This window comes from Pseudomonas sp. CCNWLW23, assembly GCF_037095675.1.
Classification (GTDB): domain Bacteria; phylum Pseudomonadota; class Gammaproteobacteria; order Pseudomonadales; family Pseudomonadaceae; genus Aquipseudomonas; species Aquipseudomonas atacamensis.
Map to the genome: position 1 here is coordinate 1 of NZ_JBAWKM010000015.1, position 115343 is coordinate 115343.

Here is a 115343-nt window from a genome sequence, read left to right on the forward strand (position 1 = left end):
TCGAACGCCGCGTTGCCGAAGGTGGTTCGGATCGTCTGCTCGAACGCCGTGTTGCCGAAGGTGGTTCGGATCGTCTGCTCGAACGTCGCGTTGCCGAAGGCGGTTCGGATCGTCTGATCGAACGCCGTGTTGCCGAAGGTGGTTCGGATCGTCTGATCGAACGCCGCGTTGCTGAAGGTGGTTCGGATCGTCTGCTCGAACGCCGCGTCGCTGAAGGTGGCTCTGATCGTCTGATCGAGCGCCGCGTCGCTGAAGGTGGCTCTGATCGTCTGATCGAGCGCCGCGTTGCATGAATCTACTGCATGACCGCAACACCCATGAAAAAGCCCGGCCTGATCAGCCGGGCTTTTTTGCATTCAGCCGTCGCTTATTGCGCGGTTTTCAGCTTGACCACGTCACCGGAGATGGTGGTGGTGTAGCCGGTCAGAACCCAGGCCCAGAACCAGTTTTCCTGAACCTGCGTGTTGATCATTGCATCGCCGCCCTTGGCTTGGATGGCCGCGTTTTGCGCGCGCACAAATCGGCTGTTCTGGCGGATCGGGATAATGCCAAACAGCAGCAGGCCGGTGGCCGATGCTTCGCTGTGGCCAACCACGGTGTATTGGTTGCTGTCGTAATGGGCGGTTTTCATCGGGGCGCCGGTGCAACCTGCCAGAACCACACCGAACAGTGCGGCGGCGACTACTTTGCTGAGGTATTTCACAGTAAAACTCCATGGGGAAACGCCCGGGATCCGTCTCTCGGGCGGCGCGCATTCTAACCAAAATGATGGCTCATTGGCATCAATCTTCTTTGTATTTACTTGAACCCGTTCGCTGGCCCGCCGTCGGCGATGTCGCATACCATGGCGCCACTTCAATAAAGACAGACACCCGCCTCCATGTTCAAAGCCAGTCTGCATAGCCATCTCACCCTGTGGTTCGGCGGTTTGTCCCTGCTGACGTTATTGAGCGTCGGCTTTTATGTCGGTCACATCGCCACCGAACAAATGAAACAGGCCAGCGGCAACGCGTTGCTGAACACGGCGCGCGCGGCGGCGACGCTATTGGGCGAACAACTGCGCGAACGGCAGCTAGAGGTTTACCTGCTCAGTCGCGCGCCGCATCTGGAGCGCGGAGATCTGGACAACCCAGCCATCCTCAAGTCGATGCAGTTGCGCACCCAGGCGCGCGCCGAATATGCGTGGATGGGCGTCACCGACGCCGAGGGCAACGTGCGCCAGGCGGTCAATGATCTGCTGGTTGGCCAATCCGTACAGAAACGCCCGTGGTTCCAGATCGGCCTGCGCCGGCAATACACCGGCGATCCCCACGAAGCAGTGTTGCTGGCCAAGTTGTTGCCGGGTCTGCCCAATGGCGAGCCGCTGCGCTTCATCGATTTCGCCGCGCCAATCCACAATGCCGAAGGGCAGGTGATTGGCGTGCTGGGCGCACATGCGCACTGGAGTTGGGTGACGCGCATCGTCGAGTCGGCGGCGTTTTCCCACAAGAACTCGGCGCCGGATATTCAGGCGCTGATCGTCGACCACGATGGCAAGGTGCTCTACCCCGAAGCGCTGATGGGCCAACAGCTGGCGACCAACGATCCGGTATTGTCGGGCTGGACGGCGGCCAACGGTTACCTGACCAGCATGGTCACCGTGCCGACGCCATCGGGCACGGCGCTATCATGGTCGATCGCCATTCGCCAGCCATTGGAGACTGCGCTGCAACCGGCGCGGATGCTGCAATATGAACTGTTGATACTCGGCGTTTTCGCCGCCATCGTTTTCGGTCTGGTGGCTTATTATCTGGCGCTGTACCTGAGCCGGCCGATCGAACAACTGGCACGCTCGGCCAAACAAGTGCAGAACAACCAGTCCGGCGCACAGTTCCAGCTCCAGCATCCGGTGCTGGAAATCGCCCAGCTCGGCCAGTCCATCGACGCAATGACGCAGTCACTGCTCGGCAAGGAACGCGAACTGCAAGAAGCCAACGCCTCGCTTGAAGCCACCGTGGCGCAACGCACCGCCGCACTCACCGAGGCCAACGCCGAGCTGCTGAGCCTGGCCACACACGACGGCCTGACCGGCGTTTACAACCGTCGCCGGTTTGACGAAAAAATCACTGAATACTCGCTGCTGTCCCGACGCACCGGACGCCCGTTTGCCCTGCTGCTGATCGATGCCGACCACTTCAAACGCATCAATGACAGCCACGGCCACGCGGTCGGTGACGAGGTCCTGCAACAACTGGCGACCTTGATCCAGAACAGCGTACGCAGCACCGATTTCGTCGCCCGCTACGGCGGCGAAGAGTTCGCCGTACTGCTGCCGGAAGTCGCGCAACCCGACACCCCGGAAGTCGTAGCGGAAAAGATCCGCGCAGCGGTGGCCGAAGCGCAGTTTCCCGGCGTCGGCATCGTTACCGTGAGTATTGGCCTCGGCCTGGCAGATCCGGCAGACAACAACCACACGGCCCTGATCAAACGTGCCGATCAGCAGCTGTATCAGGCGAAAGCTGCGGGGCGCAATCAGGTTGCGTTTCATACCCACTGACACCGGCGTATATCAACCAGAGACAGGCCGGCTCACCGACCCCATCGCTGGCAAGCCAGCTCCCACAGGGATGGGGTAAAAGCGGAAATTTGGGCCGGCTGGAGAACCGCTTTCGCCAGCAGGCTCGCTCCCACAGAAAAGCAAAAAAAGGTGACTCGCCGTAAGGGCGAAACCCTAAGCAGCCGTTACCGCAGCAATGGATATGTACCCCGTCAAAACTACAAAAACGCCTTGGAACAGCGTGTTCCCGTAATTATTCAGCGCTGAATTTCTGCAGATAAGCCAACAGATTCTCCAGCTTCTGCTCATCACTCAGCCCCCAGAAAATCATCCGCGTCCCCGGCACCACCCCTTTCGGATCCTCGAGATAAGCCTTCAACGTCGCCCGATCCCAGGTAATCCCCGAGTTCTTCATCGCATCGGAATAAACATAATTTGCCGAAGTCCCCGCAGCCCGGCCAATGATGCCGTTCAACTGCGGACCAAACCCCGAACGAGCCGACTCGCCAACCTGATGGCAACCGCCGCACAGACGCGGAAAGATTTTCGCCCCGGCCTCAGGATCGCCCTCAGCCTGTGCGCTGGTGCTGAAGATCAAGGCGAGAAACAGTGTCGTGGTGAATTTCATTGAACAGTCCAAACCTCGCTTTGCATGGCGTGGGCGCAGTTTACAGATAAGCGCCGATGATCGTTCTGACGGTGATCAACGCCTGACGCAACACCTGCATGTCCACCGAGCCAAGAGCCAGACGAATCGCATGGGGCGTATGGGCCGACAGCGAAAACGGCTCGGCGCTGGTGACGGAAATCTGCTGCTGCATCAACTCGACCACGATCTGATCGGCACGCACATCTTCGGGCAGCGGCAACCACAGAAAATACGAGGCCGGATGAGCAATGTAGCGCAGCCCTTTGAGTACCTCGGCGGCCAAGGCCTGTCGCGCCGTAGCATCACGACGTTTCTGCGCCTCAAGCACGGTGACGGTGCCATCGTCGAGCCAGCCGCACGCGATGGCGGTCATCACCCCGGGCGTGTTCCACGTCGTCGCGCGAATGACTCGCTCCAGTGCGGGCACTTGAGGCAGCGGCGCGGCAATGAAGCCGACCCGCAAACCGGTGGCGATGTTTTTCGACAGGCCCGATACGTAAAACGTCCGTTCCGGTGCCAGTTCAATCAACGGACATGGCGGGTTTTCGACCAGAAACGCGTAGGCAGCGTCTTCAATGATTGTCAGATCGTGCCGCCGGGCAATCGCCACCAATTGCTCGCGCTGTTCCAGTGGCATGACCCAGCCCAGCGGATTGTGCAGCGTCGGCATGCTGTATACGGCGCGCACTGCACGCTGGCGGCAGAGTCTGTCCAGTGCCGGCAAATCCGGGCCGTGCTCCGTCATCGGGATCGCCAGCACTTCCAGATGCAGCGCGTCGGCCAGCACCTTGAATCCCGAATAGGTCAGCGCATCGGCGACAATCACATCGCCGGGTTTGAGCAGAGCCATCAGCGTCACCGCCAAACCTTGCTGAGCGCCATTGACGATCAGCACCTGGTCGGCTTCAACGGTCACGCCGCGTGTCGACAAATGTCGCGCGACCGAGGCGCGTTCGTGGGCACGCCCGGCGTGGGGTTGATAACGCAACAACGCTTCCAGATCACCGGACAACGCCAGTTGGCGCAACGCCGTGCGCAACAGTTCAGCCTGACCTGGCAACGAGGGATAGTTGAAATTCAGGTCGATCATGCCGACCGCCACGTCTTTCTGATCGATGCCCTGCCCCGGCGCCAGCGACGTTTCCCGAACAAACGTGCCGCGCCCGGCTTCGCCACTGACCAGGCCCATCGCTTCAAGCTCCGCATAAACCCGTGAAGCGGTAACCAGCGCCAGACCTTCCTGGCTCGCCAGCTGCCGATGCGTTGGCAGTCGCGTGCCCGGCGCCAATCGTCCGCCACGAATGTCTGCCGCATAGCGATCAACCAGGGTCTTGTAACGGGAACGCGGCATGTCGGCTGTATCCATGACAATTTTTTGATTGTGCTGATTCTCCGCCCTAGGATCACGGCGACACAAGCCACTTTTTGAGCGCGACCGACATGCACACAACATCGACTGCGGCCCACCCGGCACTGGAAAAAACCAGTGGCTGGATCAACGGTTTTATCGGCGTGCTGATTTTCAGCGGTTCGCTGCCGGCCACACGTTTGGCGGTGCTGGAATTCGAACCGGTGTTTCTGACCGTGGTGCGAGCAGCGATCGCCGGCGCACTGGCCGTCGGACTTCTGCTGTTGTTCAAACAGCGGCGACCGGCGCATCATCAGTGGCTGTCGCTGTTGATTGTGGCGCTGGGCGTGGTGTTGGGTTTCCCGCTGCTGACCGCGTTGGCATTGCAGCACGTAACGTCAGCGCATTCGATCGTGTTTGTAGGATTGCTGCCGCTGGCCACGGCGATGTTTGGTGTCTTGCGTGGCGGTGAGCGGCCACGTCCAGTGTTCTGGATCTTTTCGGTGCTGGGCAGCGCATTGGTGGTGGGCTTTGCCCTGTCCCAAGGCTTGAGCGCCTCGCCCACCGGCGATCTGCTGATGCTCGCGGCGATCCTGGCCTGCGGCCTCGGTTACGCCGAAGGCGCGAAACTGTCACGCAGCCTCGGCGGCTGGCAGGTGATCTGCTGGGCGCTGGTGTTGTCGTTACCGCTGATGACAGTGCTGAGCCTGTGGCTGGCGCCCGCCTCGTTCGCCGACATCAGCTTGCCTGCGTGGATGTGCCTGGGCTACGTGTCGCTGTTCAGCATGCTGATCGGCTTCGTGTTCTGGTATCGCGGTCTGGCACAAGGTGGAATCGCAGCGGTCGGGCAGTTGCAGTTGCTGCAGCCGTTTTTTGGTCTGGCACTGGCGGCGACGTTGCTGCATGAGCAGGTCAGTGTCGGCATGCTCGGCGTCACGCTGGGGGTGATTCTTTGCGTGGCCGGAGCGAAGAAATTCGCCAGGTAATGTTCAGTGTTCGGCTTTCCATTGCCGAGGACTGAGCCCGGTCTTGCGCCGAAACGCCCGGGCCAGCGCCGACGGACTTTCGTATCCAACCTCCTCGGCAATCAATGCAATCGGGCGGCCTTCGCGCAGGCGTTTCTGCGCAAGACTGACGCGCCAGCTCAGCAGGTAATCGGCCGGCGTCTGCCCGACCACGCGGCGAAACTGCTCGGCAAAACCGGCGCGGGACTGGTTCGCCGCCGCCGCGAGATCAGCGACACTCCAAGGCTTGTGCGGCTGCTCGTGGATCAGGTTCAAGGCGCGAGACACGCGCGGATCCGCCAGCCCGGCCATCATGCCCGGTTGCTGATCGCGACTGCCGATGAGATGGCGCAGCAGCAGAATCACCAGCAATTCAAACAGACGATCCATCACCGCCACGCGCCCGCAATGCCCTTCAAAAGCTTCGTTGAACAGCCAGTCAAGGGTGCTGCGCAATTCCGGGATATCGGTGAGTTTCAACACCAGATAGTCCGGTAACGCGGCGGCCAAGGCATTGCCCGAGCCACCGTCGAAGGTCAGCGAGGCGCACACCACTTGGCTGGCCATGGCCTCGTCGGCAAACATCCGGTGAGTGAAAGGCCGGGGAAAGAAAATCAGCGACGGTTCTTCCAGGCGAATTTCCCGCTCGTTGCCCGGTTTGAGCAGCAACGCCCCGGCTTGCAGAACATGCACATGGCCGACCGGTTCGCCTTCGTGAACGCTCACGCCGCAAAACGCGCCGCTATGGAAGGTGCCGGCGTTCACACCGAAATGACTAAGTAATGTGGAAAGGCGATCCATGGCTGACTCCCGAAGGCATATCTGGACGATCTGCCGCATATCCTCGACGATTTGCCGCCAAGGCGCCATTGGCAGCCCCTAAGATCTCTCCATCGCCGCTGCACTTCGCTGCGGAATTTCGGAGAATCACCATGAGCCGCATCCCTGCAATCAGCCTCGACACCGCCACCGATGCCACCCGTCCTGCACTGGAAGGCGTGAAGAAAAAAATCGGCTTCCTGCCCAACGTCTTCACCACCCTCGCCCAAGCGCCGGTTGCATTCGACACTTACCTGCAAGCCTCGGCCATCCTCGGCAAGACCTCATTGAGCGGCAGAGAGAAAGAAGCCGTTTACCTCGCCACTTCGCAGGTCAACGGTTGCGACTATTGCCTGTCCGCACACACCGTGTTTGCCGGCAAAGCCGGGCTGTCGGCGCAGGACATCATCGCAGCACGTCAAGGCGAACTGAATGCCTACGCCGCCCTCGCCCGCCAACTGACCGAAACCCGTGGCCACTTGAGCGATGAACAATTGGCCGCTGCCCGCGCTGCCGGTATCGATGACCGCAAGATCATCGAAGTCATTGCCCTGGTGGCCGTGCAGACATTGACCAACTACCTGAACAACACGGCGCTGACCGACATTGATTTCCCGACCGTCGAGGCCTGAGCAGTCGCTCACGATCCGAAGATAAAACCGGTGGCGAAAAGGCGCTCTTTTCGCCACCGCTGTTTTTTGCTGCCATGATGTACGTCAGAATAATTCGCAGCGCAAACAGTGTCTGGTGCGCTGAAACCAAACAGCCTGTGCGCAGGTCTTTGTTCTCAGACAAATGCCCCGGAAAGACACGAACCCCATGACAGACTGGTTGCAAGACAACGGCGAGATGGCCGGGCAGATCCGCCGTCACGACTGGGCGAATTCGCCCCTCGGCCCGTTGGAAAACTGGCCCGATGTACTCAAGACCACTGTCTCGCTCAGTCTCGCCTCGCATTTCCCTCAGGCGATCGTCTGGGGCCCGCAACTCATCACACTCTATAACGACGCCTTCGTACCGATTCTCGGCGACAAGCCGCACGCGTTGGGACGCCCTTTCAGCGACATCTGGAAGGAAGCCTGGCACGAGATCAGCCCGATTGCTGAGGCCGCGTACGCCGGCCAGGCTACTTACATCGAAAACTTCGCTCTGCAGATCGAACGCGGCAAAGGCCCGGAGCAGGCGTTCTTCACTTTTTGCTACAGCCCGATTCGCGACTCCCACGGCAATGTCGTCGGCATGATCGACACCGTCACCGAGACCACCCAGACCGTTTATCTCAACCGACGCCTGGCCGTCCTCGATGCCATCGGCGAAGCGGTGACCAATGCCACGGATGCGCAAGCAATCCTGGCGGCAAGCACGCGGCTGATGGTCGAGCAACTGCGTCTGTCCAATTGCGCCTACGCCGACATGGATGCCGACGAGGATGGCTTCACCATTCGCGGCGACTATGCAGCGCCGGGTTCGCCGAGCATCGTCGGCCACTACCATTTGCGCGATTTCGGCGAGAAAGCCGTACGCCTTCTGCGCGCGGGTCAACCGCTGGTGATCCACGACAACCGCAGCGAATTGCCGCCGGAAGAATCAGCGACCTTTCAGGGCATAGGCATCACCGCCACCATTTGCGTGCCGCTGATCAAGCAAGGTCGTCTTACCGCGTTAATGGCCATTCACGACAAAGTGCCGCGTGTGTGGTCGAGCTTCGAACAGGCGCTGCTCAGCGAAGTCACCGAACGTTGCTGGGCGCACATCGAGCGAGTGCGCGCCGACGCCAACGTGCGCGAGGGCCTGCTTGCATTGGCTGAACTCAATGCCACGCTGGAGCAACGGGTCGAAGAGCGCAGCCTGCGTCTGGCCCAGGCCGAGTCGGCGTTGCGCCAGTCGCAGAAGCTCGAAGCCATCGGCCAATTGACCGGCGGCGTCGCCCATGACTTCAACAATTTGCTGACGATCATTCGTTCGTCGGTGGATTTTCTGCGCCAGCCCAACCTGCCGGAAGAACGCCGCCAACGCTACATGCGCGCGGTGTCCGACACCGTTGAGCGCGCCTCCAAGCTGACCAGCCAGTTGCTCGCCTTCGCCCGCCGTCAGCCGCTCAATCCGCAGGTAGTCGACGCCGGCGAACGTTTGGCCAACATCGGCGAAATGCTCGAATCGGTCACCGGCGCGCAGATTCACGTGTGCGTCGAGCGCCCGGATCACCCCTGCTACATCCGTGTCGATCTCAGTCAGTTCGAAACAGCATTGATCAACATCGCCCTGAACGCTCGCGACGCCATGAATGGTCAAGGTGAACTGAAATTGCGCCTGGAGTGCCATAAAGCGCTGCCGCCGATTCGCGGCCACGCTGGGTCCAGCAGCCATTTCGTGTCGATTGCCCTGGCCGACACCGGTGCCGGCATCGACGCACACACCCTCGAACACATCTTCGAGCCGTTCTTTACCACCAAGGCTGTCGGCAAAGGCACGGGGCTGGGGCTGTCGCAGGTGTTCGGCTTCGCCAAGCAATCGGGCGGCAACGTCGATGTTTCCAGCGTCCTTGGTCAAGGCACCGAGTTCACCTTGTATTTGCCGCAAGTGCCGGCGATCGAGGCAGAAATGGACGAGGCAGAGGACGATGGCGAGGTGCAGCCGGCCTGCGAAAAACGCCGGGTGCTGGTGGTAGAAGACAATCTCGATGTCGGCCGTTTCGCCAATCAGATCCTCCAGGATCTGGGCTATGAAACGGCGTGGGCGACCAACGCCGAAGAAGCCCTGCAGTTGGCCGGTAGCGATGCCAGCGCGTTCGATGCGGTGTTTTCCGACGTAGTCATGCCGGGCATCACCGGTGTCGCGTTGGCCAAGGAACTGCGCCAGCGCCGCCCCGATCTGCCGGTGATTCTCACCTCCGGCTACAGCGAAGAACTGGCCCGCAGCGGGTACGAAGGTTTTGAATTTCTCGCCAAGCCCTACTCCGCCGAACAGGTCTCGCGGATTCTCGGCAAGACCTGGCTCAAGGACGCAAAACCAGCGGCGTCAGTCGTGATCGACGCCGGCGCGCTTGAGTAATTTCTTGCAGCGTTCCGACAGATGAAACACCTGTAGATGCTTGCCCGCCTTGGCGTAGCGTTCACCCAGGGTTTTCAATGCGGCGATCGCCGAGTAATCGACAAAGCTCAGGTGTCGGCAGTCGAGAGTGACTTTGGCCGGGTCGTTGGCCGGGTCGAACTGATTGAGAAACGGCGTGGTCGAGGCAAAGAACAGCGTGCCGTGCAGGCGATAGAGCTTGCTGCCGTCGGCCTCCAGATGTTCATCGGCATACAGTTCGCGGGCCTGCTGCCAGGCGAAGTTGAGCGCAGCGATGATGATCCCGCACAGCACGGCCGTGGCCAGATCGGTGAACACGGTGATGGTGGTCACCGCGATGATCACCAGCACATCGTGCAGCGGCACCTTGTTGATCACCCGCAACGACGCCCAGGCGAAGGTCTGCTGCGACACCACGAACATCACCCCCACCAGTGCGGCCAGCGGAATACGCTCGATCAGCGGTGACAGAAACAGAATGAACAACAGAATCAGCACACCGGCAACCACGCCGGACAAGCGTCCGCGCCCGCCGGAGCTGAGATTGATCACGGTCTGCCCGATCATCGCGCAACCGCCCATGCCACCGAACGCCCCGGACACCATGTTCGCCGCGCCGAGCGCTACGCACTCGCGATCCGGATAGCCACGGGTTTCGGTGATCTCGTCGGTCAGGTTCAGCGTCAGCAGGGTTTCCAGCAGGCCGACCATCGCCATCAGGATCGCGTACGGGGCGATGATGCGCAGCGTTTCCAGGCTCCACGGAATGTCCGGCATGGCGAAAGTCGGCAGACCGCCGGCAATGTGCGCCATGTCGCCGAGGGTGCGGGTCGGCAGCCCGAACAGGTAGACCAGCAGGCCGACACCAAGGATCGCCACCAGGGCCGGCGGTACCGCTTTGGTCAGGCGCGGCAGGATGTAAACGATGGCCATGGTCAGTAGCACTAGCCCGGTCATCAGATACAGCGGCGTACCGCTGAGCCAGTGCTCGCCGCTTTTGAAGTGCTCCAGTTGCGCCAGCGCAATGATGATCGCCAGGCCGTTGACGAAACCGAGCATCACCGGATGCGGCACCATGCGCACCAGTTTGCCCAAGCGCAACAGCCCGAACGCCATCATGATCAGACCGCCGAGCAGCACCGTTGCCAGCAGATATTGCACGCCGTGTTGCACCACCAGCGCGACGATCACCACCGCCATCGAACCCGCCGCACCGGAAACCATGCCCGGTCGACCGCCAAACAACGCCGTCAGCGTGCAAATGATGAACGCGCCGTACAGGCCCATCAGCGGATTGAGATGCGCGACCAGCGCGAAAGCAATGCATTCGGGCAACAGGGCGAACGAGGTGGTGAGTCCGGCGAGGACATCGGCGCGCAGACGAATCGGTTTCATGGCTTACCTGACTGAGCGGCCGCTGGGCACGGCTGCTGTTTTCGCGAAAAAAGAGGGAGGCGAATGTTACGGAATTGTTCAGCCTCGGGCCAGTGAAACGCTGACATGGGGTGGCGCGGGCCTTATCCTTGCAGGCTTGTCCATCGAATCGAGTCGCAGCATGTCAGCGTTTTTGTCCGCCCGTGATGTGTGTCAGCGCCTGCGCGAAGCTGCGCTGGGCGTGCTTGGGTTCGAAGTCTGCCAGGTAATGTCCGAGACCGGGCTGATTGCCGTTGATATCGACGGCTGGCATCTGCGGTTGGACTTCGCCGAGGGACACTTGCATCACTGTGAATACGCGCGCAACTGCGCCGGGGATGAAGCGACGCTGGACACTTGGCAGCGTTATGGCACGGACCCGGTGAGTCTGCTCAGCACGTGGGAATTGGCGCAGATCGAGCGGTTATTGCGTGGGGCGGATGGAGTTGTGGCTAAGGGCATCATTTCCAGAACCAGAGACGACTGACTTTCGTGCATGCGGTCATACCAGCCCTGCAGCACATCGGGCAGCCGCTTCTTCCACTTCGCCACGTTGGTGTAGTACCGCAGATGTTCATGGCTCTGGTCATCGTAGCTTTTGAAGATCAGCCAGACCTGCGCGTCGGCCGCGCTCATCAGGATGCCGATGCCGCCGAGACCGCGCATCCACATTTCTACAACCTGAGCATCGGGCACATCTTTTGACTCTTCGCCGACCTGCAAGGAACCGGAGGTCTCTACCAGTTTTTGGTAGTCGGTCTTGAGCAGCGAACGCAGTACCTGATCTTCTGCGGGCGTGCGAGCCAGACCCAGGCTGAGCAGATCGTAATCCAGCTTCAGCGGTTGTTCGGAGGCGACATACCGACCGGCGTAATACACGCCCATGCCACCGCCGCAGTCGGAATCCGCACCGGTTTGTACTACGTTCAGTACGCCATTGATGGGCGTGAAGGCGAGTTTGCAGGCGTCCTCGGCGTACACGGCTGTTCCATCCTTGAGTATGGCAACGCCAGTCAAGTCTCCGGAATTGGCGCCCTCGCCTGCCGAGATATCGATGGCGATATGCGAGGCATTACGACGTTGGGTGACAAGGGTCGCCGAGGTCGAGGTGCCGCGCGAAATTAGTTGCCAGGTGGCATCCCAACTGAAGGGCTGAACCGCGTGTTCGAGCTCAGTGAGGCGCATCAGGTATTCGCGCCGCAGACACGCGCTCAGGGCACCGCAGGCGTTGCGGTTTTTCAGCCACTGACACTGGTCGGTTTTCAGCATTTTGGGATCGGCAACTTTGCCCAGCGTGGTCCGCCATTGCTCGGCGAGCTTGTCGTCAAGGGTTGAGAGGTAGGGATCAGTGCAGATGGCTTTTTCGGTTTTGCTGGTGGCGTCGGTGCAATCGAAACTGCTGGCATGGGCGGTGCAGGCGAGGACGAGAGATGTCAGCGCCACGGCGTGACGCAGGTAGATAGCGAACATCGAGAGATTCCATTCTTCGGGCGGCGGGGATTATGCCAGTGCTGCTGCCGTAAATCGCCGCTGTCGTAGAGCCTGCTCACCCCTGTGGGAGCGAACCTGCTCGCGAAGGCGGTATATCAGTCGGTTTGATGTTGGCTGTCACAGCGCTTTCGCGAGCAGGCTCGCTCCCACAGGGGTTTTATGTGGGTTCAGATGGTGATTTGGGCTGCCGGTTTGACGTCGATTCGTGCCACGGAACTGGTCAGGGCGGCGAAGTCCTTGTTGTGTTCGGCAATGATGTCCTCGGCGCTCATGTTGCCGTTATCGACCGTTGAATGCGCATCTCGCGCGACGACGATGTCGTAGCCCAGTGAATGCGCGCTGCGCACCGTGGCGTTGACGCAGTAATCGGTTTGCAGGCCGCAGATGATCAGGCGTTCGAAGTCCTCGCTGGGCAGCAGCTTGCCGAGATCGGTCTGGTAGAAAGAGTCCCCGGTGGTTTTGTCTACGCGCAGGTCTTTCGTAGAAGTCAGAAGGTTTTTCGCCAGTTGCCAACCCTCAGCACCGCGAACAAATGAGCCGTCCTTTTCTTCGTGCTGAATCAAAACCACCGGAACGCCAGCCGTACGGGCGCGTTGGCTGAGATCATTGATCGTGGCGATCACGCGGTCGATTTCAAAGCACTGATATTCACCAGCACACAGCGCCTGCTGGACGTCGATGATCAGTAATGCGGTGGTCATGTCGAGCCTTCCTTGATCAGTCCTTGAGAATAGGGCGGACCTGCGCCCGCCCCTTTTTACTCCGCTCAGTAACCCAAAGACAAGCCGGTATTGCGCCGTGGATCGTTGGCGCCGTAGAAGCGATTCTTGCCAACCGGTTTGCCGTCCAGTGACGGCGCGCCGACCAGAATCGCGGCGATGTGGTTGGCATCCTGCGGGCCGGCAAACTTGTGGCCCCAGCTTTCCAGGATTTTTTTCGTATCCGGGCTGGCGGCGAAGTCTTCGAGGTTGGTTTCCTCCGGCATCCACTGCTGATGGAAGCGCGGCGCGTCGACCGCTTCCTGCAAGCCCATGCCGTAATCGATGACGTTGAGCATGGTCAGCAAGGTCGCGGTGATGATCCGGCTACCACCCGGCGTGCCGACCACCATCACCACTTTGCCATCCTTGGTGACGATGGTCGGACTCATCGACGACAGCGGCGCCTTGCCCGGTGCGATGGCATTGGCCTCCCCCTGGACCAGCCCGTACATGTTCGGCACGCCGACCTTGGAGGTGAAGTCGTCCATCTCGTCGTTGAGGATTACCCCGGTCTTGCTGGCCATGACGCCCGCGCCGAACCAGTCGTTGAGCGTGTACGTCACCGAAACGGCATTGCCCCACTTGTCGACAATCGAATAGTGCGTGGTGTTGCTGCCTTCGTGGGGCGCTACACCGGGCTTGAGCTCAGCCGACACGCCGGCCTTCTGCGGCTGGATGGCGTTGCGCAGTTTGGTCGCGTAATTCTTGTCCAGCAGATGCTCGATCGGATTCTTCACGAAATCCGGATCGCCGAGGTAGCTGTTGCGATCAACGTACGCGTGGCGCATCGCTTCGATCTGGTAGTGCATGCCCTGAGCGGAATGGAAGCCCAAGTCCTTCATCGGATAGCCTTCGAGGATATTCATGATCTGGCAGATCACCACCCCGCCGGAGCTCGGCGGTGGCGCCGAGACCACGTGATAGCCGCGATAATCGCACTCAACCGGGGCCAGTTCGCGAGTCTTGTATTTGTCCAGGTCGGCCTGGCTGATGATGCCTTTGTTGGCCTGGCTGGAAGTGACAATGGCATCGGCGACCCAACCTTTGTAGAAGCCGTCGGCGCCCTTGTCGGAGATTGTCCGCAGGGTTTTCGCCAGATCCTTTTGCACCAGTTTCTGCCCGACCTGCATCGGCTCGCCGTTGCTGAGGAAGATCGAGCCGGAATCGCGCATGTCCTTCTTGAACACATCCGTCGCGTATTCGAGCAGCTCGACATCGCCCTGCTGCAATTCGAAACCGTCTTCGGCCAGTTTGATCGCCGGGGCAATCATCTCCTTGCGCTGTTTGGTGCCGTATTTGCTCAGCGCCAGCTCCATGCCGGACACCGTACCCGGTACGCCGACCGCCAGGTGCCCGCGCGTGCTCAGTTCCGGAATGACATTACCGTCCTTGTCCAGATACATGTTGGCGGTCGCTGCCAGCGGGGCTTTCTCACGGAAATCGAGGAAGGTCTTGCGCCCGTCCGCCAGTTGTATGGTCATGAACCCGCCACCGCCAAGGTTGCCCGCAGCCGGATAGACCACCGCCAGCGCATAGCCCACGGCCACTGCCGCATCCACGGCATTGCCGCCGTTTTTCAAAACGTCGACGCCGACATGGGTCGCCAGATGTTGCGCGGTGACCACCATGCCGTTTTCCGCCGCAACCGGCGCCACTGATGCCGCGTGAGCCATGAGACAGCTGAGCGCCAAGGAGGTCGCAATTAGCGATCTGGCCAAAGGTTCGTACTTCATGAGTCGATCTCTTTTTGTTTTTGGGGACTGCGCAAAACGCAGGGCAACACTTCAGGAGCAACAAGCAGTATGGCCGGCTTTGCGTATTGCGCCTCCCTGTTCAGCCAGTATGCTGAGCCATCGCAGCCGTTGGCAGCTCCTGCCCGAATCAAGCGAAGAGGTTATTCATCGCTGCGTACTGCAACAGCATGATGGTCTTGGCATCGCAGATCTCGCCGCGTTGAAACGCTGCCAGTGCCTCATCGAAGCCCCACTCGAGCACTTCCAGTTCTTCGGTTTCCTCTTCAAGGCCACCACCGTCGCTGACTTTGGACGCCGCGTCGTATTCAGCGATAAAGAAGTGCAGTTTCTCCGTCACCGAACCGGGACTCATGTACGCCTCGAATACTTTTTTCACGTCGTGCACGCGGTAACCGGTTTCCTCCTCGGCTTCGTCACGAATGCGCTGCTCGGGCGCGGCACCTTCCAGCAACCCGGCGGCCACCTCGATCAACAATCCATCGTGGCCGTTGACGAACACCGGCAAACGAAACTGGCGGGTCAGCACCACCGTGCGCTTTTCGCGGTTGAACAGCAGAATCGCCGCGCCGTTGCCCCGGTCGTATACCTCGCGGGTCTGGCGCTGCCATTCGCCGTTGTTGCGGTGGTAATCGAAAGTGATTTTCTTCAACAGATACCAGTCGTGGGACAACACCTGAGTGTCGACGATGTTGACCCGTTCGGCTGTGTTGGACATCGCGTCTGATCCTGTCTTCATGGGGGGACTGCCATGGTCGATCAATTGCGCCGACAAAAAAAGCCCGGCAGCGCTACCGGGCTCGTTCAGCCTGCGCGGTTACTGAAAGTCGACGTCGAAGGCCTGGTAGAAGGCGTTGCCGGTATTGGCGACGATCCACATCAGCACAATGACGTGATGACCCTGCTTGTTCGCAGGCAGCTTCACTTGATGATCGACCTTGGCCTTCAATTCGCCGGCATGGCTGTAATACGGCACTTGCGGGTAGAAGTCTTCGAAGAACGGCTGGGTTTCCAGCTGCGCACGGCTGATGCGTTGCTGTGGATCCCAGCCGTCTTTGGTGATCAGCCAGCGATAACCACGGGTGGTGTGCGGCGCGGTGTACGCCCAGCTGACCTCGAGAATCTGCCCCGGATCGACATTCAGCAGCGGCCAGTTGAATGAACGGCCGAGCTTCTTGCTCATCTCGTCGTCGGTGTAATTGACGCAATCGCGGGCATCGGTCTTGCCGCCGCTGAGAATGTAGCCATCGGCCGGCGGCGCGACGCTGTCCGAGTCGGTCTCGAAAGGTTGCGGGAAAGGTCCGGCGTCCATGGCCGGAAAGTTCTTGCCACCTTCCATTTCATTGACTTGCCAAGCGCCGAGCAGGCCGAGGTCGATGGCCACTGCGCCGCGACTCGCTGGCGAGATGACACGACCGTGTTTGAGTTGGGTTTGTGGGATTGCCTGATTCATCTTGCTCACTCCGTTGATTTGAGAACTCTCCTTCCCGAGGAGAGGCCTTCAAGCTAACGGAGGTGAATTTTTTGTCCATCGGCGCTTTTGTCACAGTCCCAGTGTGCAAGACGTAAAAAGCCCGGAAACACTGGATGCATAACCAGTGCTCGACGACGCATCGCACTCAACGTGTAGCTGAACACCTACACGCCGAGTCGCCTTTGGTCATTCAGACAGTTGCGCCTGATACTCCTTTTCGTACTGCCCGGCGAGTTGGCTTTTCTGTTTATCGTCGAGCAGCTTGCCGGCCATCTGGAAGAATTTGTGCTCTTCTTCCTCGAGGTGGTGATGAACCTTGTCGGAAAGCTTTTTGGCCGTGGCCAGCCAGGCCGGACTGGACATTTCGGTCTCGTCGAGCTCTTCCATCATCTCGTCCATTTCGTGGTGTTCGGCGATGGCGTGGCGGCTCAGGTCCACGCCTTCATCGATTTCCATCAACGGAATATAGAAATGCCGCTCTTCAGCGGTTTCATGGGCTTGCAGTTCTGCTTTGAGCTGCTTGTAGGCCTCGACCCGCTCAGGGCTGTCGCCGCTGGTCGCGATCAAAGCCTTGGCGTAAGTGCGCTGGCGCTCGTGGCTTTCGCGCAGGGCTTCAAAAATATTCACGGGATTTCCTCATCAATCGCGCTCAGGGAAAGACGCGATAAAAGCCTAGACCGCAACGCTGGTTTGACGGTTCCGCTTGTTCGATCGAAGGGCTTGGAGGCGTTTGCCCGGACGGGTTAGGCTGGGCGTTCAATTACACAAGGAAGTCATGCATGAATTTGCGTATCGAGTTGACGCAGAGCCCTACCGAGGAACAGCGTCAGGCCATTCTGCAGCCGCTGATCGAATACAACGATGCTCAAACCGGCGGTTCGAAATCCGAGCCGTTCGCCTTGATGGTCAAAGACGAAAATGGCGAAATACTGGGCGGTTTGTACGGGCGAATGATTTTTCGCTGGATGTTCATCGAGCTGCTGTCCGTGCCGGAACAGGGTCGCGGAAAGGGTATCGGCTCGAAATTGATGGCTCAGGCGGAAGCCTTGGCCAGGGAAAAGAATTGCTACGGCCTCTGGCTCGACACGTTCGATTTTCAGGCGCCGGAGTTCTACAGGAAGCTGGGGTTCAGCCAGTTTGGGGAAATCGTTGACTACCCACCGGGGCACAAGCGGCACTACTTTCAGAAGCGCCTGATCGATTGAGTCATGCCGTATTCGCGAGCAGGCTCGCTCCCACAGTGCAATGCATTACAACTTGTGGGAGCGAGCCTGCTCGCGAAAGCGTCAACCGCTTCACCCCATAATCACAGGCAGGTCGCCATCGCCGCCATCCGCCGCATCGCGACAAAATCACTCTTCTGCGCGTAATAGTTCAAGGTCGTACCTGACGCTTCGGTGATCACATCGACAAACGACTCTGCCGAACGCGTATAAACCGTAGTGCCGCCGGACTTGCGCGGTTCCAGATAGGCCGCCGCGTCGACGCCAAACACCGCTTCGTCCTGCCAGGCGAATTGCACGCACCGGGCGACGTCTTTCTCCGGCTTGTCCGAGGTCAGGACCTTGTCCGGGCTCTTGCTGCGAGCATCGTTCATCACCGAACCGGCGCACCCGGCCAACAGGGCCGCCGCCAGCACTACCATCAGCATTCGCATTGCATTTGCTCATCGAGAAAAAAGCGGACTGTAGCACTGCGACGCGGCAAATCGTTCTGCTTTACTGTTTTTATGCGCGACATGCGCAAGCAGGTGCGGCACCCTATGGTCATCAGTCACACAAGGAAATTACATGGCGCCTAGCGACCAGCGACATGAACAGGCTTTGAAACTGTTTCTCGATGCGCGACCCGAACTACGTGAAACCCTCGACCATCTCAACCCGCTGCTGGCTCAGGCCAAGGGCGAAACCCAGGCGCAGTATCGCGAAGAACGCTTGCATGAGGCGTTTGAGGAAGAAGCGGAGAGACAGAGGTTGTTCGCCTGGGAGCTGACGTTGCAGTTGACCGCTGCTTCGCCCGAGGAATATCAGGCGCAACGGCTGGAAGTGCATCGGGAAGTGGCGGAAATGGCGGGGATGGGCTGGATCGAGTATTGCGAGCTTTACGGCATCACCCCGTAATCGATGTAGGAGCTGCCGAAGGCTGCGATCTTTTGATTTTGCTCTTCAAGAACAAAAGATCGCAGCCTTCGGCAGCTCCTATAAAGGTATCTGCGCAAAACTCGGGTTTCGCGGCACGCGCAATAAAGCTTTATCATGGCCGCAGTTTCGCTGATCGAGTCCATCATGAAGTTCGCCATCGCGCTGTTTTCCGCCGCCCATGCGCCCTCCTCGCGCCGTGCCTTGCTGTTTGCCCAGGCCGCGCTGGCCGGCGGCCATGAGATTGTTCGCCTGTTCTTCTATCAGGACGGCGTGTTCAACGCCTCCGATGCGGTGGTGACCCCGCAGGATGAACTGGACGTGCCCAAGCAATGGCGCGCCTTTATCAACGAAAAGCAACTCGACGGCGTGGTCTGCATCGCCGCCGCTCTGCGCCGTGGTGTGTTGAACGAAGAAGAAGCCAAGCGTTACCAGCGTGAAGCGATTTCGCTCAGCACGCCGTGGGAATTGTCCGGTCTGGGTCAATTGCACGACGCCGTGCAGGACGCTGATCGGCTCATCTGTTTCGGAGGCGCTTGAACATGGCCAAATCGCTGTTGATCATCAGCCGCCAATCGCCTTGGTCCGGCCCCGGCGCGCGGGAAGCGCTGGATATCGTGCTCGCCGGTGGCGCCTTTGATCTGCCGATCGGTTTGCTGTTTCTCGATGACGGCGTGCTGCAACTGGCCGCTGGGCAGAACGCCAGGGCCTTGCAGCAGAAAGACCTCAGCGCCAATCTGCAGGCGCTGCCGATGTTTGGTGTCGAAGAGCTGTTCTATTGCGCCGAAAGCGCCAATGCTCGCGGTCTTGGCAACCTGTCGCTGGACGAAGCGCAGCCGCTTGCTGCTGAACACATCACCGCCCTTATTGACCGTTACGATCAGGTGATCACCCTCTGATGTCGACTTTGCATGTGTTGTCTCATTCCCCGTTCGGCGACGATCGTCTGAGCAGTTGTCTGCGCCTGCTCGGCAGCGCCGACGCTGTGTTGTTGTCCGGCGATGCGGTGTATGCGATGCAACCGGACACTGCGCCGTTCGCTGCTCTGCAAGAGCGACCAATCAATCTGTTCGTATTGGTTGAGGACGCACAGGCGCGTGCGATCGAGGTTCCAGACTGGGCCGAGGCCATTGACTACCCGGCCTTCGTCGAACTGTCGATCCATCACGCCAAGGTCAACAGCTGGCTATGAATTCAATGACCGTCGGCGCCCGCGCCATCGAACTGGACAAGGACGGCTTTCTCGTTGACCTCAGCGACTGGTCGGCTGAAGTCGCCAGCGCCCTCGCCGCCGCCGAAGACATCGAGTTGACGCCCGAACACTGGGAAGTCCTTGAGCTTCTGCGTAGCTTCTACGCCGAATTCCAGCTATCGCCGGCCACGCGTCCGCTGATCAAGTACACCGCGTTGAAACTCGGCGCCGACAAAGGCAACAGCCTGCACCTGAACCGACTGTTCAAAGGCACCCCTGCCAAACTCGCCGCGAAACTGGCGGGCCTGCCCAAACCGACGAATTGCCTATGAACGACTTTCCAGCATTGACCCTCGAAACGCCTGCCGAGCACCCGTTCGCGCAATTCGTGCGCATTCTCGGCAAGGGCAAGCGCGGCGCCCGCGACCTGACGCGCGAGGAAGCCCGCGAGGCCATGGGCATGGTGCTCGATGACAAGGTCGAAGATACGCAACTGGGTGCCTTCCTGATGTTGCTGCGGCACAAGGAAGAAAGTGCCGAGGAAATGGCCGGTTTCACCGAAGCCCTGCGCGCACGCTTGCACGCGCCCGCATTGAATGTCGACCTGGACTGGCCGACCTACGCCGGCAAAAAACGCCACCTGCCGTGGTATCTGCTGGCGGCCAAGTGCCTGGCGCAAAACGGCGTACGCATCTTCATGCATGGCGGCGGCGCGCACACGGCCGGGCGTCTGTACAGCGAACAAGTGCTGGGCGAACTGAACATTCCCCTGTGCCGCAATTGGCAGCAGGTCGGCGCGGCACTGGACAACGGCGGCCTGGCGTTTATGCCGCTGGTGGACTGGGCGCCACAGTTGCAAAAGATGATCGACCTGCGCAATACCCTGGGCCTGCGGTCGCCGATCCACTCGCTGGCGCGGATTCTCAATCCGCTCGGCGCACGTTGTGGCCTGCAAAGCATTTTCCACCCGGGCTATCAGGCGGTGCATCGCGATGCCAGCGGCTTGCTCGGCGACACGGCAATTGTGGTCAAGGGCGATGGCGGTGAAATCGAGATCAACCCCGACGCCACCAGCCACCTTTATGGCACCAGCGGCGGTCAGAGCTGGGACGAAGAATGGCCGCAGCTGTCAGCGCAGCGCCACGTCAAACCCGCCTCGCTGGACATCGAGCACTTGAAAGCCGTGTGGCGTGGCGATGTGGTCGACAGTTACCCGCAAATGGCCTTGATTGCGACCATGGCCCTCGCCCTGCGCGGTCTCGGTCAGAATCGCGAACAGGCCTTCGCAACCGCAGAACAGTACTGGGCGGCGCGCAACACATCGATCTAACCGATCATTAGCGCCCGATCTTTGCGCTTTTTGTTCGAACTCATCGGAATAGACTCGACTCCAACGAATATTGGTTTTGGGAGTCTTGATCATGGGTTTACTCGTCGACGGCCACTGGCAGGACAAGTGGTACGAAAGCAGCAAGGACGGCGCGTTCCAGCGCGAACAAGCGCAACGCCGCAACTGGGTGACCGCCGACGGTCAGCCAGGCCCCAGCGGTGAAGGCGGTTTCACTGCCGAAGCCGGGCGCTATCACCTCTATGTTTCCCTCGCCTGCCCTTGGGCGCATCGCACGCTGATCCTGCGCAAACTCAAAGGGCTGGAAAGTCTGATCGACGTGTCGGTGGTCAGCTGGCTGATGCTGGAGAACGGCTGGACTTTCGACAAAGCGCTCGGCTCGACCGGCGACAAACTCGATGGCTTCGACTTCATGCATCAGCGCTACACCGCTGACACGCCTGATTACACCGGGCGCGTGACGGTGCCAGTGCTGTGGGACAAGAAACTCAAGCGCATTGTCAGCAATGAATCGGCGGAAATCATCCGCATGTTCAACAGCGCCTTCGACGGGCTCACTGGTAACGATCTGGACTTTTATCCGGCGCCGCTACGCAACGAGATCGATGCGCTGAACGAGCGGATCTACCCGGCGGTGAACAACGGTGTCTATCGTGCCGGATTCGCCACCTCGCAACAGGCATACGAACAGGCGTTCGATGAAGTATTCGCCGAACTGGATCATCTGGAGCAACTGCTGGGTGCCAATCGCTACCTGAGCGGGGAATACCTGACCGAGGCCGACGTGCGCCTGTTTACCACGATGATTCGCTTTGACGCGGTGTATCACGGGCACTTCAAGTGCAACCTTAGGCGGATTGCCGATTACCCGAACCTGTCGAACTGGCTGCGCGAGATGTATCAGTGGTCGGGAATTGCCGAAACCGTGGATTTCCAGCACATCAAGCATCACTACTATGGCAGCCACAAGACCATCAACCCGACCGGCGTGGTGCCGAAGGGGCCGCAGCAGGATTTCAGCGTAGCGCATGATCGCGAGCGGTTGATCGGGAAAGGGGTTTGGCGCCGGGGTTGATTAGCTCGGTGTTTTCGAGACCCCGTTCGCGAGCAGGCTCGCTCCCACACCGGATTTGTGCATGACACAGATCCAATGTGGGAGCGAGCCTGCTCGCGAAGGGAACGACGCGGTGTTTAGACCTGCGCCTGCGCCCCTTCAAACCACGCCAGCTTCTCGCGAAGTTGTACCACTTCGCCGACGATCACCAAGGTCGGTGCATGCACTTCATGCTCCGCCACCATTCGCGGAAGATCCGCCAGCGTGCCGGTGAAAACCCGCTGATTGACTGTAGTGCCCTGCTGAATCAACGCCGCCGGGGTATCCGCCGCGCGACCATGCTTGATCAACTGTTCACAGATGATCGGCAAACCCACCAGGCCCATGTAAAACACCAGCGTCTGCGCCGGGGCGACAAGATCGGCCCATGGCAGATCGGTGGAACCATCCTTCAAGTGGCCAGTGACAAACCGCACGGACTGCGCATGGTCACGGTGGGTCAGCGGAATCCCCGCATAAGCAGCGCAACCGCTGGCCGCGGTAATGCCGGGGACCACCTGGAATGGAATACCGTGGGCCGCGAGTTCTTCGATCTCTTCGCCACCGCGGCCGAAGATAAACGGATCGCCACCCTTCAACCGCACCACGCGCTTGCCGGCCTTGGCCAGATCGACCAGTTGCTGGTTGATCTGATCCTGCGGCACGGCGTGTTCGGAGCGACGCTTGCCGACATACACCCGCTCGGCATCGCGACGGCACAACTCAAGAATTGCCGGCGCCACCAGGCGGTCATAGAGCACCACATCGGCTTGCTGCATCAGACGCAGCGCGCGGAAGGTCAACAGATCCGGATCACCCGGGCCGGCACCGACCAGATAAACCTCGCCAGTGGTGACCATGGGCTCGCCATCGACCTTGGCCTGCAACAGGCGCTCGGCTTCAGCGCCCTGCCCGGCCAGTTGACGATCGGCAATCGGGCCCTGGAAAACGTCTTCCCAGAAGCCGCGACGTTGCTGAACATCCGGAAACAGGTTTTTCACCTGATGGCGAAAACGCGCAGCCAATCCAGCCAACTGACCGTAAGTCGAAGGAATCCAGGTTTCGATTTTCGCGCGGATCAGGCGCGCCAGTACCGGCGCATCGCCGCCGCTGGACACGGCGATAATCAACGGCGAGCGATCGACGATCGCCGGGAAGATCACGCTGCACAAGGCCGGCGCATCGACCACGTTGACCGGCACGCAACGGCGGTGGGCGTCGGTGGAGACTTGCGCGTTGAGCGTTTCGTCGTCGGTAGCGGCAATGATCAGTCCGCAGCCGTCCAGATCCGTTTCGGCGTAACCGCGCAACAGGCATTCACCGCCGCTGGCAGCGACCAGTTCAGCCAGTTGCGTTTCGATTTCAGGTGCGACCACCCGCAGCAGCGCACCGGCATCGGCCAGCAGGCGGGATTTGCGCAAGGCAATTTCCCCCCCACCGACAACCAACACACGACTGCCGCGCAGGTTGTGAAACAGCGGCAGATATTTCATTTAGCCGATGACCTCGAGGCCACCCATGTACGGCTTGAGCACGTCCGGCACGCGGATCGAACCGTCGGCCTGCTGGTAGTTTTCCAGCACCGCCACCAGAGTACGACCGACCGCCAGGCCGGAGCCGTTCAAGGTGTGCACCAGCTCAGGCTTGCCGGTTTCCGGGTTGCGGAAACGCGCCTGCATGCGCCGCGCCTGGAAGTCGCCGCAGTTGGAGCACGAGGAGATTTCGCGGTATTTATCCTGGCTCGGAATCCACACTTCCAGATCGTAGGTCTTGACCGCGCTGAAGCCCATGTCGCCGGTGCACAGCGCCAGGGTGCGGTAAGGCAGACCGAGCAGTTGCAGGACTTTTTCGGCGTTGGCGGTCAGGCCTTCCAGCGCTTCCATCGATTGCGATGGCTCGACGATCTGGACCATTTCGACTTTGTCGAACTGGTGCTGGCGGATCATGCCACGCGTGTCGCGGCCCGACGCACCGGCTTCGCTGCGGAAGCATGGGGTATGGGCGACGAACTTGATCGGCAGCAGTTTCGAATCGACGATTTCGCCGGCAACGATGTTGGTCAGCGACACTTCGGCGGTTGGAATCAGGTACAGATCGGCTTCGCCTTCGCGGGCAATCTTGAACAGATCCTCTTCGAATTTCGGCAACTGGCCGGTGCCTTGTAGCGCCGGAGCCTGAACCAGATAAGGCGTGTAAGCCTCTTCGTAGCCATGTTCGGTGACATGCAGATTGATCATGAACTGCGCCAGTGCGCGATGCAGCCGCGCGATCGGGCCACGCAACAGCGCAAAGCGCGCGCCGGACAGCTTGGCGGCGGTTTCGAAGTCCAGCCAGCCGAACTTTTCGCCGAGGGCAACGTGGTCTTTGACTTCGAAATCGAACTGAGTCGGCGTGCCCCAGCGGCGCACTTCGACGTTGTCGTCTTCGTCCTTGCCGACCGGAACCGACTCGTGCGGCAGGTTGGGGATACCGAGCAGGATCGAATCGAGTTCGGTCTGGATCGCGTCCAGCTCGACCTTGCCAGCGCTCAGCTCGCCCGCCATGCGCTCGACGTCCGCCATCAGCGGCGCGATGTCTTCGCCACGCTGCTTGGCCTGCCCGATGGATTTGGAACGCGCGTTACGCTCAGCCTGCAGTGCTTCAGTGCGGGTCTGGACGGTCTTGCGCTGTTCTTCCAGCGCTTCGATGCGCGCGGTGTCCAGGGCAAAGCCACGGGAAGCCAGGCGGTCCGCTACGTCCTGAAGGTTGCTACGTAACAGTTTGGAATCGAGCATGTCGGTTTCTCGTTATCAAAGTTTGGTCAGGGACAGGCCGGCCCACGTCGCGAGCAGCCCGCCGAATACGCTGAGTGCGGCATAGCCCAGGGCCAGCAACACTTGCCCGCTTTCCAGCAGGCGCACCGTATCCAGTGAAAAGGATGAAAAAGTCGTCAGCCCCCCGAGGAAGCCGACCATCAACCCGGCGCGCACTTCGATCGGCACCTCCGGGCGTATCAGAAACAGGCCGTACAGCACGCCAATCAGCAGGCAGCCCACGATATTAACGGCCAGCGTCGCGGTATAGAAGTGCCGCGGCCAATTGGCGCTGACCCAATTACCGGTGGCGAAGCGCAACAAGGTGCCGGCAACACCGCCGACCGACACTGCAAGGATCAATGGAAGCACTATTTTCTCCGCTGCCGAGGGCTCAGACGATCGAGCTGAGCGAGGTGATTGAGCTTCTCGCCGATCTTCAACTCCAGGCCACGGGGCACTGGCTGATAGAACGGAATCGGCTCGAGTTCTTCCGGAAAATAGTCTTCGCCGGCGGCATAGGCGTCCGGCTCGTCGTGGGCGTAGCGGTATTCGTCGCCATAACCCAATTGCTTCATCAGCTTGGTCGGTGCATTGCGCAAATGCAGCGGGACTTCCAGCGAGCCGTTCTCAGCCGCTGCGCGCAGCGCGGTTTTGAAGCCCATGTACACCGCATTGCTTTTCGGTGCGCAGGCCAGATAAGTAATGGCCTGGGCGACTGCCAATTCGCCCTCGGGGCTGCCGAGACGCTCCTGCACTTCCCACGCCGCCAGGCACAGGCTCAGCGCACGCGGATCGGCATTGCCGATGTCTTCGCTGGCCATGCGCACCACGCGGCGGGCCAGATAAAGCGGATCGCAGCCGCCGTCGATCATCCGCGCAAACCAGTACAACGCGCCGTCAGGGTTGGAGCCGCGCACCGATTTGTGCAAGGCCGAGATCTGGTCGTAAAACGCTTCACCGCCCTTGTCGAAACGTCGACGGGTGTCGCCGAGCAGGCTTTGCAGCAGCTCGATGCCGATTTCGCTGTTGTCTTCGGCCAGATCGGAGGCGTTTTCCAGCAGATTGAGCAGACGCCGGCCATCGCCATCGGCGGCCGACAGCAGCATCTGGAAGCCTTCATCGCTCAGGGTCAGGTTGCGCTTGCCCAGCCCGCGCTCTTCGGTGAGTGCGCGGTGCACCAGTTTGCGCAGCGCCGCCTCGTCGAGGCTTTTCAGCACGTAGACGCGGGCACGCGACAACAGGGCGTTGTTGAGTTCGAACGAAGGGTTTTCAGTGGTGGCGCCGATGAAGATCAGCGTGCCGTCTTCAACGTAGGGCAGAAACGCGTCCTGCTGCGACTTGTTGAAGCGGTGCACTTCATCGACAAACAGGATCGTGCGCTTGCCGTACTGGCCGGCCTGCTGCTTGGCGATTTCAACGGCCTGGCGGATTTCCTTGACCCCGGCGAGCACCGCCGAAACCGTTTCGAAGTGCGCATCGGAGACTTCTGCGAGCAAGCGCGCCAGGGTGGTCTTGCCCACGCCCGGCGGCCCCCAGAAAATCATCGAATGCAGCGCGCCCTGCTCCAGCGCCTCACGCAGAGGCTTGCCGCGAGCGAGCACGTGTTCCTGACCGACGTACTCATCCAGATTGGCCGCACGCAAACGCGCGGCCAAGGGTTGGGCAATCGGTGCACTGCGAAACAGATCCATCACGTAGCGTTGAAACCTCTGATTTTCTGAAATCTGCTGAAGAACCTGTGGTGAGGGGATTTATCCACGTTGGGCTGCGAAGCGGCCCCAAAAGCGACGACTGCTGCGCAGCCGGACGGGGTTAAATCCCCTCGCCACAATAGCCCCTCAATAGCAGGCCCTCACCACAAAGGCCCTGACACAAAAGGCTGGTGTTTATTCCTGGATAACGTCGGCACCCTTGGGAATGTCGAATTTGAATTTCGACGCTGGCACCGCTTCGTTGGCCTTGACCCCGGTAAACAGGATATTGGTGCGCTGGCCGACACTGTCGATCAGTTGCATGTCATTGAGCAGACCGTTACGGAACGACAGGCGCAGGTTGTCGAACAGGGTGTCCTTGGTTTTCGGCTTGAGAGTGAAGTCGATCACGCCGCCCGCCTCTTTCGCGCTGATATCGAAGCTCTGGCTGATCTTCGAGACATCGCCGGACAGCAGCAGCGCCGGCGTCTGGGTCAGACGCTCGTCGAGCTTCTTGATGGTCGCCTGTTCCAGGTCCGGGTCCCACAAGGTGACTTTCTTGCCATCGGAGACCATGGTCTGCTCGGCCGGCGCGTTGGTGTGCCAGTAGAACAGACCCGGACGCTGCAGGGTCATGTTGCCGGTGGTTTCTTGCAACTGGGTGCCGGTGCCGTCGAGGGTCAACTGCGAAAAGTTCGCCGACAGGGTTTTCGATGTTTCGAGCAATTGGGTCAGACGCGCCACGTCCTTTTCATCGGCGTGGGCCGTGAGTGTGGTCAGCGCCAGTACTGGCAACAGCATGCGGATAAGGCGCATGAGAGTCCTCTTGAATAATCGTGGGAGAGCGAGTGACGCGTCATTGCGCCACCCGCGTCGTTGCGTTTCAGTCGCGTACCGGGCCCGGGGCCAGGACTTCACGCGAACCGTTAGTGTTCATTGAGGTAACAACGCCGGCCATCTCCATCGCCTCGATCATCCGCGCGGCGCGGTTGTAGCCGATCTTCAGCTTGCGCTGCACAGCGGAAATCGACGCGCGACGGCTTTCGAGGACGAACTGCACCGCTTCGTCATACAGCGCGTCGGCTTCCGGATCATCACCGTCACCACCACCGCTACTGCCTTCAAAGCCGCTGCCTGCCTCTTCGACACCGTTGAGGATATCGTCGTTGTATTCCGGCGCGCCGCGCAGCTTCCACGCTTCGACCACGCGGTGAACCTCATCGTCGGAGACGAATGCGCCGTGGACGCGGATCGGCAGACTGGTGCCCGGCGGCATGTAGAGCATGTCACCGTGACCGAGCAGTTGCTCGGCGCCACCCTGATCGATGATGGTCCGCGAGTCGATCTTGCTCGATACCTGAAACGCCATACGGGTCGGGATGTTGGCCTTGATCAGACCGGTGATCACGTCCACCGACGGGCGCTGGGTCGCGAGAATCAAGTGAATCCCTGCCGCACGCGCCTTTTGCGCAATACGGGCGATCAGTTCTTCAACCTTCTTGCCGACGATCATCATCATGTCGGCGAATTCGTCCACCACTACGACGATGGTCGGCAGTTTCTGCAGCAGCGGCGCTTCGTCATGAATGCTTTCGCGCTTGTACAGCGGATCGCTCAACGGCTCGCCGGCATCCTGGGCTTCCTTGACCTTGGCGTTGAAGCCGGACAGGTTACGCACGCCCATTTTCGCCATCAGTTTGTAGCGACGCTCCATCTCGGCAACGCTCCAGCGCAAGGCGTTGGCAGCGTCCTTCATGTCGGTCACAACCGGACAGAGCAGGTGCGGAATGCCTTCGTAGATCGACAGCTCAAGCATTTTCGGGTCGATCATGATCAGCTTGGCGTCGTCAGGCCCGGACTTGAACAGGATCGACAGGATCATCGCGTTCACGCCCACCGACTTACCGGAACCGGTGGTACCGGCCACCAGCAAGTGCGGCATCTTCGCCAGGTCAGTGATGACCGGCTTGCCGCCGATGTCATGACCGAGCGCCAGGGTGACCGGCGATTTGAAGTTGTCGTACTCGGGGGTCGACAGCACCTCGGAGAAACGCACGATCTGGCGGTCTTCGTTGGGAATCTCGATACCGACGGTGGTCTTGCCCGGAATCACCTCGACGACCCGCACACTGGTCACCGCCAGCGAACGCGCCAGGTCTTTCGCCAGGTTGGCGATACGGCTGACTTTTACCCCGGCGGCGGGCTGGATTTCGTAACGGGTAATCACCGGGCCCGGGTGGATAGAGTCAACGGTGACTTCGACGCCGAATTCCTTGAGCTTGATTTCCAGCAAGTGGCCGACCGCTGCCAAGGATTCAGGCGAATAGTTGAGCTGTTTCTTTTCCGCAGGATCAAGAATGGAGATCGGCGGCAAGGTGCCTTCGACCGCGCTGTCGACGAACAACGGCGCCTGCTTCTCTTTCTGTACGCGCTTGCTCGGTTCTGGGGCCTTGGCCGGTGCCGGCGCGATCACCGGTGGCACCTGCTTCTCGCGGTCGGACATGTGCTTGCTCAGCGCTTGCTCACGCTCGATCAGGCGTTCCTTGACCTTGGCCTGTTCACGCTTGTCGGTGACAGTCGGTGCGACCACATCGTGGACGCGGTCATCAACCTCACGCAGTTGCGCGACCAGTTGCTTGCGCTCGGTGCGCGCCGACCACCAGCGGTTGAGCGCGCCTTGGAACAGTTCGAACAGATCGAGGGTGATCTTGCCGGTGACGTCCATCACCTTGAACCACGACAGGTCGGTGAATACGGTCAGGCCGAACAGGAACAGCGCGATGAACAGCAGCGTGCTGCCTTGAATGTTCAGCGCATTCTTCGCCAGATCGCCAAGGCTTTCGCCCAGGGCACCGCCAGCGCCGGCCGGCAGACCGGTCGCGGCATGGAAATGAATGTGCGCCAGCGCAGCACCGGAGAGCACGAGGAACACCAGACCGATCAGGCGCCAGGAAAACAGCCAGCCGCTCCACTGCCATGGTTCGTGGCGTTGACGGAAGATCTGGTACGCCTTGACCGCCAGCAGCAACGGAAAAATATAGGCGAAGTAGCCGAGCACCATGAACAGGATATCGGCGCTGTACGAGCCGGCCGGGCCGCCGAAGTTCTGCACATCGTCGATCTTGCTGTTATGGCTCCAGCCCGGGTCGTCCTTGCCGTAAGTCAGCAAAGCCATCATCAGGAACAGGCACAAGGCGCCGATGGCGATCAATGCACCTTCCTTGAGCCGGTAGTGCAGTTGCTGGCGCCAGAGCGGAACGACTGTTTTGGGTGCTTCGGTGGTCTTCTTCAAAACGCTTCTTTTCCTGCGCCCGAGGCGCGTCCATCTATTGAATGACGATAAAAAACTGCCCAATCCAGGCAGGTAAAAAAGGTGAAAAGCTCAACTGGGACTACTTTTAACACTGTGCCACTGGTTTTATAAACACAGCCATAAACACTGTGCGCAGCGAAAAGGCCGTCACAACCCGGCATTGTACGGGTTTGTGCGCCCGACGCCATGTTTCAGACCCCAGCCTTGAGCATAGCCAATCGCACACGCAGTGCCTTGCAATTGGAGCATGCATTGCCTTTTGTGACAAAGGCTTATGAGCTGTATTTGATGAACGTAGCGAACCTGGCCGGATCGGGCTCACAGGAATGCTCAACAGCATCGACACGGCGACGCTTACGACCACGGGCGACACATCAAGTTGCAGCTCAATGCTCGCTGCACCAGACAACTGTGCAGGACAGCGGCGCCGTTTCGCGGCAAACTCTTTCGCGGGGCCTGCACGCCCCCTGACCGCCCTCCCCTTCTGCAAGCCTGGATGCCATGCTGACTTGGTTACAACGTAATTCCCTGACCTTTCCGCCACTGGAAAAAGCCATGCGCGAGCCGAACGGATTGCTCGCCGCCGGCGGCGATCTGTCCGCCGACCGCCTGATCCAGGCCTATCGCCATGGCTGCTTTCCCTGGTTCTCCGAAGGCCAACCCATTCTCTGGTGGTCGCCAGACCCTCGCACCGTGCTGTTTCCCGACGAACTGCACGTCTCGCGCAGTCTCGGAAAGCTGCTGCGCAAGCAACGCTATCAAGTGACTTTCGATCAGGATTTCGACGCCGTCATCCGCGCCTGCGCTGCCCCGCGTGACTACGCCGACGGCACCTGGATCACCGAGGCCATGCAGGATGCTTACGTAGAATTGCATCGGCGCGGTTTCGCTCATTCGGTTGAGGTCTGGGACGAGGGACAGCTGGTCGGCGGCCTGTATGGCCTGGCAATGGGCCAACTGTTTTTTGGCGAGTCGATGTTCAGCCGTGCCGACAACGCGTCCAAATACGGCTTTGCCACGCTGGTCCAGCATTTGAAAGCCGCCGGGTTTGTGCTGATCGATTGCCAGATGCCGACCGATCACCTGCACAGCCTCGGTGCACGATCCATTCCGCGCGGCGAATTCGCCGACTATCTGCAACGCCATCTCGACCAACCGAATTCGGCGACCTGGGTTTGCTGAGCGACTTTTGCGCAGGTGGCTTACACTTAATCCACCAGCTTATCCCGAGGGTTGATTCATGACCGAGTTGGCGCGTTTGAAGTTTTATGCCACTCAGCCCCACTCTTGCAGTTATCTGCCCGAGGAGCAGGCCACGACGCTGTTTCTCGACCCGAGTCAGCCCATGGATGTGCATGTCTACGCAGACCTGTCGGAAATGGGCTTTCGTCGCAGCGGCGATCATCTGTACCGGCCGCATTGCCAGAATTGCAATGCGTGCGTGCCTGCGCGCATTCCTTCCGCCCAGTTCATCGCCAATCGCCAGCAGAAGCGTATCTACAAACGCAACACCGACCTGCAAGTGCAACCGGTCAAACCGCACTTCAGCGAAGAATATTTCGACCTGTACCAGCGCTATATCGAACAGCGCCATGCCGACGGCGACATGTACCCGCCAAGCCGTGATCAGTTCTCGACGTTCCTGGTGCGTGACCTGCCCTTCTCGCGCTTCTACGAATTTCGACTCGACGGACGGTTGCTCGCGGTAGCAGTCACCGATTTGCTGCCTAACGGGTTGTCGGCGGTGTACACCTTCTACGAACCGAACGAAGAACGCCGCAGCCTCGGCCGTTACGCAATTCTCTGGCAAATCGCCGAGAGCCAGCGTCTGGGCCTTGAGGCCGTGTACCTGGGTTACTGGATCAAGAACTGCAAAAAGATGAATTACAAGACGCAATATCGGCCCATCGAATTGCTGATCAATCAGCGCTGGGTCATCCTGAACTGAACCTGCGGCCTAAACCCCTTGGCGTAAACACCATTTTTCGGGCACAATGCACGCCGCTTTTGCCTGGCGCAGTTGCACCGGGCCATTCATTGGATACCGAGGGCTTTACTGCATGTCGAAAGAAGACAGCTTCGAAATGGAAGGCACTGTCGTCGACACCCTGCCCAACACCATGTTTCGTGTGGAGTTGGAAAATGGGCACGTCGTAACCGCGCATATTTCCGGCAAGATGCGCAAGAACTACATTCGTATTCTTACCGGTGACAAAGTGCGCGTCGAGCTGACGCCCTATGACTTGAGCAAAGGGCGGATCACTTACCGCGCTCGTTAATCAAGTCAATACAGAACGCCCGGGTAATGCCGGGCGTTTTTGTGTCTGCGTTTTGAGGTTTTGGGGCTGGCGGTTTCGCGCTTACAGCATGCAAATCAAAAGATCGCAGCCTTCGGCAGCCCCTACGATTGGATCGCGCGTATTAGACAGAAACGGGTTGACCTGCGGGCCGCCTTCGCGAGCAGGCTCGCTCCCACAGAAAAGCAAGCAGCGCAGCTGCCCGCGGCAAAGCCGCCCCACTCAACAATGAGCGCAAGCTCGAGTGCTTTAGATCTTGATCCACCGGCGACGTCGGAAGGCTGAGCGGAGGGATTGATCCGGGCGCGGGAGCGTAGCGACCGTCTGGCGCAGCCAGACACAGCGGAAGGAGGTGCAGCGAAGCAAACCGTAGCCGCTGCGCCCGGATCGATCCCGCAGCGAAGGAACCCGAGCCTGCGAGGGCCGAACGTAGGAGCAAGCGTTTTGGGTTACCTTTTTGGCGTTTGAAAAAGGTGACTCGCCGTAAGGGCGAAACCTTAATAAGCCATTACCGCAGCAACGGATATACATCCAAAGCCCAAAAACACTGGACAACAAAAAGGCGCCCGAAGGCGCCTTTCCAATCCACATCAAGCCGTCAGGCCATTTCTGCAGTGGTTTCGAAGTCGAACGTCAACTCCCCATCCTTGATGTCGATGTGCACCACACCGCCATGCTCGGCCAGTTCGCCAAACAGAATCTCCTCCGCCAGCGGACGCTTGATCTTGTCCTGGATCAGACGCGCCATTGGACGTGCGCCCATCGCCGAGTCATAACCACCCGCCGCCAGCCAACTACGCGCCGCATCGGTAACCTCAAGCAACACACGCTTGTCTTCCAACTGCGCCTGAAGCTCGGTGAGGAACTTGTCCACCACACTCTTGATGACCTCATGACTGAGGCGACCAAACTGGATAATGGTGTCCAGACGGTTACGGAATTCCGGCGTGAAGCTCTTCTTGATCACTTCCATCGCATCGGACGAGTGGTCCTGATGGGTGAAACCGATCGAAGCCCGCGCGGCCGTCTCGGCACCGGCGTTGGTGGTCATGATCACGATCACATTGCGGAAGTCCGCTTTGCGCCCATTGTTGTCGGTCAGCGTGCCGTGATCCATGACCTGCAACAGCAGGTTGAAGACTTCCGGATGCGCCTTCTCGATTTCATCAAGGAGCAATACGCAATGTGGCTGCTTGGTAATGGCTTCGGTCAACAGACCGCCCTGGTCGAAACCGACATAGCCTGGAGGCGCACCGATCAGACGCGAAACGGTGTGCCGCTCCATGTACTCGGACATGTCGAAACGCACCAGTTCAATGCCCAGGGCCTTGGCCAGTTGTCGCGCGGCCTCGGTTTTACCGACACCGGTAGGCCCGGCAAACAGGAACGAACCGACCGGTTTGTCCGGCGATTTGAGGCCAGCGCGTGACAGCTTGATCGCAGTCGACAGCGAATCGATCGCCGCGTCCTGACCAAACACCGTCAGCTTCAGGTCACGCTCCAGGTTACGCAGCAGCTCCTTGTCGGAACTGGTCACGTGCTTTGGCGGAATCCGCGCGATTTTCGCGACGATGTCCTCGACCTGTGGCACTTCGATTCGCTTGACGCGCATCTCTACCGGTTGCAGACGCTGGTAGGCGCCCGCTTCGTCGATCACGTCGATGGCCTTGTCCGGCATGTGCCGATCATTGATGTAGCGCGACGCCAGTTCGGCAGCGGCACGCAACGACTCATCGCTGTATTCGATATTGTGATGCTGCTCGAAACGTCCTTTCAGGCCACGCAGGATGCCAATAGTGTCTTCCACCGATGGCTCGACGACATCGACCTTCTGGAAGCGACGCGCCAAGGCACGATCCTTCTCGAAGATGCCGCGAAATTCCTGGAACGTGGTCGAACCGATGCAGCGAATGTCGCCAGACGACAGCAGCGGCTTGAGCAGATTGGACGCATCCATCACGCCACCGGACGCAGCACCCGCACCGATGATGGTGTGGATCTCGTCGATAAACAGAATCGCCTGCGGACGCTTTTTCAGCTCATTGAGCAGCGCCTTGAAGCGCTTCTCGAAATCACCGCGATACTTGGTACCCGCAAGCAGAGCGCCGAGGTCGAGCGAATAAACCACCGCATTGGCCAGCAGATCCGGCACTTGGTTGTCGACGATGCGCTTGGCCAGGCCTTCGGCAATCGCGGTCTTACCCACGCCTGCCTCGCCCACCAGCAGCGGATTGTTCTTGCGCCGGCGCGCGAGGATCTGCGCGACACGCTCGACTTCCGACTCACGACCAACCAACGGATCAATGCGACCCTGGCGCGCGAGTTCGTTGAGGTTGCTGGCATAAGCATCCAGAGGATTGCCTGAAGAAGAAGACTCACCGCCCTCGTCGTCCTGCATATCTTGTTCACCTTCAGAGTGATCGCCGTGCCCCGGTACTTTGGAAATGCCGTGGGCGATGTAGTTGACGACATCGATGCGCGCCACGCTCTGCTGTTTCAGCAGGAACACGGCCTGACTCTCTTGCTCACTGAAGATGGCGACCAGCACGTTGGCGCCGGTCACTTCGCGTTTGCCCGAGCTCTGTACGTGAAAAACAGCACGCTGCAGGACACGCTGGAAGCCCAGGGTTGGCTGGGTTTCGCGATCCTCGTCATGCACGGGGATCAATGGCGTGGTGGAGTCGATGAACTCCTGCAGATCATGCTTGAGTTTGTCGAGGTTTGCGCCGCAGGCACGCAAAACGGTGGCGGCAGCCTCATTATCCAATAGGGCCAGCAGGAGATGTTCGACAGTCATGAACTCATGACGCTTCGAACGAGCCTCCTTGAAGGCAAGATTGAGGGTGACTTCGAGCTCGCGGTTTAACATAGCTTCACCTCATACCCAAGTGGTCGGCGATTAACCGTCCTTCTCGATTTCACAGAGTAGCGGATGCTGGCTTTCCCTGGCGTACTGGTTGACCTGCATGGCCTTTGTCTCGGCGATGTCGCGGGTAAACACTCCACATACTGCCCGTCCTTCTGTATGGACGGCCAGCATGACCTTGGTCGCCAGCTCGCGATTCAGGTTAAAAAACACCTCGAGCACTTCGACGACGAAATCCATCGGTGTGTAGTCATCGTTGAACAAAACCACCTTATACATCGGCGGCGCCTGTAACGCGGGCTTTGCTTCCTGAACAGCAACGCCTGCCGAATCGTCGTCGTGCTCCTGTGGAAGATCCTTTTGGAGAAGCGGGCGATCCTGATTGAATGTTAGTCGAATCTGGCTGATTGCATGCATGGAAAAAAAGGTTCGTCAGTTGTGCGAATACAGTGGTGGGGGCGGTTGCACACGTTTTCAACTACGACTGCCCGGTCACCTTGACTATCGGGAAAACGGTGTTACAACCAATAGAGCCCACAGTGGGTAAAAAAGATCCGCGGAGTCAATTCTTTTATCGAATTCGATTGCGGATGTCGTGGATGATACTCCAGCGATGGAGTCTGTTGCAGAGGGATTTGAGCATGGCTGTCGGCAAGGTGAAATGGTTCAACAATGCCAAGGGATTCGGCTTTATCAATACCGACGCCCGGGAAGGTCGCGATGAGGATGGCAAGGACATTGATTTCTTTGCCCACTACTCGGCCATTGAAATGGAAGGGTACAAAACCCTGAAAGCGGGTCAGGCGGTGAACTTCGAGATCGTTCAAGGCCCCAAAGGCTTGCATGCCGTGAAGATAACTTCGGTCGAAGCAGCTCCGACGCCAAGCTCGATTGCCAAAGAAAAACAAACGGCAACCAGTTGAAGCCTCAAAACATTCGGTCATAAAAAACCGCCTGACTCAACCCATCGAGTCAGGCGGTTTTTGCGTGCCTGCAACTTTTACATATGCGAAATCAACGCATCCCCGAACCCGGAAGACGACACCAGCTTCGCGCCATCCATCAAGCGCTCGAAATCATAAGTAACAGTCTTGGCGCCGATCGCACCGTTGGTGCCCTTGATGATCAGGTCCGCCGCTTCGGTCCAGCCCATATGACGCAACATCATCTCGGCCGAGAGAATCAGCGAGCCCGGGTTGACCTGGTCCTTGCCGGCATATTTCGGCGCGGTACCGTGGGTCGCTTCGAACATCGCCACGGTGTCGGACAGGTTGGCGCCCGGCGCGATGCCGATACCGCCCACTTCCGCCGCCAGGGCGTCCGACAGGTAGTCACCATTGAGGTTGAGGGTGGCGATGACATCGTATTCGGCCGGGCGCAGCAGGATCTGCTGGAGCATGGCGTCGGCGATGGCGTCCTTGACCACAACGTTCTTGCCGGTTTTCGGATTCTTGAACTGCATCCACGGACCGCCGTCCAGCAGTGTCGCGCCGAACTCTTCGGCGGCCACTTCGTAGGCCCATTCCTTGAAGGCACCTTCGGTGAACTTCATGATGTTGCCTTTGTGCACGATGGTCAGCGAGTCGCGGTCATTGTCGACCACATATTGCAGAGCCTTGCGCGCCAGACGCTTGGTGCCTTCGCGGGAGACCGGCTTGACGCCGATGCCGCAGTTTTCGTCGAAACGGATCTTGGTGACGCCCATTTCTTCTTTAAGGAATTTGATGACCTTGGTGGCTTCCGGCGAACCGGCCTTCCATTCGATACCCGCGTAGATGTCTTCGGAGTTCTCGCGGAAGATGGTCATGTCGACGTCGCCGGGCTTTTTCACCGGGCTTGGCACACCCTCGAACCAGCGCACCGGGCGCAGGCAGACGTACAGGTCGAGCTGCTGACGCAGGGCCACGTTCAGCGAGCGGATACCGCCACCGACCGGAGTGGTCAGCGGGCCTTTGATGGAGACCACGTAATCCTTGACCGCGTCGAGAGTTTCCTGCGGCAGCCAGGTGTCCTGGTCATAAACCTGAGTGGCCTTTTCGCCGGCGTAGACTTCCATCCAGGAAATCTTGCGCTTGCCGCCGTAGGCCTTTTCAACAGCAGCATCGACAACCTTGATCATCACCGGACTGATGTCAACACCAATACCGTCACCTTCGATGAAGGGGATGATCGGGTTATCAGGAACATTGAGAGAATGGTCTGCATTGACAGTGATTTTGTCACCGACGGCTGGAACCTGAATCTTCTTGTAACCCATGCTGAACTCCATTGTTTGGATTGAACACCTGGCTTGCTTCGAGCGTAACCCAGTTGAATCAACACGCAAACCCTATGTTCCTGCGCCGCGCACATCTCGTTTCCTACAAGCCTGAAAGCAAAGGGAAAAGCGCCAAACTCCAGCATTCGTAACGAGTCTTTGCCCGGTCGCGCCCTGCGACCTTTAGACCAATGGACGAGAATCGTTGCATATGAACCATCGGCAGATTGCCAGCTACCTATGTATAATGCCGCCCGCTGACCACAGGGTCACGACGGCTGGCCTCTCTAGCACGAGACTTTCCGCCTGATTGGTCGGGTTGTTACCGCAGCCTGACTGCTTGACGCTCTACTGATGCACCCAACATCACCGCGAAGAATCTCGACATTCGGTTCATGGATGACTTTGAACGAACGCGCTTACCCGGCGCCCCTCGAGTTTCTGCGCACGCTTTAGCAAAGAAGAGAGAGTTAATCCGAATATGCCCACCCGCTCGAAGATCATCTATACCTTCACCGACGAAGCTCCTGCCCTCGCCACCTATTCCCTGCTGCCGATCATCGAGGCTTACACCGCCTCGGCCGATATCGCCGTGGAAACCCGCGATATCTCTCTTGCAGCGCGCATCCTGGCAAGCTTCCCCGAGCAACTGGGCGACAAAGCCGTAGCCGACCACCTCGCCGAACTGGGCGACCTGGCCGTTACGCCTGAAGCCAACATCATCAAGCTGCCGAACATCAGTGCTTCGGTGCCACAGCTGCAAGCCGCGATCAAAGAGCTGCAGGCGCAGGGCTACAACCTGCCGGACTACCCGGAAACCGTGACCAGCGACGCCGACAAAGACGCCAAGGCGCGTTACGACAAGGTCAAGGGCAGCGCCGTGAACCCGGTTCTGCGTGAAGGCAACTCCGACCGCCGCGCTCCGCTGTCGGTGAAGAACTACGCGCGCAAGCACCCGCACAAAATGGGCGCCTGGGCCAAGGACTCCAAGTCTCACGTCGCGCACATGAGCACCGGCGATTTCTACGGCAGCGAAAAAGCTGTCCTGATCGACGCCGCTGATGCTGTGAAGATCGAACTGATCGCCAAGGACGGTGCTGCCACCGTTCTGAAAGAAAAAACCACCGTTCAGGCTGGCGAGATCCTCGACTGCGCCGTGATGAGCAAAAACGCCCTGCGTGCGTTCATCGCTGCCGAGATCGAAAGCGCCAAGGCCCAGGGCGTGCTGCTCTCGGTTCACTTGAAAGCGACCATGATGAAGGTCTCCGACCCGATCATGTTCGGCCAGATCGTTGCCGAGTTCTATAAAGACGCACTGACCAAGCACGCTGACGTGCTGAACCAGATCGGCTTCAACCTGAACAACGGCATCGGCGATCTGTACGCACGCATCAAGGCCCTGCCGGCCGAGCAGCAAGCGCAGATCGAAGCCGATATCGCAGCGGTCTACGCCGTTCGTCCGTCGCTGGCGATGGTCAACTCCGACAAAGGCATCACCAACCTGCACGTACCGAGCGACGTCATCGTTGACGCCTCGATGCCAGCGATGATCCGTGACTCCGGCAAGATGTGGGGCACCGACGGTCAGCTGCACGACACCAAGGCTGTGATCCCGGATCGTTGCTACGCGACCATCTACCAGGCTGTGATCGAAGATTGCAAAGCCAACGGCGCTTTCGATCCGACCACCATGGGCAGCGTGCCGAACGTCGGCCTGATGGCGAAGAAAGCCGAAGAGTACGGCTCCCACGACAAGACCTTCCAGATCAAGGCTGACGGCGTTGTTCGCGTCACCGACAGCAAAGGCAAGCTGCTGATGGAACAGGCTGTCGAAGCCGGCGACATCTTCCGCATGTGCCAGACCAAAGACGCGCCGATCCAGGACTGGGTCAAACTGGCCGTCAACCGTGCTCGCGCGAGCAGCACGCCGGCGATCTTCTGGCTCGACCCGATGCGCGCTCATGATGGCGTGGTGATCGAGAAGGTTCAGGCCTACCTGAAAGATCACGACACCAGCGGTCTGGACATCCAGATCATGGCGCCGGTCGATGCGATGAAGCACACCCTGCAGCGCACCCGCGAAGGCAAGGACACCATTTCGGTGACCGGCAACGTACTGCGCGACTACCTGACCGACCTGTTCCCGATCATGGAACTGGGCACCAGCGCCAAGATGCTGTCGATCGTGCCGCTGATGAACGGCGGTGGTCTGTTCGAAACCGGCGCCGGCGGTTCGGCTCCGAAGCATGTGCAGCAACTGGTTGAAGAGAACTTCCTGCGCTGGGATTCGCTGGGTGAGTTCCTCGCCCTGGCCGCCTCCCTTGAGCACCTGGGCGTGAACTACAACAACCCGAAAGCACTGGTGCTGTCGAAAACCCTGGACCAGGCCACCGGCCAGTTCCTCGACAACAATAAGTCGCCATCGCGCAAAGTCGGCAACATCGACAACCGCGGCAGCCACTTCTACCTGGCGATGTACTGGGCTCAGGCCCTGGCCGCCCAGACTGAAGACGCTGCACTGCAAGCGCAGTTCGCGACTCTGGCCAAAACCCTGACCGAGAACGAAGCGACCATCGTTGCCGAGCTCAACGCCGTGCAGGGCAAGCCAGTCGACATCGGCGGTTACTACCACGCCGACGCCGAGCTGATCAGCAAGGCCATGCGCCCAAGCGCAACCTTCAATGCGGCGATTGCTGCGCTGGTTTAAGGTTGTAATGCGGTAAACAAACCCCGGCCGAGTGCCGGGGTTTGTGTTTCTACTGACAACATAAATCCCTTGTGGGAGCGAGCCTGCTCGCGAATGCGGTTTATCATTCAGCACCTTCGTTGACTGACCCACCGCTTTCGCGAGCAGGCTCGCTCCCACAGTTGACCGCGCTACCGTCGAGGAAATCTTATGGAATGGCTCCCCCACATCACCGTCGCCACCATCGTCGAGGACAACGGCCGCTTCCTGATGGTCGAAGAGCACAAGGGCGGGCGCAATGTGCTCAACCAGCCCGCCGGTCATCTCGACCCGGATGAAACCCTGATCGACGCGGCCATTCGCGAAACCCTCGAAGAGACCGGTTGGGACGTCGAACCCACCGGCGTGATCGGCATTTATCTGTACACCGCACCGAGCAACGGCGTGACTTACCAGCGCATATGCTTCAGCGCCAAAGCCGTGCAGCATCATCCGGATTACCAGCTCGACGACGGCATTGTCGGCGCCAAGTGGCTGACCCGCGACGAATTAATCGCCCAGCGTGACAACTGGCGCAGCGAGCTGATCATCCGCTGCATCGACGATTATCTGGCCGGTCATCACTTCAGCCTCGAACTGATCCGCCCTTCTCTTTAGCCTTGCGGCCGTGAGCCTGATAGAATCGCGCCCTTTTCCAAGACACTCATTGAATCCCTATGCGTGATCCAGCCCCTTCTGACACATCCAAGAAGCGCGTCATTGTCGGCATGTCCGGCGGCGTGGACTCTTCCGTTTCTGCCCTTCTGCTGATCGAGCAGGGTTATGAAGTGGAAGGCCTGTTCATGAAGAACTGGGAAGAAGACGACGGAACGGAATACTGCACCGCCATGGACGACCTGGCGGATGCTCAGGCTGTCTGCGACAAGATCGGCATCAAGCTGCACACCGCCAACTTTGCCGCCGAGTACTGGGACAACGTGTTCGAGCACTTCCTCGCCGAATACAAGGCCGGGCGCACGCCGAACCCGGACATCCTGTGCAACCGCGAGATCAAGTTCAAAGCGTTTCTCGACTACGCGATGATGCTCGGCGCCGACCTGATCGCCACTGGTCACTACGTGCGCCGCCGCGACATCGACGGCCGCACCGAACTGCTCAAGGGCCTCGATCCGAACAAGGATCAGAGCTACTTCCTGCACGCCGTTGGTGGCGAACAGATCGCCAAGACCCTGTTCCCGGTCGGCGAACTGGAAAAGCCTGAAGTCCGCGCGATTGCCGAGAAATACGAACTGGCCACCGCCAAGAAGAAGGATTCCACCGGGATCTGCTTCATCGGCGAGCGCCGTTTCAGCGATTTCCTCAAGCAGTACCTGCCGGCACAACCGGGCGAGATCAAGACCACCGAAGGCGAAGTCATCGGCCGTCACCACGGCTTGATGTACCACACCATCGGCCAGCGTCAGGGCCTCGGCATCGGCGGCTTGAAGGATGCCGGCGATGAGCCGTGGTATGTGCTGCGCAAGGATCTCGACACCAACGAACTGATCGTCGGCCAGGGCAACAACCATCCGTGGCTGTTCTCCAGCGCCCTGCTTGCTTCGGAAATCTACTGGGTCAATCCGATCGATCTGAGCCAGCCGCTGCGCCTGACGGCGAAAGTGCGCTATCGCCAGAGCGATCAGGCCTGCACCCTGGAAAAAACCGCCAGCGGCTACCGCGCCGTGTTTGACGAACCGCAACGCGCGGTGACGCCGGGCCAGTCGGTCGTTTTCTATGACGGTGAAATCTGCCTCGGCGGCGGCGTGATCGAAGTGGCCGAGCCGTGGAGCGGCCAGGCATGAGCCCGACTCAGGAACAACTGACAGCGCTGGGCGGTGTGTTTCTCGCCGCCGTGCTGGTCGATCGCATCGCCAAGACTGGCCAGACCAACGAGGCCGGCCTGAGTTGCATGCTCGGCAGCCTACTGGTCCGCGACCCAAAAGATACGCTGGATGTATACGGCGGCGACGACATCAATCTGCGCGAGGGTTACCGCGCATTGATCGGCGCGCTGGAGCGCGATCCGAGCACCTTGCAGCGCGAGCCGTTGCGCTACGCGCTGTCGATGCTCGGTCTGGAGCGGCAACTGGCCAAGCGTGACGACATGCTTGAGACGATTGCCAAACGCCTGCCGCAGATTCAGTCGCAGGTGGAGCATTTTGGCCCTGCGCACGAAAACGTCGTCGCCGCTTGCGGTGCGTTGTATCAGGACACGTTAAGCACCCTGCGCCAGCGCATTCAGGTGCACGGCGACATGCGCAACCTGCAGCAGCCGAGCAATGCCTCGAAGATCCGCGCCCTGCTCCTCGCGGGTATCCGCTCGGCGCGCCTGTGGCGTCAGCTCGGTGGCCATCGCTGGCAGTTGGTGATCAGCCGTCGCAAGCTGCTTAAAGAGCTTTATCCGTTGATGCGCAGCGAGTAAACGCCGCGTCACGAAGGCTTTGTAGTCTGTAACGCGTAATACGCCGGTCAGTTGGCGACGGACCGGCGGATTTTTTCATGTATGATACGCGCCCCATTTCGTTGCCCGACTGTCCGAGAACACCCCATGCAGCTCTCTTCGCTCACTGCGGTTTCCCCTGTTGACGGCCGCTACGCCGGCAAAACCCAGGCCCTGCGCCCGATTTTCAGCGAGTACGGCCTGATCCGTGCACGCGTACTGGTTGAAGTGCGCTGGCTCCAGCGCCTGGCCGCCCACGCTGGCATCCCTGAAGTGCCAGCCTTCTCCGCCGAGGCCAACGCCGTTCTCAACGAACTGGCTGAAAACTTCTCGCTGGAGCACGCCGAGCGCGTCAAAGAGATCGAGCGCACCACCAACCACGACGTCAAAGCCATCGAATACCTGCTCAAAGAGCAGGCGGCCAAGCTGCCGGAGCTGGCCAAGGTCAGCGAATTCATCCACTTTGCCTGCACCAGCGAAGACATCAACAACCTGTCCCACGCCCTGATGCTGCGCGAAGGCCGTGACGACGTGATGCTGCCGCTGATGCGCCAGACCGCCAACGCCATCCGCGAACTGGCCATCCGTTTCGCCGACGTGCCGATGCTGTCGCGCACCCACGGTCAGCCGGCTTCGCCGACCACTCTGGGTAAAGAGCTGGCCAACGTGGTTTACCGTCTCGAGCGTCAGATCGCTCAGGTCGCTGCCGTGCCGCTGCTGGGCAAGATCAACGGCGCCGTCGGCAACTACAACGCGCACCTGTCGGCCTACCCGCAGATCGATTGGGAAGCCAATGCCCGCGCCTTCATCGAAGACGAACTGGGCCTGGGCTTCAACCCGTACACCACGCAGATCGAACCGCACGACTACATCGCCGAGCTGTTCGACGCCATTGCGCGCTTCAACACCATCCTGATCGACTTCGACCGCGACATCTGGGGCTACATTTCCCTAGGTTATTTCAAGCAGCGCACCATCGCTGGCGAAATCGGTTCGTCGACCATGCCGCACAAGGTCAACCCGATCGACTTCGAAAACTCCGAAGGCAACCTGGGTATCGCCAACGCACTGTTCCAGCACCTGGCGAGCAAGCTGCCGATTTCCCGCTGGCAGCGCGACCTGACCGACTCCACCGTCCTGCGCAACCTCGGTGTCGGCTTCGCTCACAGCGTGATCGCTTACGAAGCCAGCCTCAAAGGCATCAGCAAACTTGAGCTCAACGAGCAGAAAATTGCCGCCGACCTCGATGCTTGCTGGGAAGTATTGGCTGAGCCGATCCAGACCGTGATGCGTCGCTACAACATCGAAAACCCGTACGAAAAGCTGAAAGAACTGACCCGTGGCAAGGGCATCAGCCCTGAAGCGTTGCAGACTTTCATCGATGGCCTGGACATGCCAGCCGAAGCCAAAGCCGAGCTCAAGCAACTGACCCCGGCCAACTACATCGGCAACGCAGTGGCACAAGCCAAACGCATCTGATCGTCCGTTTGCCCCGCTTGAGACGCCCGGCCGCGCCGGGCGTTTTTATTCCCGTCTGAAAAGTGCTTTTTTTCAATAGGTTACATATGAATTCCGATATTCCTCTTCAACTTCTGGGCGGCCTCACAGCACGCGAATTCCTGCGTGACTACTGGCAGAAAAAACCGCTGCTGATCCGTCAGGCGATTCCTGACTTCGAAAGCCCGATCGACGCCGACGAACTGGCCGGCCTGGCCTTGGAAGAAGAAGTCGAATCGCGCTTGGTCATCGAGCACGGCGAGCGCCCATGGGAATTGCGTCGCGGCCCGTTCGCCGAAGACGAGTTCAGCAAATTGCCAGAGAAAGAGTGGACGCTGCTGGTGCAGGCGGTTGACCAGTTCGTGCCGGAAGTCAGCGAACTGCTGGAAAACTTCCGCTTCCTGCCGAGCTGGCGTGTCGACGACGTGATGATCAGCTTCGCCGCCCCGGGTGGCAGCGTCGGCCCGCATTTCGACAATTACGATGTTTTCCTGCTGCAGGGCCACGGCAAGCGCAACTGGAAAATCGGCCAGATGTGCGATTCCGAGAGCCCGCTGCTGCAACACGCCGACCTGCGCATCCTCGCTGAATTCCACGAAACCGAAGAATGGGTGCTGGAACCGGGCGACATGCTCTACCTGCCGCCGCGCCTGGCCCATTGCGGTGTCGCGGTCGACAACTGCATGACCTACTCGGTCGGCTTCCGCGCGCCAAGCGCCGCTGAAGTGCTGACCCACTTCACCGACTTCCTCAGCCAGTTCCTGACCGACGAAGAGCGCTACACCGATGCCGACGCCAAGCCGGCGGTCGATCCGCACCAGATTCAACACGATGCGCTGGATCGCCTGAAAAGCCTGCTCGCCGAGCACATGAGCGACGAGCGTCTGCTGCTGACCTGGTTCGGCCAGTACATGACCGAGCCGCGCTACCCGGAACTGGTAGTCGGCCCGGAAGACGTCGAAGAAGAAGACTTCCTCGCCGCCCTGCAGGATGGCGCCGTGCTGATCCGCAACCCGAGCGCGCGCCTGGCCTGGTCGGAAGTCGACGACGATCTGCTGCTGTTCGCCAGTGGCCAGAGCCGCTACCTGCCGGGCAAGCTGCGCGAACTGCTGAAGCTGATCTGCGCGGCTGACGCCTTGCACGCCGACAACCTCGGCGAGTGGCTGAGCGACGAAGACGGCCGCAGCCTGCTCTGCGAACTGGTCAAGCAAGGAAGCCTGGGGTTCGCCGATGAATAAAATTCGCGTTCGTGTCGCAGACTGGCAGAAGGATATCGCCGAGATCCGGCGCATTCGTGAAACGGTGTTCATCGCCGAACAATCGGTGCCACCCGAGCTTGAGTGGGACGCCGATGACGCGACCGCCGTGCATTTTCTGGCGTTCGAAGGCGACTTCCCGATCGGCACGGCGCGGCTGTTGCCCGACGGCCACATCGGCCGCGTTTCAGTACTCAAAGACTGGCGCGGAATGAAGGTCGGTGATGCGCTGATGCAAGCGGTCATCGCCGAAGCTGAAGCGCGCGGTTTGAAGCAGCAGAAGCTCAGCGCTCAGGTGCAAGCCACGGCGTTCTACGAGCGCCTGGGTTTCAGCCTGGTCAGCGAAGAGTTTCTTGAGGCCGGGATTCCGCATGTCGACATGGTTCGGCATTCGGCCTGAGCCCCGCCCTGATCGTTCCCACGCTCTGCGTGGGAATGCCTCTCGGGACGCTCCGCGTCCCTTGCGGCATGTGACGCAGAGCGTCACTGGCTGCATTCCCACGCAGAGCGTGGGAACGATCACGCCCCGCCATCCACCGATGCCGGGGCGTTTTGCTGTCTACGATTCAACTTGCCCCACCCCGGGCCGACAAACTGGCAATATCAAGCCTTTCGAACGCGGAGATAACGGACATGTCCCTACGCACCCTGCTCACCACCCTACTGCTCGGCTGCAGTTTTTCGGTGCTGGCAGCCACAGAAATCGTTCCCCTCAAATACCACACCAGCGCTGACATGCTGCCAGTGGCGCAGGACTTCATCGGCCAGGACGGTCAGGTCAGCGCTTACGGCAATCAGCTGATCGTCAAGGCCGAGCCGGGCAAGATTCAGGAGTTGAAGGATCTGCTGGCGCAACTCGATACCGCACCGAAGCGCTTGCTGATCACCGTCGACACCAACGAAAACAACGGCCGTGGCGACGAAGGTTATGCGGTCAATGGCGCCCAGCCGAGCCAGACCCGGATCATCAGCCGCAGCACCACCAGCCGCAACGGCGGCGTTCAGCAAGTGCAGACCAGCGAAGGCACTCCGGCGCTGATTCAGGTTGGCCAGAGCGTGCCGATCACCAACACCCAGAGCGATTCCTACGGCGGTTACAGCAGCGAGACTCAATACCGCAACGTCACCCAGGGTTTCTATGTCACCGCCAGCGTCACCGGCGAAACCGTTCATCTGGCGATCAGTACCAACCGTGACCGCATGAGCCAGGAACGTCCCGATGTAGTGAACGTGCAAAGCACCGACACAACCGTCACCGGGCGCCTCGGTGAATGGATCACTCTGGCGGGCGTCAACAGCCAGACTCAGGCCGATAAACAGGGCCTGACCCGCAGCTACTCGACTCAAGGCCGGGATGACATGACCTTGCGGGTGAAAGTCGACACGCTGGACTAAAGCACCGAAAACTGACTGATTAGTCGTATTAGACGAAAGATGTAGTGCTTGAAAAAAAGCACTACAAAACGTTTGACGCGAAAAAAAAGCGAAGGCATGATGGCCTCGCTCCCGCTAATCAGAGGCCCTGGCAAGGGCCTTCGAAGCGCCGCTCGCACCTACCCCGCGAGCCGTTTCGTGTCTGTACCGCCCACAAGGTGTGTTTGACGAGGTTGCCGACTGGAACGAAGTTGTCCCGAGGGACGGAAGCGTATTTAGGTAACCCGGCTTCACGCTGTTGTCCGTATAAAGGCCCACGACGCCCGCATGCGCCCCGCAGTCCGCCACTACCTGCTCACTTCCCCTCGAGCCCATCGTTCATCCCGTCGCCTACCCCGCCGAATCCGACTTGACCACCTAAGCTTCTGGTCAGCGAGCGCAGGAATTTTCCACCGCAGAACAACTTTTCATAAAAGACGCGACGAGGTTTATCTCCATGGCACTGACACGCGAACAGCAAATTGCAGCCCTCGAAAAAGACTGGGCCGAGAACCCGCGCTGGAAAGGCGTGACTCGCACTTACTCCGCTGCCGACGTGGTCCGCCTGCGTGGCTCGGTTCAGCCAGAGCACACCTTCGCGAAGATGGGCGCCGAGAAGCTGTGGAACCTGGTCACCCAGGGTGCCAAGCCGTCCTTCCGTCCAGAGAAAGATTTCGTCAACTGCATGGGCGCCCTGACCGGCGGCCAGGCTGTTCAGCAGGTCAAGGCCGGTATCCAGGCGATCTACCTGTCCGGCTGGCAGGTGGCTGCGGACAACAACTCCGCAGAATCGATGTACCCGGACCAGTCGCTGTACCCGGTGGACTCGGTGCCAACCGTGGTCAAGCGCATCAACAACTCGTTCCGTCGCGCTGACCAGATCCAGTGGAAAGCCGGCAAAAACCCGGGCGACGACGGCTACATCGACTACTTCGCGCCAATCGTGGCCGACGCTGAAGCCGGTTTCGGCGGCGTACTCAACGCCTACGAGCTGATGAAGAGCATGATCGAAGCAGGCGCCGCTGGCGTTCACTTCGAAGACCAACTGGCTTCGGTGAAGAAATGCGGCCACATGGGCGGCAAGGTTCTGGTGCCAACCCAGGAAGCTGTACAGAAGCTGACCGCTGCCCGTCTGGCCGCTGACGTTGCCGGCACGCCGACCATCATCCTGGCCCGCACCGACGCCAACGCGGCCGACCTGCTGACTTCCGACTGCGACCCGTACGATCAGCCATTCGTGACCGGCGAGCGTACTCAGGAAGGTTTCTACAAGGTACGTGCCGGCCTGGATCAAGCGATCGCCCGTGGCCTGGCTTACGCACCGTACGCCGACCTGATCTGGTGCGAAACCGCCAAACCGGATCTGGAAGAAGCCCGTCGCTTCGCTGAAGCGATCAAGAAGGAATACCCGGACCAGCTGCTGTCGTACAACTGCTCGCCTTCCTTCAACTGGAAGAAGAACCTGGACGACGCGACCATCGCCAAGTTCCAGCGCGAACTGTCCGCCATGGGCTACAAGCACCAGTTCATCACCCTGGCCGGCATTCACAACATGTGGCACAGCATGTTCAACCTGGCGCACGACTACGCCCGCAACGACATGACTGCCTACGTGAAGCTGCAAGAGCAGGAATTCGCTGACGCCGCCAAGGGCTACACCTTCGTTGCGCACCAGCAGGAAGTGGGCACTGGCTACTTCGACGACATGACCACCGTGATCCAGGGCGGCTCGTCCTCGGTGACCGCGCTGACCGGTTCGACCGAAGAAGAACAGTTCCACTGATTCGGCCTCACCTGAGCAAACGGCCTTTGCGGATCGAATAAAAAGCTAACCGCAGAGCCGCAAGACTGACGCCCCGACTGGATCGGGGCGTTTTTTTTGCCTGTTGGAATCTCAAAGACACTACAAATCCCCTGTGGGAGCGAGCCTGCTCGCGAAGGCGATAAGTCAGCTTGCACATCTGGAGGCTGATCCTTCGCTTTCGCGAGCAGGCTCGCTCCCACAGGGTTACCGTCAGCCGCGAGACGAAACATTGATCTGAAGCGCTACAAGCGTCAGAAATTTCCGCTAAAACGGTAGGCTTCGCTACTTGCAGTAACGCGCAAGTAAGACAACTTCCCAGCCACTCACTCGTTAAACAGTTACAAAACCACGCCAAACGATATCAATTATCATTTAGCCGCAACTATGTTCGTTACAAACTCTACAAAACATAATTGATGGAAACCCGGCTAATGCCCGCAACGCATGGGCCGCAGCGCCTTCAGGAGGCGCTATGTCCTTAATCCGGTAAATAATTTCGCCTTTGGAATTTTACTTGCCGGGTGTTTAGCCATAAAATCAGCCCGATTGATTGCTGCGACATATCGTCACTGCCTTATTTCTTTATCAAGCTCAGAGACCTTTGCTCTCTGTTAAGGATTACCAGCATGCCCGAAGCGACAGGACTCATGGCCCACAACTGGGGCTTTGCCATTTTCCTTCTGGGTGTCGTCGGCCTGTGTGCCTTCATGCTTGGCGTCTCCAGCCTCCTCGGGTCAAAAGCCTGGGGTCGCAGCAAAAACGAACCGTTCGAGTCGGGCATGCTACCTACCGGTGGCGCCCGCTTGCGGCTCTCAGCCAAATTCTATCTGGTCGCGATGCTCTTCGTGATCTTCGATATCGAAGCCCTCTTTCTCTTTGCATGGTCTGTGTCCGTCCGCGAAAGCGGCTGGACCGGATTCGTCGAAGCTCTCGTTTTCATAGCAATTCTGTTGGCAGGTCTTGTCTACCTGTTCCGAGTGGGCGCCCTTGACTGGGCTCCGGAAGCTCGTCGCAAGCGGCAGGCGAAGCTGAAACAATGAGGCTTTGGCAATGCAATACAATCTCACCAGGATCGACCCCGATGCTCCTAACGAGCAGTATCCGATTGGCCAGCGGGAAACCGTTGCCGATCCGTTAGAAGATCAAGTCCACAAAAACATTTTCATGGGCAAGCTGGAAGACGTGCTGAGTGGCGCGGTCAACTGGGGACGTAAGAACTCCCTGTGGCCGTACAACTTCGGCCTGTCGTGCTGCTACGTGGAAATGACCACCGCCTTCACGGCGCCCCACGACATCGCGCGCTTTGGCGCCGAAGTGATCCGGGCCTCGCCGCGTCAGGCCGACTTCATGGTTATCGCCGGTACCTGCTTCATCAAGATGGCGCCGATCATCCAGCGTCTCTACGAGCAAATGCTCGAGCCGAAATGGGTTATCTCCATGGGTTCGTGCGCCAACTCCGGCGGCATGTACGACATCTACTCCGTGGTTCAAGGGGTGGACAAGTTCCTGCCCGTGGACGTCTACGTACCTGGCTGCCCGCCCCGTCCGGAAGCATTTCTGCAAGGCTTGATGCTGTTGCAGGAATCGATTGGACAGGAGCGTCGTCCGCTTTCCTGGGTCGTTGGTGATCAAGGCGTGTACCGCGCCGACATGCCATCGCAGAAGGAACAGCGCCGCGAACAGCGAATCGCAGTCACCAATCTGCGCAGCCCTGACGAAGTCTGATCCAGTTCTGTTCCAAGTAACGAGAAGCTGGCTTCATTCTTTACGTTGACCGAAAGCGAAAAAATAACCATGACTACAGGCAGTGCTCTGTACATCCCGCCTTACAAGGCAGACGACCAGGATGTGGTCGTCGAACTGAACAACCGTTTTGGCGCCGAAGCGTTCACCGCGCAGGCAACCCGCACCGGCATGCCGGTGCTGTGGGTGGCCCGTGCCAGACTGGTTGAAGTCCTGACTTTCCTGCGCAACCTGCCCAAGCCGTACGTCATGCTCTATGACCTGCACGGCGTGGACGAGCGTCTGCGCACCAAGCGTCAAGGGCTGCCGACCGGCGCCGATTTCACCGTGTTCTATCACCTCATGTCGCTGGAGCGTAATAGTGACGTGATGATCAAGGTGGCCTTGTCCGAAGGCGACCTCAGCATGCCTTCCGTCACCAGCATCTGGCCGAACGCCAACTGGTACGAGCGCGAAGTCTGGGACATGTTCGGCATCGACTTCAAAGGCCACCCGCACCTGTCGCGCATCATGATGCCGCCGACCTGGGAAGGTCACCCGCTGCGCAAGGACTTCCCGGCGCGCGCCACCGAATTCGACCCATACAGCCTCAACCTCGCCAAGCAGCAGCTGGAGGAAGAAGCCGCGCGTTTCCGTCCGGAAGACTGGGGCATGAAGCGTTCCGGTGCCAACGAGGACTACATGTTCCTCAACCTCGGCCCGAACCACCCTTCGGCGCACGGTGCATTCCGCATCATCCTGCAGCTGGACGGCGAAGAGATCGTCGATTGCGTCCCGGACATCGGTTACCACCACCGTGGCGCCGAGAAGATGGGCGAGCGTCAGTCCTGGCACAGCTACATTCCGTACACCGACCGCATCGACTACCTCGGCGGCGTGATGAACAACCTGCCGTACGTGCTCTCGGTCGAGAAGCTGGCCGGCATCAAGGTGCCGCAGAAAGTCGACGTCATCCGCATCATGATGGCCGAGTTCTTCCGGATCACCAGTCACCTGCTGTTCCTAGGTACCTACATCCAGGACGTCGGCGCCATGACCCCGGTGTTCTTCACCTTCACCGACCGCCAGAAGGCGTACACGGTGATCGAAGCCATCACCGGTTTCCGTCTGCACCCGGCCTGGTACCGCATCGGCGGCGTCGCCCACGACCTGCCGCGCGGCTGGGAAAAACTGGTCAAGGATTTCGTCGAGTGGATGCCCAAGCGTCTGGACGAATACACCAAGGCCGCCCTGCAGAACAGCATCCTCAAGGGGCGTACCGTCGGCGTCGCGGCCTACAACACCAAAGAAGCCCTGGAATGGGGCGTCACCGGTGCCGGCCTGCGCTCTACCGGTTGCGATTTCGACCTGCGTAAAGCGCGTCCGTATTCGGGCTACGAGAACTTCGAATTCGAAGTGCCGCTGGCCGTCAACGGCGATGCCTACGACCGCTGCATGGTTCGCGTCGAAGAGATGCGCCAGAGCATCAAGATCATCGATCAATGCATGCGCAACATGCCGGAAGGCCCGTACAAGGCGGATCACCCGCTGACCACGCCGCCGCCGAAAGAGCGCACGCTGCAGCACATCGAAACCCTGATCACGCACTTCCTGCAGGTTTCGTGGGGCCCGGTCATGCCGGCCAACGAATCCTTCCAGATGATCGAAGCGACCAAGGGCATCAACAGTTATTACCTGACGAGCGACGGCGGCACCATGAGCTACCGTACCCGGATCCGTACTCCGAGCTTCCCGCATCTGCAGCAGATCCCTTCGGTGATCAAAGGCAGCATGGTCGCGGACTTGATTGCGTACCTGGGTAGTATCGACTTCGTTATGGCCGACGTGGACCGCTAAGCATGAACAGCACGCTTATCCAGACAGACCGTTTCACCTTGAGTGAAACCGAGCGCTCGGCCATCGAGCACGAGCTGCATCACTACGAAGACCCGCGCGCGGCGTCGATCGAAGCCCTGAAGATCGTTCAGAAGGAACGTGGCTGGGTGCCGGACGGCGCCCTCTATGCGATCGGCGAAATCCTCGGCATCCCGGCCAGCGACGTTGAAGGCGTGGCGACGTTCTACAGCCAGATCTTCCGTCAACCGGTCGGCCGCCACATCATTCGCGTCTGCGACAGCATGGTCTGCTACATCGGCGGCCACGAGTCGGTGGTCAGCGAAATCCAGAACAATCTGGGCATCGGCCTGGGTCAGACCACCGCCGACGGTCGTTTCACCCTGCTGCCTGTCTGCTGCCTCGGCAACTGCGACAAGGCACCGGCGCTGATGATCGACGACGACACCTTTGGCGACGTGCAGCCTGCTGGCGTGGCCAAACTGCTCGAGGGCTACGTATGACCCTGACATCTTTTGGTCCAGCCAACCGCATCCAGCGTTCGGCCGAGACACACCCGCTGACCTGGCGTCTGCGTGATGACGGCGAAGCCGTGTGGCTCGACGAATACCAGGCCAAGAACGGTTACGCTGCTGCACGCAAAGCCTTCGCGGAGATGGATCAGGACGCGATCGTCCAGACCGTCAAAGACGCTGGCCTCAAGGGTCGCGGCGGTGCCGGCTTCCCCACTGGCGTGAAGTGGGGCCTGATGCCCAAGGACGAATCCATCAACATCCGCTACCTGCTGTGCAACGCGGATGAAATGGAGCCGAACACCTGGAAAGACCGCATGCTGATGGAGCAACTGCCCCATCTGCTCATCGAAGGCATGTTGATCAGTGCCCGCGCGCTGAAAACCTACCGTGGCTACATCTTCCTGCGCGGCGAATACACCACCGCCGCCAAGCACCTCAACCGTGCCGTGGAAGAAGCCAAGGCGGCCGGCCTGCTGGGCAAGAACATTCTCGGTTCGGGTTTCGATTTCGAGCTGTTCGTCCACACCGGCGCCGGACGTTACATCTGCGGTGAAGAAACCGCACTGATCAACTCCCTCGAAGGCCGCCGCGCCAACCCGCGCTCCAAGCCGCCCTTCCCCGCCGCCGTCGGCGTGTGGGGCAAGCCGACCTGCGTGAACAACGTCGAAACCCTGTGCAACGTGCCGGCGATCATTGCCGACGGCGTTGACTGGTACAAATCGTTGGCCCGCGAAGGTTCCGAAGACATGGGCACCAAGCTCATGGGCTTCTCCGGCAAGGTCAAGAACCCGGGCCTGTGGGAACTGCCCTTCGGCGTCACCGGTCGTGAACTGTTCGAAGACTACGCCGGCGGCATGCGCGACGGCTTCAAGCTCAAGGCCTGGCAGCCAGGCGGTGCCGGTACCGGTTTCCTCCTGCCCGAGCACCTCGACGCACAAATGTACGCCGGCGGCATCGCCAAAGTGGGCACCCGTATGGGTACCGGTCTGGCGATGGCGGTGGATGACAGCGTCAACATGGTCTCGCTGCTGCGCAACATGGAGCAGTTCTTCGCTCGCGAATCCTGCGGTTTCTGCACCCCGTGCCGCGATGGTCTGCCATGGAGCGTCAAGCTCCTGATGGCCATCGAACAGGGCAAGGGCCAGCCGGGCGACATCGAGACCCTGCTGGGTCTGGTCGGTTTCCTCGGCCCGGGCAAGACCTTCTGTGCTCACGCACCGGGTGCCGTGGAGCCATTGGGCAGCGCCATCAAATACTTCCGTCCAGAGTTCGAAGCCGGTATCGCGCCAGTCAGCGCCGCCGTCCCGCCTCTGGCAAGGCCGATCGTAGTCGGCGCGTAAACGCTTAAAAAGGCGAAGGGTTCGTGCCCTTCGCCTTTCGTCCGATGACGCCCTTCGGGGCTGTTTGGATTCGGACGCATAACAAGATTCCATTAGCCACGCCCGCTGACACCGGGCCAACGAAGACCTTTGAACCATGGCCACTATCCACGTAGACGGCAAAGCGCTCGAAGTCGACGGGGCAGACAACCTGTTACAGGCATGTCTGTCGCTGGGCCTCGACATTCCATATTTCTGCTGGCACCCCGCGCTTGGTAGCGTCGGGGCCTGCCGCCAGTGCGCGGTCAAGCAGTACACCGACGAGAACGACACCCGTGGTCGTATCGTCATGTCCTGCATGACCCCCGCCACCGACAACACCTGGATCTCCATCGACGATGAAGAATCCAAGGCGTTCCGCGCCAGTGTTGTCGAATGGCTGATGACCAACCACCCGCACGACTGCCCGGTGTGCGAGGAAGGCGGTCACTGCCACCTGCAAGACATGACAGTGATGACCGGCCACAACGAGCGCCGTTATCGCTTCAGCAAACGCACCCACCAGAACCAGCAACTCGGCCCGTTCATTTCCCACGAAATGAACCGCTGCATCGCTTGCTACCGCTGCGTGCGTTTCTACAAGGACTACGCCGGCGGCACCGACCTCGGTGTGTTTGGCGCCCACGACAACGTGTACTTCGGTCGTGTTGAAGACGGCACCCTCGAAAGCGAGTTCTCCGGCAACCTCACCGAGGTCTGCCCGACCGGTGTGTTCACCGACAAGACTCACTCCGAGCGCTACAACCGCAAGTGGGACATGCAGTTCGCACCAAGCATCTGCCACGGCTGCTCGAGCGGTTGCAACATCTCCCCGGGCGAGCGTTACGGTGAACTGCGTCGCATCGAAAACCGTTTCAACGGTTCGGTGAACCAGTACTTCCTCTGCGACCGTGGCCGTTTCGGTTATGGCTACGTCAACCGCACCGACCGCCCACGTCAGCCGCTGCTGGCCGATGGCACCAAGCTCGGCCTCGACGCTGCGCTGGACAAAGCCGCTGACCTGCTGCGCGGACGCAACATCGTCGGCATCGGTTCGCCGCGTGCCAGCCTCGAAAGCAACTACGCGTTGCGCGAACTGGTTGGTGCCGAGCACTTCTATTCGGGTATCGAAGCCTCCGAGCTGGAGCGCATCCGTCTGGTCCTGCAGGTGCTGAACGACAGCCCGCTGCCAGTGCCGAACATGCGCGACATCGAAGACCACGACGCGATTTTCGTCCTCGGCGAAGACCTGACCCAGACCGCCGCGCGTATGGCGCTGGCTCTGCGTCAGTCGGTCAAGGGCAAGGCTGAAGACATGGCCGAAGCCATGCGCGTCCAGCCTTGGCTCGACGCGGCGGTGAAGAACATCGGCCAGCACGCGCTGAACCCGCTGTTCATCGCCAGCCTCGCCGAAACCAAGCTCGACGACGTCGCTGAAGAATGCGTACACGCAGCTCCCGACGATCTGGCGCGCATCGGTTTCGCCGTTGCGCATGCTCTGGATGCCAGTGCCCCGGCCGTTGAAGGTCTGGACACCGAAGCCCTGGAACTGGCGCAGCGCATCGCCGATGCCCTGCTCGCCGCCAAGCGTCCGCTGATCATCGCCGGTACTTCGCTGGGCTCCAAAGCCTTGATCGAAGCTGCCGCGAACATCGCCAAGGCCCTGAAGCTGCGCGAGAAGAACGGTTCGATCAGCCTGATCGTGCCGGAAGCCAACAGCCTCGGTCTGGCCATGCTCGGTGGCGAATCGGTCGACGCCGCGCTGCAAGCGGTCATCGATGGCAAGGCCGACGCGATCGTCGTGCTGGAAAACGATCTGTACACCCGCACTGCCAACGCCAAGGTCGATGCTGCGCTGAACGCCGCCAAAGTAGTGATCGTCGCTGACCATCAGAAAACCGCCACCACTGATCGCGCGCACCTGGTTCTGCCAGCGGCGAGCTTCGCCGAGGGCGACGGCACGCTGGTCAGCCAGGAAGGCCGCGCTCAGCGCTTCTTCCAGGTTTTCGATCCGCAATACATGGACGCGAGCATTCTGGTGCACGAAGGCTGGCGCTGGCTGCACGCCCTGCGCGCGACCCTGCTGAACCAGCCGATCGACTGGACGCAACTCGACCACGTCACCGCTGCCGTTGCTTCGAGCACCGCGCAACTGGCGCGCATCGTCGATGCAGCACCGTCGGCGGCGTTCCGCATCAAGGGTCTGAAACTGGCCCGTGAGCCGCTGCGTTATTCCGGTCGCACCGCCATGCGCGCCGACATCAGCGTTCACGAACCGCGCACCCCGCAAGACCAGGACACCGCGTTCGCCTTCTCCATGGAAGGTTACTCGGGCTCCGCCGAACCGCGTCAGCAGGTGCCATTCGCATGGTCGCCGGGCTGGAACTCGCCACAAGCGTGGAACAAGTTCCAGGACGAAGTCGGTGGTCATCTGCGTGCTGGCGACCCTGGCACACGCCTGATCGAAAGCACCGGTGATTCGCTGAGCTGGTTCGCTGCTGCTCCGCGCGCATTCAATCCGGCGCCGGGTACCTGGCAAGCCGTGCCGTTCTTCCACCTGTTCGGCAGCGAAGAAAACTCTTCGAAAGCCGCCCCGGTACAGGAACGCATTCCGGCACCTTACGTTGCGCTGGCGAAATCCGAAGCGGATCGCCTCGGCGTCAACGACGGTGCCCTGCTGAGCCTGAACGTGGCCGGCCAGACATTGCGTCTGCCGCTGCGCATCAATGAAGAACTGGGCGCCGGTCTGGTGGCATTGCCTGCGGGCATCGCCGGCATTCCACCGGCATTCGCCGGCGTGTCCGTCGACGGTCTGCAGGAGGCAGCGCAATGACCTGGTTCACCCCTGAAGTGATCGATGTGATCCTGACGGTCATCAAAGCCATCGTGATCCTGCTGGCCGTAGTGGTTGCAGGCGCCTTGCTCAGCTTTGTCGAACGTCGCCTGCTGGGCTGGTGGCAGGACCGTTACGGTCCGAACCGCGTTGGCCCGTTCGGCATGTTCCAGATCGCCGCCGACATGCTGAAGATGTTCTTCAAGGAAGACTGGACCCCGCCGTTCGCCGACAAGGTGATCTTCACCCTGGCGCCGGTGGTGGCCATGTCCGCCCTGCTGATCGCCTTCGCGATCATCCCGATCACCCCGACCTGGGGCGTGGCGGATCTGAACATCGGCCTGCTGTTCTTCTTCGCCATGGCCGGTCTGTCGGTCTACGCGGTGCTGTTCGCCGGCTGGTCGAGCAACAACAAGTTCGCCCTGCTCGGCAGCTTGCGTGCCTCGGCGCAGACCGTGTCCTACGAAGTGTTCATGGGCCTGGCCCTGATGGGCATCGTGGTCCAGGTCGGTTCGTTCAACATGCGCGACATCGTCGAGTACCAGGCGCAGAACCTGTGGTTCATCATTCCGCAGTTCTTCGGCTTCTGTACCTTCTTCATCGCTGGCGTCGCCGTGACTCACCGTCACCCGTTCGACCAGCCGGAAGCGGAACAGGAGCTGGCCGACGGTTACCACATTGAATACGCCGGTATGAAATGGGGCATGTTCTTCGTCGGTGAATACATCGGCATCATCCTGATCTCGGCGCTGCTGGTCACCCTGTTCTTCGGTGGCTGGCACGGTCCGTTCGGCATCCTGCCGCAACTGTCCTTCGTCTGGTTCGCACTGAAGACCGCGTTCTTCATCATGCTGTTCATCCTGCTGCGCGCTTCCATCCCGCGTCCGCGTTATGACCAGGTGATGGATTTCAGCTGGAAATTCTGCCTGCCACTGACCCTGATCAATTTGCTGGTGACCGCTGCGGTTGTGTTGATGAACACGCCTGCGGTTGCGGTTCAGTGAGGATTTGACCCATGTTCAAATATATTGGCGACATCGTTAAGGGTACCGGTACCCAGTTGCGCAGCCTGGTCATGGTCTTCGGCCATGGCTTTCGCAAGCGCGACACCCTGCAATACCCCGAGGAGCAGGTCTACCTGCCGCCGCGCTATCGTGGCCGCATCGTCCTGACCCGCGACCCCGATGGCGAAGAACGCTGCGTAGCCTGCAACCTGTGCGCCGTGGCCTGCCCGGTGGGTTGCATCTCGCTGCAGAAAGCTGAAACCGAAGACGGTCGCTGGTACCCGGACTTCTTCCGGATCAACTTCTCGCGCTGCATTTTCTGCGGTCTCTGCGAGGAAGCCTGCCCGACCACCGCGATCCAGCTGACCCCGGATTTCGAGATGGCCGAGTTCAAACGTCAGGACCTGGTGTACGAGAAAGAAGATCTTTTGATCTCCGGCCCCGGCAAAAACCCTGATTACAACTTCTATCGTGTTGCAGGTATGGCAATCGCTGGCAAGCCGAAAGGCGCTGCGCAGAACGAAGCCGAACCGATCAACGTGAAGAGCTTGCTGCCTTAAGGAAGAACGATGGAATTCGCTTTCTATTTCGCATCGGGTATTGCTGTGGTGTCCACGCTGCGTGTGGTCACCAACACCAACCCCGTGCACGCCCTGCTCTACCTGATCATCTCGTTGATCGCCGTGGCCATGACTTTTTTCGCCCTCGGCGCGCCGTTCGCCGGTGTGCTGGAAGTGATCGCCTACGCCGGCGCCATCATGGTGCTGTTCGTGTTCGTGGTGATGATGCTCAACCTGGGTCCCGCCTCGGTGCAGCAGGAACGCACCTGGCTAAAGCCCGGCATCTGGGCCGGACCGGTGATTCTTGCCGCGCTGCTGCTGGCCGAACTGCTGTATGTGCTGTTCGCTCACCAGAGCGGCCAGGCCATCGGCCACACCACCGTAGATGCGAAAGCCGTGGGCATCAGCCTGTTCGGCCCGTATCTGCTGGTGGTCGAACTCGCCTCGATGCTGCTGCTCGCCGCAGCCGTCACGGCGTTCCATTTGGGCCGTAACGAGGCGAAGGAGTAAGACATGCCTGCTATCCCTCTCGAACATGGACTGGCCGTCGCCGGCATCCTGTTCTGCCTTGGTCTGGTCGGCCTGATGGTCCGCCGCAACATTTTGTTCGTGTTGATGAGTCTGGAAGTGATGATGAACGCCTCTGCCCTGGCCTTCATCGTCGCGGGCGCCCGCTGGGCGCAGCCGGATGGACAGATCATGTTCATCCTGGTGATCAGCCTTGCCGCAGCCGAGGCCAGTATTGGCCTGGCGATCCTGCTGCAACTGTATCGCCGCTTCCACACGCTCGATATCGACGCTGCCAGTGAGATGCGCGGATGAACCTACTCTTTCTGACTTTCGTATTCCCTCTGATCGGGTTCCTGTTGCTGTCGTTCTCGCGCGGCCGCTTCTCGGAAAACCTCTCGGCGCTGATCGGTGTCGGTTCGATCGGCCTGTCGGCTATCGTCACCGCTTACGTGATCTGGCAATTCAACGTCGCACCTCCGGAGGGTGGCGTGTACACCCAGGTGCTGTGGCGCTGGATGTCGGTGGAAGGTTTCCAGCCGAACTTCGCGCTGTACCTGGATGGCCTGTCGGTGACCATGCTCGGTGTGGTCGTCGGCGTCGGCTTCCTGATCCACCTGTTCGCGTCCTGGTACATGCGTGGCGAAGACGGTTACTCGCGCTTCTTCTCGTACACCAACCTGTTCATCGCCAGCATGCTGTTCCTGATCCTCGGCGATAACCTGCTGTTCATCTACTTCGGCTGGGAAGGCGTGGGCCTGTGCTCGTACCTGTTGATCGGTTTCTACTACAGCAACCGCAACAACGGTAACGCCGCACTCAAAGCGTTCATCGTCACCCGCATCGGCGACGTGTTCATGGCCATCGGCCTGTTCATCCTGTTCCAGCAACTGGGCACGCTGAACGTCCAGGAACTGCTGGTACGTGCGCCGGAGCACTTCAAGGTCGGCGACTTCTGGATCGTTCTGGCAACCCTGATGCTGCTCGGTGGTGCTGTCGGTAAATCGGCGCAACTGCCGCTGCAAACCTGGCTCGCGGATGCGATGGCCGGCCCTACCCCGGTTTCGGCACTGATCCACGCCGCGACCATGGTCACCGCCGGTGTCTACCTGATCGCCCGTACCCACGGTCTGTTTGCGCTGGCGCCGGACATCCTGCACCTCGTAGGCATCGTCGGTGGCGTGACCCTGGTACTGGCCGGTTTCGCCGCGCTGGTACAGACCGACATCAAACGTATCCTCGCCTACTCGACCATGAGCCAGATCGGCTACATGTTCCTGGCGCTGGGCGTTGGCGCATGGGAAGGCGCGATCTTCCACCTGATGACCCACGCCTTCTTCAAGGCCCTGCTGTTTCTTGCGTCCGGTGCGGTGATCGTTGCCTGCCACCACGAGCAGAACATTTTCAAGATGGGCGGTCTGTGGAAGAAACTGCCACTGGCCTACGCCAGCTTCATCGTCGGTGGTGCCGCGCTGGCCGCTCTGCCACTGGTTACCGCAGGCTTCTACTCCAAGGACGAAATCCTCTGGGAAGCGTTCGCCAGCGGTAACCAGGGTCTGCTTTACGCAGGTCTGGTCGGTGCGTTCATGACGTCGCTGTACACCTTCCGCCTGATCTTCATCGCGTTCCACGGTGAAGCCAAGGCCGAAGCCCACGCCGGCCACGGCATTGCCCACTGGCTGCCTCTGTCGGTACTGATCGTGCTGTCGACTTTCGTCGGCGCGATGATCGTGCCACCGCTGCACGGCGTACTGCCGCAAAGCGTTGGCCATGCCGGTGGCGAAGCCAAGCACAGTCTGGAAATCGCCTCGGGCGCCATCGCCCTGGCCGGTATCCTGCTGGCAGCGCTGCTGTTCCTTGGCAAGCGTCGCTTCGTCACGGCAATTGCCAACAGCGGCATCGGCCGTTTCCTTTCGGCCTGGTGGTTCGCTGCCTGGGGCTTCGACTGGATCTACGACAAACTGTTCGTCAAGCCGTACCTTGCGATCAGCCATGTACTGCGCAAAGACCCGCTCGACCAGACCATCGGTCTGATCCCGCGTATGGCCAAGGGTGGTCACACTGCCCTGAGCCGCACCGAGACCGGTCAACTGCGTTGGTACGCCGCCTCGATGGCTGCTGGTGCCGTGCTGGTGATCGGCGCCATCGTGCTGGTAGCGGTCTGATATGAACCTTGCGAATTTGCGAAAGGAAACGAGCCCGTCATGATTCTGCCTTGGCTAATCCTGATCCCCTTCATCGGCGGCCTGCTGTGCTGGATGGGTGAGCGCTTCGGCGCTACCCTCCCGCGCTGGATTGCGCTGTTGACCATGACCCTGGAACTCGCGCTCGGCCTCTGGCTGTGGGCCCACGGTGACTATTCATTCGCACCGGCGCCAGGCGCCGACCCGACCTGGGCGCTTGAGTTCAAGCATGTCTGGATCCAGCGTTTCGGCATCAACGTGCACCTGGCCCTCGACGGCCTGTCGCTGTTGATGATCCTGCTGACCGGCCTGCTGGGTATCCTCTCGGTACTCTGCTCGTGGAAAGAGATTCAACGTCACGTTGGCTTCTTCCACCTCAACCTGATGTGGATCCTGGGCGGTGTGGTCGGCGTGTTCCTCGCCCTCGACCTGTTCATGTTCTTCTTCTTCTGGGAAATGATGCTGGTGCCGATGTACTTCCTCATCGCGCTCTGGGGTCACAGTTCTTCGGACGGCAAGAAAACCCGGATCTACGCAGCGACCAAGTTCTTCATCTTCACTCAGGCGTCCGGCCTGATCATGCTGGTGGCGATCCTCGGTCTGGTGCTGGTCAACTTCAACAATACCGGCGTGATCACCTTCAACTACGCCGACCTGTTGAAAACCAAGATGTCGATGACCACCGAGTACATTCTGATGCTCGGCTTCTTCATCGCTTTCGCGGTCAAGCTGCCCGTCGTACCGTTCCACTCCTGGCTGCCTGACGCTCACGCCCAGGCACCGACTGCCGGTTCCGTCGACCTCGCCGGTATCCTGCTGAAAACTGCGGCCTACGGTCTGCTGCGTTTCGCCCTGCCGCTGTTCCCGAACGCTTCGGCGGAGTTCGCGCCGATCGCCATGAGCCTCGGTCTGATCGGGATCTTCTACGGCGCGTTCCTCGCGTTCGCACAAACCGACATCAAGCGTCTGATTGCCTTCTCTTCCGTTTCCCACATGGGCTTCGTGTTGATCGGCATCTACTCCGGCAGCCAACTGGCGCTGCAAGGTGCAGTGATCCAGATGCTGGCGCACGGTCTGTCGGCAGCGGCGCTGTTTATCCTCAGCGGTCAGTTGTACGAGCGTCTGCACACTCGTGACATGCGTGAGATGGGCGGTCTGTGGTCGCGTATCGCTTACCTGCCGGCGATCAGCCTGTTCTTCGCTGCGGCGTCGCTGGGCTTGCCGGGCACCGGTAACTTTGTCGGCGAATTCCTGATCCTGATCGGCTCCTTCGCCAGCGCTCCATGGGTCACGGCGATTGCCACGTCCGGTCTGGTGTTCGGTTCGGTCTACTCGCTGATCATGATCCACCGTGCCTACTTCGGCCCGTCGAAATCCGACGCGGTGCTGCACGGCATGGATGCGCGCGAACTGATCATGGTGCTCGGTCTGGCGGTATTGCTGATTTACCTCGGCGTCTACCCGCAACCGTTCCTCGACACCTCTGCCGCCACCATGCATGGCGTGCAGCAGTGGCTCGGCACCGCCTTCTCTCAACTCGCTTCGGCCCGGTAAGAGCGCTATGGAATTCACGATTCAACACTTTATTGCGCTTGCGCCACTGTTGATCACCAGCCTCACCATTATCGTGGTGATGCTGGCAATCGCCTGGCGCCGCAACCACTCGCAGACCTTCCTGATTTCGGTGGCGGGTCTGAACCTGGCCCTGCTGTCGATCCTGCCTGCGTTGAAAGTCGCGCCTCTGGCCGTGACCCCATTGCTGCAAATCGATGCCTTCGCCTGCCTGTACATGGCGATGATCCTGGTCGCCACCCTCGCCTGCGTCACCCTCGCCCACGCTTATCTGGGTGATGGCGGTTCGGGCTACCCGGGCAACCGCGAAGAACTGTACCTGCTGATCCTGATGGCCGCCGCCGGTGGTCTGGTTCTGGTCAGTGCGCAGCACCTGGCCGGTTTGTTCATCGGTCTGGAACTGCTCTCGGTACCGGTCTACGGTCTGGTGGCTTACGCCTTCTTCAACAAGCGTTCGCTGGAAGCCGGCATCAAGTACATGGTGCTGTCGGCCGCCGGTTCTGCGTTCCTGCTGTTCGGTATGGCGCTGCTCTACGCCGACGCCGGTTCGCTGAGCTTCGTCGGCATTGGTCAGGCCCTGGCCGCGACCGGCCTGCCAAGCCCGCTGGCGCAACTGGGCCTGGGCATGATGCTCATCGGTCTGGCGTTCAAGCTGTCGCTAGTACCGTTCCACCTGTGGACGCCGGACGTCTACGAAGGTGCTCCGGCACCGGTGGCGGCGTTCCTCGCTACCGCTTCGAAGGTCGCAGTGTTTGCGGTGATGGTGCGTCTGTTCCAGCTCTCCCCTGCCGCCAGCAGTGGCGTGCTGAGCGATGTGCTGAGCGTGATCGCGGTCGCCTCGATCCTGTTCGGTAACCTGCTGGCCCTGACCCAGAGCAACCTCAAGCGTCTGCTCGGTTACTCGTCGATTGCGCACTTCGGCTATCTGCTGATCGCGCTGGTGGCGAGCAAGGGTCTGGCGGTGGAAGCCATCGGCGTCTATCTGGTGACTTATGTCATCACCAGCCTCGGCGCGTTCGGCGTGATCACCCTGATGTCGTCGCCGTACAACGGCCGCGACGCCGACGCCCTGTACGAGTACCGCGGCCTGTTCTGGCGCCGTCCGTACCTGACCGCCGTGCTGACCGTGATGATGCTGTCCCTGGCCGGCATCCCGCTGACCGCCGGCTTCATCGGCAAGTTCTACATCATCGCCAGCGGCGTCGAAACGCGTCAGTGGTGGCTGGTCGGCGCACTGGTACTGGGCAGCGCCATCGGCGTCTTCTACTACCTGCGCGTGATGGTCACCCTGTACCTGATCGAGCCTAACCTGCGTCGCCACGACGCCCAGCTGCACTGGGAACAGAAGGCAGGCGGCGTGATGCTGCTGGCCATCGCCCTGGTCGCATTTTTCCTGGGCGTGTACCCGCAGCCATTGCTGGTGCTGGTACAGCAGGCGGGTCTGGCGGGCTGATTGCTCGGCTGATCTGGCTGGAATGGAAACGGCACCTTCGGGTGCCGTTTTTTGTTTGTAGCAGAAGTCGATATCGCCGGCGTTTGTGCAAGCGTCATCGCGGGCAAGCCCGCTCCCACAGGTGTGTGTGTCGCTCATAGCATCCGGGTGCATCGCACACCCAGCAGGAGTGAACCTGCTCGCGATGGCGTCCTACAAGTCGACGGATATGCTAACCGACCCTCCGCTTTCGCGAGCAGGCTCGCTCCCACAGGGATCTCGGGTGCCACCAATTTTGAGTAGCACCGCTCCAATGTGGGAGTGAGCCTGCTCGCGAAAGCGGCAGATCCGGCAGCAAAAAAAACGGCACCTTCCGGTGCCGTTCGCTTCTCACATTTCCAACATCATTTGCGCGCATCCGCCCAGGATTTCAGCAGTTCGCTATAGCTCACGGTTTCACCCTTCGGCTTCTCGTTGGCCAGTTTCGGCTTCGGTGCGCCCGGCTGATCAAACCAGTATTGCGCATCGCGTTCCGGGTTCATTTTCGGTGCGCAAGTGGCCTGGGCCTTGGAGCGTTCGAGGCGTTCCATGATGCGGTCCTGATCCTTGGCCAGGCCATCGAGCGCTTGTTGCGGTGTTTTCTCGCCGCTGGCGGCTTCGGCGATATGGCTCCACCACAGCTGAGCGAGACGCGGGTAGTCCGGCACGTTGGTACCGGTCGGCGACCATTGCACGCGGGCCGGGCTGCGATAGAACTCGACCAGACCACCGAGTTTCGGCGCCAGATCGGTCATGGCCTGCGAGTTGATGTCCGACTCGCGAATAGGTGTCAGACCGACGATGGTTTTCTTCAGCGAAACAGTTTTCGACGTGACGAACTGCGCGTACAGCCACGCCGCGAGTTTCTGTTTCTCAGGCGTGGATTTCATGAACGTCCACGACCCCACATCCTGATAGCCAAGCTTCATGCCCTCTTCCCAATACGGGCCTTTAGGCGACGGCGCCATGCGCCATTTCGGCGTGCCGTCGGCGTTGACCACCGGCAGGCCGGGTTTGGTCATGTCGGCGGTGAACGCGGTGTACCAAAAGATCTGCTGGGCGATGTTGCCCTGCGACGGCACCGGGCCGGACTCGGAGAAAGTCATGCCGGCCGCTTCCGGTGGCGCATATTTCTTCAGCCAGTCGACGTATTTGGTGGTGGCAAACACCGCCGCCGGGCCGTTGGTGTCGCCGCCGCGGGTCACACTGGAGCCGACCGGATGACAGTCTTCGACGCGGATGCCCCACTCGTCCACCGGCAAGCCGTTGGGCAGTCCCTTGTCGCCGCCGCCGGCCATGGAGAACCAGGCGTCGGTGAAACGCCAGCCCAGCGACGGGTCTTTTTTGCCGTAATCCATGTGGCCGTAGACGCGTTTGCCGTCGATTTCCTTCACGTCTTCGCTGAAGAATTTGGCGATGTCTTCATAGGCCGACCAGTTCACTGGCACGCCTAATTCGTAGCCGTATTTTTCCTTGAACTTGGCTTTCAGATCGGCGCGTTCGAACCAGTCGGCGCGGAACCAGTACAGGTTGGCGAACTGCTGGTCGGGCAGTTGATAGATCTTGCCGTCGGGCGCGGTGGTGAAGGAGATGCCGATGAAGTCCTTGATGTCGAGGGTCGGCGAAGTGAAGTTCTTGCCTTCGTTGGCCATCAGGTCGGTGATCGATTCGGTCTTGCCGTAGCGAAAGTGCGTGCCGATCAGGTCGGAGTCGTTGACCCAGCCGTCATAGATGTTCTTGTCCGACTGCATCACCGTCTGCATCTTCTCGACCACGTCGCCTTCCTGCAGCAGGTCGTGGGTGAGTTTGATCCCGGTGATTTCGCTGAAGGCCTTGGCCAGCACCTTGGACTCGTATTCGTGAGTGGTCAGGGTTTCGGAAACGACCTTGATGTCCATGCCGCGAAACGGCTCGGCGGCCTTGATGAACCACTTCAGTTCTTCGAGCTGCTGTTCGGCCGTCAGGGTCGAGGGCTTGAACTCGCTGCCGATCCATTTTTTTGCAGCATCTTCGTAGGCGTCGGCCCAGGCAGATGCGCTCAGACCGCTGAGTGCCAGCATGGCTGCCAATGAAATGCTATGTCGCAGCTTATTGTTTTTATCGAACATAGAGACCTCCTGTTTAAGTTGTGGAGCCGCGTTGCCGAACGATTCGACTAGCCCCAACGCATCACAGCCAACAGCCACACCAGGGACAACGCGGACGCCACCCAGATGCTCCAGTCGGTGACGCCGATTACCAGCAAATGCAGGTAGGCGCTGCCGAGAAGACCGATAAACAAGCGATCGCCACGGGTGGTGGCAATCGGCAGAAACCCGCGCCGCAGAATGCTCGGCGAGCGCAATTCCCAGGTGGTCATGCCCACCAGAATCAGACCGATGCCGATGAAGAACGCGGCGGTCGGTGTCGTCCAGCTCATCCATTCCATCATCAGCTCCTCAGACTCGACCGAGGGCAAAGCCCTTGGCCACGTGGTTGCGTACAAACCAGATCACCAGCATGCCCGGCAGGATGGTCAACACCCCCGCCGCTGCCAGCACGCCCCAATCGATCCCCGACGCCGACACCGTGCGCGTCATCACCGCCGCAATCGGCTTGGCGTTGACCGAGGTCAGCGTGCGCGCCAGCAGCAGCTCGACCCAGGAAAACATGAAGCAGAAAAACGCCGTGACGCCGATACCGGAACCGATCAACGGGATGAAAATCTTCACGAAGAACTTGGGGAAACTGTAGCCGTCGATGTAGGCCGTTTCGTCGATCTCCTTGGGCACGCCGGACATGAAACCTTCGAGAATCCACACCGCCAGCGGCACGTTGAACAGGCAGTGCGCCAAAGCCACGGCGATATGCGTGTCGAAAAGGCCGATCGACGAATACAACTGGAAGAACGGCAGCAAGAACACCGCCGGCGGCGCCATGCGATTGGTCAGCAGCCAGAAGAACAAGTGTTTGTCGCCGAGGAAACGATAGCGTGAGAACGCATAGGCCGCCGGTAACGCGACGCTCAGGGAAATCACCGTGTTGAGGCTGACGTAATACAGCGAGTTCAAGTAGCCGGTGTACCAGCTCGGATCAGTGAAGATCACCTTGTAGTTCGCCAGCGTGAAGTCCTGTGGGAAAAGCGTCAGGCCGCCGAGGATTTCGGTGTTGCTCTTGAACGACATGTTCAGCAGCCAGTAGATCGGCACCAGCAGGAACAGGATGTAGACCAGCAACGGAATAAGCTTTTTCTTGCTCATGGCCGGGCCTCAGCGGTTGGCGTCGGAGTGCGTCATGGCGGTATAGAACAGCCAGGACACCAACAGGATGATCAGGAAGTACACAAGCGAAAACGCCGCTGCCGGACCGAGGTCGAATTGCCCTACAGCCATCTGCGTCAACGTCTGACTCAAGAAGGTCGTGGCATTGCCCGGCCCGCCGCCGGTGAGCACGAAAGGCTCGGTGTAGATCATGAAACTGTCCATGAAACGCAGCATCACCGCGATCAGCAGTACGCTTTTCAGTTTGGGCAATTGAATGTGGCGGAACACTGCCCAGGCCGAGGCGCGATCGATCCGCGCCGCTTGGTAATAGACGTCGGGAATCGCCCGCAGGCCGGAGAAACACAACAGCGCGACCAGAGAAGTCCAATGCCAGACGTCCATCACCAGCACCGTCACCCAGGCGTCCATGGTGTTGGCCGCGTAGTTGTAGCTGATTCCTATCGCGTTGAGGCTGGAACCGAGCAGGCCGATGTCGGCGCGGCCGAAGATCTGCCAGATGGTGCCGACCACGTTCCACGGAATCAGCAGCGGTATCGCCAGAATGATCAGCACCACCGAGGACCAGCGGCCCTTGGTCGGCATGGTCAGCGCGACGGCGATGCCCAGCGGGATTTCAATCAGCAGCACGCACGCCGAATAGATGAACTGGCGCAGCAGCGAGTCGTGCAGACGCGGATCGAGCAGCACTTGCTTGTACCAATCGGCACCGACGAAGTAGCGGCTGGACTGGTCGAAGATGTCCTGCACCGAATAGTTGACCACGGTCATCATCGGGATCACCGCACTGAACGCCACCAGCAGGAACACCGGCAACACCAGCCACCAGGCCTTGTTGTTCTGCACCTTGTTCATGGCTGCACCTCCTCGTCGCTGGCTTCCAGGAGAAATTCGTCGGCATAGACCATCAGCCATTGCGCCGGGAAACTGATGTAAGCCGTGCCTTGAGGCACCGGTTTGTCTTCAGCCAGGCGCACCTTCAACGGCGCGCCGTCGAGGTTGAGCGTCATGATCTTGTAGGTGCCGAGGTCTTCGACGTGTACGACTTTGGTCTGCATCGCGTCGTCAAACGGCTCGTCCCACACATGAATGAATTCGGGGCGGATGCCGACCTTGAGATTTTTCCACTGGCCGTGCTCGATATGGCGCTGCAAGGCGTCGGACAGCGGCAGGTGCGTCGAGGCGAAACCGACACCACCGGGCTGCGGCTGCACCTCGATCAGATTCATCCCCGGGCTGCCAATGAAATAGCCGACAAAGGTGTGGCTCGGCCGCTCGAACAATTCCCGTGGCGTGCCGAACTGGACGATCTGGCCGCCGTACATCACCGCAATCTTGTCGGCGAAGGTCGAGGCTTCGAGCTGATCGTGGGTGACGTAGACCATGGTGATGTTGAACTGCTCATGGATCTGCTTGAGCTTGCGCCGCAGTTTCCACTTCAAGTGCGGGTCGATCACCGTCAGCGGCTCATCGAAGAGGATCGCCGAGACGTCGTCGCGCACCAGGCCACGGCCCATGGAGACTTTCTGTTTTTCGTCGGCGGTGAGATTGCGCGCCTTCTTGCTCAGCAGATTCTGCAGGTCGAGCACCTCGGCAATTTCCTGCACTTTGCTGTGCACTTTCGCCTCGGCCATGCCCTGATTTCGCAGCGGGAAAGCGAGGTTGTCGAACACGGTCATGGTGTCGTAGACCACCGGAAACTGGAAAACCTGGGCGATGTTGCGCTTCTCCGGCGTCAGGTCATTGACCGCTTTGCCGTCAAACAACACATGGCCCTGGGACGGGCTGAGCAGGCCGGAAATGATGTTGAGCAAGGTCGACTTGCCGCAACCGGACGGGCCGAGCAAGGCGTAGGCGCCACCCTGCTCCCAGACGTGATCCATCTCGCGGATCGCATAATCCTCGGCGCCGCTCGGGGTTTTGCTGTAGCTGTGGGCGAGGTGCTGCAAACGGATTTCGGCCATCAGGCAACCCTCGCGACACGCCGGCCCGGTGCTTGCACCAGACGGCCCTGCGCATCAAAAACGAACAGTTTGTGGGTCGGGATATAGATGCGGATCGGCGCATCGACGTCGTATTCGTGAACCCCCGGCAAGTGCAGCACCAGCAGGAAATGCTCGTTGCGCACATGCAGGAAGGTTTCCGAACCGCTGATTTCGGCGACCTCGACGGTCACCGCCAGTTCGAGGTCGTCATCGTTGCTCGGCACCAGCGATATATGACTTGGGCGCACGCCGAAGCGGAACTCGCCCTCGCCTACCGGGCGCAGATCGACGTTCAGCGGAAAGTGTACGAAGTTGGCGAAGCTGACTTCGTTGCCGGCAATGCGTCCCGGCATCAGGTTTATCGGCGGCTCGGAGAACAGTTCAGCAGCGAGCACCGACTGCGGTTGGTGGTAGACCTCGGTCGACGGCCCGCTCTGGATCACCCGGCCTTCGTGCAGGATGGTGGTGGTGCCGCCGAGGGCCAGCGCTTCGTTGGGTTCGGTGGTGGCGTAGATGGCGATGGTGTGGCGGGCCTTGAACAGCTCGCGCATTTCCTGACGCAGCTCTTCGCGCAGCTTGTAGTCGAGGTTGACCAGCGGCTCGTCGAAGAGGATCAGCTCAGCATCCTTGACCAGCGCGCGGGCCATGGCCGTGCGCTGTTGCTGCCCACCGGAGAGCTCCAGCGGATAGCGCTGCAAGAACTTCTCGATGCGCAGCATGCGTGCGGTTTCCTGCACCTTGCTGTGGATGATCTCTTTCGAGATGCCGGCCTGACGCAGTGGCGAGGCGATGTTCTCGAACACGGTCATGGTCGGGTAATTGATGAACTGCTGATAGACCATCGACACGTTGCGCAGCCGCACCGGGCGCTGGGTGACGTCGACGCCGTTCATCAGCACGCGGCCGCTGTCGGGCTTGTCGAGGCCGGCCATCAGACGCATGAGGCTGGTCTTGCCGGACAGCGTGCGCCCGAGCAGAACGTTGAAGGATCCGGGTTCGAATTTCAGGCACGCATCGTCGATCCAGATCTGGCCCTCGACGGTACGGCTGACGTGCTCCAGGGTGAGTGACATGGCTCGGCCTTTGTTATTTTTGGAGTCAAGCGACCGCAGCAACAGAGCGACATTCGTGCCAGAAATGGCAAGTGCTTGATTTATCTTGAGAAGCAGTGTTTACGGGGGCAAGCGGCGTTCACAGCTGAACACTTTTGAACAGTCGGGGTGATTGACAATGAACAATAGTGAACAACACTCTATGCACGCTTTTGCCCAATCCTCAATGCAAAATGGATCCCCTGTGGGAGCGAGCCTGCTCGCGAAAGCGGTGTGTCATTCAATGAATCCATTGACTGAACCGACGCTTTCGCGAGCAGGCTCGCTCCCACAGGGGGTTTGTGGAGTTTTGAAGATCGGGTTCATAACAATAATAAAATCGCTGCACTTAGAGGCTCGCCCCCATGGCCGCACCTGCTTCGCCGCTGTCCCACGACGCGATCGTCCAGACCTCCTGGCAACGTTGCCGCGCGTTCGGCCTCGACCACCAGAGCGCCCCGGCCTTCGATCAATTGCCCGCCGCCGGCATTGCCCGGTTGCTCGACAGCCATCATTCGCTGGTGCAGACCACGCATCAGGAAGTGCTGCCCTACTACGAAAACATTCTCAGCAACTCCAACTGCCTGATCATGCTCGCCGACAATCAGGGCCAGGTGCTGACCTCGTGGGGCACGCAGCGCTTTATCGAGCCGAATCTGGCCCGGGGCTTTCAGGCCGGGGCGAGCTGGATGGAGCGCAGCAGCGGCACCAATGCGATCGGCACCGCACTGGCCTGTGAGCAGGCGGTGCACATCGAACACGACGAACACTTCCTCAAGGCCAACCGCTTCATGACCGGCTCCGCCGCGCCAATTTTCGACGCCGAGCGCAAGGTCATCGCCGTGCTCGATGTCTCCAGCGACAGCTACCTGCCGCCCTCGCACACCCTGGGCATGGTCAAGATGATGAGCCAGACCGTGGAGAACCGGCTGATCCTCAACCTGTTCCATGGCCAGCATTTTCAACTGACCTTCAACACCGGGTTGAACAACCTCGACAGCCAGTGGGCCGGGTTGTTGATTTTCGATGAGAGCGGACAGGTGCTGTCGGCCAATCGCCGCGCCGACAATTTGCTCGGTGTGCGTCTGTCGCGGGTGAGTGTCGAAAGCCTGTTCAAGGTGTCGCTGCTGGAGTTGATCAATCAGCCCGAGGGTCTGCCGTTTGCCTTGCAGACCTCCGGACGCAACCGTTTCCAGTGCTTGCTGAAACGGCCGAAACAGGCACCGGTGCAAGCGCGGGTGTTTGTCGCCGAGGACAAGCCTGCGCCAGCCAGTGCGATCAGTCTCAATACGCTGCATTTCGGCGACAGCCGCGTGGAAAAGGCCGTGCGTCAAGCCGAGCGCTTGCTGGAAAAAGACATTCCGTTGTTGATCCACGGTGAGACCGGCGTCGGCAAGGAAGTCTTCGTCAAAGCTTTGCATCAGGCCAGCTCACGGCAAAAACAGGCGTTCATTGCAGTGAACTGCGCAGCAATCCCCGCTGAACTGGTCGAGTCCGAGTTGTTCGGTTACGAGAAAGGCGCGTTCACCGGGGCCAACCAGAAAGGCAGCATCGGCCTGATCCGCAAGGCCGACAAAGGCACGCTGTTTCTTGATGAGATCGGTGACATGCCGCTGCCGACCCAGGCGCGTTTGTTGCGCGTGTTGCAGGAGCGTTGCGTGCAGCCGGTGGGCAGCAGCGAGTTGTTCCCGGTTGATCTGCGGATCATTTCCGCGACCAACCGTTCGTTGCGCGAGCAGGTGCAGTTGGGGCGGTTTCGTGAGGATTTGTACTACCGCATCGGCGGCCTGACCCTGGAGCTGCCGCCGTTACGCGAGCGCAGTGACAAGCAGGCGCTGTTCAAACGGCTGTGGGAGCAACATCGCGAGCCGACGCAATGGGCGGGGCTGAGCCCGGAGGTATTGGAGCTGTTTGAAAAGCACCCGTGGCCGGGGAATTTGCGTCAGGTCAGCAGCGTGATGCAGGTAGCGCTGGCCATGGCCGAGGAACAACCGGTGCGGCCTGAGCATTTGCCGGATGATTTTTTTGTCGATCTGGAGATGGAGCCGGTGGAAACAGCGGCGCCGCTGGGGCTGGATTTGAATGATGTTGAGGCGTTGAACAGGGAGTTGAAGGCGGCTGGAGGGAATATCTCGCACCTGGCACGGCGTTTGGGGGTTAGTCGGAATACTCTCTATAAGCGATTGCGGCAGATTGGCAACTGAGTACACCCCTTCCCCTCACCCCAGCCCTCTCCCCGAGGAGAGGGAGCCGATTGGGGGATATTCGAGAGATACGCCGACCTGACCTTGCTTCATCGAATCCATAATCGACTCGATCGTTCAGGTCGGCGTATAGCAAAAGACACCTCGGTCAGTCCCCTCTCCCTCCGGGAGAGGGCTAGGGTGAGGGGCTTTTGACTTTTGGCTTTTGAGTCAGTCAGCCAGACGCCAGGTAGTCCCACCCTTGCCATCTTCCAGCACCACACCCATCGCCGTCAGCTGATCACGGATACGATCGGACTCAGCCCAATCCTTGCCCGCCCGAGCTGCCAGGCGCGCCGCAATCAGTGCATCGACTTCAGCCGCGTCGACCCGCCCTTCAGCGCCGGCCTGCAGGAAGTCATCCGCTTCCAACTGCAACACACCCAGCACGCTCGCCAGTTCTTTCAGACGTGCCGCCAGCCCCGCCGCTGCATTGAGATCGCTCTCACGCAGACGGTTGATCTCACGGACCATCTCGAACAGCACGGCGCAGGCTTCAGGGGTGCCGAAGTCATCGTTCATCACCGTGGTGAAACGCTCGACAAACGCTTCGCCGCCCGCCGGCGCCACGCTCGGCAGGCCTTTCAGCGCATGGTAGAAACGCTCCAGTGCGCCCTTGGCGTCCTTGAGGTTATCTTCCGAATAGTTGATCGCGCTGCGGTAGTGGCTCGATACCAGCAGGTAACGCACGACTTCCGGGTGGTACTTGTCGAGCACGTCGCGGATGGTGAAGAAGTTGTTCAAGGACTTGGACATCTTCTCGCCATTGATGCGAATCATGCCGCAATGCATCCACGCGTTGGCGTAGGTCTTGCCGGTGGCCGCTTCGCTCTGGGCGATTTCGTTTTCGTGGTGCGGGAACTCCAGATCGCTGCCGCCGCCATGAATGTCGAAGGTCTCGCCGAGGCAGCAGGTCGACATCACCGAGCACTCGATGTGCCAGCCCGGACGTCCGGCGCCCCATGGCGATTCCCAGCTCGGCTCGCCCGGCTTGGCGGCTTTCCACAGGACGAAGTCGAGCGGGTCTTGCTTCGACTCGTCGACTTCGATACGCGCACCGATGCGCAAATCTTCGATCTTCTTGCGCGACAGCTTGCCATAGCCCATGAACTTGGCGACGCGGTAGTACACGTCGCCATTGCCCGGCGCATAGGCGTAGCCCTTGTCGATCAGGGTCTGGATCATCGCGTGCATGCCAGCGATGTGATCGGTGGCGCGCGGTTCCATGTCCGGCTTCTGGATGTTCAGGCGCGCTTCGTCTTCGTGCATCGCGGCGATCATGCGCTCGGTCAGCGCTTCGAACGACTCACCGTTCTCGCGGGCACGATTGATGATCTTGTCGTCGATGTCGGTGATGTTGCGCACGTAGGTCAGGTCGTAACCGCTGAAGCGCAGCCAGCGCGTCACCAGGTCGAACGCGACCATGCTGCGGCCGTGGCCGAGGTGGCAGTAGTCGTACACGGTCATCCCGCAGACGTACATGCGCACCTTGTTGCCATCCAGCGGCTTGAAGACTTCTTTGCTCTTGCTGAGCGTGTTGTAGATCGTTAGCACGTTAGTTCCTTGACTCACTCACTGGCCCCACGAATCACGCAGGGTCACGGTACGGTTGAATACCGGCTGACCGGGTTTCGAGTCCTTCAGGTCTGCGACGAAGTAGCCTTCGCGCTCGAACTGGAAACGGTCTTCCGGCTGGGCGTTGCCGAGCGATGGCTCAGCGCGACAACCGGTCAGCACTTGCAGCGAGTCAGGGTTGATGTTGTCGAGGAAGCTGGCGCTGTCTTCGGCTTTTTCCGGGTTCGGCGAACGGAACAGGCGATCGTACAGACGCACTTCGCACTCGACGCTGGCGGCGGCCGGCACCCAGTGGATCACGCCTTTGACCTTGCGCCCTTCCGGGTTCTTGCCGAGGGTGTCCGGGTCGTACGAGCAACGCAGTTCGACGATGTTGCCGTCGGCGTCCTTGATCGCTTCGTCTGCGCGGATCACGTAGCTGCCGCGCAGACGCACTTCACCGGCCGGTTCCAGGCGCTTGTAGCCCTTCGGCGGCTCTTCCATGAAGTCTTCTCGGTCAATGTAGATTTCCCGGGCAAACGGCAGCGCGCGCACGCCCATGTCTTCTTTCGGGTGGCGTGGCAGTTCGAGGTTTTCGACCTGGCCTTCCGGGTAGTTGGTGATGACCACTTTCAGCGGACGCAGCACGCACATCGCGCGCGGGGCGCTGTGGTCGAGGTCGTCACGGATGCTGAATTCGAGCATGCCGAAATCGACCACGCCGTCGGAACGGTTGGTGCCGATCATTTCGCAGAAGTTGCGGATCGATTTCGGCGTGTAGCCACGGCGGCGGAAGCCCGACAGTGTGGACATGCGCGGATCGTCCCAGCCATTGACGTGCTTCTCGTCAACCAGTTGCTTGAGCTTGCGCTTGCTGGTGATCGTGTAGTTCAGGTTCAGGCGGCTGAACTCGTACTGGCGCGGATTCGCCGGCACTGGCAGGTTCTCCAGGAACCATTCGTACAGCGGGCGATGGCTTTCGAACTCGAGGGTGCAGATCGAATGGGTGATGCCTTCGATGGCGTCCGACTGCCCATGGGTGAAGTCGTAGTTCGGATAGATGCACCACTTGTCGCCGGTCTGGTGGTGATGCGCGTGACGGATGCGATACATGATCGGGTCGCGCAGGTTCATGTTCGGCGAGGCCATGTCGATCTTCGCCCGCAGCACGCGCGCGCCGTCGGGGAATTCACCGGCCTTCATGCGCGCGAACAGGTCGAGGTTTTCCTCAACCGAACGGTCACGGAACGGACTGTTCTTGCCCGGCTCGGTCAGGCTGCCACGGTATTCCTTGGCCTGCTCCGGGGTCAGGTCGTCGACGTAGGCCTTGCCGGCCTTGATCAGCTCGACGGCCCAGTCGTGCAACTGGTCGAAATACTGCGAGGCGTAGCGCACTTCACCGGACCATTCGAAGCCCAGCCATTTGACGTCGCTTTCGATGGCGTCGATGTATTCCTGGTCTTCCTTGGCCGGGTTGGTGTCGTCGAAACGCAGGTGCGTGACGCCACCGAACTCCTGGGCCAGGCCGAAGTTGACGCAGATCGACTTGGCGTGGCCGATGTGCAGGTAGCCGTTGGGCTCCGGCGGGAAGCGAGTCACGATCTGGGTGTGCTTGCCCGAGTCCAGGTCTGCCTGGATGATCGGCCGCAGGAAGTTGACCGGCACGGCAGGGCCGGACTTGGCATTCGAGGTAGGGTCGACAGTGGGCTTGCTCATAGGATCCTTGACGTACAGGTGCGCGGCCGCAAAGAGGGGCCAGACAAAACAAAGCCGCTATCATAGCCGATGCTGTCAAGGGCCTGACAGAGCAGCTCTTATAAAGGCACGCATTTAATCGCCGGGAAATGAAAAACCGCCTCGAAATTCGCGCCTGTCACGCTAAACTGCGCACCTTGGCCGAAGCAGGCTGAACCGGTTGTGGGGCTCAATGTCCCAGAACCACGAATTCCCTTTGAAGAGTAATGACCATGACTCAAGTCAAACTGACCACCAACCATGGCGACATCGTCATCGAACTGAACGCTGAAAAGGCGCCGATCACCGTTGCCAACTTCATCGAGTACGTCAACGCCGGTCACTACACCAACACCGTATTCCACCGCGTCATCGGTAACTTCATGATCCAGGGCGGCGGTTTCGAGCCAGGCATGAAAGAGAAGAAAGACAAGCGTCCAAGCATCCAGAACGAAGCGGACAACGGTCTCTCCAACGACAAATACACCGTCGCCATGGCCCGCACCATGGAGCCGCATTCGGCATCGGCGCAGTTCTTCATCAACGTCGCCGACAACACTTTCCTCAACCACAGCGGCAAGAACGTCCAGGGCTGGGGCTACGCGGTATTCGGTAAAGTGACCGCCGGCACCGACGTTGTCGACAAGATCAAAGGCGTGTCGACCACTTCCAAGGCCGGCCACCAGGACGTACCAGCAGACGACGTGATCATCGAGAAAGCCGAGATCATCGCAGCGTGATATTGCTGATTTCAGACTTGCATCTGGAAGAGGAGCGCCCGGACATTACCCGGGCGTTTCTGGATTTGCTCGCCGGACGCGCCCGCTCGGCGAGTGCGTTGTACATCCTCGGCGACTTCTTCGAGGCATGGATCGGCGACGACGCCATGACGCCCTTTCAGCGTTCCATCTGCCAGGCCCTGCGCGATTTGAGCGACAGCGGCACGGCCATATTCCTGATGCACGGCAATCGCGACTTCATGCTCGGCAAGGCTTTCTGCAAACAGGCCGGCTGCACCTTGCTGAAGGATCCGAGTGTCGTGCAGTTCTACGGCGAACCGGTGCTGCTGATGCACGGCGACAGCCTGTGCACCCGCGACGTTGGCTACATGAAGCTGCGCCGCTACCTGCGCAACCCGATCACCCTGTTCATCCTCCGTCACCTGCCGCTGAGCAGCCGCCACAAACTGGCGCGCAAGCTACGCAGCGAAAGCCGTGCGCAGACGCGGATGAAGGCCAATGACATTGTCGATGTCACCCCGGAAGAGATTCCGCGAGTGATGCAGGCATTCGGCGTGAAGACTCTGATCCACGGCCACACCCACCGCCCGGCAATTCACAAGTTGCAGCTTGGTGAGCAGGCGGCGAAGCGGATTGTGCTGGGGGATTGGGATCGTCAGGGTTGGGCGTTGCAGGTGGATGAGAGCGGGTATGCCTTGGCGCCATTCGATTTCGCCCCGCCGCTGGCATTGCCGCACGGCTAAAAGCTGCACCCCCTCACCCCAGCCCTCTCCCCCAGGGGGGCGAGGGGGAAAGGGAGCCGATCTTCATGCAATCCAAACCTGAGTTCGACTGCAGTCTGGCAGGTCGATGTCTACCGAACATCCACCGCGGTCAGTCCCCTCTCCCTCCGGGAGAGGGTTAGGGTGAGGGGCTTTTGATCTTGATCTTAGTGCCCCGAAGCTGCCGGCCCGGCCTTGGCGGCAAACGGCGGCTTCGCCAGCCACACGATCAGAATCAACCCCATGAACCCCCAGCCCAGCAACGTGAAGTAATCCACGGTGGACAGCATGTACGCCTGGCTGGTGAGGATCTGATCCATCTGTGCATACGCCGACTGGCTCGCCCCGCCCAATTGATTCAAGGTCTCGCGGGTAGCTGGCTCGAACGTGCTGATGCTTTCGCTCATATACGCATGATGCTGATCGGCCCGGCGAATCCAGATCCAGGTGGTCAGTGAGGCTGCGAAGCTGCCGCCCAGTGTCCGCAGGAAAGTCGCCAGGCCTGCGCCGTCAGCGATCTGGCTTGGCGGCAAGTCCGACATCAGAATGCTCAGGGTCGGCATGAAGAACAGCGCCACGCCGATGCCCATGAACAACTGCACCAGCGCAATGTGCTGGAAGTCGACTTCGTTGGTGAACTCGGCACGCATGAAGCAGCTCAGGCCAATTGCCAGAAACGCAATGCCGGCGAGCAGACGCAGGTCGAACTTGTGCGCGTATTTGCCGACAAACGGCGACAGCAGCACCGGCAGAATCCCGATCGGCGCCACGGCAAGTCCCGCCCAGGTCGCGGTGTAGCCCATTTGCGTCTGCAACCACTGCGGCAGAATCAGGTTGATGCCGAAGAAGCCGGCGTAACCCAAAACCAGCACCAGCGTGCCGATGCGGAAGTTGCGATGGGCGAACAGGCGCAGGTTGACCACCGGATGGCGGTCGGTCATTTCCCAGATCACGAACACCGCCAGCGCCACCACGGAGATTGCCGCGCCGATGATGATGAAGTTCGATTCGAACCAGTCCAGGTCATTGCCCTTGTCGAGGATCACCTGCAACGCGCCGACGCCAATGATCAGTGTGATCAGGCCGACGTAATCCATCGGCTGGCGACTGGTCACCACCGGCCGTTTCGCCAGTTGCGAACGCACCACCATCACCGCAAAGATGCCGATCGGCACGTTGATAAAGAAGATCCACGGCCAGCTGTAACTGTCGGTAATCCAGCCGCCGAGAATGGGCCCGGCAATCGGCGCGACCACCGTGACCATCGCCAGCAGCGCCAGGGCCATCCCGCGTTTCGCCGGCGGATACACCGCGATCAACAGAGTCTGTGTCATCGGGTACAGCGGCCCGGCGACCAAGCCTTGCAGCACGCGAAAGCCGATCAGCTCAGGCATCGAAGTCGAGATACCGCAGAGAAACGACGCCAGTACAAACAGCATCGTCGCCCACAGAAACAGCTTCACCTCACCGAAGCGGCGGCTTAGCCAACCGGTCAGTGGCAGCGCAATTGCGTTGCTCACGGCGAACGAGGTGATGACCCAGGTGCCCTGCTCCGAACTCACCCCGAGGTTGCCGGAAATCGTCGGCAACGCCACGTTGGCGATGGTCGTGTCGAGCACTTGCATGAACGTCGCCAGCGACAGGCCGATGGTGCTGAGCAACAGGCTGGGCGGCGTGAAAGAAGCGTTATTGCTCATTGTGAATCCTATGAAACCTGATGGTCGCTGCGGCCTGATGAACACAGCCGGCCCTGTGATAACAGGCCCTTGTGGCGAGGGGATTATCTGTGGCCACAGATAACCCCTCACCACAGAGCCTGCTTCTGATCCGGTGTGCTCTCAGCGCTGCGCGGTCTTGCCTGCTGCTGCGCTGTTGTCGTGAATCAACTGGGCAATCATCGCGTCCGCCTCGGCCAGTTGGCGCTCGTAGACGTTGGTGCTGAACGAGGCTTTCTGCGGCGGTTGCTGGGCCAGCACCGGGCCGCTCTGGTCGTGCAGATTGACCTCGACATTGGTCGACAGACCGACACGCAGCGGGTGCTTGGCCAGCTCTTCGGCATTGATGTGGATACGCACCGGCACACGCTGAACAATCTTGATCCAGTTACCGGTGGCGTTCTGTGCCGGCAGCAAGGCAAATGCGCTGCCGGTACCGGCGCCGAGGCTGTCGACGGTGCCGCTGTATTTCACGTCGCTGCCATAAATATCGGCCTCGATATCCACTGGCTGACCGATGCGCATGTCACGCAGTTGGGTTTCCTTGAAGTTGGCATCGATCCACAGCTGATCCAGCGGAATCACCGCCATCAACGCGGTGCCCGGCTGCACGCGCTGACCGAGTTGCACAGTGCGCTTGGCGACGTAACCGGTGACCGGCGCGATCAAGGTGCTGCGGGCATTGGTCAGGTAGGCCTGACGCAGATCGGCAGCCGCCGACATTACGTCCGGATGCGACGAGACCACGGTGTCGTCGACCAGTGCGCTGGTGGTTTTCAGTTGCTGTTTGGCGTTGGCCAGAGCGTTCTGCGCCGAGGTCAGGTCGTCGCGGGCGTGGGACAGCTCTTCCTGGGAAATCGCCCCGCCCTGGGCGAGATTTTTCCGCCGGTTGTAGTTGTCCTGGGCTTTCTGCACTTCGGCCTGCTGCGCGTTGACCTGGGCTTTCATGCCGTCGACGTTGCTATACAGGCCGCGCACCTGACGCACAGTGCGCGCCAGTTTGGCCTTGGCACTTTGCAGGCCGACTTCGGCATCGTTGGGGTCGAAGTTGACCAGCACCTGGCCTTCCTGGACCAGATCCCCGTCGTCGGCACCGATGCTGACCACGGTGCCGGTGACCAGCGGCGTGATCTCCACGACGTTGCCGTTGACGTAGGCATCGTCGGTGCTTTCGTTAAAGCGCCCGATGAACTCGTGATAGGCCCAGACGCCGGCAATGGCGAGCAGGACGACCACGGCGAGGGCCAGCAGCATCACCTTGCGTTTGCGCGGGTTGCCGGTGTCCGGGGTGTTGTCTTGAGCTTGGGTGTTTTCGGCAGTGGCCATGACAAATACCTTGAATTAGTAGTGCGACGAGGCTGGGCTGGCGTTGGCTGCGTTCAGGTTTTCACCCTGAAAGCCGCCGCCCAGCGCTTGCATCAGTTGAATCGACAGGTCGATCTGCTCGGCATTGAGGGTCGCCAGCTGACGCTGGGCCTGGAGCAATTGCTGCTCGATGCTGAGCACGTCCAGGTAGTTGCCGATGCCGGAACCGTAACGCTGGACGACGGTGTTGTAAGAGTCCTGAGCAATGTCGGTGGCGTGTTGCTGCGCGCCAATCTGCCGGCCGATATCGCGCAGCTGACTGATCGTATCGCCGACATCGCCGAGGGCTTTCACCAGACTTTTGTTGTACTGCGCCACCGCCAGATCGTAATCGGCGTCGCGCGCATCGAGGTTGGCGCGCAAGCGTCCGCCATCGAAAATCGGCAGCGACACGGTCGGCGCGATGTTGAAGAAGCGGCTGGCCGAACCGAACATCGCATCACCCAGCAACGACTCGGCGCCGGCCGAGGCCGACAGATTGAGGTTGGGATAGAAACGGGTTTTCGCCGCATCGATGTCTTTGCTCGCCGCTTCGACACGCCAGCGTGCCGCGACCAGATCCGGGCGGCGTCCGAGCAGTTCCGCCGGCAACACCGACGGCACCGCCACGGCGCTGGCTTGCAGGACTTTCGGTCGAGCGATTTCGTTGCCACGATCCGGGCCTTTGCCGAGCAATACGGCCAAGGCGATTTTCGCGCTGTTCAAGCGTTTTTCCGCGTCGATCAGGCTGGCCTGAGAACTGGCTTCCAGACTCTGGGTTTGCTGGAACTGGTACTGGCTGTCGATTCCCGAACTCAAGCGGCGCTGGCTGAGGTCGAGCATTTGCCGGGTGCGCTTGAGGTCTTCGCTGGCGAGGTCGTAAACGATGTGCGCCTGACCGAGATCGCTATACGCACGGGCGACGTCAGCGGCAAGTGTCAGCTGCGCGGCCTGACGGTCGACTTCAGCAGCGCGAGCCTCGCCGAGTGCGGCTTCCCAGGCATCGCGCTGACCGCCCCACAAGTCGAAGTTGTAATTGAAACCGGCGCTGACATTGCGCACCGTCGCATAGGCGCCGCCCTGCCCCAGCGGATCCTGATCACGAGCCAGCCGCGAACGGCTGATGCCGGCGCTGGCGTCGAGGGTCGGATAACGCTCGGCATCGGCGGCATAGGCGGCGGCACTGGCCTGATGGGCGCGGGCTGCGGCGATCTGCATGTCCGGGCTGTCGTGCAGGGCTTCGCGGATCAGGCCGTCGAGCTGCGGATCGCCGAGGCTGCTCCACCAATCGCTTTTCGGCCACGCCGCTGGCGACAGGGTGATGCCATCGAGAGACTGCGCTGTCTTCAGGCTCTTCGCGTCGAGGCGCTGGCCTTCGGTGTCGAGGCCGCTGTAATTGGCGCAACCGGCGAGGATCATCGCCGATAGCAACAGCGTCAGGCTGCTGCGCAAAGTGTTAGCGCTCATTGTGATCACCTAGACGCTGGATGGTGATCGGATCACCGGCGGCCAGCAGGATTTTCTTCAGGATGTATTCCAGGGTTTTCAGCTCTTCGCGGGAGATCGCGCCGGCCAGTTCATTCATCGCATCGGCACCGATGTGCGGCAGGCGATCAGCCAGTTGCTGGCCCTGCTCGGTCAGTTTCAACTGCACCTGTCGCCGGTCGCCTTCGCTGCGCTGGCGAATCAGAAAAGCCTTCTGCTCGAGGCGATCGAGCATGCGCGTCATCGACCCGCTGTCCAGCGACAGATGGCGGCACAGCTCGGCCGGGGTATCGACGCCGAACTGGGCCATGATGATCAACACCTTGAACTGCGCGGCGGTGATGCCGTGGGGTTCCATGTGGGTGTCGATGATCCGGTCCTTGAGCAACGCGGCACGGCCGAGCAACAGGCCGAGGTGGCAATGTTTGAATTCTTCCGGGGTGAAATGCTTCATGGGTCGACCTGATAACTGCCTAGGCAGTGAATGTATGTCGAGATGTTACTGCTTAGGCAGCGAATGTCAACGCAATAGTTAGGGGGCTTGGTAATTTATTGACAAGTGAACTGGGTTTTATTGCGTGCGCAACCGCATTCGCGAGCAGGCTCGCTCCCACAGGGAAAACGCGTTCCAATGTGGGAGCGAGCCTGCTCGCGAAGGGTGCGACTCGGTTCAAATGAGCAGGTGCGCTCTAGAAATCCCGCTTGTAGAAAATATCCAGCGAACTCGCCACGCCGCTTGCCGCTTCGACGTAGACCTTCTTGCTCAGCTTGTAGCGCAGGGCGATGGTGCTGGCCGGTTCGAAGACGCCGACGCCGTAGCGCAGGCTGAGTTTTTCCGAGATGTTGCCGCTGGCGACGACGCTGGTGTCGTTGCCGCTGCCTTGGGTGTCGAGTTGGAAGTCCTGAATACCCAGATCCTTGGCCAGGCCGCTGGTGATCCCGGCGCTGCCCATCAGACCCAGACCCAATGCCGCTTGCGCGAGCATGTTGTTGTCTTCGCCGCTGGTGCTCAGCGGACGGCCCAGCACCAGGTACGACAGCGCCTGTTCCTGACTCATCGCCGGTTCGGAGAAGATCTGCGTGGTTGGCTGTTCGGCGCTGCCGCTCAGGCGAATACCGGCGATGACGTCGTCGGTCTGGCGGATCGCTTCGATGTCCAGATACGGCTGGTCAATCGGGCCGGCGAACAACAGGCGCGCACGCCGCACCGTCAGGCGCTGGCCATAGGCGCGATAGCGGCCGTCGTTGAGCCAGAGTTCGCCACGGGTGTCCATGTTGTCGCCGATGTGCACCTGACCTTGCAGATTCGCGGTCAGGCCGAAACCGGCAAAGCTCAGCTTGTCCTGGCCGACGATCACGTTGATGTCCATTTTCATCGCGATCGGTGGTTTGCCCTCTTCGGTCTGCGCGCCAACGATGATCGTGTCGTCGGAGACTTTTACCGTCGATGGCGGCAGTTCGCGCACGGTGATTTCGCCTTTCGGCACCAGTACCTTGCCGGCAACTTTCAGCTCATCGCCGGCCATGGAAATCTTCAGGTCCGGGGCCATTTCCAGTTTGGCGTAGGGTTCGACGCTGACCGGCAATTGCGAGCCCTTGAGCGCCAGATCGACCACCAGTGCCTGACCCCAGGCGACGTTGCCGTTGAGGCTGCCCTTGCCAGTCTTGCCGCTGTTCCAGCCACCGTCCAGGCGCACCGATTCGCCGGCGATCGCTGCAGTCAGTTGCAGATTCTGCAGCTCCATCGGCAGTTCGGCGCCGGACACTTCGCCGTCGCTGAGCTGCACGGTGCCGTTGACCAGCGGTGCGAGCAGGCCACCGGAAATAGTGCCGCTGCCGTTGAGCCGGCCGGTGAGTTTTTCCACCATCGGCACGAACGGTCGCGCAACCGAAAGATCGAGGCCGGAAAGGCGAAACGAGCCGCTCAGCGGTTTGTTTTTCGGCAGCGGATTGAGCTGCGCCTGCACCAGTAATTCGCCGAGTTTGCCGCCGACAAAATTGAGCTCGGTGTCGACGCGCTTGGGCGTGAGCTTGCTGCTGAGTTTGAGGGTCTGGTAGGGGAAATCCAGCCACTGATCCTTGTCGCGCACGCGCAGGGTGCCGCCGCTGGCATCGACACTGACCACGCCGTTCGGGCCGCTCGCCGGCAGGTCCAGTTGCAGATCGGCGTTGAGTCGACCCTGCCAGGCGAAGTCCTTGGGCAACCATTGCGCAAGGCTTTCGATCGGAAATTGCTTGAGGTGATAACGCAGCTTCGGCTCGGGCATCAGGCGTTGGTCTTCGCCACACAGGCTGGCGCTGCCGGACAGCCAGCAATGCGCGCCGAAATTGATCTGACCGTCCGCCAGGCGCTCCAGTTTTGCGGGGCCTTGCAGCTTCCAGTCCTGGCCACCGGCCTGAATGTCGCCACTGGCCAAGCGTCCGCGCCAGTTGCCCTTGTCCAGATTGCCGTCCAGACCCAGCGCCAGTTTCAGCTTCGGTCCGATCAGGTCGAGGTTGAGTTTCTGGCTTTTGATATCGCCCTGAGCACTGGCGGTCAGCGTGCCCAGCGAGGTGTCGCCGGTCTGAATGCCGCTGCCTTTGAGATTGATCTTCGCTCGCTGCGCGCTGTCGAGCGTGGCGTCGAGGTTGAGGCTTTGCAGACGGTTATCCTGAAAAGCCAGTTGCGAACCTTGCAGATCAAGCTTGCCCTGTGGCGCCTTCAGCGTACCGGCGACGTTGACCTGACCGTTGACCTGCCCGCGCAATTGCGGCCAGAGCTGGGCCAGACGCGGCAGCTTGATGTCGATCTGCCCGCCGAGTTTGTCCTGCAGGCTGCCCTTGCCATTGATGCTGTTGTCGCCGAGGCGGATCTGCAGAGCGTTGAGGTTCCAGCGCTCGCCCGCGCCGTCAGCCTTGGCCTGCAGAATCGCCGGTTGGCCGCGCAGCTTGCCTTTGAGGTCGAGGTCGGCGCTGAGGCTGAGCTGATCATTCTTCATCTCGCCTTTGCTCTGCAACGGCCCGGCCAGCGTGCCCGGCAGCTCCGCGACCCAGTACGCCGGGTTGAGCGCCGACAGATCCAGCGCGGTATCCCAGGCGATGCCGTCGGCGAAGCGCACATTGACGTGCCCTTCGGCCTTGCCCTGCCCGGCCTGCATGACCAGTTGCGGCAAGGCGATCTGTTCGAGGCTGCCGCTGAACGGACTGCTCAAGGTGAACGCCCCCGCCGGGCCATCCAGCGCGGCGTCGAAATTGCCGAGGTACTGACCGTCGGTGTAGGACACTTCGCCGGTAAAGGTGCGCAACGTCACTTGCGGCTCGTCGATTTCCGGATAGAGCCGGTGCCACGGGAAGTCTTGCCAGTTGATATTGGCCTGAGCGCTGAGGCCCTTGCTCCAATCGACATTGCCGGTGAGTTTGAGGCTTTGCGTGTCGTTGGCGTTGAGGTCGAGCCCGGCAATCTGCGCGCCGTTGGCGTCGACCTTGCCTTTGAGCAGCAGCGCCACTGGCGATTTTTCGGCGGGCAGCGTGGCGTTGCCGAGCAGTTGGTAACCGTTTTTCAGGTCGCCTTCGCCCGTGAGCACAAGCTGATTGAATTGCAGGGTGTCCGGCAGATCGGCGCTGGGTTTGAACGCGTCGCTGGTGATGCGCAGCTTGGCCGGGAGGTTTTCCGCCAGCGCTTGCAACTCGCCGTTCAACTGACCGTCGAGGTAGCCACGGCTGTCGGCGTGCAGGTTGAGGGTTTTCAGCAGATCGCCGTCGACTTTCAGCGCCAGCGTCCACGGCTCGCTGCCAGGAGAAGGCAAAGTCAAATCGCCCTGAATCGTCAGCGGCCAGTTGCCGCTCGGTTGCAGCAGGCCGGACAGGTTCAGGCTGAGCTCGTCGCGCTGCAATTTCACGCTGTCGATCTGCAAGCCCTGAGCGGTCCAGTGGGCCGCCAGTTGCAAGCCCTTGAGCTGTTCGCTGCCGTTGAACAACAGGCTGCCGACTTCGACATCGCCCAGTTCAATGGCCAACGGCAATTGCAGGTCCGGCAGTGTGATCGGGCCGCTCTCGGTGGTTTCTTCGCTCGGCGGGAATTGCAGGATCACCTGCTCGGCCTTGAGCTGATCGATGCACAAGGTCATGCGCGTCAGGCACAGTGGCGACCAGGCGAAGATCGCCTTGTTCAGCTCGACTCGGCTGGTGTCCTGCTGCCACACCAGGTGATCGGCGCTCCATTGCCCAGCGAGGCGACCGTGGAAATTTTCCACGCTCAGGCCCGGCACCAGGCCCAGCGCCCAACGACTGCCGGCCTGCGTGCCAAGCAGTGCGGCCAGGCTCAAGACGATCAACAAGACCAGCGCCAACAAAGTCAGCGCTGTTATTTTCACACCACGCTTCACAGCTCAGGCCCCATGGAAAAATGCAGCCGGATGCCGCCGTCGTCGTCCAGCGCGTGGGCCAGGTCAAGGCGGATCGGCCCGACCGGCGAGACCCAGCGCACACCCACACCGACCCCGGTCTTGAGGTCGGGCAGTTCAAGTTTGTTGAAAGAGTTGCCCTGGTCGACGAAGGTCGCGACCCGCCATTTTTCGGCGATCGAGTATTGATACTCGACGCTGCCAGCCACCATGTAGCGACCGCCAATCCGTTTGCCATCGGAATTTTTCGGCGACAGGCTCTGATAGTCGTAACCGCGCACGCTCTGATCGCCACCGGCAAAAAAGCGCAGCGATGGCGGAATCGAGTTGTAGCCGTTGGTGGCGCTGCCGCCGACCTGCACGCGGCCGAGCAAGCGGTGCTTGTCGAACACCGTGGTCAGGCCTTTGACCAGCGCGGTGCCATATAAAAGGTTGTTGTCCGAACCGAGGCCTTCCTTGGCCACTTTGCTTTCGAAGCTCAGGCGATAGCCGTTGCGCGGGTCGATGCGGTTGTCGCTTTTGAGGTACGAATAACTGATGCCGGGCATCAGCAACGTGCTCAGGCCGGAGTCGTCGCCGAGTTCGTATTCTTCACGTTGCCATTTCAGCGAGATCACCCGCTGCCAGCCGCTGGGCAACTTGCTGTGCCATTCCGGGCCGAAGGTCAGCAGTTTGCTGAGGGTGTCGGAGCCTTCGATGTCTTCGAACTGATAGCCACCGGCCCAGCGCAATTTGTCGGTCAGTGGCGGGTCGAGCGGGATGTCGTAGAACAGCCCGACGTTCTGCCGGGGCGCCGAGAGCTCGGCCTCCCAGCCATAGCTGTCGCCCTGCGGGTTGACCCAGTGGCGCGTCCAGTTGGCCTTGATCCGTGGGCCGACGTCGGTCGAATAACCGAGGCCCAGGCCCATGGTGCGCGGCTTGCGCGTGTCGAGTTTGACGGCGACCGGAATCACATCGTTCTGCGCTGCCGTCGGTGCTGCATCGACGCGCACGCCTTCGAAATAGCCGCTCGATTGCAGGTCGCGGTTGAGTTCGGCGATCAGTTCCGAGTCGTATGGCTCGCCTGCCTTGAACGGCACCATGCGTTGCAGCAGGTCTTCGTCGAACGGCGTGTCGCCCTCGAAGCTGACTTTGCCCAGCGCATAACGCGGGCCACTGTCGTAGATCAATTCGATGTCGGCCACGCCCGCGCGCGGATCGACCATGAGTTTCTGGCTGGTGAAATGACCGCTGAAGTAACCGAAGCGCGAGGCCTGGTTCTGGATCACCCGTTTGGCGTCTTCGTAACGGCCATGGTTGAGCACGGCGCCGGACTTGAGCAGGTCGCTTTTCGGTACGCGAAAGGATTTCAGCGAGGCCGCCGGGCCGTCGACGCGCACGGTGACGTTGCGCAGGCGAATCGGTTCGCCGGGATCGATGTTCAGCACCAGACGCGGTTTTTCCCCGCCCTTGACGTCACTGTCGATCTGCGGCTGATAGTAGCCCAGAGCCTGCGCCGCTTTGCGCGCCTGCTCTTCGGCACCGCGACTGAAACGCAGCAAGGCTTCTTCGTCGCGATCGCCGAGGCTGCCGATATAGCCTTCTATATTGGCCTTGAGTTCATCGTTGGACGGCTTGATCCGTACATCCAATTCACTTTGCGCCAGCGCCGCGCAGCTGGATAACAGCATCAGCACGCCGCTGGTAAATCTTCGTGGAAACTTCATAGGCGCGGATGCTATCACGGGCTCGGGAGCCTGATAGAACAGGTAATTTGTGAAGAAGTTCGATCGTTATCCCGTTGCTGTTTGTAACACCTGCGGATTGGCGTGGAAAAATACGTGTTCGCGCACCGGCCCGACGGCAACCTCGCCGATCTCCTGATAACCCTGCCTTTTATAGAATTCCAGGTAGCGCGGGTTGCCGGTGTCGAGCACCACCCCTTGCGAGGTTTCATCGACCGCGCACCAGTTGTGCACGGCGGTGAGCAACTGTTCGCCGTAGTGCTTGCCCTGAAACTGCGGGTGAACGCCGAGCAGCGGCAGCATGTGCACCGAGTCACCCGGCACGCATGCGGCGACGGCGTCGTGGTATTCCAGATAACGCCGGGTGCAGCGAAAACCGGTGCTGAGCACCATGCGCAAGCGCCACGCCCAGCTTTCGGTAACGCCCAGGCGCCGTTGCGGCGGTGCGATCAGGGCAATGCCGATCAAGCGATCGTTGACCAACAGGCCGATCGCCGGCAGGTCCTGGAGAAAATGCTGTTTGACCAACTCGCGCACCGTCGCGCGCACGCGCTGTTCGTAGCCGGGACGCTCGGCTTCGAACAGGTAGCCGAAGGTCGGCTCGTGGCGATAGGCCTGATACAGCAACGAGCGGGCTTCGCGTGAATAGCCGCGGTCGAGCATGTGGATGTCGGCAACGGCGGACTGGGTTTCAGGCATTGCAGTGATTCTCCCCGGGGGCGCGCTCGGAGGCTGGCGCGCTTGTTGGTACGAACCTTGGGCGGGTGATGTGGTTCCCCTGACAGGTATAGACCAAGTCGGGATCTTCATCGATCTTGCCGGCCTCTTCGCGAGCAGGCTCGCTCCCACAGAGGCGCTGCATAGGGCATCACAAATCCCACAGGCCAAAATGATTTGTCCCACACTGGCCCATCTTCCCCATGTCAGCTAGCATCGCCCTTTTGCCAGGACTGCCGACCATGAAGATTGTTTCCTTCAACATCAACGGACTGCGTGCCCGTCCGCATCAGCTGGCAGCGCTGATCGAAAAACATCAGCCCGACGTGATCGGCCTGCAGGAAACCAAGGTCCACGACGACCAGTTCCCCCACGAAGACATCCGCGCCCTCGGTTACCACGTGCACTTCCATGGCCAGAAGGGCCATTACGGTGTCGCCCTGCTCTCGCGCAACGAACCGATCGCCATCCATAAAGGCTTTGCCACTGACGAAGAAGACGCGCAGCGGCGCTTTATCTGGGGCACTTTTGCCGATGCCAACGGCGTGCCGGTGACGATCATGAACGGCTATTTCCCACAAGGTGAAAGCCGTGACCATCCAACCAAATTCCCTGCCAAGGAGCGTTTCTACAGCGACCTGCAAGCGCTGCTGGAAAGCCAGTTCCACAATGAACAGCCACTGGTGGTGATGGGTGATGTGAACATATCCCCGGAAGACTGCGACATCGGCATCGGCCCGGACAACATGAAGCGCTGGCTGAAAACCGGCAAATGCAGCTTCCTGCCGGAGGAGCGCGAGTGGATGGCGCGCCTGAAGAATTGGGGCCTGACCGACAGCTATCGTCACCTCAACCCCGACGTGAGCGACATGTTCAGCTGGTTCGACTATCGCAGCCGTGGTTTCGAAGATGAACCGAAGCGTGGCCTGCGCATCGATGTGATTCTGGCGTCCCATGGCCTGCTGCCACGGGTCAAGGATGCCGGCGTGGACTACGAACTGCGCGGCATGGAAAAACCGTCGGACCATGCGCCGATCTGGCTTGAGCTGGCCTGATCCGCGAGTTGCCTGAGATCCCTGTGGGAGCGAGCTTGCTCGCGAAGGCGGAGTGTCAGTAATCAGATATGTTGCTGATACGCCGCCTTCGCGAGCAAGCTCACTCCCACAATTGATATTTACACCCTTCAATCCCTGTCATATTTCGGTCACGCGCCTGACTTAATCTCCCCGGCAATCCCCTTGGCTTGATTCGGTGCCGGCATGACCCTGCGTGTTCTCTGCGTTTTCCTGTTGAGTGGCTGGCTGTCGGTGTCCGCCGCCGCCCTGCCGATCCCCGAAAACGGCCCGGCATTACGCATTCAGGGCTCCAACACCATCGGCGCCGAACTCGGCCCGGCGCTGGTCGAAGGCCTGTTGCAGGAACAAGGCCTGCTGAAAATCCACCGCGAAACCCCGGACACCGCCAACGAACAACGCATCGTCGGCCAGACCGCACAAGGGCAACGCGTGATCATCGAAGTCGCCGCCCACGGTTCCAGCACTGGCTTCACTGCATTGAAAAACGCCAGCGCCGATCTGGCCGCCTCTTCCCGTGAGATCAAGGACAGCGAACTGCTTGCCCTGCAAGCCCTCGGCGATCTGAAAAGCCCGGCGGCCGAGCAAGTCATTGCCATCGACGGCCTGGCGATCATCCTCAACCCGGCCAATCCGTTACAGCAGCTGGACACCGAGCAATTGGCGCGGATTTTTGCCGGCGAAGTGAAAACCTGGGAAGAGCTCGGTAGCCGTGGCGGCGCCATCCATTTATATGCGCGGGATGATCAGTCCGGGACGTACGACACCTTCAAGGAACTGGTCCTGAGCCGGCGTGGGAAAAGTCTCAGCAGCGCGGCGAAGCGTTTTGAATCCAGCGAGCAATTGTCCGACGCGGTCAGCGCCGATCCGCAAGGTATCGGCTTCATCGGCTTGCCTTACGTGCGTCAGGCCAAAGCCGTGGCGATTGCCGATGGCGCCTCGCAAGCGATGCTGCCGCTGAACAGTCTGATCGCCACCGAAGATTATCCGCTGTCGCGGCGCTTGTTCTTTTATCTGCCGCCGGACAGCCGCAATCCGTGGGCGCAGGCGTTGGCAACGTTCGCGCAAAGTCCACAGGGTCAGGGGATCGTCGCGACTAGCGGTTTTGTCAGCCAGACCGTACAAGCCATGAGCGTGGCGCCGAACGCGCTGATGCCCGAGGGTTACCAATCCCTCAGCCGGCATGCCCAGCGTCTGACAGTGAATTTTCGTTTTGCCGAGGGCAGCGCCAGTCTGGACAACAAGGCGCGGCAGGATCTGGCGCGGGTGCTCGACTATATAAAGCGCAATGGCAAGACCGAGCGGGCGGTGACGCTGGTGGGGTTTGGTGATTTGAAGGATGACCCGGCGCGGGCCGATCTGCTGTCGAAGCTACGGGCGATGGCGGTGCGGCGCGAGCTGGTCAAAAACGGTGTGGTCATGCGCGAAGTCCGTGGCTTCGGCGCACTGATGCCGGTGGCGACCAACAGCGCGGATGAAGGGCGGATCAAGAATCGGCGGGTTGAGGTTTGGGTGTATTGACTCAGCCCCTGCTGTGGTGAACCTGCTTAGGCCATCGCGGGCAAGCCCGCTCCCACAGGTTCGATGGTGAACACGAGATTCATGTCCACTGTAGATCCCTGTGGGAGCGGGCTTGCCCGCGATGAACGATAACGAGGTGTTACTGGCCGCTACGCATCATCTCCTTCGGCACATACTTGCCGATCTCGAACTTGCCAATCGCCGCGCGGTGCACTTCGTCCGGGCCGTCGGCCAGACGCAGGGTGCGCTGCATCGCGTACATATAGGCCAGCGGGAAATCGTTCGACACCCCTGCCCCACCGTGCATCTGAATCGCCCGGTCGATCACCCGCAAGGCCACGTTCGGCGCGACGACTTTGATCTGCGCAATCTCGCTTTTCGCCACTTTGTTGCCGACGGTGTCCATCATGTACGCCGCTTTCAACGTCAGCAGACGCGCCATGTCGATCTCCATCCGCGAGTCGGCGATCTTGTCGATGTTGCCGCCCAGACGCGCCAGCGGTTTGCCGAATGCGGTGCGACTCACCGAGCGTTTGCACATCAGTTCCAATGCCCGTTCAGCCATGCCGATCGAACGCATGCAATGGTGAATGCGGCCTGGGCCAAGGCGACCCTGAGCGATTTCAAAGCCGCGTCCTTCACCGAGCAGGACGTTTTCGTACGGCACCCGAACGTTATCGAACAGCACTTCGGCGTGACCGTGCGGTGCGTCGTCGTAACCGAACACCGGCAGCGGCCGGACGATTTTCACCCCGGGGGTGTCGACGGGCACGAGAATCATCGAGTGCTGGGCGTGACGTGGCGCGTCGGGGTTGCTCAGGCCCATGAAGATCAGGATCTTGCAGCGCGGATCGCAGGCGCCGGAAGTCCACCATTTCTTGCCGTTGATTACCCACTGATCGCCGTCACGCACAGCTCGGGCGGCCATGTTGGTTGCGTCGGAAGACGCCACATCAGGCTCGGTCATGGCGAACGCCGAACGGATTTCGCCGCGCAGCAGCGGCTCGAGCCAGCGCTGTTTCTGCTCTTCGTTGGCGTAGCGCACTAACACTTCCATGTTGCCGGTGTCCGGCGCCGAGCAGTTGAACGGCTCCGGCCCCAGCAGGGAACGGCCCATGATTTCCGCCAATGGCGCATATTCGAGGTTGCTCAGGCCGGCGCCCAGCTTGGACTCAGGCAGAAACAAATTCCACAGCCCTTCAGCCTTGGCCTTGGCCTTGAGCTCTTCCATGATCGCGGTCGGCTGCCAGCGATCGCCCTCGGCGACCTGGCGTTCGAACACCGCTTCGGCCGGGTAAACGTAAGTATCCATGAACGCAGTTACGCGCTCACGCAGTTCCTGAACCTTGGGCGAATAAGCGAAATCCATGGGTAGTTACCTTCTCGGGCAGAGGTTGTTCAAGTCATGCAATCGATGCTAGAACAGCGCTGATCATTTACCTAGCCTATTCTCGGCGTGTATAAACATTCATCACCAATATATGATCCGCTGATCGTCAGCCCCAAAACACTTGCACTTAATAACAAGAGAAGCCGCGTTATGAATCTGAGCAAGGTCGACCTGAACCTTTTCATCGTCTTCGACGCGATCTACACCGAAGCCAACCTGACCCGCGCGGGGCAGATTGTCGGGATCACCCAGCCGGCGGTGTCCAACGCGCTGGCGCGGTTGCGCGAAACTTTCAACGACCCGCTCTTCGTGCGTACCGCTCAGGGCATGGTGCCCACGCCGATGGCGCAGAACATCATCGGCCCGGTGCGCAACGCCCTGTCGCTGCTGCGCGTGTCGGTGCAGGAAAGTCGCATCTTCAACCCGGCGCAGGCGGTCAAGACCTACCGCATCAGCATGACCGACCTGACGGAAGCAATCATTCTGCCGCCACTGTTCCAGCGCCTGCGCCGCCTCGCGCCAACGGTGATCATCGAAAGCTTTCTGTCCAAGCGCCGGGAAACCACCAAGGAACTCGCGGCCGGGCGTCTGGATTTCGCCGTGGATGCGCCGCTCAATACCGACCCGCAGGTGCGCCACGTCAAGCTGATGGACGACCGTTACGTCTGCGCCATGCGCAAGGGCCACCCAATGGCGGGCAAGGAAAAACTCAGCCTCGACGACTACCTGTCGCTGACCCACATCCATATTTCCAGCCGCCGCAGCGGTCTGGGTTATGTCGATCTGGCGCTGGGCAAAATGGGCATCCAGCGCAAGATCGCCCTGCGCTCGCAGCACTATTTGATGGCTTCGCAAGTGATGCAGCAGACCGACATGGTCATGACCGTGCCGGAACGCTTCGCCCGCCGCCATGATTTGCAGTCGTTCAATTTGCCGGTGAATGATGTGCCCTCGGTGGAAACGCATTTGTACTGGCACGAAAGCACCGACCAGGACCCGGCCAACCGCTGGATGCGCGAGCAGATGATCGAGTTGTGCCAGCAGGTGACGGCGCAGGAGAAGAAGCTGGAGAAGGTGTAGGGCTTTTTTACCGCGTTATCGTTCTTCGCGAGCAGGCTCGCTCCCACAATGAATTGCATTTCATCTGAAGGAACGCGGTCGAATGTGGGAGCGAGCCTGCTCGCGAAGAGGCCTGTACAGACACCCCAAAACCATCCCGCTTGACGTAAACGTAAACCACCGATTAGCTTAGCGCCATGCCCATTTTCCGAGCGCTTTCATGAGCAGTCAGACCTACAGCATTTCCGACCTCGCCCGCGAGCTGGATATCACCACCCGGGCGATCCGCTTTTATGAAGAGCAAGGCCTGCTCAGCCCCGAGCGTCGTGGCCAGGAACGGATCTATTCGCCGCGCGACAAGGTCACTCTGAAGCTGATCCTGCGCGGCAAGCGCATCGGTTTTTCCCTGGCCGAATGCCGCGAGCTGATCGAACTCTACGACCCGTCAGGCGGTAACACCAAACAGCTCAACAGCATGCTGGCGAAAATCAGCGAACGCCGCGAACAGCTCGAACAGCAGCTGCTGGATATCGAACAGATGAAGCTCGAGCTGGACACAGCCGAAGAGCGCTGTGTGCAGGCGCTGGAGCAGACGCTCAAGAGCCAGCAGGCGATCTAGCAAATATTGGTGCCCCTGTGGGAGCGAGCCTGCTCGCGAATGCATTCTGTCATCCAACATTAACGGTGACTGATCCACCGCTTTCGCGAGCAGGCTCGCTCCCACAGGGTTCTTCGTGAACTCAAAAAACAGGCTGGTCCCACCCATGTCCCTCCCCTCCCAAGTACGCCTGATCGAAGTCGGCCCGCGCGATGGCCTGCAGAACGAAGCCCAACCGATCAGCGTCGCCGACAAGGTGCAACTGGTCGATGCGCTGAGCGCCGCCGGGCTTGGCTACATCGAAGTCGGCAGTTTCGTTTCGCCGAAATGGGTGCCGCAGATGGCCGGATCCGCCGAAGTGTTCGCGCAGATCCAGCGCAAACCTGGCGTGACCTACGGCGCACTGGCGCCGAACCTGCGCGGCTTTGAAGACGCGCTCGCCGCCGGGGTCAAGGAAGTCGCGGTGTTCGCCGCCGCCTCCGAGGCGTTCTCGCAGCGCAACATCAATTGCTCGATCAGCGAAAGCCTGGCGCGGTTTGCGCCGATCATGGAGGCCGCCAAACAACACGGCGTTACCGTGCGCGGTTACGTTTCCTGTGTGCTGGGCTGCCCGTATGAAGGCACGGTTGCGCCGGAGCAAGTGGCGATGGTCGCCCGTGAGCTGTACGCGATGGGCTGCTATGAAGTGTCGCTGGGCGACACCATCGGCACCGGCACGGCGGGCGCGACCCGGCGCCTGTTCGAGGTGGTCTCGGCGCAGGTGCCACGGGACAGACTCGCCGGGCATTTCCACGACACCTATGGCCAGGCCATGGCCAACATCTACGCCAGCCTGCTCGAAGGCATTGCGGTGTTCGACAGCTCTATCGCCGGCCTCGGCGGCTGCCCGTACGCCAAAGGCGCGAGCGGTAACGTTGCCACCGAGGACGTGGTGTACCTGCTCGATGGCCTGGGCATCGAGACCGGTATCGACCTGGACGCCTTGATTGCCGCGGGCCAGCAGATCAGCGCAGTGCTCGGCCGTCCGAGCGGTTCGCGGGTGGCCAAGGCGCGCAGCGCGCAGTGAGGTGTTACCGCTGCGTCAGCGATGTGGGCAAAAGCGAGTAACACGGAAACAAATTGTCTGGCTTTGCCTGGAGTCGAAAAAGCCTGAAAAAGTTAAGCCGTTGATTTATAAAGGCTTTTAAAAGTTGGCACGACACCTGCTATCTCTATCGCATAACAAGAATAAAAAGCCGCAAACCAATAAAAACAAGACGAAACGACTCTGACATAACAAGAACAACACGGCAGAGACGCAGCTAACAGATTTTTTTGGAGAAGGTGTGCTTTTCAGGGTGCTCTCAGGAGTGACCCGCAACCGGGCAGAGAACAATAAAACTACCTTCAGGTAGCTCCCGAATCGGTTGGATCGTTAAACGAGAAAGCAGATCAGCGCTCAAAAAAATACGTTTGCTCTTGACCCCGGATGGGGGTCGCCAAAAAGCTGTACAGGGCCACGGTTGCCAAAAACAACAACAGACCGACCCTCAATAATAAAAAGAGCACGCAACGACAAATTAAAGGGGAGCTTCGGCTCCCCTTTGTGCTTTCTGCGATTCGTCTCTCTATCACTGCACCCCTGTGGGAGCGAGCCTGCTCGCGAAAACGGTGTGCCAGACACATTTGCGCTGAATGACACACCGCATTCGCGAGCAGGCTCGCTCCCACAGAAGTTTTGTGATTATCCCTCGATTGTTTTCAGCTCCTCGATACTGATCTCGCGCATCCTGAATTTCTGGATCTTGCCCGTCACCGTCATCGGAAACGCGTCGACGAATTTGAAGTAACGCGGTGTCTTGAAATGGGCGATGCGTTCCTTGCACCAGGTTTGCAGCTCCAGCTCCGAGGCGCTGTGGCCGGGGTGAAATTTGATCCAGGCGACGATTTCCTCACCGTAGCGCGTGCACGGAATGCCGATCACCTGCACGTCGGCCACCGCCGGATGGGTGAAGAAGAACTCCTCCAGCTCACGGGGGTAAACGTTCTCGCCGCCACGAATGATCATGTCCTTGTTACGCCCGGCGATGTTGACGTAACCCTCCTCGTTCATGCTCGCCAGGTCGCCGGTGTGCATCCAGCCGGCCTCATCGATGGCTTCGGCGGTGGCCTGCGGGTTGTTCCAGTAACCGAGCATCACGCTGTAACCGCGCGTGCACAATTCGCCAATGGTGCCGCGCGGCACGAGGTTGCCGGCGGTGTCGATGATCTTGCTTTCCAGTTGCGGCTGGGTGCGCCCGACCGTGGTGACGCGCAATTCCAGCTCATCCGCAGGCCCGGTCTGCAGCGACACCGGGCTGGTTTCGGTCATGCCGTAGGCGATCTGCACTTCGCTCATGTGCATTTCGTTGATCACCCGGCGCATGACCTCAATCGGACAGGTGGCGCCGGCCATGATCCCGGTGCGCAGGCTCGACAGGTCGAAGGTCTGCCGCTGCGGCTGATCGAGCATGGCGATAAACATGGTCGGCACACCGTACAGCGCCGTGGCTTTTTCTTCGGCCACCGCTTGCAGGGTCAGCGCCGGATCGAACGCGTCATTGGGGTAAATCATCGTGCTGCCATGGGTGACGCAACCGAGGTTGCCCATGACCATGCCGAAGCAGTGATACAGCGGCACCGGAATCACCAGACGATCGGCAGCCGTCAGGCCGAGGCTTTCGCCGACCATGTAGCCGTTGTTGAGAATGTTGTAGTGACTGAGGGTCGCGCCCTTGGGGAAACCGGTGGTGCCGGAGGTGTACTGGATGTTCACCGGTTGATCGAAATGCAGACTGGCGCTGCGTTCGCGCAGCTGTTCGGACAAGACGCTGGCGGCCAGATCGCTGAGCTGCGACCACGGCAGAAAACCGGGCGGCGGATTGGCATCGAGGCTGATCACGCCGCGCAGCTCCGGCAGGCGTTCGCTGCGCAGCTGACCGATGGCGTGCTCGGCCAATTCTGGCGCCAAGCTCTGGAGCATCGCGTGGTAATTCGAGGTTTTGAATGCTCCGGCGCAGACCAGCCACTGACAGCCGGATTGCTTGAGCACGTACTCGAGTTCGGAGCTGCGATAGGCGGGATTGATATTGACCAGGATCACGCCGATCTTCGCCGTGGCGAACTGGGTAATGCACCACTGCGCGCAATTCGGCGCCCAGATGCCGAGGCGATCGCCGGTCTGCAAGCCCAGTGCGAGCAAGGCCCTGGCCTGCTCATCCACCGCGTCGGCCAGTTGCCGCCACGAATACCGCAGCCGTTGATGGCGCACCACCAACGCCTCGCCGTCCGGGTGTTGCGCGACAGTCTGATCGAAGCGCTGACCAATGGTCATCGCCAGCAGGGCGTGGTCCTGAGAGCCACGGCTGTAGCTGCGCTGCGGGTTTGCACTGGGTTGATCCATGACGACCCCTATTGTCTTTATTAGTGGGTTTTCCCGGTTTTGAATCCCTGTGGGAGCGAGCCTGCTCGCGAATACGCTGCGTCATTCACCCTTTAGGGCGACTGATACAGCGCTTTCGCGAGCAGGCTCGCTCCCACCAGAAACAAACCGATATCTGATCCTGAACTGCCCTTACTCTCGCCCAAGTTGACGCTTACGTAAAGCCGATTGACAGTCCAACTGTGGAAGCTTTACGTTAACGTAAAGCTGAACGCCGATTCGTCGTGCGCTCCACCCGATAAAAAAGCCAAAAGGTGCCACATGAGCTATCCATCCCTGAATTTCGCCCTCGGTGAAACCATCGACATGCTGCGCGATCAGGTGCAGTCCTTCGTCGCCGATCAGATCGCCCCGCGTGCTGCGCAGATCGACCACGACAACCTGTTCCCCGCCGACATGTGGCGCAAATTCGGTGACATGGGCCTGCTCGGCATCACCGTGCCGGAAGAGTACGGCGGCGCGGGCCTGGGTTATCTGGCGCACGTAGTGGCGATGGAAGAGATCAGCCGTGGCTCGGCGTCGGTGGCGTTGTCCTATGGCGCGCACTCCAACCTTTGCGTCAACCAGATCAACCGCAACGGCAACCACGAACAGAAAAGCAAATACCTGCCGAAGCTGATCAGCGGCGAGCACGTCGGCGCCCTGGCGATGAGCGAGCCCAACGCCGGTTCCGATGTGGTCTCGATGAAGCTGCGCGCCGACAAACGCGGCGACCGCTTCGTCCTCAACGGCAGCAAAACCTGGATCACCAACGGTCCGGACGCCAATACCTACGTGATCTACGCCAAGACCGACCTGGAAAAAGGCCCCCACGGCATCACCGCGTTCATCGTCGAGCGTGACTGGAAAGGCTTCAGCCGCAGCAACAAGTTCGACAAGCTCGGCATGCGCGGCTCCAACACCTGCGAGCTGTTTTTCGATGACGTCGAAGTACCCGAGGAGAACATTCTCGGCGTGCTCAACGGTGGCGTGAAAGTGCTGATGAGCGGCCTCGATTACGAGCGCGTGGTGCTCTCCGGCGGCCCGACCGGGATCATGCAGTCGTGCATGGACCTGATCGTACCGTACATCCACGACCGCAAGCAGTTCGGCCAGAGCATCGGCGAATTCCAACTGATCCAGGGCAAAGTCGCCGACATGTACACCCAGCTCAACGCCAGCCGCGCTTATCTGTACGCGGTGGCCCAGGCCTGCGAGCGCGGCGAAACCACGCGCAAGGACGCGGCCGGAGTGATCCTCTACACCGCCGAACGCGCCACGCAAATGGCCCTCGACGCGATCCAGATTCTCGGCGGCAACGGCTACATCAACGAATTCCCCGCCGGCCGCCTGCTGCGCGACGCCAAGCTCTACGAAATCGGCGCCGGCACCAGCGAGATCCGCCGCATGCTGATCGGCCGCGAACTGTTCAACGAGACGAAATGAATTTCGTCAGCTGCAAGGCGCAAGCTACAAGCTGCAAGAGATCCACGCTCTTGCCCCAACTTGCAGCTTGCCGCTTGTAGCTAGAAGCTGCTTACGGAGTAAGCCCCATGATTCTGCACACTCAGCTCAACCCGCGTTCAGGGGAGTTCGCCGCCAACAGTGCGGCGATGCTCAAACAGGTTGACGCGCTGCACACCCTGCTCGCTCAAGTCGCGCAGGGCGGCGGTGTCAAAGCTCAGGAACGCCACACCTCGCGGGGCAAATTGCTGCCGCGCGAGCGCATCAATCGCTTGCTCGACCCCGGCTCGCCGTTTCTCGAAATCAGCCAACTTGCCGCCCATGCGGTTTACGGCGAAGACGTGCCGGCTGCCGGGGTGATCGCCGGCATCGGTCGCGTTGAAGGCGTTGAATGCATGATCGTCGCCAACGATGCGACGGTGAAAGGTGGCTCGTATTACCCGCTCACCGTGAAAAAACACCTGCGCGCGCAGACCATCGCCCAGCAGAATCGCCTGCCGTGCATTTATCTGGTGGATTCCGGTGGTGCCAACCTGCCGCGTCAGGACGAAGTGTTTCCGGATCGCGAGCACTTCGGGCGGATCTTTTTCAATCAGGCCAACATGAGCGCCATGGGCATCCCGCAGATCGCTGTGGTCATGGGCTCGTGCACCGCTGGCGGCGCGTATGTGCCGGCGATGGCGGACGAAGCGATCATGGTGCGCAACCAGGCGACGATTTTCCTCGCCGGCCCGCCGCTGGTGAAAGCCGCGACCGGTGAAGTGGTCAGCGCCGAAGATCTGGGCGGCGCCGATGTGCATTGCAAGACTTCTGGTGTGGCCGACCATTACGCCGAGAACGATGAACACGCCCTCGCCCTCGCCCGCCGCAGCGTCGCCAACCTCAACTGGCGCAAGCTCGGCGAGGTGCAGCAGCGCACGCCGATTGCGCCGCTGTACCCCAGCGACGAGTTGTACGGCGTGGTTCCGGCTGACGCCAAGCAGCCATTCGATGTGCGCGAAGTGATCGCGCGGCTGGTCGACGGTTCGGTGTTCGATGAATTCAAAGCGCTGTTCGGCACCACGCTGGTCTGCGGTTTCGCGCACTTGCACGGCTACCCGATCGCGATTCTGGCAAACAACGGCATCCTCTTCGCCGAAGCCGCGCAGAAAGGCGCGCACTTCATCGAACTGGCCTGCCAGCGCGGCATCCCGCTGCTGTTTCTGCAGAACATTACCGGTTTCATGGTCGGCCAGAAATACGAGGCCGGCGGCATCGCCAAACACGGCGCGAAACTGGTGACCGCAGTGGCCTGCGCCAAGGTGCCGAAATTCACCGTGATCATCGGCGGCAGCTTCGGTGCCGGCAACTACGGCATGTGCGGGCGCGCTTACGATCCGCGTTTCTTGTGGATGTGGCCGAACGCGCGGATCGGCGTGATGGGCGCCGAACAGGCCGCCGGTGTGCTGGTGCAGGTCAAGCGCGAACAGGCCGAACGCAGCGGTCAGGCGTTCAGCGCCGAGCAGGAGACCGAGATCAAGCAGCCGATTCTTGATCAGTACGAAGAACAGGGTCACCCCTATTATTCCAGCGCACGGCTGTGGGACGACGGCGTCATCGACCCGGCGCAGACCCGCGATGTATTGGCCCTGGCCCTGTCCGCGTCGCTGAACGCGCCAATCGAACCGAGCCGCTTCGGCGTGTTCCGGATGTGATGGGGAGAATCTGATGAACGACTTCAATACCCTCGAACTGCAAACCGATCCACGCGGTTTCGCGACGCTGTGGCTTAACCGCGCGGAGAAAAACAACGCCTTCAACGCCGAGATGATCCGCGAACTGATCCTCGCTCTCGACAAGGTCGCCAGCGATTCGAGCCTGCGCTTCCTGCTGCTGCGCGGGCGCGGCAAGCACTTCAGTGCCGGCGCTGACCTGGCGTGGATGCAGCAATCAGCGGAACTCGATTACCACACCAACCTCGACGACGCCCGCGAGCTGGCCGAGCTGATGTACAACCTCGCCAAACTGAAAATCCCCACTCTGGCTGTGGTTCAGGGCGCGGCGTTTGGTGGCGCGCTGGGCTTGATCAGTTGCTGTGACATGGCGATCGGCGCCGATGACGCGCAGTTCTGCCTGTCGGAAGTGCGCATCGGCCTGGCACCGGCCGTGATCAGCCCGTTCGTGGTGCAGGCGATCGGCGAGCGTGCGGCACGGCGCTATGCGCTGACTGCCGAGCGCTTCAGCGGGCAGCGGGCGCGGGAGATCGGCTTGCTCGCCGAAAGCTATCCTGCGGCGGAACTGGAGCAACAGGTCGAACAGTGGATCGACAACCTGCTGCTCAACAGCCCCGCGGCCATGCGCGCCAGCAAGGACTTGCTACGCGAAGTCGGCAACGGCGCGCTGACCCCGGCCCTGCGCCGCTACACCGAAAATGCCATCGCGCGGATTCGCGTCAGCGCCGAAGGCCAGGAAGGCTTGCGCGCCTTCCTGCAAAAACGCCCACCGAACTGGCAAGCCGCATCCACCAAGGAGTCGCGTTGATGAGCGCACCTGTGATTACCACCCTGCTGGTGGCCAACCGCGGCGAAATTGCCTGCCGCGTGATGCGCACCGCCAAGGCTTTGGGCCTGACCACTGTCGCCGTGCACAGCGCCACCGACCGCGATGCGCGGCACAGCCGTGAAGCCGATATCCGTGTGGATCTGGGCGGCAGCAAGGCTGCCGAGAGTTATCTGCAAATCGATAAATTGATCGCCGCCGCCAAGGCCAGCGGTGCCCAGGCGATTCATCCCGGCTACGGTTTTCTCTCGGAGAATGCTGGATTCGCCCGCGCCATCGAAGCCGCCGGACTGATCTTCCTCGGCCCGCCCGCCGCGGCCATCGATGCGATGGGCAGCAAATCCGCCGCCAAGGCGCTGATGGAAAAGGCCGGCGTGCCACTGGTGCCGGGCTATCACGGCGAAGCGCAGGACCTCGACACCTTCCGCGAAGCCTGCGAACGCATCGGTTATCCGGTGCTGCTCAAGGCCACTGCGGGGGGTGGCGGCAAAGGCATGAAAGTGGTCGAGGATGTCAGCCAACTCGCTGAAGCCCTCGCCTCGGCGCAGCGCGAAGCGCAGTCGTCGTTTGGCGACTCGCGGATGTTGGTGGAAAAGTATTTGCTCAAGCCACGTCATGTGGAGATTCAGGTGTTCGCCGATCAGCACGGCAACTGCCTGTACCTCAACGAGCGCGACTGCTCGATCCAGCGTCGGCACCAGAAAGTCGTCGAAGAAGCCCCGGCGCCGGGCCTGACGCCCGAGTTGCGCCGGGCAATGGGCGAAGCGGCCGTGCGTTCGGCGCAGGCGATCGGTTATGTCGGCGCCGGTACCGTGGAGTTTTTGCTGGATGCGCGCGGCGAGTTTTTCTTCATGGAGATGAACACGCGGCTGCAAGTCGAGCACCCGGTGACCGAAGCAATCACCGGGCTCGATCTGGTCGCCTGGCAGATTCGCGTCGCCCGTGGGGAAGCGCTGCCGATCACTCAGGCGCAGGTGCCACTCAATGGTCATGCGATCGAAGTGCGTTTGTATGCCGAAGATCCGGCGAATGATTTCCTGCCGGCCACCGGGCGTCTGGACTTGTACCGCGAATCGGCGCAGGGACCGGGGCGGCGGGTAGACAGCGGCGTCGAGGAAGGTGACGAGATATCGCCGTTCTACGATCCGATGCTCGGCAAACTGATTGCCTGGGGTGAAGATCGCGAACAGGCGCGCTTGCGTCTGTTGAGCATGCTCGACGAGTTTGCGATTGGCGGGCTGAAGACCAACATCAATTTCCTGCGCCGGATCATCGCGCATCCAGCGTTTGCGGCGGCAGAGCTGGATACCGGGTTCATTCCGCGCTATCAGGAGCAATTGCTGACAGCACCAGGCACGTTGAGCGATGAGTTCTGGCAGGCGGCGGCGCAGGCGTTTGCGCAGAGTTTGCCGAAGCGTGCGCGGGCGGATGATCCCGCCTCCCCCTGGTCTTACAGCAGTGGTTTGCGCGCAGGCTTGCCGGCGGAAATTACCTTGCATTTGAGCTGCGAGGGACAGGATCGCGCGTTGACCTTGAGAAGTGAGGCCGATGCAAAACTGCAGGGCGAAGCGCTGACCGTCGAGCATGACGGCGTGCGCCGCCCATTGCGGGCGATTCGTCAGGGTGGCGCCTTGTATCTGGAATGGGACGGCGAATTGCGGCGCATCGAGGCGTTCGATCCGATCAGTGCCGTTGAAGCCAGCCACAGCCATCAGGGCGGTCTGACCGCGCCAATGAACGGCAGCATCGTGCGCGTGCTGGTCGAAACGGGACAGTCGGTTGAGGCCGGGGCGCAACTGGTGGTGCTGGAAGCCATGAAGATGGAACACAGCATCCGCGCGCCGCAGGCCGGTGTGATCAAAGCGCTGTATTGCCAGGAAGGCGATATGGTCAGCGAAGGCAGCGCTTTGGTTGAACTGGAAGAAGGATGAAATAAAAGGATCGACCCTCGCCTTGAGCGAGGATCGATTCGCTCAGTAACGCGCCGTTGCCTGAACCACCACGCCGATGATCCGGCATTCATCGGTTAGCAGGGTTTTCGGCCAGGTTGGATTGAGCGGCACCAAGTAACGCTGGCCGGCCTGTTCGTCGAGTTTGCGGAAAATCGCTTCTTCGCTGTCCGGCCACTGGGCGATCACCAGTTTGCCAGGCACTGCCTCCAACTCTGGGTCAACCAGAATCAGCATGCCCTCGGCAACGCTCTGGCCGCTCGGCGCGGTCATCGAATCCCCCGTCACCGTCAGCCAGAACGCGGCACCGCCACGAGCGTGGTAATCCGTCAGTTCGAAGCGCTGCTTCGCTGATGCTCCGGGATAGCTCGCCGCAGTGTCACGCACTTCGCACGGTGCACGCCAATCGCAGACCGGATAACGGAAGTACGGGTTGTACTTCTGCGCCAGCGGCATTTCGTCTTCCGGCGTCGGCTGCGGCTCGCGAATCACCAGAACGACTTCCAGGAAGTCCATTCCCAGCGCCTTGAGCACGCGGTTCATTTCGGTAACACCGGGTTCGCGACGCTTGTTCAGCCAATGACCGATCCCGCCCTGGGACATGCCGACGCGCTCTCCGAGCTCTGTTTGAGTGACTTTGAGTTCACTCATCTTGGCCTTGACCAACTCAATCCATTTATCCATGTGCCGCACCTTACGCGGACGTCTTCGACCGGCAAAACACATATTGTAGTATTTAAATTCTCGTCACAAATACAGGCGGTACTATCCTAAGGAAACGGACTTTCAATCGAACATGGAGTGACGTTTCATGATGAACATCAGCAGCAAAGACCTGCCCGATCTGCAAATCGACACCAGCTTCACCTCCCCTCAAGGCAATGCCGCCGCACAGCGCGCGCTGGACTACTACTTGAAACCGGCTGTTTCAGAACCCGAGACGGACGAACGTTTTTTCAATGTCAAAGGCCATCTCAGCGGCGAGGAAGCGCTGGTGCATGCCTCGGATCTGTTGCGATGTGCAGCCGCCACCGCGTTCAAGGCCGCAGAAAACCTTCAAGGCACCAATCGCGATCTGGCCTTTTCGGTGGTGCACATGGTGGATATGGCGCGGGCGATGGTCGACCATTCGATCGACAACGACGAAGTCACGGCGGACAAGGTACGGGCGGGCAGGAAAGAATTTTCCCATCGCGCAGATAAAAACATTTGACTTGCAAATGATAATGATTATTATTGCAAGCAGCTGGTCGCGAGATCAGTCGATGGACCAGAGACCTTAGGTCGGTCTTCTGGACTATCTCCTCATCAGGCTAATCACGGTTTTTGACCCGGCTTTTTGCCGGGTCTTTTTTTGCCCGTTTTTCGGGCTTGTGTCTTCAGGCTAATGAAGTCTTTAGGTGCTGCAAATTCGATGGCGCGGATAATATCAAAAGAATATTGATTGGCAAGCCGAGCCCGGCGACATTGGGCAAAACTAATGGCAATCAGCACTTGAGAATCAATCGCATAGCCTCTAAGCTGCTGGCGCGTCACGGAAGACGCCCCCCGCTACACCCGCAATTCCCCTCGGTTTCAGCCCTGCCTGCGTGTAAAGTACCGGTCATAAAAATCCTGCTCTGGAAGCGATTATGACCGTGGCCAAATCTTCGTTCGACATCAGCGCCAATTTCGACAGCGGCAATATCCAAGTCATCGACATCAGCAACCCGCTCAATCCGGTTCTGGCCATCCGCCCGGACACCCGCAGCGCTCATTTTCAGTGGTTCCACTTCAAGGCCAGCGGCCTGCATGTGCATCAGGAACACTGGTTTCGTCTGGTCAATGCCAGCCAGTCCTCCTATAACAAGGCCTGGACCGGCTATCAGGCAGTTGCTTCCTACGACCACGTCAACTGGTTCCGCATCCCCACCAGCTTCGAAGGCGACAGCCTGCGCTTTTGCCTCGAAGCCGAACAGACCCACGCTTGGTTCGCCTACTTCGAGCCCTACAGCCGCGGCCGTCACGACTGGTTGATCGAACAGGCGCTGAGCAAGGCTGGCACCGAATTGCTGGCGACCGGCAAAAGTGTCGAGGGCCGCGACATTCAACTACTGCGCAAAGGCACCGGTGCCGAAGGCCAGCGCAAGATCTGGATCATCGCCCAGCAGCATCCGGGCGAGCACATGGCGGAATGGTTCATGGAAGGCGTGATTGAGCGTCTGGAGCGCCAGGACGATCCGGTATTGAACAAACTGCTGGCCAGCGCCGATCTGTATCTGGTGCCGAACATGAACCCGGACGGCGCCTTCCATGGCCATCTGCGCACCAATGCCATGGGTCAGGACTTGAACCGAGCCTGGCAGAACGCTAGCCAGGACATCAGTCCGGAAGTGCTTTTCGTCCAGCAGCAGATGGAAAAATATGGCGTCGATGCGTTTATCGACGTGCACGGCGACGAGGAAATCCCCCACGTCTTTACCGCCGGCTGTGAAGGTAATCCTGGCTTTACACCGCGCATCGAAAAGCTTGAAGAGCATTTCCGCAGCCATCTGAAGCACACCACCAAAGACTTCCAGACCACCTACGGCTACACCCGCGACGAACCGGGACAGGCCAACATGACCCTGGCCTGCAACAGCGTCGGGCAGAAATTCGACTGCCTGTCGCTGACCCTGGAGATGCCGTTCAAGGACCACGACGACCACCCGGACAAGATCACCGGCTGGTCGGGCAAACGTTCCAAGCAATTGGGCAAGGATGTGCTGACCACCCTCGCCGACATGGTCGACACCCTGCGCTGATCCCCTCCTCTGTAACGACAAAAGATCGCAGCCGACCTGCGATCTTTTGCTTTAAGCGGTCAGCCGCGATCACGTCCGCGCAACATGCTGTCGAGCACTTCGTCACGACGCACCCAGCCATGGAACAGCGCCGCCGCCAGATGCAGCAGCACCGTCAGAAACAGCAGATACGCCAGATAGCCATGGGACTTGCGCAGCACCGCAAACAGTTGCGCGTCAGCCGGCACAATCGACGGCAGATGCAGCGACGCCGTGAGCATCACCGGCTCGCCCGAGGCACTGATCATCGCCCAGCCGAGCAGCGGCAACACCAGCATCAACGCATACAACAAGAGGTGGGAAGCCTTGGCTGCCAGCACCTGCCAGCCCGGCAGATCATCCGGCAGTGGCGGTTGTCGTGTGGTGAAGCGCACCAGCAGGCGCACGATCACCAGCGCCAGAATCGCGATGCCCAGCGGCTTGTGCAAATGAATCAGCCATTCATGGCGAGACGACACCGAAGTGACCATGCCCGCGCCGATAAACAGCATGGCGATGATCATCAGCGCCATCAGCCAGTGCAGCAGGCGCGCCAGCAAAACGAAATGCGTCGGTTGCTTGCTCATGGACGAGCCTCCTGTTTGGCGGCGGGCAACTGGCTGACTTCGCTGGTGCGACGCAGGTAGGAATCGGCGTAGCCGGCCGAACGCGCGGCCAGCAGTGGATCTTCCGAGCCTTGAATCCCGGCCGGCAGCACCAGCGGGTCGTAGTTGATGTCACGGCATTCGCCACTGAGTTGCGGCTGGGTCTTCTCCAGCACCAGGGTTCCAGCGTTCAGCACTTTGCGATCTGCGGGCCAGGTCTTGCTGGCATCGTTGACCGGGTCGTCGGCGTTGGCCAGGGTGATGTTCAACTGGAAGCGCAAAGGTGCGGCGGCCAGGCGGTGCACCAGATCCTTCTCGAGAAAGTCCGCGCCTTCAGGGGCTGTGGCGCCTGCTGCGTCCTGCGCCAACGGGGTCATGCTCCACCGCACGGCCTGTTTTTTACCGTTGCCATCGACCAGATAGAACGCATTGATGCTGTTATAGGTTTCGGTCGCGTAGCTGGCCGAAGGCTTGGCGGTCTTCACCCACGTCAAGAACGGCACGGCTTCCGGGTGTGCAGCAAAGAACGCCGGCACCTTCGTCGGGTCGGGCTTGCCAGTGGCTGGATCCGGCGACTGCGCCTGCTGCAATTGGTAGAACGCTTCAGGCGTGCCCACCGGAAACACCGGCATGCTGTTCATGCCGGTGCGCCATTGCTGACCGTTCGCCTGGGTGAAGCGCAGCGCCAGACTGCGGATCGGTACGGCGCTGTCCGGCGCATAGGGATTGCCGGCCGGCAAGGCAAAACGCCCCACCACCGGTGTCTGCGGCAGGTTGAACACCTGTGCCGTGGAGAACGCGCGCGCCTCGCCGCTGCTTTCGAAATGGCCTATCACGCACACGCCCTTGGCGTGATTGCGACGAAAGCCGGGATGCACGCCGTTGTTCTTTTCCAGCACATCGACCAACGCTTTTGGCGTCAATCGTTGTGGGTCAAGGTTGCCATGCACGTAGGCAAACGCCCCGGCCACGGCGGCGACAATCACGGCAATGCCGCCCAGGCGAAAAATCAGGCTCGCGGCGCTCAGTGGCTGGCGCGGCGGCCTGCCGGGCGGTGCAGCGTTGGGGGACGAGCGATCAACCATGAATATCTCCAGGCCATCGGCCACAAGTGGAAAGAGTCAGCAAGACGCACCCCGTCCGGGTTTATTCCACGGCGCGGTATTTATTTTTGCGCACGGGGAATAACCTGCGCTGACGGGCGTCTTCCTAGTCCACAGCGTAGCGACCAGCAGAAATTCATGAGCGAATTCGACGAACAGTTGAGAGAAATCATTCCCAGATTGCGCCGCTTCGCCGTGTCGTTGACGCGCAACAGCAGCAGCGCTGACGATCTGGTCCAGGCCAGCCTCGAGCGGGCGCTGGCGGCGTGGGGGGAAAAACGCGCCGAAGGCGACTTGCGCGCCTGGCTGTTCGCAATTCTCTATCGGCAATTTCTCGATGCGCACCGTCGCTCGCGGCGCTATGCGCGCATGCTGGAATTTTTCACCGGTCGCGACGATGCCGAGCCGTCGGTGGAACGCACCGTGATTGCCCAGTCGACCCTGCAAGCCTTCGAACGCCTGCCCACCGAACAGCGCGCTTTGCTGCTGATGGTCTCGGTGGAAGGTCTGTCCTATAAAGAGGTCGCCGAGATCCTCGGCGCCCCGATCGGCACCGTGATGTCGCGCCTGTCCCGCGCCCGCCAGGCCTTGCGCCAACTCAGCGACGGCGAAATCAGCAGCCCTTCCTTGCGGATACTCAAATGATCAGCCTGCCTCCCAGCGAACGAGATTTGCACGCCTACGTCGACCACCAGCTCAGCGACGCCGATCGGCGCGTGCTCGAGACCTGGCTGGCCAGCCACCCTGAAGAAGCGGCTCAGGTGCGCGCCTGGCAACGCGACGCCCAGCAGTTGCGCGCAGCGCTGAGTGGCGCCTTGCAGCAACCGGCCAATCCGGCGCTCGACCCGATGATGATTCGCCAGCGCCGCCGCCAGCAGTCCCGTCGCCACCTGGCCAGCGCGGCGGTGTTGCTGATTGCCGTGAGCATCGGCGGTTTCAGTGGCTGGCAGGCCCGGGAAATGACCCTGGCGCGCCCTGCGCCATTGCCGATGACTGACGCGTTGCAAGCCTATCGCCTGATCGCCCAGCAAGGCGTACTGCCCGCCGATTACAAGGTCGACAGCGACGGCGACATGCAGCGTTGGCTCGACCGCTACTTCAGCGGTGCCGGGCGCTTGCCGGACTTGAAAGCTGCCGGATTCGAGCCGGTCAGCGGGCGCTTGCTCAGCACCGATGAAGGCGCGGCGGCGATGGTGATGTATGAGGATGGCAGCGGTCACAAAGTGAGCTTTTACCTGCGTCCACCGGGGCCGAAAAACACCCTGCTGCCGCGTGGCTCGCGCAGCGATGGCGATCTGCAGGCCGATTACTGGTCAGGGCCGGGCTACAACTATGCGGTGGTCAGCCCGACCGACTCGCCGGCGGCAGAGTTGCTCAAGCAATCGCCACCGTTCTGATGGTGATATTTCATGGAGCCGACGCCCGGGCTCTGGTTACACTGGGGCCACCGCGCTCGCTGTGGAGCCGGTCTGAGAAACCAGGAGCCTGTCCCGCGTGCCCGCCCGAACGCCGAAACGATCACGACTGAGCCAACGCTGGCCGTTGCTGCGCCGCCTGTTCGGCAAAGGCCTGCCCGCCAGCGCCGGCCACGATGCCCACGCTGCGACCATCCGCGATTATTTCCGTGACAAGGCCAAAAGCCAGGGCTACACCCTCAGCCGCAGTCAGCAACAAGTCATCGACTGCATGGCGCAGCAAGCCAGCGTGCTGCTCGGCGACAGCGGCCACACCCCGCCGAGTCTGTACCTGTACGGCGCCGTCGGGCGCGGCAAGAGCTGGTTGCTCGACGGTTTTTTCCAGGCGCTGCCGATCACGCGCAAACGCCGCCTGCATTTCCATCAGTTCTTCGCTCGGTTGCACGACGGCATGTTCCGTCATCGCTTGGAGGAAGACGCGCTGGAAATCACCTTGGATGAGTTGCTGGAAGATTGCCAGGTGCTGTGTTTCGACGAGTTTCACGTGCATGACATCGGCGACGCGATGCTGATCACGCGGCTGTTCAAGGCCCTGTTCAAACGGCAGATCATGCTGCTGGTGACCTCCAACTATGCACCCGAGGGCCTGCTGCCTAATCCGCTGTATCACGCGCGCTTCAAACCGGTGATCGAGCTGATCAACACGCGCATGCGAGTGATGGAAGTCGGTGGCGCCCACGACTACCGCGCACTCAACCGCCAACACACGCATCAAGTGTTTACCCAAGGACATTACGTATGGCCGGCGACGGCAGCTCAACGTCAGACACTGGACCTGCCACCAGCCGACGCGCCTGCCCTTGCCCTCGAAGTTGGCAAGCGCCAGCTTCAGGCCCGTTTTTGCCAAGGCCGGCGAGTCGCGTTCACCTTCAACGACCTGTGCGAACAGCCAACGGCAGTGATGGATTATCTGCAACTGTGCCAGCGTTTCGACCAGTGGATCATCGATGAGCTGCCGCAGCTCGGCGAATGTCCGATCGCCGTGCAGCAGCGCTTCATCAATCTGATCGACGTGCTCTACGATCAGGACAAACACCTGACCCTGCTCGGCCAACTGCCGCTGGGCCAGAGCCTGGAAGGTCACGCCATCGACCTGGCGCGCACGCGCAGCCGGTTGGGGCAATTGCAGGAAATCCACGCTCCCAACTGACTCCCTACCCTGTGAGAGCGAGCCCTGTGGGAGCGAGCCTGCTCGCTCCCACAAGGTCCCGGGACAACTCAAAATCCGTTCAGCATCCGCTTTACCGCTATCATGTCGCCCATTCCAGCGCCCCCGCGTCGCTCCACCGATCAATAGCGAAACCAGACATGCACACCCTTGCTCAACTGCGCGCCGGCGAGCTGTCCGGCATCCCCCGCCTCGACCTGTCTTGCGGGCTGACCGAATTCCCCAACGAAATTTTCCAACTGGCCGAGACGCTGGAAGTGCTCAATCTCAGCGGCAACGCGCTGAGCAACCTGCCAGAGGATCTGCATCGCCTGACCCGCCTGCGCGTGCTGTTCTGCTCCGACAACCAGTTCAGCGAACTGCCGGCGTGCCTCGGCCAGTGCACCGCGCTGACCATGGTCGGCTTCAAGACCAACCGGATCGTCAATGTGCCCGCTGCCGCCCTGCCGCCGCAGCTGCGCTGGCTGATCCTCACCGATAACCGCGTCGAACGCCTGCCCAGCGAACTTGGTGAACGCCCCGCTTTGCAGAAGCTCATGCTCGCCGGCAATCGGCTGCAAACGCTGCCAGACTCCCTGCGCCACTGCCATCGGCTGGAATTGCTGCGCATCGCTGCCAACCAACTCAGCGAACTGCCGCAGTGGTTGCTGACCTTGCCGAGCCTGACCTGGCTGGCCTACGCCGGCAATCCGCTGGAGACCGAAGCCGATGCCGCTGCCCTTGAGGCCACGCCGCTGATCGACTGGTCGGCGCTGCGCCTGGAGCAGCAACTGGGCGAAGGCGCTTCCGGGGTGATTTCCAGGGCAGTCTGGCAGCGCGACGACGGCACGGCGCTGGCGGTTGCGGTGAAGCTGTACAAAGGCGAGATGACCAGCGACGGCTCGCCGTTGCATGAGATGAACGCCTGCATCACCGCAGGCCTGCACCCGAACCTGATCCGCGTCGAAGGGCGCATCAGCGGCCATCCCGATCAACAGCAGGGGCTGGTGATGCAACTGATTGATCCGAGCTTCGGCAATCTCGCCGGTTTGCCCAGCCTGGACTCGTGCTCGCGGGATGTTTACGCCGAAGATTGCCGGTTCCCCGCCGAGGTCGCCCTGCGCGTCGCCAAAGGCATCGCCTCAGCGGCCGAGCACCTGCACCGCCAAGGCATCACCCACGGCGATCTGTATGGCCACAACATTCTGTTGAACGATCAGGGCGATTGTCTGCTCGGGGATTTCGGCGCGGCGTCGTTTCATGCCACCGGCGATGATGTGCAGACGCGCGCATTGCAGCGCCTGGAAGTCCGTGCGTTCGGTGTGTTGTTGGGGGAATTGCTGGAGCGTGTCGACTCAGGATTGAGTACGGAGCGCCGCGCGCAACTGCAGGCGCTGGAACGACGTTGCTGTCAGGCCGATGTGCTGGGGCGGCCGGGGTTCAGTGAAGTGATCGAGGTGCTGGAGAACCTGTGACCGCTGCACGGTCAATCGCCAGCAGGCTCGCTCCCACAGTTGAAATACATTCCAGTGTGGGAGCGAGCCTGCTCGCGAAGAGGTCATTACTGGCGCGACAGATCAGCCAGCCAGACCGACGAACATGTCCTGCACGTCATCATGGTTGTCGAGGCCTTCGAGGAACGCTTCGACTTCAGCCATCTGCTCGTCGCTCAAGCCGCTGACCGGGTTCTTCGGCTGGTAGCCGAGTTTCGCCGACAATACGGTGAAACCTTGTTCGGGCAGGGCTTTCTGCACAGCGTCGAGGTCAGTCGGATCGGTGAGGAACAGCGTCGCGCCCTCTTCACCCGGCTCGAAATCCTGGGCACCGGCTTCGATCGCAGCCATTTCCGGATCGGCATCCGGGCTGTCCGGCGAGGCTTCGATCATGCCGACGTGGTTGAACATCCACGCCACCGAACCGGAAGCGCCCAACTGGCCCTTGCGGAACGCCACGCGGATTTCCGCGACGGTGCGGTTGATGTTGTCGGTGACGCATTCGACGATCAGCGGCACCTGATGCGGGGCGAAGCCTTCGTAGGTCACGCGATGGTATTGCACGGTTTCACCCAGCAGACCGGCGCCTTTCTTGATCGCGCGATCGAGGGTTTCTTTTGGCATCGAGGCTTTCTTCGCCTGTTCGACCACCAGACGCAGGTGTGCGTTGGTGGCGGTATCGGCACCGTTGCGTGCAGCAATGGTGATTTCCTTCACCAGTTTGCCGAAGATCTTCCCTTTGGCGTTGGCTGCCGCTTCTTTGTGTTTAACCTTCCACTGTGCGCCCATTACTCACTCTCTTGATCTGTGGCGCCGAGACATCTATTGGCCGACGCGTGGCGGCAAGTTTATACGGCCTAAAGTCGGCAATCGACCAAAAAAACAGCCGACGGAATCGACATCTTCACCAAAGCATGTAGGGGGATTCTGAAAAGCGCCTTTGACATGACCATTCAGGCCGACGGTTTCGTACCCTTGAAACCCCGTATCGCCTGACAGGGCCTGCTCGAATGCTCAATGACAAGGAAAGTCCCTTCACCCTTACGCTGACCGACAGCGGATTGCGCCTGCCGGTGGTGCGTTTTCGCGGCGAGGAAGCGCTGAACCAGCCTTACCGTTTCGACATCGAACTGCTCGGCCTGGCCCCGGCCATCGTCCCGGGATCCTTTCTGCACCGGCCGGCCTTTCTGCGGCTCAGTGAGCAGCACGGGTTCCACGGCGTCATTTCCAGCGCCAGCTGCGAACATCGCGGGACCCATCGGGTCGGCTATCGACTGATTCTGGTGCCGCATCTGCAACAACTGGCGCAAAAGCACAAGCGCCGCGTGTTTACTCACCTGAGTACGCCGCAGATCATCCAGCAACTGCTCGAAGAACATGCCCTGCCAGCGCACAGCTACCGCATTGAAACGAGCGTCGGTCACTACCCGGCAAGGGCGTTTTGCATTCAGTACGAAGAAAGCGATCTGGCCCTGCTGCAGCGGCTATGCGAAGAAGAAGGCATCCACTATCACTTCGAACATGGGCCGGACGGACACGTCGTGGTGTTCGCCGACGACAGCCTGAGTCTGCCGCAGGAACCGGTCGAAATCCCTTTCAATGCTGATGAGCAACCACCATCGCCCTGCGTCAGCGCACTCTATCAACAACATCGCGCGGCGCCCGTGCCGATGCTGCATGCGGTGCGCAATCGTGGCCAGCCAACCGGCAACGCCGAAGCCGCCAACGAGGTCTCGACCGAGTTGCCGATGCCCGCGCGATCGCCGGAACGTCTGTACGCCGAACAGCGCAGCCGGCGCCATCTGCAACGCCAGCGCTGCCAGTTGCGTTCCATTCACGGGCGCAGTGATTGCAGCGATTTGCTCAGTGGACGACTGCTGCTTGTGGCCGACCATCCGATTCATCATTTCAACGAACAATGGCTGATATGCGCCGTGCGCCACCAAGGGCAGCACCCTTCGATACTTGATCCGGCGCCAAGCGTTCAGCGTTATCACAACGACTTCACTGCGCAGCCCTGGTCGACCGATTTCCGTCCGCCACTCAAACAAGCTCGCCCGAATATTGCCGGTTATCACTTGGCGAAAGTCGCGGGTGCGCCTGGGCAACCTGCGCAAGTGGACGAAAACGGCTGCCTCGCTGTAAGCCTGTGGCCGTCTGCGGATAAATCCGCCAGCGACGCCCTGTGGCTGCCGATCGCCATGAGCCGGTTCAGCGGCCCCGTCGCCATCGATCAATTACCGCGTGCCGGCAGTGACGTGTGGGTGAGTTTCCTCGACAGCGATCCGGACCGACCGATCCTGTGCCTCAGCCACGCACGCCAGCCACCGGAGCGCGAATCAGCGCCCGCGCGCGACAGCCTGTTGCTCGACTGGCTGAGCCACCGCGCCGAGCATTGATCGGCGCCTCAGCCTTTGTCCGCCTTGCCCGCCGCCGCCGCGAATTTCGCCAGGCGCACGTCCAGATGCCGAGGCCGGCGCCCGTGATCTTCGGCGCGCTCCTTGCGGCGGATGGCGTTGCGCACCATCAGCGAGCCGAGGTAGCGAATCGGTTCCGGCGGGAAATAACCCAGCGGCCCGTTGACCAGCGGCGAACGGGTCCACGGGTTATCCAGGCCCTGCACCAGCGCGGCGAGAATCTGCCCGCCCATATGACACGGGCCGACGCCGCTGCCGGAATAACCGAAGCCGTAAAACACGTTGCCCGCCGAGCTCATCTGGCCGAAGAACGGCAAACCGGTCACTGAACGATCCGACGGGCCGTTCCACGTCGCGTCGATTTTGACCTCGGCGAAGGCCGGGAAAAAATCCCCGAGACTGCGCTTGAGCAATCCGGCATAAGGCGACGGCTGATCGAACACCGGCAGCATCCGCCCGCCATAGGCGAAGGTGTTGCCGCCCTTGCCGAGCATGATCCGGCCGTCCGGGGTGTTGT

102 protein-coding genes (1 of these 102 running past the window's edge) are annotated in these 115343 nt (G+C 60.5%); 59 read left to right on the plus strand and 43 right to left on the minus strand.

Annotation, left to right across the window (positions count from 1 at the left end; genetic code table 11):
• Positions 1-293: phage infection protein (locus V8J63_RS18635; RefSeq protein WP_336464474.1), on the plus strand; the 293-nt coding region annotated here is incomplete at its 5' end.
• 74 nt (positions 294-367) lie between these two features.
• Here the strand turns inward: V8J63_RS18635 and V8J63_RS18640 are convergent.
• A complete protein-coding gene (locus V8J63_RS18640; RefSeq protein ID WP_024013386.1) occupies positions 368-703 on the minus strand; it encodes a hypothetical protein in 336 nt (111 codons plus the stop codon).
• Positions 704-880: 177 nt separating this feature from the next.
• On the opposite strand from V8J63_RS18640, the gene V8J63_RS18645 reads away from it, so the two are divergent.
• Complete coding sequence (locus tag V8J63_RS18645) at positions 881-2536, plus strand: sensor domain-containing diguanylate cyclase (protein WP_336464475.1); 1656 nt, start codon at positions 881-883, stop codon at positions 2534-2536.
• 253 nt (positions 2537-2789) lie between these two features.
• Here V8J63_RS18645 and V8J63_RS18650 read toward each other — a convergent pair whose 3' ends face one another.
• Both V8J63_RS18650 and V8J63_RS18655 read right to left on the minus strand, forming a co-directional pair.
• A complete protein-coding gene (locus V8J63_RS18650) occupies positions 2790-3164 on the minus strand; it encodes a c-type cytochrome (RefSeq protein ID WP_336464476.1) in 375 nt (124 codons plus the stop codon).
• A gap of 40 nt (positions 3165-3204) precedes the next feature.
• Positions 3205-4536, minus strand: coding sequence for an aminotransferase-like domain-containing protein (locus tag V8J63_RS18655; RefSeq protein WP_336464477.1), 1332 nt, complete (start codon positions 4534-4536; stop codon positions 3205-3207).
• An 89-nt stretch (positions 4537-4625) separates the two neighbouring features.
• Between V8J63_RS18655 and V8J63_RS18660 the strand changes: the two genes are divergently transcribed.
• Positions 4626-5519 carry a DMT family transporter gene (locus V8J63_RS18660; RefSeq protein ID WP_336464478.1) on the plus strand — a complete coding sequence of 298 codons (894 nt, stop codon included), beginning with the start codon at positions 4626-4628 and terminating at the stop codon, positions 5517-5519.
• A gap of 3 nt (positions 5520-5522) precedes the next feature.
• Here the strand turns inward: V8J63_RS18660 and V8J63_RS18665 are convergent, their stop codons facing one another.
• Positions 5523-6338 (minus strand): AraC family transcriptional regulator, encoded by an 816-nt coding sequence (locus tag V8J63_RS18665; protein WP_123442139.1) that lies wholly within the window; start codon positions 6336-6338, stop codon positions 5523-5525.
• 131 nt (positions 6339-6469) lie between these two features.
• Here V8J63_RS18665 and V8J63_RS18670 point away from each other — a divergent pair, with 131 nt between their 5' ends.
• Together V8J63_RS18670 and V8J63_RS18675 are read left to right on the plus strand one after the other, a co-directional pair.
• Positions 6470-6988, plus strand: coding sequence for a carboxymuconolactone decarboxylase family protein (locus tag V8J63_RS18670; protein WP_130888685.1), 519 nt, complete (start codon positions 6470-6472; stop codon positions 6986-6988).
• A 187-nt stretch (positions 6989-7175) separates the two neighbouring features.
• Entirely contained in the window at positions 7176-9407 is a 2232-nt protein-coding gene (locus V8J63_RS18675) for a response regulator (RefSeq protein ID WP_122612147.1), read from the plus strand.
• Here the strand turns inward: V8J63_RS18675 and V8J63_RS18680 are convergent.
• Positions 9375-10820, minus strand: a complete 1446-nt coding sequence (locus V8J63_RS18680) for a SulP family inorganic anion transporter (protein ID WP_336464479.1) — start codon at positions 10818-10820, stop codon at positions 9375-9377. The two genes, V8J63_RS18675 and V8J63_RS18680, sit on opposite strands and share 33 nt — an antisense overlap.
• A gap of 160 nt (positions 10821-10980) precedes the next feature.
• Between V8J63_RS18680 and V8J63_RS18685 the strand changes: the two genes are divergently transcribed.
• Positions 10981-11325 carry a DUF7693 family protein gene (locus V8J63_RS18685; RefSeq protein WP_336464504.1) on the plus strand — a complete coding sequence of 115 codons (345 nt, stop codon included), beginning with the start codon at positions 10981-10983 and terminating at the stop codon, positions 11323-11325.
• A gap of 1171 nt (positions 11326-12496) precedes the next feature.
• On the opposite strand, the gene V8J63_RS18690 is transcribed toward V8J63_RS18685, so the two are convergent.
• The 5 genes from V8J63_RS18690 to V8J63_RS18710 all read right to left on the minus strand — a co-directional run bounded on the left by V8J63_RS18690 (position 12497) and on the right by V8J63_RS18710 (position 16942).
• Entirely contained in the window at positions 12497-13030 is a 534-nt protein-coding gene (locus tag V8J63_RS18690; RefSeq protein ID WP_110600826.1) for a cysteine hydrolase family protein, read from the minus strand.
• 65 nt (positions 13031-13095) lie between these two features.
• Entirely contained in the window at positions 13096-14823 is a 1728-nt protein-coding gene (gene ggt / locus V8J63_RS18695; RefSeq protein WP_024013396.1) for a gamma-glutamyltransferase, read from the minus strand.
• Between the two features lie 148 nt (positions 14824-14971).
• Positions 14972-15559 carry an NUDIX domain-containing protein gene (locus V8J63_RS18700; RefSeq protein WP_024013397.1) on the minus strand — a complete coding sequence of 196 codons (588 nt, stop codon included), beginning with the start codon at positions 15557-15559 and terminating at the stop codon, positions 14972-14974.
• Between the two features lie 99 nt (positions 15560-15658).
• Positions 15659-16294, minus strand: coding sequence for a lytic polysaccharide monooxygenase auxiliary activity family 9 protein (locus V8J63_RS18705; protein ID WP_016775256.1), 636 nt, complete (start codon positions 16292-16294; stop codon positions 15659-15661).
• 207 nt (positions 16295-16501) lie between these two features.
• Positions 16502-16942, minus strand: a complete 441-nt coding sequence (locus V8J63_RS18710; protein WP_024013399.1) for a hemerythrin domain-containing protein — start codon at positions 16940-16942, stop codon at positions 16502-16504.
• Positions 16943-17094: 152 nt separating this feature from the next.
• Between V8J63_RS18710 and V8J63_RS18715 the strand changes: the two genes are divergently transcribed.
• Positions 17095-17520 (plus strand): GNAT family N-acetyltransferase, encoded by a 426-nt coding sequence (locus V8J63_RS18715; RefSeq protein WP_130901724.1) that lies wholly within the window; start codon positions 17095-17097, stop codon positions 17518-17520.
• A gap of 101 nt (positions 17521-17621) precedes the next feature.
• On the opposite strand, the gene V8J63_RS18720 is transcribed toward V8J63_RS18715, so the two are convergent.
• Positions 17622-17972 (minus strand): hypothetical protein, encoded by a 351-nt coding sequence (locus V8J63_RS18720; protein ID WP_130901723.1) that lies wholly within the window; start codon positions 17970-17972, stop codon positions 17622-17624.
• 133 nt (positions 17973-18105) lie between these two features.
• Here V8J63_RS18720 and V8J63_RS18725 point away from each other — a divergent pair, with 133 nt between their 5' ends.
• The 7 genes from V8J63_RS18725 (at position 18106) to V8J63_RS18755 (ending at position 22068) form a co-directional block, all read left to right on the plus strand.
• Positions 18106-18435, plus strand: a complete 330-nt coding sequence (locus V8J63_RS18725; protein ID WP_073471290.1) for a DUF6388 family protein — start codon at positions 18106-18108, stop codon at positions 18433-18435.
• 165 nt (positions 18436-18600) lie between these two features.
• Positions 18601-18993, plus strand: a complete 393-nt coding sequence (tusD, locus tag V8J63_RS18730; protein ID WP_122691927.1) for a sulfurtransferase complex subunit TusD — start codon at positions 18601-18603, stop codon at positions 18991-18993.
• Positions 18994-18995: 2 nt separating this feature from the next.
• Entirely contained in the window at positions 18996-19352 is a 357-nt protein-coding gene (gene tusC, locus V8J63_RS18735) for a sulfurtransferase complex subunit TusC (RefSeq protein ID WP_071172887.1), read from the plus strand.
• Positions 19352-19645, plus strand: a complete 294-nt coding sequence (tusB, locus tag V8J63_RS18740; RefSeq protein WP_130888678.1) for a sulfurtransferase complex subunit TusB — start codon at positions 19352-19354, stop codon at positions 19643-19645. Before tusC ends, tusB begins: the two co-directional genes overlap by 1 nt.
• Entirely contained in the window at positions 19642-19977 is a 336-nt protein-coding gene (locus tag V8J63_RS18745; RefSeq protein ID WP_016770652.1) for a TusE/DsrC/DsvC family sulfur relay protein, read from the plus strand. The genes tusB and V8J63_RS18745 overlap by 4 nt, the downstream gene beginning before the upstream one ends.
• Entirely contained in the window at positions 19974-20975 is a 1002-nt protein-coding gene (locus V8J63_RS18750) for a glycosyl transferase family protein (RefSeq protein ID WP_336464480.1), read from the plus strand. The genes V8J63_RS18745 and V8J63_RS18750 overlap by 4 nt, the downstream gene beginning before the upstream one ends.
• Before the next feature lie 91 nt (positions 20976-21066).
• Positions 21067-22068, plus strand: coding sequence for a glutathione S-transferase family protein (locus V8J63_RS18755; protein ID WP_130901721.1), 1002 nt, complete (start codon positions 21067-21069; stop codon positions 22066-22068).
• A gap of 116 nt (positions 22069-22184) precedes the next feature.
• On the opposite strand, the gene cysG is transcribed toward V8J63_RS18755, so the two are convergent.
• The 6 genes from cysG to ftsK form a co-directional block, all read right to left on the minus strand.
• Entirely contained in the window at positions 22185-23579 is a 1395-nt protein-coding gene (gene cysG / locus V8J63_RS18760; RefSeq protein WP_071172892.1) for a siroheme synthase CysG, read from the minus strand.
• On the minus strand, positions 23580-24860 hold the full coding sequence (gene serS / locus V8J63_RS18765) for a serine--tRNA ligase (RefSeq protein WP_024013408.1): 1281 nt from the start codon (positions 24858-24860) through the stop codon (positions 23580-23582).
• 15 nt (positions 24861-24875) lie between these two features.
• Entirely contained in the window at positions 24876-25250 is a 375-nt protein-coding gene (crcB, locus tag V8J63_RS18770) for a fluoride efflux transporter CrcB (RefSeq protein WP_123442126.1), read from the minus strand.
• On the minus strand, positions 25250-26572 hold the full coding sequence (locus V8J63_RS18775; protein WP_051600478.1) for a replication-associated recombination protein A: 1323 nt from the start codon (positions 26570-26572) through the stop codon (positions 25250-25252). Before V8J63_RS18775 ends, crcB begins: the two co-directional genes overlap by 1 nt.
• A 195-nt stretch (positions 26573-26767) precedes the next feature.
• Positions 26768-27388, minus strand: coding sequence for an outer membrane lipoprotein chaperone LolA (lolA, locus tag V8J63_RS18780; RefSeq protein ID WP_016775262.1), 621 nt, complete (start codon positions 27386-27388; stop codon positions 26768-26770).
• Positions 27389-27455: 67 nt separating this feature from the next.
• A complete protein-coding gene (ftsK, locus tag V8J63_RS18785; protein ID WP_041477069.1) occupies positions 27456-29864 on the minus strand; it encodes a DNA translocase FtsK in 2409 nt (802 codons plus the stop codon).
• Positions 29865-30386: 522 nt separating this feature from the next.
• Between ftsK and aat the strand changes: the two genes are divergently transcribed.
• From aat to infA, 3 genes are all read left to right on the plus strand, one after another.
• Complete coding sequence (gene aat, locus V8J63_RS18790; protein WP_076563519.1) at positions 30387-31067, plus strand: leucyl/phenylalanyl-tRNA--protein transferase; 681 nt, start codon at positions 30387-30389, stop codon at positions 31065-31067.
• A gap of 58 nt (positions 31068-31125) precedes the next feature.
• Positions 31126-31833 carry an arginyltransferase gene (locus tag V8J63_RS18795; protein WP_110600808.1) on the plus strand — a complete coding sequence of 236 codons (708 nt, stop codon included), beginning with the start codon at positions 31126-31128 and terminating at the stop codon, positions 31831-31833.
• Positions 31834-31945: 112 nt separating this feature from the next.
• On the plus strand, positions 31946-32164 hold the full coding sequence (gene infA, locus V8J63_RS18800; RefSeq protein ID WP_002553999.1) for a translation initiation factor IF-1: 219 nt from the start codon (positions 31946-31948) through the stop codon (positions 32162-32164).
• 616 nt (positions 32165-32780) lie between these two features.
• Here infA and clpA read toward each other — a convergent pair.
• Positions 32781-35051 carry an ATP-dependent Clp protease ATP-binding subunit ClpA gene (gene clpA, locus V8J63_RS18805; protein WP_016775266.1) on the minus strand — a complete coding sequence of 757 codons (2271 nt, stop codon included), beginning with the start codon at positions 35049-35051 and terminating at the stop codon, positions 32781-32783.
• A gap of 30 nt (positions 35052-35081) precedes the next feature.
• On the minus strand, positions 35082-35465 hold the full coding sequence (clpS, locus tag V8J63_RS18810) for an ATP-dependent Clp protease adapter ClpS (RefSeq protein ID WP_011334948.1): 384 nt from the start codon (positions 35463-35465) through the stop codon (positions 35082-35084).
• Between the two features lie 224 nt (positions 35466-35689).
• Between clpS and V8J63_RS18815 the strand changes: the two genes are divergently transcribed.
• Positions 35690-35971 carry a cold shock domain-containing protein gene (locus V8J63_RS18815; RefSeq protein WP_071172897.1) on the plus strand — a complete coding sequence of 94 codons (282 nt, stop codon included), beginning with the start codon at positions 35690-35692 and terminating at the stop codon, positions 35969-35971.
• A gap of 77 nt (positions 35972-36048) precedes the next feature.
• On the opposite strand, the gene icd is transcribed toward V8J63_RS18815, so the two are convergent.
• Positions 36049-37305: an NADP-dependent isocitrate dehydrogenase gene (gene icd, locus V8J63_RS18820; protein WP_024013414.1), complete on the minus strand. Its 1257-nt coding sequence runs from the start codon at positions 37303-37305 to the stop codon at positions 36049-36051.
• Between the two features lie 481 nt (positions 37306-37786).
• Between icd and V8J63_RS18825 the strand changes: the two genes are divergently transcribed.
• From V8J63_RS18825 to nuoN, 22 genes are all read left to right on the plus strand, one after another.
• The gene (locus V8J63_RS18825; protein WP_151551521.1) at positions 37787-40012 is read left to right on the plus strand and encodes an NADP-dependent isocitrate dehydrogenase; all 2226 of its coding nucleotides are present in this window, start codon (positions 37787-37789) and stop codon (positions 40010-40012) included.
• A 189-nt stretch (positions 40013-40201) separates the two neighbouring features.
• Complete coding sequence (locus V8J63_RS18830; protein ID WP_016775271.1) at positions 40202-40648, plus strand: NUDIX hydrolase; 447 nt, start codon at positions 40202-40204, stop codon at positions 40646-40648.
• A gap of 59 nt (positions 40649-40707) precedes the next feature.
• Positions 40708-41832 (plus strand): tRNA 2-thiouridine(34) synthase MnmA, encoded by a 1125-nt coding sequence (gene mnmA, locus V8J63_RS18835; protein WP_003223826.1) that lies wholly within the window; start codon positions 40708-40710, stop codon positions 41830-41832.
• The gene (hflD, locus tag V8J63_RS18840) at positions 41829-42452 is read left to right on the plus strand and encodes a high frequency lysogenization protein HflD (RefSeq protein WP_039763308.1); all 624 of its coding nucleotides are present in this window, start codon (positions 41829-41831) and stop codon (positions 42450-42452) included. The genes mnmA and hflD overlap by 4 nt, the downstream gene beginning before the upstream one ends.
• Before the next feature lie 126 nt (positions 42453-42578).
• The gene (gene purB / locus V8J63_RS18845) at positions 42579-43949 is read left to right on the plus strand and encodes an adenylosuccinate lyase (RefSeq protein WP_003223822.1); all 1371 of its coding nucleotides are present in this window, start codon (positions 42579-42581) and stop codon (positions 43947-43949) included.
• Positions 43950-44035: 86 nt separating this feature from the next.
• On the plus strand, positions 44036-45205 hold the full coding sequence (locus tag V8J63_RS18850) for a ribosomal protein uL16 3-hydroxylase (protein ID WP_016775274.1): 1170 nt from the start codon (positions 44036-44038) through the stop codon (positions 45203-45205).
• On the plus strand, positions 45198-45623 hold the full coding sequence (locus tag V8J63_RS18855) for a GNAT family N-acetyltransferase (protein ID WP_016775275.1): 426 nt from the start codon (positions 45198-45200) through the stop codon (positions 45621-45623). Before V8J63_RS18850 ends, V8J63_RS18855 begins: the two co-directional genes overlap by 8 nt.
• A gap of 233 nt (positions 45624-45856) precedes the next feature.
• On the plus strand, positions 45857-46618 hold the full coding sequence (locus V8J63_RS18860; RefSeq protein ID WP_073471299.1) for a secretin N-terminal domain-containing protein: 762 nt from the start codon (positions 45857-45859) through the stop codon (positions 46616-46618).
• Positions 46619-47093: 475 nt separating this feature from the next.
• The gene (aceA, locus tag V8J63_RS18865) at positions 47094-48419 is read left to right on the plus strand and encodes an isocitrate lyase (protein WP_016775277.1); all 1326 of its coding nucleotides are present in this window, start codon (positions 47094-47096) and stop codon (positions 48417-48419) included.
• Between the two features lie 647 nt (positions 48420-49066).
• On the plus strand, positions 49067-49480 hold the full coding sequence (locus tag V8J63_RS18870) for an NADH-quinone oxidoreductase subunit A (RefSeq protein ID WP_003223812.1): 414 nt from the start codon (positions 49067-49069) through the stop codon (positions 49478-49480).
• 10 nt (positions 49481-49490) lie between these two features.
• Entirely contained in the window at positions 49491-50165 is a 675-nt protein-coding gene (locus V8J63_RS18875) for a NuoB/complex I 20 kDa subunit family protein (protein WP_016775278.1), read from the plus strand.
• A gap of 69 nt (positions 50166-50234) precedes the next feature.
• Positions 50235-52019: an NADH-quinone oxidoreductase subunit C/D gene (gene nuoC / locus V8J63_RS18880; protein ID WP_042609213.1), complete on the plus strand. Its 1785-nt coding sequence runs from the start codon at positions 50235-50237 to the stop codon at positions 52017-52019.
• A gap of 2 nt (positions 52020-52021) precedes the next feature.
• Complete coding sequence (gene nuoE, locus V8J63_RS18885) at positions 52022-52519, plus strand: NADH-quinone oxidoreductase subunit NuoE (RefSeq protein WP_003223804.1); 498 nt, start codon at positions 52022-52024, stop codon at positions 52517-52519.
• Positions 52516-53871: an NADH-quinone oxidoreductase subunit NuoF gene (nuoF, locus tag V8J63_RS18890; RefSeq protein WP_024013417.1), complete on the plus strand. Its 1356-nt coding sequence runs from the start codon at positions 52516-52518 to the stop codon at positions 53869-53871. Before nuoE ends, nuoF begins: the two co-directional genes overlap by 4 nt.
• Positions 53872-54007: 136 nt before the next feature.
• Complete coding sequence (gene nuoG / locus V8J63_RS18895) at positions 54008-56722, plus strand: NADH-quinone oxidoreductase subunit NuoG (RefSeq protein ID WP_336464481.1); 2715 nt, start codon at positions 54008-54010, stop codon at positions 56720-56722.
• On the plus strand, positions 56719-57726 hold the full coding sequence (gene nuoH, locus V8J63_RS18900) for an NADH-quinone oxidoreductase subunit NuoH (protein WP_016775282.1): 1008 nt from the start codon (positions 56719-56721) through the stop codon (positions 57724-57726). Before nuoG ends, nuoH begins: the two co-directional genes overlap by 4 nt.
• 11 nt (positions 57727-57737) lie before the next feature.
• Entirely contained in the window at positions 57738-58286 is a 549-nt protein-coding gene (nuoI, locus tag V8J63_RS18905) for an NADH-quinone oxidoreductase subunit NuoI (RefSeq protein WP_016775283.1), read from the plus strand.
• Between the two features lie 9 nt (positions 58287-58295).
• Positions 58296-58796: an NADH-quinone oxidoreductase subunit J gene (nuoJ, locus tag V8J63_RS18910; protein ID WP_007951462.1), complete on the plus strand. Its 501-nt coding sequence runs from the start codon at positions 58296-58298 to the stop codon at positions 58794-58796.
• A 3-nt stretch (positions 58797-58799) separates the two neighbouring features.
• Positions 58800-59108: an NADH-quinone oxidoreductase subunit NuoK gene (nuoK, locus tag V8J63_RS18915; protein WP_003180046.1), complete on the plus strand. Its 309-nt coding sequence runs from the start codon at positions 58800-58802 to the stop codon at positions 59106-59108.
• Positions 59105-60958 (plus strand): NADH-quinone oxidoreductase subunit L, encoded by a 1854-nt coding sequence (nuoL, locus tag V8J63_RS18920; protein ID WP_336464483.1) that lies wholly within the window; start codon positions 59105-59107, stop codon positions 60956-60958. Before nuoK ends, nuoL begins: the two co-directional genes overlap by 4 nt.
• A 39-nt stretch (positions 60959-60997) precedes the next feature.
• Complete coding sequence (gene nuoM / locus V8J63_RS18925) at positions 60998-62530, plus strand: NADH-quinone oxidoreductase subunit M (RefSeq protein WP_123442121.1); 1533 nt, start codon at positions 60998-61000, stop codon at positions 62528-62530.
• A 7-nt stretch (positions 62531-62537) separates the two neighbouring features.
• On the plus strand, positions 62538-64001 hold the full coding sequence (nuoN, locus tag V8J63_RS18930; RefSeq protein WP_024013420.1) for an NADH-quinone oxidoreductase subunit NuoN: 1464 nt from the start codon (positions 62538-62540) through the stop codon (positions 63999-64001).
• 383 nt (positions 64002-64384) lie between these two features.
• On the opposite strand, the gene V8J63_RS18935 is transcribed toward nuoN, so the two are convergent.
• From V8J63_RS18935 to V8J63_RS18960, 6 genes are read right to left on the minus strand one after another with little or no spacing between them, the layout of a single operon-like run.
• A complete protein-coding gene (locus V8J63_RS18935; protein WP_016775286.1) occupies positions 64385-66127 on the minus strand; it encodes an ABC transporter substrate-binding protein in 1743 nt (580 codons plus the stop codon).
• Positions 66128-66174: 47 nt separating this feature from the next.
• Positions 66175-66447 (minus strand): DUF2160 domain-containing protein, encoded by a 273-nt coding sequence (locus V8J63_RS18940; RefSeq protein ID WP_038861868.1) that lies wholly within the window; start codon positions 66445-66447, stop codon positions 66175-66177.
• Between the two features lie 10 nt (positions 66448-66457).
• Positions 66458-67258 (minus strand): carbohydrate ABC transporter permease, encoded by an 801-nt coding sequence (locus V8J63_RS18945; RefSeq protein ID WP_024013421.1) that lies wholly within the window; start codon positions 67256-67258, stop codon positions 66458-66460.
• 9 nt (positions 67259-67267) lie between these two features.
• Positions 67268-68134 carry a carbohydrate ABC transporter permease gene (locus V8J63_RS18950; RefSeq protein ID WP_130903154.1) on the minus strand — a complete coding sequence of 289 codons (867 nt, stop codon included), beginning with the start codon at positions 68132-68134 and terminating at the stop codon, positions 67268-67270.
• Positions 68131-69243: an ABC transporter ATP-binding protein gene (locus V8J63_RS18955; protein WP_336464484.1), complete on the minus strand. Its 1113-nt coding sequence runs from the start codon at positions 69241-69243 to the stop codon at positions 68131-68133. The genes V8J63_RS18950 and V8J63_RS18955 overlap by 4 nt, the downstream gene beginning before the upstream one ends.
• Positions 69243-70337: an ABC transporter ATP-binding protein gene (locus V8J63_RS18960; RefSeq protein ID WP_016775291.1), complete on the minus strand. Its 1095-nt coding sequence runs from the start codon at positions 70335-70337 to the stop codon at positions 69243-69245. The genes V8J63_RS18955 and V8J63_RS18960 overlap by 1 nt, the downstream gene beginning before the upstream one ends.
• A 383-nt stretch (positions 70338-70720) precedes the next feature.
• On the opposite strand from V8J63_RS18960, the gene V8J63_RS18970 reads away from it, so the two are divergent.
• Positions 70721-72559 (plus strand): sigma-54-dependent Fis family transcriptional regulator, encoded by a 1839-nt coding sequence (locus V8J63_RS18970; RefSeq protein ID WP_336464485.1) that lies wholly within the window; start codon positions 70721-70723, stop codon positions 72557-72559.
• A gap of 210 nt (positions 72560-72769) precedes the next feature.
• Here the strand turns inward: V8J63_RS18970 and cysS are convergent, their stop codons facing one another.
• Positions 72770-74152, minus strand: coding sequence for a cysteine--tRNA ligase (cysS, locus tag V8J63_RS18975; protein ID WP_324175717.1), 1383 nt, complete (start codon positions 74150-74152; stop codon positions 72770-72772).
• An 18-nt stretch (positions 74153-74170) separates the two neighbouring features.
• The gene (locus tag V8J63_RS18980; protein ID WP_024013424.1) at positions 74171-75868 is read right to left on the minus strand and encodes a glutamine--tRNA ligase/YqeY domain fusion protein; all 1698 of its coding nucleotides are present in this window, start codon (positions 75866-75868) and stop codon (positions 74171-74173) included.
• A 251-nt stretch (positions 75869-76119) separates the two neighbouring features.
• On the opposite strand from V8J63_RS18980, the gene V8J63_RS18985 reads away from it, so the two are divergent.
• Positions 76120-76626 (plus strand): peptidylprolyl isomerase, encoded by a 507-nt coding sequence (locus tag V8J63_RS18985; protein WP_076567676.1) that lies wholly within the window; start codon positions 76120-76122, stop codon positions 76624-76626.
• Entirely contained in the window at positions 76623-77369 is a 747-nt protein-coding gene (gene lpxH, locus V8J63_RS18990; RefSeq protein WP_016775296.1) for a UDP-2,3-diacylglucosamine diphosphatase, read from the plus strand. The genes V8J63_RS18985 and lpxH overlap by 4 nt, the downstream gene beginning before the upstream one ends.
• A gap of 185 nt (positions 77370-77554) precedes the next feature.
• Here lpxH and V8J63_RS18995 read toward each other — a convergent pair whose 3' ends face one another.
• The 7 genes from V8J63_RS18995 to V8J63_RS19025 form a co-directional block, all read right to left on the minus strand.
• A complete protein-coding gene (locus V8J63_RS18995) occupies positions 77555-79084 on the minus strand; it encodes a DHA2 family efflux MFS transporter permease subunit (protein ID WP_122612126.1) in 1530 nt (509 codons plus the stop codon).
• Positions 79085-79225: 141 nt separating this feature from the next.
• The gene (locus tag V8J63_RS19000; protein WP_016775298.1) at positions 79226-80428 is read right to left on the minus strand and encodes an HlyD family secretion protein; all 1203 of its coding nucleotides are present in this window, start codon (positions 80426-80428) and stop codon (positions 79226-79228) included.
• A 15-nt stretch (positions 80429-80443) separates the two neighbouring features.
• Positions 80444-81913, minus strand: coding sequence for an efflux transporter outer membrane subunit (locus V8J63_RS19005; protein WP_336464486.1), 1470 nt, complete (start codon positions 81911-81913; stop codon positions 80444-80446).
• Complete coding sequence (locus tag V8J63_RS19010; RefSeq protein ID WP_024013429.1) at positions 81903-82385, minus strand: MarR family winged helix-turn-helix transcriptional regulator; 483 nt, start codon at positions 82383-82385, stop codon at positions 81903-81905. Before V8J63_RS19010 ends, V8J63_RS19005 begins: the two co-directional genes overlap by 11 nt.
• A gap of 235 nt (positions 82386-82620) precedes the next feature.
• The gene (locus tag V8J63_RS19015) at positions 82621-86295 is read right to left on the minus strand and encodes a translocation/assembly module TamB domain-containing protein (RefSeq protein WP_336464487.1); all 3675 of its coding nucleotides are present in this window, start codon (positions 86293-86295) and stop codon (positions 82621-82623) included.
• Positions 86292-88019, minus strand: coding sequence for an autotransporter assembly complex protein TamA (locus tag V8J63_RS19020; protein WP_016775302.1), 1728 nt, complete (start codon positions 88017-88019; stop codon positions 86292-86294). The genes V8J63_RS19015 and V8J63_RS19020 overlap by 4 nt, the downstream gene beginning before the upstream one ends.
• 66 nt (positions 88020-88085) lie before the next feature.
• The gene (locus V8J63_RS19025; protein WP_016775303.1) at positions 88086-88736 is read right to left on the minus strand and encodes a GNAT family N-acetyltransferase; all 651 of its coding nucleotides are present in this window, start codon (positions 88734-88736) and stop codon (positions 88086-88088) included.
• A gap of 260 nt (positions 88737-88996) precedes the next feature.
• Here V8J63_RS19025 and xthA point away from each other — a divergent pair, with 260 nt between their 5' ends.
• The gene (gene xthA / locus V8J63_RS19030) at positions 88997-89809 is read left to right on the plus strand and encodes an exodeoxyribonuclease III (protein WP_073471316.1); all 813 of its coding nucleotides are present in this window, start codon (positions 88997-88999) and stop codon (positions 89807-89809) included.
• Positions 89810-90013: 204 nt separating this feature from the next.
• A complete protein-coding gene (locus tag V8J63_RS19035; protein WP_336464488.1) occupies positions 90014-91348 on the plus strand; it encodes a phosphate ABC transporter substrate-binding/OmpA family protein in 1335 nt (444 codons plus the stop codon).
• 139 nt (positions 91349-91487) lie between these two features.
• Here the strand turns inward: V8J63_RS19035 and V8J63_RS19040 are convergent, their stop codons facing one another.
• Positions 91488-92717, minus strand: coding sequence for an acyl-CoA dehydrogenase (locus tag V8J63_RS19040; protein ID WP_130889188.1), 1230 nt, complete (start codon positions 92715-92717; stop codon positions 91488-91490).
• 171 nt (positions 92718-92888) lie between these two features.
• Here V8J63_RS19040 and V8J63_RS19045 point away from each other — a divergent pair, with 171 nt between their 5' ends.
• The 3 genes from V8J63_RS19045 to V8J63_RS19055 all read left to right on the plus strand — a co-directional run bounded on the left by V8J63_RS19045 (position 92889) and on the right by V8J63_RS19055 (position 95461).
• Entirely contained in the window at positions 92889-93818 is a 930-nt protein-coding gene (locus V8J63_RS19045; protein ID WP_016775308.1) for a LysR family transcriptional regulator, read from the plus strand.
• Positions 93819-94017: 199 nt separating this feature from the next.
• Positions 94018-94416, plus strand: coding sequence for a MerR family transcriptional regulator (locus V8J63_RS19050; protein ID WP_016775309.1), 399 nt, complete (start codon positions 94018-94020; stop codon positions 94414-94416).
• A 145-nt stretch (positions 94417-94561) separates the two neighbouring features.
• A complete protein-coding gene (locus V8J63_RS19055; RefSeq protein ID WP_122691939.1) occupies positions 94562-95461 on the plus strand; it encodes a hydroxymethylglutaryl-CoA lyase in 900 nt (299 codons plus the stop codon).
• Between the two features lie 657 nt (positions 95462-96118).
• Here the strand turns inward: V8J63_RS19055 and V8J63_RS19060 are convergent.
• On the minus strand, positions 96119-97816 hold the full coding sequence (locus V8J63_RS19060; protein ID WP_130889189.1) for an AMP-binding protein: 1698 nt from the start codon (positions 97814-97816) through the stop codon (positions 96119-96121).
• A 300-nt stretch (positions 97817-98116) separates the two neighbouring features.
• On the opposite strand from V8J63_RS19060, the gene V8J63_RS19065 reads away from it, so the two are divergent.
• The 4 genes from V8J63_RS19065 to V8J63_RS19080 all read left to right on the plus strand — a co-directional run bounded on the left by V8J63_RS19065 (position 98117) and on the right by V8J63_RS19080 (position 103767).
• Positions 98117-99280 (plus strand): isovaleryl-CoA dehydrogenase, encoded by a 1164-nt coding sequence (locus V8J63_RS19065; protein ID WP_016775311.1) that lies wholly within the window; start codon positions 98117-98119, stop codon positions 99278-99280.
• Positions 99281-99387: 107 nt separating this feature from the next.
• Positions 99388-100992 carry a carboxyl transferase domain-containing protein gene (locus tag V8J63_RS19070; protein ID WP_130889190.1) on the plus strand — a complete coding sequence of 535 codons (1605 nt, stop codon included), beginning with the start codon at positions 99388-99390 and terminating at the stop codon, positions 100990-100992.
• Between the two features lie 13 nt (positions 100993-101005).
• A complete protein-coding gene (locus V8J63_RS19075; RefSeq protein WP_281881729.1) occupies positions 101006-101818 on the plus strand; it encodes a gamma-carboxygeranoyl-CoA hydratase in 813 nt (270 codons plus the stop codon).
• Complete coding sequence (locus V8J63_RS19080) at positions 101818-103767, plus strand: acetyl/propionyl/methylcrotonyl-CoA carboxylase subunit alpha (protein ID WP_336464491.1); 1950 nt, start codon at positions 101818-101820, stop codon at positions 103765-103767. The genes V8J63_RS19075 and V8J63_RS19080 overlap by 1 nt, the downstream gene beginning before the upstream one ends.
• Positions 103768-103809: 42 nt before the next feature.
• On the opposite strand, the gene V8J63_RS19085 is transcribed toward V8J63_RS19080, so the two are convergent.
• Positions 103810-104469, minus strand: a complete 660-nt coding sequence (locus tag V8J63_RS19085) for a LexA family protein (protein WP_071172928.1) — start codon at positions 104467-104469, stop codon at positions 103810-103812.
• A gap of 130 nt (positions 104470-104599) precedes the next feature.
• On the opposite strand from V8J63_RS19085, the gene V8J63_RS19090 reads away from it, so the two are divergent.
• Positions 104600-104998, plus strand: a complete 399-nt coding sequence (locus V8J63_RS19090; protein ID WP_125927407.1) for a DUF6124 family protein — start codon at positions 104600-104602, stop codon at positions 104996-104998.
• Positions 104999-105102: 104 nt separating this feature from the next.
• Here V8J63_RS19090 and V8J63_RS19095 read toward each other — a convergent pair whose 3' ends face one another.
• A complete protein-coding gene (locus tag V8J63_RS19095) occupies positions 105103-105321 on the minus strand; it encodes a hypothetical protein (RefSeq protein ID WP_073471324.1) in 219 nt (72 codons plus the stop codon).
• A gap of 95 nt (positions 105322-105416) precedes the next feature.
• On the opposite strand from V8J63_RS19095, the gene V8J63_RS19100 reads away from it, so the two are divergent.
• On the plus strand, positions 105417-106568 hold the full coding sequence (locus tag V8J63_RS19100) for a M14 family metallopeptidase (protein WP_122698442.1): 1152 nt from the start codon (positions 105417-105419) through the stop codon (positions 106566-106568).
• Positions 106569-106627: 59 nt separating this feature from the next.
• On the opposite strand, the gene V8J63_RS19105 is transcribed toward V8J63_RS19100, so the two are convergent.
• Both V8J63_RS19105 and V8J63_RS19110 read right to left on the minus strand, forming a co-directional pair.
• A complete protein-coding gene (locus tag V8J63_RS19105; RefSeq protein ID WP_160768781.1) occupies positions 106628-107173 on the minus strand; it encodes a cytochrome b in 546 nt (181 codons plus the stop codon).
• The gene (locus V8J63_RS19110) at positions 107170-108276 is read right to left on the minus strand and encodes a catalase family peroxidase (protein ID WP_336464492.1); all 1107 of its coding nucleotides are present in this window, start codon (positions 108274-108276) and stop codon (positions 107170-107172) included. The genes V8J63_RS19105 and V8J63_RS19110 overlap by 4 nt, the downstream gene beginning before the upstream one ends.
• 156 nt (positions 108277-108432) lie before the next feature.
• Between V8J63_RS19110 and V8J63_RS19115 the strand changes: the two genes are divergently transcribed.
• The 4 genes from V8J63_RS19115 to V8J63_RS19130 all read left to right on the plus strand — a co-directional run bounded on the left by V8J63_RS19115 (position 108433) and on the right by V8J63_RS19130 (position 112391).
• Positions 108433-108939, plus strand: a complete 507-nt coding sequence (locus tag V8J63_RS19115; RefSeq protein ID WP_336464493.1) for a sigma-70 family RNA polymerase sigma factor — start codon at positions 108433-108435, stop codon at positions 108937-108939.
• The gene (locus V8J63_RS19120) at positions 108936-109691 is read left to right on the plus strand and encodes an anti-sigma factor family protein (RefSeq protein WP_024013445.1); all 756 of its coding nucleotides are present in this window, start codon (positions 108936-108938) and stop codon (positions 109689-109691) included. Before V8J63_RS19115 ends, V8J63_RS19120 begins: the two co-directional genes overlap by 4 nt.
• A gap of 97 nt (positions 109692-109788) precedes the next feature.
• Positions 109789-110919 carry a cell division protein ZapE gene (zapE, locus tag V8J63_RS19125; protein WP_336464494.1) on the plus strand — a complete coding sequence of 377 codons (1131 nt, stop codon included), beginning with the start codon at positions 109789-109791 and terminating at the stop codon, positions 110917-110919.
• A 158-nt stretch (positions 110920-111077) separates the two neighbouring features.
• A complete protein-coding gene (locus tag V8J63_RS19130; RefSeq protein WP_336464495.1) occupies positions 111078-112391 on the plus strand; it encodes a protein kinase in 1314 nt (437 codons plus the stop codon).
• A gap of 102 nt (positions 112392-112493) precedes the next feature.
• On the opposite strand, the gene V8J63_RS19135 is transcribed toward V8J63_RS19130, so the two are convergent.
• Positions 112494-113198: a YebC/PmpR family DNA-binding transcriptional regulator gene (locus V8J63_RS19135; protein ID WP_073471330.1), complete on the minus strand. Its 705-nt coding sequence runs from the start codon at positions 113196-113198 to the stop codon at positions 112494-112496.
• A gap of 221 nt (positions 113199-113419) precedes the next feature.
• On the opposite strand from V8J63_RS19135, the gene V8J63_RS19140 reads away from it, so the two are divergent.
• On the plus strand, positions 113420-114808 hold the full coding sequence (locus tag V8J63_RS19140; protein WP_336464496.1) for a type VI secretion system Vgr family protein: 1389 nt from the start codon (positions 113420-113422) through the stop codon (positions 114806-114808).
• A gap of 8 nt (positions 114809-114816) precedes the next feature.
• Here V8J63_RS19140 and V8J63_RS19145 read toward each other — a convergent pair whose 3' ends face one another.
• Positions 114817-115343, minus strand: the 3' end of a protein-coding gene (locus V8J63_RS19145; protein ID WP_336464497.1) for an FAD-dependent oxidoreductase. 865 nt of this gene lie beyond the right edge of the window; the window shows 527 of its 1392 coding nt (coding positions 866-1392); the start codon falls outside the window, past its right edge; it ends in the stop codon at positions 114817-114819.

What these genes read in the sequence shown, in the direction of transcription:
- mnmA (WP_003223826.1), top strand. Translation starts at nt 40,708, where the DNA reads ATGCGTGATCCAGCCCCTTCTGACACATCCAAGAAGCGCGTCATTGTC.
- nuoM (WP_123442121.1), top strand. Translation starts at nt 60,998, where the DNA reads ATGATTCTGCCTTGGCTAATCCTGATCCCCTTCATCGGCGGCCTGCTG.
- V8J63_RS19000 (WP_016775298.1), bottom strand. Translation starts at nt 80,428, where the DNA reads ATGGCCACTGCCGAAAACACCCAAGCTCAAGACAACACCCCGGACACC.
- V8J63_RS19110 (WP_336464492.1), bottom strand. Translation starts at nt 108,276, where the DNA reads ATGGTTGATCGCTCGTCCCCCAACGCTGCACCGCCCGGCAGGCCGCCG.
- V8J63_RS18855 (WP_016775275.1), top strand. Translation starts at nt 45,198, where the DNA reads ATGAATAAAATTCGCGTTCGTGTCGCAGACTGGCAGAAGGATATCGCC.
- V8J63_RS18940 (WP_038861868.1), bottom strand. Translation starts at nt 66,447, where the DNA reads ATGGAATGGATGAGCTGGACGACACCGACCGCCGCGTTCTTCATCGGC.
- V8J63_RS18995 (WP_122612126.1), bottom strand. Translation starts at nt 79,084, where the DNA reads ATGAGCAATAACGCTTCTTTCACGCCGCCCAGCCTGTTGCTCAGCACC.
- V8J63_RS19120 (WP_024013445.1), top strand. Translation starts at nt 108,936, where the DNA reads ATGATCAGCCTGCCTCCCAGCGAACGAGATTTGCACGCCTACGTCGAC.
- V8J63_RS19090 (WP_125927407.1), top strand. Translation starts at nt 104,600, where the DNA reads ATGAACATCAGCAGCAAAGACCTGCCCGATCTGCAAATCGACACCAGC.
- V8J63_RS18860 (WP_073471299.1), top strand. Translation starts at nt 45,857, where the DNA reads ATGTCCCTACGCACCCTGCTCACCACCCTACTGCTCGGCTGCAGTTTT.
- V8J63_RS19080 (WP_336464491.1), top strand. Translation starts at nt 101,818, where the DNA reads ATGAGCGCACCTGTGATTACCACCCTGCTGGTGGCCAACCGCGGCGAA.
- nuoL (WP_336464483.1), top strand. Translation starts at nt 59,105, where the DNA reads ATGAACCTACTCTTTCTGACTTTCGTATTCCCTCTGATCGGGTTCCTG.
- V8J63_RS19100 (WP_122698442.1), top strand. Translation starts at nt 105,417, where the DNA reads ATGACCGTGGCCAAATCTTCGTTCGACATCAGCGCCAATTTCGACAGC.
- V8J63_RS18675 (WP_122612147.1), top strand. Translation starts at nt 7,176, where the DNA reads ATGACAGACTGGTTGCAAGACAACGGCGAGATGGCCGGGCAGATCCGC.
- tusB (WP_130888678.1), top strand. Translation starts at nt 19,352, where the DNA reads ATGTCGACTTTGCATGTGTTGTCTCATTCCCCGTTCGGCGACGATCGT.
- clpA (WP_016775266.1), bottom strand. Translation starts at nt 35,051, where the DNA reads ATGTTAAACCGCGAGCTCGAAGTCACCCTCAATCTTGCCTTCAAGGAG.
- nuoE (WP_003223804.1), top strand. Translation starts at nt 52,022, where the DNA reads ATGAACAGCACGCTTATCCAGACAGACCGTTTCACCTTGAGTGAAACC.
- tusC (WP_071172887.1), top strand. Translation starts at nt 18,996, where the DNA reads ATGGCCAAATCGCTGTTGATCATCAGCCGCCAATCGCCTTGGTCCGGC.
- V8J63_RS18650 (WP_336464476.1), bottom strand. Translation starts at nt 3,164, where the DNA reads ATGAAATTCACCACGACACTGTTTCTCGCCTTGATCTTCAGCACCAGC.
- nuoH (WP_016775282.1), top strand. Translation starts at nt 56,719, where the DNA reads ATGACCTGGTTCACCCCTGAAGTGATCGATGTGATCCTGACGGTCATC.
- nuoI (WP_016775283.1), top strand. Translation starts at nt 57,738, where the DNA reads ATGTTCAAATATATTGGCGACATCGTTAAGGGTACCGGTACCCAGTTG.
- V8J63_RS18945 (WP_024013421.1), bottom strand. Translation starts at nt 67,258, where the DNA reads ATGAGCAAGAAAAAGCTTATTCCGTTGCTGGTCTACATCCTGTTCCTG.
- xthA (WP_073471316.1), top strand. Translation starts at nt 88,997, where the DNA reads ATGAAGATTGTTTCCTTCAACATCAACGGACTGCGTGCCCGTCCGCAT.
- icd (WP_024013414.1), bottom strand. Translation starts at nt 37,305, where the DNA reads ATGGGTTACAAGAAGATTCAGGTTCCAGCCGTCGGTGACAAAATCACT.
- V8J63_RS18950 (WP_130903154.1), bottom strand. Translation starts at nt 68,134, where the DNA reads ATGAACAAGGTGCAGAACAACAAGGCCTGGTGGCTGGTGTTGCCGGTG.
- clpS (WP_011334948.1), bottom strand. Translation starts at nt 35,465, where the DNA reads ATGCATGCAATCAGCCAGATTCGACTAACATTCAATCAGGATCGCCCG.
- V8J63_RS18970 (WP_336464485.1), top strand. Translation starts at nt 70,721, where the DNA reads ATGGCCGCACCTGCTTCGCCGCTGTCCCACGACGCGATCGTCCAGACC.
- nuoG (WP_336464481.1), top strand. Translation starts at nt 54,008, where the DNA reads ATGGCCACTATCCACGTAGACGGCAAAGCGCTCGAAGTCGACGGGGCA.
- V8J63_RS18775 (WP_051600478.1), bottom strand. Translation starts at nt 26,572, where the DNA reads ATGGATCTGTTTCGCAGTGCACCGATTGCCCAACCCTTGGCCGCGCGT.
- V8J63_RS18815 (WP_071172897.1), top strand. Translation starts at nt 35,690, where the DNA reads ATGGCTGTCGGCAAGGTGAAATGGTTCAACAATGCCAAGGGATTCGGC.
- nuoF (WP_024013417.1), top strand. Translation starts at nt 52,516, where the DNA reads ATGACCCTGACATCTTTTGGTCCAGCCAACCGCATCCAGCGTTCGGCC.
- V8J63_RS18875 (WP_016775278.1), top strand. Translation starts at nt 49,491, where the DNA reads ATGCAATACAATCTCACCAGGATCGACCCCGATGCTCCTAACGAGCAG.
- V8J63_RS18645 (WP_336464475.1), top strand. Translation starts at nt 881, where the DNA reads ATGTTCAAAGCCAGTCTGCATAGCCATCTCACCCTGTGGTTCGGCGGT.
- V8J63_RS19060 (WP_130889189.1), bottom strand. Translation starts at nt 97,816, where the DNA reads ATGGATCAACCCAGTGCAAACCCGCAGCGCAGCTACAGCCGTGGCTCT.
- V8J63_RS18825 (WP_151551521.1), top strand. Translation starts at nt 37,787, where the DNA reads ATGCCCACCCGCTCGAAGATCATCTATACCTTCACCGACGAAGCTCCT.
- V8J63_RS19105 (WP_160768781.1), bottom strand. Translation starts at nt 107,173, where the DNA reads ATGAGCAAGCAACCGACGCATTTCGTTTTGCTGGCGCGCCTGCTGCAC.
- V8J63_RS18660 (WP_336464478.1), top strand. Translation starts at nt 4,626, where the DNA reads ATGCACACAACATCGACTGCGGCCCACCCGGCACTGGAAAAAACCAGT.
- V8J63_RS18750 (WP_336464480.1), top strand. Translation starts at nt 19,974, where the DNA reads ATGAACGACTTTCCAGCATTGACCCTCGAAACGCCTGCCGAGCACCCG.
- V8J63_RS18665 (WP_123442139.1), bottom strand. Translation starts at nt 6,338, where the DNA reads ATGGATCGCCTTTCCACATTACTTAGTCATTTCGGTGTGAACGCCGGC.
- V8J63_RS18850 (WP_016775274.1), top strand. Translation starts at nt 44,036, where the DNA reads ATGAATTCCGATATTCCTCTTCAACTTCTGGGCGGCCTCACAGCACGC.
- V8J63_RS19085 (WP_071172928.1), bottom strand. Translation starts at nt 104,469, where the DNA reads ATGGATAAATGGATTGAGTTGGTCAAGGCCAAGATGAGTGAACTCAAA.
- nuoJ (WP_007951462.1), top strand. Translation starts at nt 58,296, where the DNA reads ATGGAATTCGCTTTCTATTTCGCATCGGGTATTGCTGTGGTGTCCACG.
- ggt (WP_024013396.1), bottom strand. Translation starts at nt 14,823, where the DNA reads ATGAAGTACGAACCTTTGGCCAGATCGCTAATTGCGACCTCCTTGGCG.
- V8J63_RS19035 (WP_336464488.1), top strand. Translation starts at nt 90,014, where the DNA reads ATGACCCTGCGTGTTCTCTGCGTTTTCCTGTTGAGTGGCTGGCTGTCG.
- V8J63_RS18985 (WP_076567676.1), top strand. Translation starts at nt 76,120, where the DNA reads ATGACTCAAGTCAAACTGACCACCAACCATGGCGACATCGTCATCGAA.
- V8J63_RS19040 (WP_130889188.1), bottom strand. Translation starts at nt 92,717, where the DNA reads ATGGATTTCGCTTATTCGCCCAAGGTTCAGGAACTGCGTGAGCGCGTA.
- V8J63_RS19010 (WP_024013429.1), bottom strand. Translation starts at nt 82,385, where the DNA reads ATGAAGCATTTCACCCCGGAAGAATTCAAACATTGCCACCTCGGCCTG.
- infA (WP_002553999.1), top strand. Translation starts at nt 31,946, where the DNA reads ATGTCGAAAGAAGACAGCTTCGAAATGGAAGGCACTGTCGTCGACACC.
- V8J63_RS18685 (WP_336464504.1), top strand. Translation starts at nt 10,981, where the DNA reads ATGTCAGCGTTTTTGTCCGCCCGTGATGTGTGTCAGCGCCTGCGCGAA.
- aceA (WP_016775277.1), top strand. Translation starts at nt 47,094, where the DNA reads ATGGCACTGACACGCGAACAGCAAATTGCAGCCCTCGAAAAAGACTGG.
- V8J63_RS18670 (WP_130888685.1), top strand. Translation starts at nt 6,470, where the DNA reads ATGAGCCGCATCCCTGCAATCAGCCTCGACACCGCCACCGATGCCACC.
- V8J63_RS19065 (WP_016775311.1), top strand. Translation starts at nt 98,117, where the DNA reads ATGAGCTATCCATCCCTGAATTTCGCCCTCGGTGAAACCATCGACATG.
- V8J63_RS18795 (WP_110600808.1), top strand. Translation starts at nt 31,126, where the DNA reads ATGACCGAGTTGGCGCGTTTGAAGTTTTATGCCACTCAGCCCCACTCT.
- nuoN (WP_024013420.1), top strand. Translation starts at nt 62,538, where the DNA reads ATGGAATTCACGATTCAACACTTTATTGCGCTTGCGCCACTGTTGATC.
- V8J63_RS18715 (WP_130901724.1), top strand. Translation starts at nt 17,095, where the DNA reads ATGAATTTGCGTATCGAGTTGACGCAGAGCCCTACCGAGGAACAGCGT.
- V8J63_RS18955 (WP_336464484.1), bottom strand. Translation starts at nt 69,243, where the DNA reads ATGGCCGAAATCCGTTTGCAGCACCTCGCCCACAGCTACAGCAAAACC.
- V8J63_RS18830 (WP_016775271.1), top strand. Translation starts at nt 40,202, where the DNA reads ATGGAATGGCTCCCCCACATCACCGTCGCCACCATCGTCGAGGACAAC.
- V8J63_RS18935 (WP_016775286.1), bottom strand. Translation starts at nt 66,127, where the DNA reads ATGTTCGATAAAAACAATAAGCTGCGACATAGCATTTCATTGGCAGCC.
- V8J63_RS19070 (WP_130889190.1), top strand. Translation starts at nt 99,388, where the DNA reads ATGATTCTGCACACTCAGCTCAACCCGCGTTCAGGGGAGTTCGCCGCC.
- V8J63_RS18960 (WP_016775291.1), bottom strand. Translation starts at nt 70,337, where the DNA reads ATGTCACTCACCCTGGAGCACGTCAGCCGTACCGTCGAGGGCCAGATC.
- cysG (WP_071172892.1), bottom strand. Translation starts at nt 23,579, where the DNA reads ATGAAATATCTGCCGCTGTTTCACAACCTGCGCGGCAGTCGTGTGTTG.
- V8J63_RS18755 (WP_130901721.1), top strand. Translation starts at nt 21,067, where the DNA reads ATGGGTTTACTCGTCGACGGCCACTGGCAGGACAAGTGGTACGAAAGC.
- V8J63_RS19020 (WP_016775302.1), bottom strand. Translation starts at nt 88,019, where the DNA reads ATGAAGTTTCCACGAAGATTTACCAGCGGCGTGCTGATGCTGTTATCC.
- V8J63_RS18680 (WP_336464479.1), bottom strand. Translation starts at nt 10,820, where the DNA reads ATGAAACCGATTCGTCTGCGCGCCGATGTCCTCGCCGGACTCACCACC.
- V8J63_RS18745 (WP_016770652.1), top strand. Translation starts at nt 19,642, where the DNA reads ATGAATTCAATGACCGTCGGCGCCCGCGCCATCGAACTGGACAAGGAC.
- V8J63_RS19075 (WP_281881729.1), top strand. Translation starts at nt 101,006, where the DNA reads ATGAACGACTTCAATACCCTCGAACTGCAAACCGATCCACGCGGTTTC.
- V8J63_RS18690 (WP_110600826.1), bottom strand. Translation starts at nt 13,030, where the DNA reads ATGACCACCGCATTACTGATCATCGACGTCCAGCAGGCGCTGTGTGCT.
- V8J63_RS18700 (WP_024013397.1), bottom strand. Translation starts at nt 15,559, where the DNA reads ATGTCCAACACAGCCGAACGGGTCAACATCGTCGACACTCAGGTGTTG.
- V8J63_RS18705 (WP_016775256.1), bottom strand. Translation starts at nt 16,294, where the DNA reads ATGAATCAGGCAATCCCACAAACCCAACTCAAACACGGTCGTGTCATC.
- V8J63_RS19025 (WP_016775303.1), bottom strand. Translation starts at nt 88,736, where the DNA reads ATGCCTGAAACCCAGTCCGCCGTTGCCGACATCCACATGCTCGACCGC.
- aat (WP_076563519.1), top strand. Translation starts at nt 30,387, where the DNA reads ATGCTGACTTGGTTACAACGTAATTCCCTGACCTTTCCGCCACTGGAA.
- lolA (WP_016775262.1), bottom strand. Translation starts at nt 27,388, where the DNA reads ATGCGCCTTATCCGCATGCTGTTGCCAGTACTGGCGCTGACCACACTC.
- V8J63_RS19055 (WP_122691939.1), top strand. Translation starts at nt 94,562, where the DNA reads ATGTCCCTCCCCTCCCAAGTACGCCTGATCGAAGTCGGCCCGCGCGAT.
- nuoC (WP_042609213.1), top strand. Translation starts at nt 50,235, where the DNA reads ATGACTACAGGCAGTGCTCTGTACATCCCGCCTTACAAGGCAGACGAC.
- V8J63_RS19050 (WP_016775309.1), top strand. Translation starts at nt 94,018, where the DNA reads ATGAGCAGTCAGACCTACAGCATTTCCGACCTCGCCCGCGAGCTGGAT.
- V8J63_RS19115 (WP_336464493.1), top strand. Translation starts at nt 108,433, where the DNA reads ATGAGCGAATTCGACGAACAGTTGAGAGAAATCATTCCCAGATTGCGC.
- V8J63_RS19005 (WP_336464486.1), bottom strand. Translation starts at nt 81,913, where the DNA reads ATGAGCGCTAACACTTTGCGCAGCAGCCTGACGCTGTTGCTATCGGCG.
- nuoK (WP_003180046.1), top strand. Translation starts at nt 58,800, where the DNA reads ATGCCTGCTATCCCTCTCGAACATGGACTGGCCGTCGCCGGCATCCTG.
- V8J63_RS18980 (WP_024013424.1), bottom strand. Translation starts at nt 75,868, where the DNA reads ATGAGCAAGCCCACTGTCGACCCTACCTCGAATGCCAAGTCCGGCCCT.
- purB (WP_003223822.1), top strand. Translation starts at nt 42,579, where the DNA reads ATGCAGCTCTCTTCGCTCACTGCGGTTTCCCCTGTTGACGGCCGCTAC.
- V8J63_RS18725 (WP_073471290.1), top strand. Translation starts at nt 18,106, where the DNA reads ATGGCGCCTAGCGACCAGCGACATGAACAGGCTTTGAAACTGTTTCTC.
- hflD (WP_039763308.1), top strand. Translation starts at nt 41,829, where the DNA reads ATGAGCCCGACTCAGGAACAACTGACAGCGCTGGGCGGTGTGTTTCTC.
- V8J63_RS18655 (WP_336464477.1), bottom strand. Translation starts at nt 4,536, where the DNA reads ATGCCGCGTTCCCGTTACAAGACCCTGGTTGATCGCTATGCGGCAGAC.
- V8J63_RS18870 (WP_003223812.1), top strand. Translation starts at nt 49,067, where the DNA reads ATGCCCGAAGCGACAGGACTCATGGCCCACAACTGGGGCTTTGCCATT.
- V8J63_RS19045 (WP_016775308.1), top strand. Translation starts at nt 92,889, where the DNA reads ATGAATCTGAGCAAGGTCGACCTGAACCTTTTCATCGTCTTCGACGCG.
- V8J63_RS19135 (WP_073471330.1), bottom strand. Translation starts at nt 113,198, where the DNA reads ATGGGCGCACAGTGGAAGGTTAAACACAAAGAAGCGGCAGCCAACGCC.
- V8J63_RS18720 (WP_130901723.1), bottom strand. Translation starts at nt 17,972, where the DNA reads ATGCGAATGCTGATGGTAGTGCTGGCGGCGGCCCTGTTGGCCGGGTGC.
- V8J63_RS19130 (WP_336464495.1), top strand. Translation starts at nt 111,078, where the DNA reads ATGCACACCCTTGCTCAACTGCGCGCCGGCGAGCTGTCCGGCATCCCC.
- V8J63_RS19140 (WP_336464496.1), top strand. Translation starts at nt 113,420, where the DNA reads ATGCTCAATGACAAGGAAAGTCCCTTCACCCTTACGCTGACCGACAGC.
- tusD (WP_122691927.1), top strand. Translation starts at nt 18,601, where the DNA reads ATGAAGTTCGCCATCGCGCTGTTTTCCGCCGCCCATGCGCCCTCCTCG.
- serS (WP_024013408.1), bottom strand. Translation starts at nt 24,860, where the DNA reads ATGCTCGATTCCAAACTGTTACGTAGCAACCTTCAGGACGTAGCGGAC.